101 protein-coding genes (2 of these 101 running past the window's edge) are annotated in these 115,343 nt (G+C 44.3%); 71 read left to right on the forward strand and 30 right to left on the reverse strand.

Going from position 1 to position 115,343, the window contains the following annotated elements; all coding sequences use genetic code 11:
• The 10 genes from mrdA to EBI00_RS08520 all read left to right on the forward strand — a co-directional run.
• On the forward strand, positions 1–713 hold the final stretch of the coding sequence (gene mrdA, locus EBI00_RS08475; protein ID WP_123095502.1) for a penicillin-binding protein 2. Its footprint begins 1,171 nt before the window's first position; the window shows 713 of its 1,884 coding nt (coding positions 1,172–1,884); its start codon lies off the left edge, out of view; it ends in the stop codon at positions 711–713.
• Entirely contained in the window at positions 703–1,824 is a 1,122-nt protein-coding gene (gene rodA / locus EBI00_RS08480; protein ID WP_123095503.1) for a rod shape-determining protein RodA, read from the forward strand. The genes mrdA and rodA overlap by 11 nt, the downstream gene beginning before the upstream one ends.
• The gene (mltB, locus tag EBI00_RS08485) at positions 1,824–2,879 is read left to right on the forward strand and encodes a lytic murein transglycosylase B (protein ID WP_123095504.1); all 1,056 of its coding nucleotides are present in this window, start codon (positions 1,824–1,826) and stop codon (positions 2,877–2,879) included. The genes rodA and mltB overlap by 1 nt, the downstream gene beginning before the upstream one ends.
• Positions 2,866–3,786, forward strand: coding sequence for a septal ring lytic transglycosylase RlpA family protein (locus EBI00_RS08490; RefSeq protein ID WP_123095505.1), 921 nt, complete (start codon positions 2,866–2,868; stop codon positions 3,784–3,786). The genes mltB and EBI00_RS08490 overlap by 14 nt, the downstream gene beginning before the upstream one ends.
• A 73-nt stretch (positions 3,787–3,859) precedes the next feature.
• Positions 3,860–5,008, forward strand: a complete 1,149-nt coding sequence (locus tag EBI00_RS08495; RefSeq protein WP_123095506.1) for a D-alanyl-D-alanine carboxypeptidase family protein — start codon at positions 3,860–3,862, stop codon at positions 5,006–5,008.
• 25 nt (positions 5,009–5,033) lie between these two features.
• Positions 5,034–5,339 carry an HP0495 family protein gene (locus EBI00_RS08500; protein WP_123095507.1) on the forward strand — a complete coding sequence of 102 codons (306 nt, stop codon included), beginning with the start codon at positions 5,034–5,036 and terminating at the stop codon, positions 5,337–5,339.
• Complete coding sequence (gene lipB, locus EBI00_RS08505; protein ID WP_123095508.1) at positions 5,340–5,984, forward strand: lipoyl(octanoyl) transferase LipB; 645 nt, start codon at positions 5,340–5,342, stop codon at positions 5,982–5,984.
• A gap of 186 nt (positions 5,985–6,170) precedes the next feature.
• Positions 6,171–8,075, forward strand: a complete 1,905-nt coding sequence (gene speA / locus EBI00_RS08510) for a biosynthetic arginine decarboxylase (protein ID WP_123095509.1) — start codon at positions 6,171–6,173, stop codon at positions 8,073–8,075.
• A 60-nt stretch (positions 8,076–8,135) separates the two neighbouring features.
• Positions 8,136–9,014: an N-carbamoylputrescine amidase gene (gene aguB / locus EBI00_RS08515; RefSeq protein ID WP_123095510.1), complete on the forward strand. Its 879-nt coding sequence runs from the start codon at positions 8,136–8,138 to the stop codon at positions 9,012–9,014.
• 245 nt (positions 9,015–9,259) lie between these two features.
• Entirely contained in the window at positions 9,260–10,156 is an 897-nt protein-coding gene (locus EBI00_RS08520) for a GNAT family N-acetyltransferase (RefSeq protein WP_123095511.1), read from the forward strand.
• Positions 10,157–10,216: 60 nt separating this feature from the next.
• Here EBI00_RS08520 and EBI00_RS08525 read toward each other — a convergent pair whose 3' ends face one another.
• Positions 10,217–10,984, reverse strand: a complete 768-nt coding sequence (locus tag EBI00_RS08525; RefSeq protein WP_123095512.1) for a hypothetical protein — start codon at positions 10,982–10,984, stop codon at positions 10,217–10,219.
• A 143-nt stretch (positions 10,985–11,127) separates the two neighbouring features.
• Between EBI00_RS08525 and parC the strand changes: the two genes are divergently transcribed.
• From parC to bfr (EBI00_RS08540), 3 genes are all read left to right on the forward strand, one after another.
• The gene (parC, locus tag EBI00_RS08530; RefSeq protein ID WP_123095513.1) at positions 11,128–13,419 is read left to right on the forward strand and encodes a DNA topoisomerase IV subunit A; all 2,292 of its coding nucleotides are present in this window, start codon (positions 11,128–11,130) and stop codon (positions 13,417–13,419) included.
• Positions 13,420–13,493: 74 nt separating this feature from the next.
• Positions 13,494–13,967: a bacterioferritin gene (gene bfr, locus EBI00_RS08535; protein ID WP_123095514.1), complete on the forward strand. Its 474-nt coding sequence runs from the start codon at positions 13,494–13,496 to the stop codon at positions 13,965–13,967.
• Positions 13,968–13,978: 11 nt separating this feature from the next.
• Positions 13,979–14,443, forward strand: a complete 465-nt coding sequence (gene bfr / locus EBI00_RS08540; protein WP_123095515.1) for a bacterioferritin — start codon at positions 13,979–13,981, stop codon at positions 14,441–14,443.
• A gap of 31 nt (positions 14,444–14,474) precedes the next feature.
• Here the strand turns inward: bfr (EBI00_RS08540) and EBI00_RS08545 are convergent, their stop codons facing one another.
• From EBI00_RS08545 to EBI00_RS08555, 3 genes are all read right to left on the reverse strand, one after another.
• A complete protein-coding gene (locus tag EBI00_RS08545) occupies positions 14,475–14,669 on the reverse strand; it encodes a (2Fe-2S)-binding protein (protein WP_123095516.1) in 195 nt (64 codons plus the stop codon).
• A gap of 183 nt (positions 14,670–14,852) precedes the next feature.
• Positions 14,853–15,497, reverse strand: coding sequence for a DsbA family oxidoreductase (locus EBI00_RS08550; protein ID WP_123095517.1), 645 nt, complete (start codon positions 15,495–15,497; stop codon positions 14,853–14,855).
• A gap of 52 nt (positions 15,498–15,549) precedes the next feature.
• Positions 15,550–16,224 carry a DNA-3-methyladenine glycosylase I gene (locus EBI00_RS08555; RefSeq protein WP_123095518.1) on the reverse strand — a complete coding sequence of 225 codons (675 nt, stop codon included), beginning with the start codon at positions 16,222–16,224 and terminating at the stop codon, positions 15,550–15,552.
• 156 nt (positions 16,225–16,380) lie between these two features.
• Here EBI00_RS08555 and EBI00_RS08560 point away from each other — a divergent pair, with 156 nt between their 5' ends.
• From EBI00_RS08560 to EBI00_RS08580, 5 genes are all read left to right on the forward strand, one after another.
• Positions 16,381–17,106 (forward strand): pyridoxine 5'-phosphate synthase, encoded by a 726-nt coding sequence (locus tag EBI00_RS08560; RefSeq protein WP_123095519.1) that lies wholly within the window; start codon positions 16,381–16,383, stop codon positions 17,104–17,106.
• Positions 17,107–17,119: 13 nt separating this feature from the next.
• Positions 17,120–17,743, forward strand: a complete 624-nt coding sequence (locus EBI00_RS08565; protein WP_123095520.1) for a tRNA-uridine aminocarboxypropyltransferase — start codon at positions 17,120–17,122, stop codon at positions 17,741–17,743.
• 36 nt (positions 17,744–17,779) lie between these two features.
• Complete coding sequence (locus EBI00_RS08570) at positions 17,780–18,073, forward strand: DUF1244 domain-containing protein (protein ID WP_123095675.1); 294 nt, start codon at positions 17,780–17,782, stop codon at positions 18,071–18,073.
• A 79-nt stretch (positions 18,074–18,152) separates the two neighbouring features.
• Positions 18,153–18,770, forward strand: coding sequence for a transglutaminase-like cysteine peptidase (locus EBI00_RS08575; RefSeq protein ID WP_241556990.1), 618 nt, complete (start codon positions 18,153–18,155; stop codon positions 18,768–18,770).
• Positions 18,771–18,780: 10 nt separating this feature from the next.
• Entirely contained in the window at positions 18,781–20,730 is a 1,950-nt protein-coding gene (locus tag EBI00_RS08580) for a bifunctional diguanylate cyclase/phosphodiesterase (RefSeq protein ID WP_123095522.1), read from the forward strand.
• Between the two features lie 147 nt (positions 20,731–20,877).
• Here EBI00_RS08580 and EBI00_RS08585 read toward each other — a convergent pair whose 3' ends face one another.
• Positions 20,878–21,243 (reverse strand): hypothetical protein, encoded by a 366-nt coding sequence (locus tag EBI00_RS08585; RefSeq protein ID WP_123095523.1) that lies wholly within the window; start codon positions 21,241–21,243, stop codon positions 20,878–20,880.
• 145 nt (positions 21,244–21,388) lie between these two features.
• On the opposite strand from EBI00_RS08585, the gene EBI00_RS08590 reads away from it, so the two are divergent.
• The 14 genes from EBI00_RS08590 (at position 21,389) to EBI00_RS08655 (ending at position 40,254) form a co-directional block, all read left to right on the forward strand.
• Positions 21,389–23,659: a type I secretion system permease/ATPase gene (locus EBI00_RS08590; protein WP_123095524.1), complete on the forward strand. Its 2,271-nt coding sequence runs from the start codon at positions 21,389–21,391 to the stop codon at positions 23,657–23,659.
• Between the two features lie 2 nt (positions 23,660–23,661).
• On the forward strand, positions 23,662–24,993 hold the full coding sequence (locus tag EBI00_RS08595) for an HlyD family type I secretion periplasmic adaptor subunit (RefSeq protein WP_123095525.1): 1,332 nt from the start codon (positions 23,662–23,664) through the stop codon (positions 24,991–24,993).
• Between the two features lie 105 nt (positions 24,994–25,098).
• Positions 25,099–25,734: a helix-turn-helix transcriptional regulator gene (locus tag EBI00_RS08600; RefSeq protein WP_123095526.1), complete on the forward strand. Its 636-nt coding sequence runs from the start codon at positions 25,099–25,101 to the stop codon at positions 25,732–25,734.
• A 188-nt stretch (positions 25,735–25,922) separates the two neighbouring features.
• A complete protein-coding gene (locus EBI00_RS08605) occupies positions 25,923–26,528 on the forward strand; it encodes an ANTAR domain-containing response regulator (protein WP_123095527.1) in 606 nt (201 codons plus the stop codon).
• Complete coding sequence (locus tag EBI00_RS08610; protein ID WP_123095528.1) at positions 26,525–27,709, forward strand: CmpA/NrtA family ABC transporter substrate-binding protein; 1,185 nt, start codon at positions 26,525–26,527, stop codon at positions 27,707–27,709. Before EBI00_RS08605 ends, EBI00_RS08610 begins: the two co-directional genes overlap by 4 nt.
• Positions 27,710–28,051: 342 nt before the next feature.
• Positions 28,052–29,476 carry a CmpA/NrtA family ABC transporter substrate-binding protein gene (locus EBI00_RS08615; protein WP_174714912.1) on the forward strand — a complete coding sequence of 475 codons (1,425 nt, stop codon included), beginning with the start codon at positions 28,052–28,054 and terminating at the stop codon, positions 29,474–29,476.
• Between the two features lie 69 nt (positions 29,477–29,545).
• On the forward strand, positions 29,546–30,514 hold the full coding sequence (locus EBI00_RS08620; RefSeq protein ID WP_241556991.1) for an ABC transporter permease: 969 nt from the start codon (positions 29,546–29,548) through the stop codon (positions 30,512–30,514).
• 42 nt (positions 30,515–30,556) lie between these two features.
• Entirely contained in the window at positions 30,557–31,405 is an 849-nt protein-coding gene (locus EBI00_RS08625; protein ID WP_123095529.1) for an ABC transporter ATP-binding protein, read from the forward strand.
• A complete protein-coding gene (locus EBI00_RS08630) occupies positions 31,398–32,663 on the forward strand; it encodes an NAD(P)/FAD-dependent oxidoreductase (RefSeq protein WP_123095530.1) in 1,266 nt (421 codons plus the stop codon). Before EBI00_RS08625 ends, EBI00_RS08630 begins: the two co-directional genes overlap by 8 nt.
• 83 nt (positions 32,664–32,746) lie before the next feature.
• The gene (gene nirB, locus EBI00_RS08635) at positions 32,747–35,317 is read left to right on the forward strand and encodes a nitrite reductase large subunit NirB (RefSeq protein ID WP_123095531.1); all 2,571 of its coding nucleotides are present in this window, start codon (positions 32,747–32,749) and stop codon (positions 35,315–35,317) included.
• Between the two features lie 4 nt (positions 35,318–35,321).
• Complete coding sequence (gene nirD / locus EBI00_RS08640; RefSeq protein WP_123095532.1) at positions 35,322–35,657, forward strand: nitrite reductase small subunit NirD; 336 nt, start codon at positions 35,322–35,324, stop codon at positions 35,655–35,657.
• Between the two features lie 300 nt (positions 35,658–35,957).
• On the forward strand, positions 35,958–38,657 hold the full coding sequence (locus EBI00_RS08645) for a nitrate reductase (RefSeq protein ID WP_123095533.1): 2,700 nt from the start codon (positions 35,958–35,960) through the stop codon (positions 38,655–38,657).
• The gene (locus EBI00_RS08650; protein WP_123095534.1) at positions 38,654–39,667 is read left to right on the forward strand and encodes a glycosyl transferase family protein; all 1,014 of its coding nucleotides are present in this window, start codon (positions 38,654–38,656) and stop codon (positions 39,665–39,667) included. Before EBI00_RS08645 ends, EBI00_RS08650 begins: the two co-directional genes overlap by 4 nt.
• 11 nt (positions 39,668–39,678) lie before the next feature.
• On the forward strand, positions 39,679–40,254 hold the full coding sequence (locus EBI00_RS08655; RefSeq protein ID WP_123095535.1) for a molybdenum cofactor guanylyltransferase: 576 nt from the start codon (positions 39,679–39,681) through the stop codon (positions 40,252–40,254).
• 9 nt (positions 40,255–40,263) lie between these two features.
• Here the strand turns inward: EBI00_RS08655 and EBI00_RS08660 are convergent, their stop codons facing one another.
• From EBI00_RS08660 to purM, 3 genes are read right to left on the reverse strand one after another with little or no spacing between them, the layout of a single operon-like run.
• Positions 40,264–40,986: a DUF3108 domain-containing protein gene (locus EBI00_RS08660; protein ID WP_123095536.1), complete on the reverse strand. Its 723-nt coding sequence runs from the start codon at positions 40,984–40,986 to the stop codon at positions 40,264–40,266.
• 13 nt (positions 40,987–40,999) lie between these two features.
• Positions 41,000–41,653, reverse strand: a complete 654-nt coding sequence (gene purN, locus EBI00_RS08665; RefSeq protein ID WP_123095537.1) for a phosphoribosylglycinamide formyltransferase — start codon at positions 41,651–41,653, stop codon at positions 41,000–41,002.
• On the reverse strand, positions 41,650–42,708 hold the full coding sequence (gene purM / locus EBI00_RS08670) for a phosphoribosylformylglycinamidine cyclo-ligase (RefSeq protein WP_123095538.1): 1,059 nt from the start codon (positions 42,706–42,708) through the stop codon (positions 41,650–41,652). The genes purN and purM overlap by 4 nt, the downstream gene beginning before the upstream one ends.
• Positions 42,709–42,823: 115 nt before the next feature.
• Here purM and EBI00_RS08675 point away from each other — a divergent pair, with 115 nt between their 5' ends.
• Positions 42,824–43,909 (forward strand): DUF2066 domain-containing protein, encoded by a 1,086-nt coding sequence (locus tag EBI00_RS08675; RefSeq protein WP_123095539.1) that lies wholly within the window; start codon positions 42,824–42,826, stop codon positions 43,907–43,909.
• Positions 43,910–44,134, forward strand: a complete 225-nt coding sequence (locus EBI00_RS08680) for a hypothetical protein (protein WP_123095540.1) — start codon at positions 43,910–43,912, stop codon at positions 44,132–44,134.
• Between the two features lie 73 nt (positions 44,135–44,207).
• Here the strand turns inward: EBI00_RS08680 and gltA are convergent, their stop codons facing one another.
• Entirely contained in the window at positions 44,208–45,491 is a 1,284-nt protein-coding gene (gene gltA / locus EBI00_RS08685) for a citrate synthase (RefSeq protein WP_123095541.1), read from the reverse strand.
• A 569-nt stretch (positions 45,492–46,060) separates the two neighbouring features.
• On the opposite strand from gltA, the gene sdhC reads away from it, so the two are divergent.
• The 11 genes from sdhC to EBI00_RS08740 all read left to right on the forward strand — a co-directional run bounded on the left by sdhC (position 46,061) and on the right by EBI00_RS08740 (position 59,686).
• A complete protein-coding gene (sdhC, locus tag EBI00_RS08690; RefSeq protein ID WP_123095542.1) occupies positions 46,061–46,438 on the forward strand; it encodes a succinate dehydrogenase, cytochrome b556 subunit in 378 nt (125 codons plus the stop codon).
• Positions 46,432–46,779 (forward strand): succinate dehydrogenase, hydrophobic membrane anchor protein, encoded by a 348-nt coding sequence (sdhD, locus tag EBI00_RS08695; RefSeq protein ID WP_123095543.1) that lies wholly within the window; start codon positions 46,432–46,434, stop codon positions 46,777–46,779. The genes sdhC and sdhD overlap by 7 nt, the downstream gene beginning before the upstream one ends.
• A gap of 3 nt (positions 46,780–46,782) precedes the next feature.
• A complete protein-coding gene (gene sdhA, locus EBI00_RS08700; RefSeq protein WP_123095544.1) occupies positions 46,783–48,555 on the forward strand; it encodes a succinate dehydrogenase flavoprotein subunit in 1,773 nt (590 codons plus the stop codon).
• Between the two features lie 12 nt (positions 48,556–48,567).
• Entirely contained in the window at positions 48,568–49,272 is a 705-nt protein-coding gene (locus EBI00_RS08705) for a succinate dehydrogenase iron-sulfur subunit (RefSeq protein ID WP_123095545.1), read from the forward strand.
• 381 nt (positions 49,273–49,653) lie between these two features.
• Positions 49,654–52,491, forward strand: coding sequence for a 2-oxoglutarate dehydrogenase E1 component (locus tag EBI00_RS08710; protein WP_123095546.1), 2,838 nt, complete (start codon positions 49,654–49,656; stop codon positions 52,489–52,491).
• 33 nt (positions 52,492–52,524) lie between these two features.
• Positions 52,525–54,066 (forward strand): 2-oxoglutarate dehydrogenase complex dihydrolipoyllysine-residue succinyltransferase, encoded by a 1,542-nt coding sequence (gene odhB / locus EBI00_RS08715; protein WP_123095547.1) that lies wholly within the window; start codon positions 52,525–52,527, stop codon positions 54,064–54,066.
• Positions 54,067–54,152: 86 nt separating this feature from the next.
• The gene (lpdA, locus tag EBI00_RS08720; protein WP_123095548.1) at positions 54,153–55,592 is read left to right on the forward strand and encodes a dihydrolipoyl dehydrogenase; all 1,440 of its coding nucleotides are present in this window, start codon (positions 54,153–54,155) and stop codon (positions 55,590–55,592) included.
• Between the two features lie 90 nt (positions 55,593–55,682).
• Complete coding sequence (gene sucC / locus EBI00_RS08725) at positions 55,683–56,849, forward strand: ADP-forming succinate--CoA ligase subunit beta (RefSeq protein WP_123095549.1); 1,167 nt, start codon at positions 55,683–55,685, stop codon at positions 56,847–56,849.
• A 2-nt stretch (positions 56,850–56,851) separates the two neighbouring features.
• Positions 56,852–57,724, forward strand: a complete 873-nt coding sequence (gene sucD, locus EBI00_RS08730) for a succinate--CoA ligase subunit alpha (RefSeq protein ID WP_123095550.1) — start codon at positions 56,852–56,854, stop codon at positions 57,722–57,724.
• A 166-nt stretch (positions 57,725–57,890) separates the two neighbouring features.
• The gene (gene lhgO, locus EBI00_RS08735; RefSeq protein WP_421930366.1) at positions 57,891–59,105 is read left to right on the forward strand and encodes an L-2-hydroxyglutarate oxidase; all 1,215 of its coding nucleotides are present in this window, start codon (positions 57,891–57,893) and stop codon (positions 59,103–59,105) included.
• A 110-nt stretch (positions 59,106–59,215) separates the two neighbouring features.
• Positions 59,216–59,686 (forward strand): polyribonucleotide nucleotidyltransferase, encoded by a 471-nt coding sequence (locus EBI00_RS08740; protein WP_123095552.1) that lies wholly within the window; start codon positions 59,216–59,218, stop codon positions 59,684–59,686.
• Between the two features lie 75 nt (positions 59,687–59,761).
• Here EBI00_RS08740 and EBI00_RS08745 read toward each other — a convergent pair whose 3' ends face one another.
• The 5 genes from EBI00_RS08745 to EBI00_RS08765 all read right to left on the reverse strand — a co-directional run bounded on the left by EBI00_RS08745 (position 59,762) and on the right by EBI00_RS08765 (position 65,298).
• Positions 59,762–61,462: a GGDEF domain-containing response regulator gene (locus EBI00_RS08745; RefSeq protein ID WP_123095553.1), complete on the reverse strand. Its 1,701-nt coding sequence runs from the start codon at positions 61,460–61,462 to the stop codon at positions 59,762–59,764.
• Positions 61,463–61,475: 13 nt separating this feature from the next.
• On the reverse strand, positions 61,476–61,901 hold the full coding sequence (locus tag EBI00_RS08750; protein ID WP_123095554.1) for a response regulator: 426 nt from the start codon (positions 61,899–61,901) through the stop codon (positions 61,476–61,478).
• Entirely contained in the window at positions 61,894–63,387 is a 1,494-nt protein-coding gene (locus EBI00_RS08755) for a sensor histidine kinase (protein WP_123095555.1), read from the reverse strand. The genes EBI00_RS08750 and EBI00_RS08755 overlap by 8 nt, the downstream gene beginning before the upstream one ends.
• 107 nt (positions 63,388–63,494) lie before the next feature.
• Entirely contained in the window at positions 63,495–64,559 is a 1,065-nt protein-coding gene (locus tag EBI00_RS08760) for an FAD:protein FMN transferase (RefSeq protein WP_123095556.1), read from the reverse strand.
• A 79-nt stretch (positions 64,560–64,638) separates the two neighbouring features.
• Positions 64,639–65,298, reverse strand: a complete 660-nt coding sequence (locus tag EBI00_RS08765) for a cupin domain-containing protein (protein ID WP_123095557.1) — start codon at positions 65,296–65,298, stop codon at positions 64,639–64,641.
• A gap of 267 nt (positions 65,299–65,565) precedes the next feature.
• On the opposite strand from EBI00_RS08765, the gene EBI00_RS08770 reads away from it, so the two are divergent.
• From EBI00_RS08770 to EBI00_RS08795, 6 genes are all read left to right on the forward strand, one after another.
• Positions 65,566–66,618 (forward strand): LacI family DNA-binding transcriptional regulator, encoded by a 1,053-nt coding sequence (locus EBI00_RS08770; RefSeq protein WP_123095558.1) that lies wholly within the window; start codon positions 65,566–65,568, stop codon positions 66,616–66,618.
• 109 nt (positions 66,619–66,727) lie between these two features.
• On the forward strand, positions 66,728–68,002 hold the full coding sequence (locus tag EBI00_RS08775) for a sugar ABC transporter substrate-binding protein (protein WP_206612572.1): 1,275 nt from the start codon (positions 66,728–66,730) through the stop codon (positions 68,000–68,002).
• A 105-nt stretch (positions 68,003–68,107) separates the two neighbouring features.
• Positions 68,108–69,190, forward strand: coding sequence for a carbohydrate ABC transporter permease (locus tag EBI00_RS08780; RefSeq protein WP_123095559.1), 1,083 nt, complete (start codon positions 68,108–68,110; stop codon positions 69,188–69,190).
• Positions 69,191–70,069, forward strand: coding sequence for a carbohydrate ABC transporter permease (locus EBI00_RS08785; protein ID WP_123095560.1), 879 nt, complete (start codon positions 69,191–69,193; stop codon positions 70,067–70,069).
• Between the two features lie 20 nt (positions 70,070–70,089).
• Positions 70,090–71,082 carry a glycoside hydrolase family protein gene (locus EBI00_RS08790; RefSeq protein ID WP_123095561.1) on the forward strand — a complete coding sequence of 331 codons (993 nt, stop codon included), beginning with the start codon at positions 70,090–70,092 and terminating at the stop codon, positions 71,080–71,082.
• Positions 71,082–72,161, forward strand: a complete 1,080-nt coding sequence (locus tag EBI00_RS08795) for an ABC transporter ATP-binding protein (RefSeq protein ID WP_123095562.1) — start codon at positions 71,082–71,084, stop codon at positions 72,159–72,161. Before EBI00_RS08790 ends, EBI00_RS08795 begins: the two co-directional genes overlap by 1 nt.
• Before the next feature lie 112 nt (positions 72,162–72,273).
• Here the strand turns inward: EBI00_RS08795 and EBI00_RS08800 are convergent, their stop codons facing one another.
• Positions 72,274–72,831: a helix-turn-helix domain-containing protein gene (locus EBI00_RS08800; protein ID WP_123095563.1), complete on the reverse strand. Its 558-nt coding sequence runs from the start codon at positions 72,829–72,831 to the stop codon at positions 72,274–72,276.
• A 348-nt stretch (positions 72,832–73,179) separates the two neighbouring features.
• On the opposite strand from EBI00_RS08800, the gene EBI00_RS08805 reads away from it, so the two are divergent.
• The 10 genes from EBI00_RS08805 (at position 73,180) to EBI00_RS08850 (ending at position 85,242) form a co-directional block, all read left to right on the forward strand.
• Complete coding sequence (locus EBI00_RS08805; RefSeq protein WP_123095564.1) at positions 73,180–74,433, forward strand: sarcosine oxidase subunit beta family protein; 1,254 nt, start codon at positions 73,180–73,182, stop codon at positions 74,431–74,433.
• A 32-nt stretch (positions 74,434–74,465) separates the two neighbouring features.
• Entirely contained in the window at positions 74,466–74,759 is a 294-nt protein-coding gene (locus tag EBI00_RS08810; RefSeq protein WP_123095565.1) for a sarcosine oxidase subunit delta, read from the forward strand.
• A gap of 12 nt (positions 74,760–74,771) precedes the next feature.
• Entirely contained in the window at positions 74,772–77,804 is a 3,033-nt protein-coding gene (locus EBI00_RS08815) for a sarcosine oxidase subunit alpha (RefSeq protein WP_123095566.1), read from the forward strand.
• Entirely contained in the window at positions 77,797–78,450 is a 654-nt protein-coding gene (locus tag EBI00_RS08820; RefSeq protein WP_123095567.1) for a sarcosine oxidase subunit gamma, read from the forward strand. The genes EBI00_RS08815 and EBI00_RS08820 overlap by 8 nt, the downstream gene beginning before the upstream one ends.
• Before the next feature lie 109 nt (positions 78,451–78,559).
• Positions 78,560–79,426 (forward strand): formyltetrahydrofolate deformylase, encoded by an 867-nt coding sequence (purU, locus tag EBI00_RS08825; protein ID WP_123095568.1) that lies wholly within the window; start codon positions 78,560–78,562, stop codon positions 79,424–79,426.
• Positions 79,427–79,587: 161 nt separating this feature from the next.
• Complete coding sequence (locus tag EBI00_RS08830; RefSeq protein WP_123095569.1) at positions 79,588–80,469, forward strand: alpha/beta hydrolase; 882 nt, start codon at positions 79,588–79,590, stop codon at positions 80,467–80,469.
• Between the two features lie 167 nt (positions 80,470–80,636).
• A complete protein-coding gene (locus EBI00_RS08835; protein ID WP_123095570.1) occupies positions 80,637–81,065 on the forward strand; it encodes a BLUF domain-containing protein in 429 nt (142 codons plus the stop codon).
• A gap of 150 nt (positions 81,066–81,215) precedes the next feature.
• On the forward strand, positions 81,216–82,952 hold the full coding sequence (gene dld, locus EBI00_RS08840) for a D-lactate dehydrogenase (RefSeq protein ID WP_123095571.1): 1,737 nt from the start codon (positions 81,216–81,218) through the stop codon (positions 82,950–82,952).
• A 23-nt stretch (positions 82,953–82,975) separates the two neighbouring features.
• On the forward strand, positions 82,976–84,835 hold the full coding sequence (locus EBI00_RS08845; protein ID WP_123095572.1) for an ABC transporter ATP-binding protein: 1,860 nt from the start codon (positions 82,976–82,978) through the stop codon (positions 84,833–84,835).
• Between the two features lie 77 nt (positions 84,836–84,912).
• On the forward strand, positions 84,913–85,242 hold the full coding sequence (locus EBI00_RS08850) for a DMT family transporter (RefSeq protein ID WP_123095573.1): 330 nt from the start codon (positions 84,913–84,915) through the stop codon (positions 85,240–85,242).
• A 63-nt stretch (positions 85,243–85,305) separates the two neighbouring features.
• On the opposite strand, the gene EBI00_RS08855 is transcribed toward EBI00_RS08850, so the two are convergent.
• The 3 genes from EBI00_RS08855 to EBI00_RS08865 all read right to left on the reverse strand — a co-directional run bounded on the left by EBI00_RS08855 (position 85,306) and on the right by EBI00_RS08865 (position 88,420).
• Positions 85,306–86,811: a tripartite tricarboxylate transporter permease gene (locus EBI00_RS08855; RefSeq protein WP_123095574.1), complete on the reverse strand. Its 1,506-nt coding sequence runs from the start codon at positions 86,809–86,811 to the stop codon at positions 85,306–85,308.
• Positions 86,812–86,815: 4 nt separating this feature from the next.
• A complete protein-coding gene (locus tag EBI00_RS08860; RefSeq protein ID WP_123095575.1) occupies positions 86,816–87,289 on the reverse strand; it encodes a tripartite tricarboxylate transporter TctB family protein in 474 nt (157 codons plus the stop codon).
• A gap of 147 nt (positions 87,290–87,436) precedes the next feature.
• Positions 87,437–88,420, reverse strand: coding sequence for a tripartite tricarboxylate transporter substrate binding protein (locus EBI00_RS08865; RefSeq protein ID WP_123095576.1), 984 nt, complete (start codon positions 88,418–88,420; stop codon positions 87,437–87,439).
• Positions 88,421–88,600: 180 nt separating this feature from the next.
• Between EBI00_RS08865 and EBI00_RS08870 the strand changes: the two genes are divergently transcribed.
• Both EBI00_RS08870 and EBI00_RS08875 read left to right on the forward strand, forming a co-directional pair.
• Entirely contained in the window at positions 88,601–90,247 is a 1,647-nt protein-coding gene (locus EBI00_RS08870; RefSeq protein WP_123095577.1) for an ATP-binding protein, read from the forward strand.
• Positions 90,244–90,936 (forward strand): response regulator, encoded by a 693-nt coding sequence (locus EBI00_RS08875; RefSeq protein WP_123095578.1) that lies wholly within the window; start codon positions 90,244–90,246, stop codon positions 90,934–90,936. Before EBI00_RS08870 ends, EBI00_RS08875 begins: the two co-directional genes overlap by 4 nt.
• 4 nt (positions 90,937–90,940) lie before the next feature.
• Here the strand turns inward: EBI00_RS08875 and EBI00_RS08880 are convergent, their stop codons facing one another.
• From EBI00_RS08880 to EBI00_RS08890, 3 genes are read right to left on the reverse strand one after another with little or no spacing between them, the layout of a single operon-like run.
• The gene (locus EBI00_RS08880; protein WP_123095579.1) at positions 90,941–92,701 is read right to left on the reverse strand and encodes an alpha-amylase family glycosyl hydrolase; all 1,761 of its coding nucleotides are present in this window, start codon (positions 92,699–92,701) and stop codon (positions 90,941–90,943) included.
• Between the two features lie 40 nt (positions 92,702–92,741).
• Positions 92,742–93,971, reverse strand: a complete 1,230-nt coding sequence (locus EBI00_RS08885; protein ID WP_123095580.1) for a glycosyltransferase family protein — start codon at positions 93,969–93,971, stop codon at positions 92,742–92,744.
• Positions 93,972–94,024: 53 nt separating this feature from the next.
• Positions 94,025–94,846, reverse strand: a complete 822-nt coding sequence (locus EBI00_RS08890; protein WP_123095581.1) for an HAD-IIB family hydrolase — start codon at positions 94,844–94,846, stop codon at positions 94,025–94,027.
• A 139-nt stretch (positions 94,847–94,985) separates the two neighbouring features.
• On the opposite strand from EBI00_RS08890, the gene EBI00_RS08895 reads away from it, so the two are divergent.
• Complete coding sequence (locus tag EBI00_RS08895; RefSeq protein WP_123095582.1) at positions 94,986–95,879, forward strand: DMT family transporter; 894 nt, start codon at positions 94,986–94,988, stop codon at positions 95,877–95,879.
• A 351-nt stretch (positions 95,880–96,230) separates the two neighbouring features.
• Positions 96,231–97,325: an META domain-containing protein gene (locus EBI00_RS08900; protein WP_123095583.1), complete on the forward strand. Its 1,095-nt coding sequence runs from the start codon at positions 96,231–96,233 to the stop codon at positions 97,323–97,325.
• 110 nt (positions 97,326–97,435) lie between these two features.
• On the opposite strand, the gene EBI00_RS08905 is transcribed toward EBI00_RS08900, so the two are convergent.
• Entirely contained in the window at positions 97,436–97,873 is a 438-nt protein-coding gene (locus EBI00_RS08905) for a DUF3010 family protein (protein WP_123095584.1), read from the reverse strand.
• A 332-nt stretch (positions 97,874–98,205) separates the two neighbouring features.
• Here EBI00_RS08905 and EBI00_RS08910 point away from each other — a divergent pair, with 332 nt between their 5' ends.
• On the forward strand, positions 98,206–99,444 hold the full coding sequence (locus tag EBI00_RS08910) for a pyridoxal-phosphate-dependent aminotransferase family protein (RefSeq protein ID WP_123095585.1): 1,239 nt from the start codon (positions 98,206–98,208) through the stop codon (positions 99,442–99,444).
• Positions 99,445–99,495: 51 nt separating this feature from the next.
• Here EBI00_RS08910 and yddG read toward each other — a convergent pair whose 3' ends face one another.
• Positions 99,496–100,431: an aromatic amino acid exporter YddG gene (gene yddG, locus EBI00_RS08915; RefSeq protein ID WP_123095586.1), complete on the reverse strand. Its 936-nt coding sequence runs from the start codon at positions 100,429–100,431 to the stop codon at positions 99,496–99,498.
• Between the two features lie 183 nt (positions 100,432–100,614).
• On the opposite strand from yddG, the gene EBI00_RS08920 reads away from it, so the two are divergent.
• The 4 genes from EBI00_RS08920 (at position 100,615) to EBI00_RS08935 (ending at position 104,157) form a co-directional block, all read left to right on the forward strand.
• A complete protein-coding gene (locus EBI00_RS08920) occupies positions 100,615–101,241 on the forward strand; it encodes a methylamine utilization protein (RefSeq protein ID WP_123095587.1) in 627 nt (208 codons plus the stop codon).
• Positions 101,242–101,322: 81 nt separating this feature from the next.
• On the forward strand, positions 101,323–102,195 hold the full coding sequence (locus EBI00_RS08925; RefSeq protein WP_123095588.1) for a DUF3034 family protein: 873 nt from the start codon (positions 101,323–101,325) through the stop codon (positions 102,193–102,195).
• Positions 102,189–102,620, forward strand: coding sequence for a group I truncated hemoglobin (locus EBI00_RS08930; RefSeq protein WP_174714914.1), 432 nt, complete (start codon positions 102,189–102,191; stop codon positions 102,618–102,620). Before EBI00_RS08925 ends, EBI00_RS08930 begins: the two co-directional genes overlap by 7 nt.
• A 220-nt stretch (positions 102,621–102,840) precedes the next feature.
• Positions 102,841–104,157 (forward strand): OmpP1/FadL family transporter, encoded by a 1,317-nt coding sequence (locus tag EBI00_RS08935; protein ID WP_123095589.1) that lies wholly within the window; start codon positions 102,841–102,843, stop codon positions 104,155–104,157.
• Positions 104,158–104,340: 183 nt separating this feature from the next.
• Here EBI00_RS08935 and EBI00_RS08940 read toward each other — a convergent pair whose 3' ends face one another.
• The 6 genes from EBI00_RS08940 to EBI00_RS08965 form a co-directional block, all read right to left on the reverse strand.
• Positions 104,341–106,644, reverse strand: a complete 2,304-nt coding sequence (locus EBI00_RS08940) for a GGDEF domain-containing phosphodiesterase (protein WP_123095590.1) — start codon at positions 106,642–106,644, stop codon at positions 104,341–104,343.
• Between the two features lie 119 nt (positions 106,645–106,763).
• The gene (locus EBI00_RS08945) at positions 106,764–107,882 is read right to left on the reverse strand and encodes a DUF1513 domain-containing protein (protein WP_123095591.1); all 1,119 of its coding nucleotides are present in this window, start codon (positions 107,880–107,882) and stop codon (positions 106,764–106,766) included.
• 2 nt (positions 107,883–107,884) lie between these two features.
• Positions 107,885–108,979 (reverse strand): imelysin family protein, encoded by a 1,095-nt coding sequence (locus EBI00_RS08950; RefSeq protein ID WP_123095592.1) that lies wholly within the window; start codon positions 108,977–108,979, stop codon positions 107,885–107,887.
• A complete protein-coding gene (locus EBI00_RS08955) occupies positions 108,979–110,388 on the reverse strand; it encodes a di-heme oxidoreductase family protein (protein WP_123095593.1) in 1,410 nt (469 codons plus the stop codon). The genes EBI00_RS08950 and EBI00_RS08955 overlap by 1 nt, the downstream gene beginning before the upstream one ends.
• Before the next feature lie 122 nt (positions 110,389–110,510).
• Complete coding sequence (locus EBI00_RS08960; protein ID WP_123095594.1) at positions 110,511–111,803, reverse strand: imelysin family protein; 1,293 nt, start codon at positions 111,801–111,803, stop codon at positions 110,511–110,513.
• Positions 111,804–112,046: 243 nt separating this feature from the next.
• The gene (locus tag EBI00_RS08965) at positions 112,047–112,625 is read right to left on the reverse strand and encodes a hypothetical protein (protein WP_123095595.1); all 579 of its coding nucleotides are present in this window, start codon (positions 112,623–112,625) and stop codon (positions 112,047–112,049) included.
• 305 nt (positions 112,626–112,930) lie between these two features.
• Here EBI00_RS08965 and EBI00_RS08970 point away from each other — a divergent pair, with 305 nt between their 5' ends.
• Positions 112,931–114,109 carry a BaiN/RdsA family NAD(P)/FAD-dependent oxidoreductase gene (locus EBI00_RS08970; RefSeq protein WP_123095596.1) on the forward strand — a complete coding sequence of 393 codons (1,179 nt, stop codon included), beginning with the start codon at positions 112,931–112,933 and terminating at the stop codon, positions 114,107–114,109.
• A 69-nt stretch (positions 114,110–114,178) separates the two neighbouring features.
• Here EBI00_RS08970 and EBI00_RS08975 read toward each other — a convergent pair whose 3' ends face one another.
• A protein-coding gene (locus EBI00_RS08975; protein ID WP_123095597.1) for an EAL and HDOD domain-containing protein crosses the window boundary here: on the reverse strand, positions 114,179–115,343 show its 3' portion. 62 nt of this gene lie beyond the right edge of the window; only the last 1,165 of its 1,227 coding nucleotides appear in the window; its start codon lies beyond the right edge, outside the window; the stop codon is at positions 114,179–114,181.

The raw sequence follows: 115,343 nt of genomic DNA on the forward strand, positions 1-115,343 counted from the left end.
ATCAGCTAGCTCATAAAATGGGGATTACTCCGATACATAACTTTTTATCTCGCTTCGGTTTTGGAGAATCAAGATTGCTTGATATGTATGGCAGTAGCAGTGGCTTATTGCCATCCAGTGAATGGAAAAGAGCCAAATACAATGAATCTTGGTATCCAGGAGACTCTGTGAACGTTGGTATTGGTCAAGGCTTTATGGTGGCTACGCCGATACAGATGGCTTCTGCTACCGCAATAATAGCCAATCGAGGTGAGTATCATTATCCTAGGTTGGTGGACAAGGTAGGTGATGAGCCTATCGAATTTGATGATAAAGTGGGTCAATTACACAAAATTACGCTTAAAAACCAAGGTCATTGGGAAAGGATGGTGGTTGCCATGCGTAAAGTTATTACCGACGATAAAGGGACTGCACGCCGTTTGCAGGGAACCGAATACAGTATTGCGGGTAAGACAGGTACGGGGCAGGTTTTCAGTTTGAGAGAAGACGAGGAGTATGACGCTGAAGCCCTGGAAAAACGCTTACATGACCATGCTTTGTTTATGGGCTTTGCTCCCGCTGAGGCACCAAAAATTGCGGTGTTTTCGATTTTTGAAAACGGCGGCAGCAGTGGTAAACCTGCTGATTTAGCCAAACTCCTCTTTGATGCCTACTTATATGATGATTTTCCGACGCGCTATGACTATCTGAAAGGAAGTAATCATGAAAGATAGTCTTTATAAAAGAGTCATTGCCTTTACAAATGCTCGTTTGTGGCAGCTTGTGCACGTTGACGTATTGCTTGTAAGTGCTTTGATGATTTTGGTCACGGGTGGCCTTTTTATTCTGTATTCCGCGTCAGGGCAAAATATTGACATGGTAGAGCGGCAAATATTCCGACTGACGCTTGGTTTGGGGGTGTGTTTAGCTCTAGCGCAGTTACAACCGAAATATTTAAGACGCGCTTCACCGCTCTTGTTTGTCTTTCTAGCCTTGTTATTAATTGGCGTATTGCTATTCGGAGTGGGGGCAAAAGGTGCTCAGCGGTGGTTAGCTTTGCCAGGAGGTTTGCGTTTTCAGCCTTCTGAGTTTATGAAAATAGTCATGCCAATGATGATTGCTTGGTACTTTTCTGATCGACAGCTGCCCCCAAGTTTTAAGCAGATCCTTGTCGTAATTGCTTTAATTTTTATTCCTGTGTTGATGATTGCAAAGCAGCCAGATTTGGGCACTTCTTTAATTGTCGCAGTGTCAGGTTTGTTTGTTCTATTTCTTGCTGGATTAGGCTGGCGTTACATCATAGGTGCGGCTGCTCTGGCACCAATTGGTGGTTATGTTTTATGGCAATTCATGCATGGTTACCAGCGCCAAAGAGTGCTGACGTTCTTAAATCCTGAAAGCGATCCTCTTGGTTCCGGCTGGAATATTATTCAGTCTAAGACCGCGATTGGGTCAGGGGGTATCGATGGAAAAGGCTGGCTAGAAGGTACTCAAGCTCAGTTGGATTTCTTACCAGAAAGTCACACAGACTTTATTATTGCTGTTTTAGCGGAAGAATTTGGCTTATTGGGTTGCGCAGCATTATTACTGGCGTATTTTTTGGTTATCGCTCGTGGTTTATTCATCGCTGCCAATGCAGAAGACAATTATGCTCGGCTTTTGGCCGGCAGTTTAACCCTTACATTTTTTGTGTACATGTTTGTAAATATTGGCATGGTTTCAGGTATTTTGCCTGTTGTTGGGGTACCCTTGCCTTTGGTGAGTTATGGTGGAACATCGATAATTACCATAATGGCTACATTTGGGATTTTGATGTCAATACAAACACATAAGAGAGCAAGGTGATGATTAAACAGACTGCATGTTTATTATTAGCCCTTAGTCTAGCGGCCTGTAGCGGTGTAGATCAGTCTGCACAAGCCTTGGGGACAGGTGTTAGTCCTTTACTTCTTGAAGATAAGCCAGAGCAATGGGCGGATTCTTATGCTGGAAACCCAGAAGTACAGCTTTTTATTGATCGGTTGGTGAAAGGGTATGGCTTTGATAGAGAGCGTTTAGAGATAGCATTTTCTAACATTAAGCAGCGACCTAACGTTATTGAAAAATCTGACAATCAACCAGAGGTTTTGATACCGTATTTTGAATACAAAACGCGTTTTGTAAATGAAGATAGAACGAAAATGGGTCAAGAATTTGCAGTACGTAATCAATATTGGTTGCGTAAAGCTGAACAGGATTTTGGTGTTGAGCCTAATATTATTGTCGCGCTTATTGGTGTAGAAACCTATTACGGCAGAATAACAGGTTCAAGAGATGTGTTTACGTCTTTGACAACGTTGGCTTTTGATTATCCGCGTCGCAAAACGTATTTTCAAAGTGAATTGGAAGCGTATTTGTTACTTTCTCGTGAAAATGATTGGAACATTGGTGGCACAAAAGGGTCATACAGTGGTGCGATGGGGATGGTGCAGTTTATGCCCAGTAATTATCGCGCACTGGCAATAGATTATGACAAAAATGGTCTCATAGATTTATGGAAATCAGATGCGGACGCAATTGGGAGCGTGGCAAATTACCTTAGGCATCATGGCTGGCAACCAGGGCAACCTTGGTTTGTCACAGCGCAGGTTGCCAACCCAAGCGACGTCGAAGAGTTTGTAAACCGTGGTAGAAAGCCAAACAAAGATTTTGCCACTTGGTCATCGCTGAACGTTTTGCCAACGCAGTCTTTTATCCCACAAAAAACCGGTCTAATCGGTTTAAGAACAGGGCCAGACGACATGTCGTACTGGCTGGCTTATGAAAACTTTTTTACCATCATGGATTATAACCCTAGTAGGCGATATGCCATGTCGGTATTAGAACTTGCTGAGAGTATAGGACGCTATGAAAGCCATTAACATGCTGTTTTTATCCAGCGTCAGTTTGCTGGTTTTGAACGGATGTATGAGTACAGAACACGTGTTAGGTGAACGCAAAATTGACTATGACAAGGCGTCAGGTGGTGGGCGTTATTCGATATTGCAAGATCATGCCCCAACGGGAGATATAAACGTTGATCACCTCCCAGACATCGTTCCTCAATGGGAACCGAAAAGTCGTGGTGGCAATAAAAGTCCTTACGAAGTTTGGGGGGAAAAGTATTGGGTAATGGATTCCGCTGAAGGGTATGTTGCTGAAGGTACGGCGTCTTGGTATGGCAATAAGTTTCATGGTCATAAGACGTCAAATGGGGAAATATATGATATGTATGCGTTTTCCGCTGCTCATAAATCCTTACCCTTGCCGAGTTTTGTTAAAGTAACGAATTTAGATAATCAACGTTCTATTGTAGTTCGGGTAAATGATCGCGGGCCATTTCATGGCGATCGCTTAATTGATCTGTCCTATGCGGCGGCGGCTCGATTGGGGTATCACAAGAAAGGATTGGCGCGTGTAAAAGTCGAAGCGATCACACCAGTTAAAGGGGGAAGTTCTCCTTCTGTAACGGATGTTAAGGTAGCGAGTTCGTCGAATAAATCGGTCTCAACCACCAGTAATACAGCAACGCCATCTACAAAGGCTACATTGATTTTTTCTCACCTTCAAGTGGGAGCTTTCAGTACAGATGTGCCAGCGAATGACTTGAAGCGTCGTTTATTTGAAGCGTTTGATACACGTGTAAACGTGTCAGTTAACAAACAAAGTGATGGCTTGTATAGGGTCTTACTTGGACCTTTCGATGGTGATGCTAGCCTATCTCAATGGCAACAAGAGTTACAGCAAGCTGGTTTTGGTAGCCCTGTGAGAGTGGCATTGATACCTTGATATTTTTCCAAGCTAGAATGTCACTGACTCTCTAGTATTATTTTTAATAACCTAAGAAGATGAAATTTTTACTATGAAGACACTTCTGAAAACGCTCACCTTTATGCTGAGTTTGTCTATCAGCTCCGTTTTTGCATCGCCAAATCTTATTCCGGCGCCGCCGCAGTTATCAGCTAGCAGCTATATCTTGATGGACGCTTACACCGGTGATGTTCTGGTTGAACACAATTCAAATATGATCGTGGAACCCGCGAGCTTAACAAAGCTCATGACGGCTTATATTGTTGAATACGAGCTGGCGAGAGGTAATTTGGCTTTTGAGGACATGGTCACGGTAAGTGAAAAAGCTTGGCGCATGGGAGGTTCACGAATGTTTATTCGTGAAGGGACGCAAGTATCCATAGAAAATCTACTGCGAGGAATCATCATTCAGTCTGGTAATGATGCGAGTGTTGCTGCTGCAGAATATATTGCTGGTAGTGAATCAGCGTTTGCCGATCTGATGAATCAGCATGCTAAGTTATTAGGGATGAATAACACGAATTTCGTAAACGCTTCTGGATTTCCCGCAGAAAATCATTATTCCACCGCTTATGACATGGCACTAATTTCTCGTGCAACTATTTTACAGTTTCCTGAAAACTACAAAATGTACGCAGAAAAAGAATTTACCTATAACGACATTCGTCAGCCCAATCGAAATCGTTTGCTATGGCGTGATAAAACAGTAGATGGCTTGAAAACAGGTCATACTGAAGCAGCTGGCTATTGCTTAGCAGTTTCAGCTGTAAGAAACGGTACGCGAATGATTGCCGTTGTTATGGGCACAAAATCAGACGAAGCGAGAACCGCTGAAGCGCAGAAGCTTATGGATTTCGGTTTTCGATATTATGAGACTCGCAAGCTCTATAGTCGTGGTCAAGTAGTTAATAACGCTCGTGTATGGGGTGGAAAGCAATCTAGTGTTAAAGTAGGCTTTGATGAAGACGTTCTGGTCACTATGCCGCGTCAACAAGGCCAAACATTGCCAGCGACTTTAGAAATGCAAAAAGAGCTCGTTGCACCTATTGCTGTGGGTGATGTACTGGGATCTATTGTTGTTGGCTCTGAGGGTAACATTGTTCTGGAACGTTCTGTGGTGGCTTTAGAGGCGGTAGAGGCAGGTGGTTTTTTCAAGCGCATGTTTGATAGAATCAAGCTTTTCTTTATGAACTTATTTTAGATTCTTGTGAGTGAGCGATAGTTTAATGGCACTAATTACAAAAGACGGTGATCAAACTGAAAACGCAGTGGGAGCACCTAAAATAGAGTTTCCATGTGATAACTATGTTATCAAAGTGGTGTCACTGGATGTTGACGGGATCCATTCTACTATTACTGATTGTATGAAGGTTCACGCCCCTGAGATGGATGTGAACGCTGAAGGTACGAACCGCTCCAGTAAGGGGCGCTTCGTGAGTTTTAGCTTTCGCATTCTGGCTCACAGCGAAGATCAGTTATCCGCATTACATGCGGATTTAATGGCGATTAAAGCGGTTAAGATGGTTTTATAAATGACGTTAGAGCTAATTTGCCGTGATTTGGGAGTGATTGACTACTCTGATACATGGGAAAAAATGAAGAGTTTTACTCAAATACGCGGCAAAGACGATCCGGATGAAATCTGGTTACTTGAGCACCCGTCACTGTTTACTCAAGGTCAAGCAGGTAAACAAGAACATCTTTTGGCACCAGGTGACATCCCAGTGATTCAGGTTGATCGCGGCGGGCAGGTTACTTATCATGGACCTGGTCAATTAGTGGCTTATGTGATGGTTGATTTAAAGCGACTCAAGATAGGTGTTCGTGACCTAGTTACTGCGTTAGAAAATTCCGTAGTAGCGACATTAGAGCTAAATTCTATTGAGGCCTATGCTAAGCCCGATGCCCCTGGGGTGTACGTTGATGAGCAGAAAATTGCTTCCCTGGGTCTTCGTGTACGAAGAGGCTGTTCATTTCATGGCCTCGCGTTGAATGTGGATATGGATTTGTCTCCTTTTGATCGCATCAATCCTTGTGGCTATCAGGGACTTAAAATGGTGGACATGAAGCGTCTTAACCATTCGGTAGAAATGTTTTTGGTTAAAGAGCAGCTCGCTAATAAGCTGGCGGGCTATCTTGGATATTCTGCCCCAAGGATTCAGAAAGATTGGTGGTAAGAAAAAGAGTGATACTCGGTTTCACGTAATCGGTAACACAAATAATACTAAAGCGGAGCTAAGATGTCTTTTTAGCACCGTTTTTTTTGCTAAAAAATGCACGTGATGCAGTATTTGTATCATAGAGTGGTGCTTTTATTTCGATAACAGTACCCCTCTTTTTAGACACAAAACTTTGGAGACACTATGAAGCCTTGGTCAATTAAAGATTCCATGGAACTTTACAACGTAAGTCACTGGAGCAGCGGCTTTTTTTCTATTAACGACAAGGGCCGTGTTATTGCTTTGCCTGACCGAGAGAATAGCATCGATTTAACAGAGTTGTCGGCGGCTCTAAAACAACAGGGTATTCCTTATCCTTGCTTGGTTCGATTCCCAAACATTTTGCATTCGCGTATTGAAAAAATTACGAATTCTTTTCAGCAAGCAATAGAACACTATGAATATCAAGCGGAATACGCGATTGTTTATCCGATTAAAGTTAACCAGCAGCGTCGTGTTGTGGAAGAAATTGCTGCCTGTGAGCTAGATAACCCGTCAAAAGTGGGTTTAGAGGCCGGCAGTAAGCCAGAGTTAATGGCTGTTCTTGCCATGCATAAAAATGCGGATGGCATCATTGTCTGTAACGGCTACAAAGATCGCGAGTTTATCCATCTAGCCTTAATGGCGGAAAAGATGGGTCATCAGGTATTCATTGTTGTCGAAAAAATGCACGAATTGGACTGGATTCTCGAAGAAGCAGATAAGATTGGCGTGCAACCACGAATTGGTATTCGTATTCGTTTAGCGTCAACATGTACCACGCACTGGGGTAACAGTGGGGGCGAAAAATCTAAGTTTGGTCTAACGACGTCTCAATTATTAAGAGCAATTGAGCGTCTGAAGGAATTGGATTTATTGCATTGCCTTGAATTGATTCATTTTCATTTAGGTTCGCAAATCACGCGTATTCGTGACATTCAAAAAAGTTTGAAAGAGTGCGCACGTTATTACGCTGAGTTGCATCAAATGGGCGTTAAGGTCAAATGGGTCGATGTAGGTGGTGGTCTGGGAGTGGATTACGAAGGTACCCGTTGCCAAAATGACTTTTCCGCAAACTACAGCATTGGCGAGTACGCTAACAACGTCGTTTTCGCGTTTCATAACGTCTGTGAGCAATACGAGTTACCGCATCCAAATCTGATTTCGGAATCTGGACGCGCCGTGACGGCGCACCATGCCATGATGATTGCTGACGTTTTTTCTCACGGTGCTGAACTGCTTCCCATTGAAGAGCCCAGTGAGAATAGCGAACTGGAATTGCAAAGGTTGTGGGCCTCTTATCAAAGTTTGAAAGGGGAAAACGATGAAGACAGCCGCTCATTGGTTGAGATATATCATGACTTATTGGATGATTTTAACGACAGCCTAACATTGTATAATCATGGCCAATTGAACCTTTCTCAACGTGCTCAAGCGGAAAACTTGTTCTTAGGCGCATGTCGAAACCTTTTACCAAGATTGGACAATCGTAACCGTGGCCACCGCCCTGTTATTGATGAACTGAACGAAAGATTGGCCGAAAAATTGTTTGTCAATTTGTCCGTGTTTCAATCTATGCCTGATGCGTGGGGGATCGATCAGTTGTTCCCCGTTTTGCCGCTTCAAGGTTTGGAGCAAGCACCTTCTTTTCGAGGTAAGATTCAAGACGTTACCTGTGACTCTGATGGTTGTCTCTACAGTTACGTAGATGGACAAGGTATTGAGTCTTCTTTGCCTTTGCCACCGCCACCACCGAAAGGCGAAGATTACTTGATGGGCTTCTTCTTAGTGGGTGCGTACCAAGAGACCTTGGGAGACTTGCATAATTTGTTTGGTGATACCTGCTCTGTTGATGTCTATTTGACCGACGATGGTTTTAGAATCGATCATGTGTTGAAAGGCGACAGTGTGCAGGATGTGCTTAAGTACGTCAGTTACAACGAGCACGAATTGATGAAACGTTATGAGAATAAAATTGCTGTAAGCCCATTGTCTCAACCTGAGCAAGAAGCCCTGTTGGCTACCTATAAAAAGGTCTTGGATGGAACAACGTATCTGACGCAAGTTTAATGCTGTTTTTTATCAAATGTTAATCGAGTGTTCAGTCGTTTTATTACTTTGGAGTGATATATGAGTACAGTAAAAGTCGCCTGTGTGCAGATGTCAGTTGGAACCGATTTCCAAGCAAACTTAGACAATGCCGTGGCTCAAGTGCGTGAGGCGGCTGCCCAGCAAGCCAATATTATCTTGTTGCAAGAATTGTTTATGGGGCCGTATTTTTGTATTGATCAGAAGCCAGCCTATTTTGATTGGGCGCAACCTGTCAATGATTGCTTAGCCATTCGTACCATGAGCGAGTTGGCGAAGGAGTTAGGTGTGGTTCTTCCTATCAGCTTCTTCGAACGTGATGGTAATGTGTTTTATAATTCGCTGGTGATGATTGATGCTGACGGCAGCGTTTTAGATTTATACCGTAAAACGCACATTCCAGACGGTCCAGGCTACCAAGAAAAATATTACTTTACCCCTGGCAACACTGGGTTAAAGGTATGGGATACCGCTTTTGGGCGTATTGGTTGTGGTATTTGCTGGGATCAGTGGTTTCCAGAGTTGGCGCGTGAGCTGGCTTTGAAAGGGGCAGAATTGATTTTCTATCCTACGGCTATAGGTTCCGAGCCTGCTTACCCAGAATGGGATTCCAAAGATCACTGGCAGAGAACCATGCAAGGGCATTCTGCTGCGAATATGGTGCCAGTGATTGCAGCAAACCGTGTTGGTCGTGAAGAAGGCGAAAACAGCTTTATTCAGTTTTACGGTTCCTCATTTATGACGGATGAAATGGGCGCCATGAAATGTGTGGCGGATCGCGACGAAAACACTATTTTATACTCAGAGTATGATTTAGAGGCTATTCGCAAGGCGCGTCGTTCTTTTGGTTTGTTCCGAGATCGCCGTCCTGATCAGTATCACGCTATTACTTCTGGTGCGGGCAGCACATGGGAAAAGTGATGATGGCTTTTTCATTGGCTTAGTCCATGTTTAAAAGAAAAAAATGCCCGCTTAATGCGGGCATAATTTTTATTCCACTGTGATTGGTAGAAGGGGAGAATACCAATCAACTAGAACAACTTTGCTTAATTTTTCCAGCTTAACGTTTTCCCTTTTCACGTTGATCCTCCTTAATTGTAGTCACAGACCAACGAATCTGCCGAGATTATCAAATACAGAGGTTGCTGACGTGCTATCGAGAGCCTATGACACTATTTAGTCCAGATCCTGACACACCGTGCTTTGCTGTTATTCTGACCAGCCAACGTCAAATCAATGACATCCACTATCGCCTTGTCTCAGAGAAAATGCTGGAGCTTGCGTCAGATCAGCCTGGCTATCTTGGCTCCCAATACAGTCTTGGAGAGGTTGATCATTTAGTGACTTACTGGCGAACGCTGGCTGAAGCGGAAGCTTGGCGCACATTAGACACAATGTGTCATCTTTTATCTATTGGTGAGAAGCTCTGGTACGAACAGTACACTCTATCGTCGTTTGAGCTACTAAAGTGTGAGGTTTTTTCACCGCTACCCAATGGGGCTGACACAGTTTATTCGTCACGTTTTCCTCGGCTACAGTCAAAAAGAGGGGTACTTAAAATTCTTGATATGAACCAAGCTGGGCTTTTATACGATTACGTGAATCAGGAAAAAGCGTTTCTTGCACCTTGGGAACCAAAAAGAAGCGATGCGTATTTTTCCTTAGAAACGTGTCGTTTGCGTATCAAGGCCATGCAGAGAGAGTTTTTAGAAGATACGGGCATTACCTTATGTTTCTTATCTGAGAATGAGGACAAGATGCTTGCTTACAGTCATTATTCTAATCTGCAGCGTGGTGTTTTTCAGTCCTGTAATCTCGGTTACAGTCTACGAGAAAGCGAACAAGGTAAGGGGATAATGAATGAAACCCTAAAATTGGGTATCCAATATCTTCATGAAACCATGCAGATTGATCGAATTCAGGCGGCATACATGCCTAGAAATGCAAAAAGTGCTGAGGTGTTAAGAAAATTGGGGTTTAAAAAAGAAGGGCTAGCGAAACGATATTTGAATATTAATGGCACCTGGGAAGACCATGTGCTGACCGCCTTGGTTTTACGCTAAAAACTCGTTTCAATGATTAGTATTCGATCAATTCTTCATTGTGAGCAGCAAAGCGGGTTATTAATGAGACGCTCTTTTCAATAGAAGAACGCGTCCGTTGTTCGGTTTGGATGTGATAATAGAAAAAAGGACAATGCTTTCATTGGTGGGATTGATCATGGCTCTAGGTTCTTTTTGTGGGATAACTTTGCCAGAGGTCGGACAAACTTCGGCCGTTTTTTTATCTTTTGTAATCAGGGCGTGGCCTTTTAATGGCAATATGTACTGAGTAGACGATTTTTCATAGTAAAGCGTTTCCTTGTAGTGCGGTGGATATAGCTCCAATGAAATTTGTCCTGTTTTACCTTGCCACAAAGGCCATACTTGAATGCGGTTTCTTCCAACCAAAGACGCCACGTTACCAGAAGACACTTTTTTGAAGTCATCGCTTGAGTCGATGGCATGGTTTGGATTTAAACGCACAATACAAAGCTCAACGGCTGGGCTTAATAAGGTGACTTTGTTCATTGACTGGGCGGCCAACCAAATGCCCTGATGTGCTTTAAGGATAGTCTGATTGTCTTCATCGTTACGATGTGAGTATTCTTCTGGAATCTGGCTCAAATACAACTCACCCTTTATGACAAACACAAAGGTGTCGGCTGAATGATGGTAGAATCGAGTGGGGGTGGCATTTTGAAACAGATGCTCGTGGGCAATGAAAAGATCATCTTGTTGATGGATTAAAAAATGTTGGCTGTTTTCGCCTACACTGTATTGGGTTTGATGAAATTTTCTCGGACCAAGTTTGTTCATTGCCGCGCCTTTTAAGCCAATAAATTGATACACGAGATCGCCCACTTTTTATAGCAATACGTATGTGGGTGTTGCAGTCGGTTGGGTTGTTTCATTATAGTGGCCCGATAAAAGTTTATAAAGTCCACCTGTATCGATAGTATTAACACATAACCGATGATAGAAGGAAAAACTCCTTGAGTGAGCTGGCAAATTTCGAGTCAAATGAGACGCTTTCGTTAAAAGATTACACAGAAAAAGCGTACCTTAACTATTCCATGTACGTGATTTTAGATCGAGCGTTGCCTCATATTGGTGACGGATTAAAACCCGTACAAAGACGAATTGTTTATGCAATGAGTGAGTTGGGGCTTAAATCTACCGCAAAATACAAAAAATCTGCCCGTACAGTAGGTGATGTACTGGGTAAGTTTCATCCTCATGGCGACAGTGCCTGTTATGAAGCCATGGTGTTAATGGCCCAGCCTTTTTCTTACCGATACCCTTTGGTAGATGGACAAGGTAACTGGGGTGCGCCGGACGATCCAAAATCCTTTGCAGCCATGCGTTATACCGAGTCAAGATTATCAAAATACGCTGATGTACTGCTCAGAGAAGTTAGCCAAGGGACCGTTGATTGGACACTGAATTTCGATGGCACTTTGGAAGAGCCTTCCGTGCTGCCTGCCCGTTTGCCGAACTTATTGTTGAATGGTACGACAGGGATTGCGGTGGGCATGGCTACCGATATTCCGCCCCATAATTTGCGAGAAATTGGTGGCGCCTGTATTCACTTGCTGAATAATCCTAATGCTAGCTTAGACGATTTATTGAACTTTGTTCAGGGGCCTGACTTTCCAACGGGAGGGGAAATAATTACCCCTCGAGCCGATATTGTTAGATTGTATGAAACTGGGAAGGGGCAAATCAAAGCCCGAGCTCGTTTCACTATCGAAGAAGGGGAAATCGTTGTTAATGAATTGCCCCATCAAGTATCTGGTAGCAAGATTTTAGAGCAGATAGCGGCTCAAATGCAGGCGAAAAAATTGCCTATGGTGGTGGATTTACGCGATGAGTCAGATCACGAAAATGCGACACGATTGGTGATTGTGCCCAAATCTAACCGTGTTGATATTGATGCTGTGATGACACACCTCTTTGCCACGACGGATCTTGAAAAGTCTTATCGTGTCAACATGAATGTGATTGGGCTAGATGGGCTACCGCAAGTGAAGCCTCTGAAGGACTTTTTATCTGAATGGCTGCGTTTTCGTATTAATGTGGTCCGTCGTCGTTTGCAGTTCCGTCTAGATAAAGTATTGAATCGTCTGCATATATTGGAGGGCTTATTAATTGCTTACCTGAATATTGATGAAGTCATCGATATTATCCGCACCGAAGAAAAGCCCAAAGTTGAATTGATGGCACGCTTCGGATTAAGCGATATGCAAGCCGAGTCGATATTAGAGCTGAAATTACGCCATCTTGCTAAGCTCGAAGAAATGCGTATTAAGGGCGAGCAAGACGAACTGGAAAAAGAGCGTAAAAAACTAGAAGGTTTGCTGTCTTCGGATAAAAAATTGAAGAAGTTGATTACGGATGAAATTCAGGAAGCCGTTGATCTATTTGGTGATGATCGCCGCACGCCTATTGTCGCTCGCAAAGAAGCCCAAGCGTTTAGTGAAGAAGACTTACTTTCTAATGACCCCATTACTGTGGTGATTTCTAAGCAGGGTTGGATTCGTGCTGCAAAAGGCCATGATATCGACGTGCAGGGTTTGAGTTACAAATCGGGTGATGAGTTTCTCGTCAGTACAAAAGGGCGTTCTAATCAAACACTCGTGTTGCTGGCATCAAATGGTCGAACGTATTCAATGAAAGCGCACTCATTGCCGTCAGCACGGGGACAAGGAGAACCTATCACAGGACGTATCACGCTTGAGAAAGAGGCCACTATTGTTTCGGCTGTACTAGACAACGAAGAAGCGCATTACCTCATCGCCAGCGACGCGGGTTATGGATTTGTGGCACAACTGAAAGATTTGCACGCAAAAAATAAAGCGGGCAAAGCCACCTTGAGTTTACCCAGAGGGGCTCAGGTTATGACGCCTGTGTTGGTGCAAAACCCAGAGCAAGGGCGCGTTGTGGCCGTGTCTAATGAAGGCCGTATGTTGGCTTTTGGTGTTGCCTCCTTGCCCAAAATGGCAAAAGGTAAGGGCAACAAGATGATCAGTATCCCAAGTGCCAGAGCCGCAGACAGAGAAGAGCTGGTGGTGGCTATTGCTTGTGTACAGCCAAATGATTTGCTGACCGCCCATGCAGGCAAACGTTTTATTTCGTTTAATGAAAAAGATCTGGAAGAATACTTGGGCGAGCGTGGCCGCAGAGGCTTAAAACTACCAAGAGGTTTGCAACGTATAGATACGCTGGAAGTAAAAGAAGGCGATGGTAAGTCAGTTAAAGTGCCATTTTCTGCAGAAGAGATCTAACTTAACAAGGCACATTTATATGCCATAATAGGCAAGTGGGTCACGTTTGAAACAGTCTACAAAAGGATATTTTTATGAAAGGCAGCAAAAAGGTAATCGACAGTTTGAATTCGTTGTTGGCGAATGAATTGGCCGCCATTGATCAGTACTTTATTCATTCACGTATGTACGAAGATTGGGGGCTGACTAAGCTTTATGAGCGTCTTAATCACGAAATGGAAGAAGAAACTCAGCACTCAGATTGGTTGATTAAACGCATTCTGTTCTTAGAGGGTGTTCCTTGCATGACAAATCGCCGTGACCTTTTAGTGGGATCGGATGTTAAATCTATGATGGAAAACGACTTGGTACTTGAACTTGAAGTGGTGTCCTGTGTACGTGATGCGATTGCTGTTTGTGAGTTAGAAGGGGATTATCAAACGCGTGCTACCCTTGAAAAACTGTTATTTGACACAGAAGAAGACCACGTTTACTGGCTAGAAAAGCAACTTGGTTTGATCGAGAAAATTGGCTTGCAAAATTACCATCAGTCTCAGATGGCTAATTAAAGGAGCATGATATGAAAGGAGATCGCGACGTTATTATTAGCTTAAACAAGGTGCTGGCTAATGAGTTGGTGGGAATCAACCAATATTTTTTGCATGCTCGTATGTTTAAAGATTTTGGTTTTAATGCGCTGGATAAGGCGGACTATAAAACCTCCATTCAGAAAATGAAAAACGCCGACCGTCTGATTGAGCGAGTACTGTTTTTAGAGGGATTACCTAATTTGCAGGATCTTGGCAGACTGAGAATCGGTGAAGACAGTGAAGAAATGATTGCGGCGAATTTGGAGTTTGAAATAGATACCTTGCCAACACTCAAAGCCGCCATTAAATTGTGTGAGCAGAAAAAAGATTTTATGAGTCGTGAAGCATTGGAAAAAATATTAGAAGAGCAAGAAGAGCAAATCGATTGGCTTGAAACTCAGCAAAATCTAATCGCCAGTTCTGGTATAGAAAATTACCTACAGTCTCAGATGTAATTGATCAAGGGTAATCGACGGGTTACCAGAACTAAGCAACCTGGACTTGAGTTTCTGCTATCTTGAGAAGCTCAGTGTTCAGAAGTTTTTTTGCACATTGGCAGCACTTTCCGCACTGGCTTCCAATGTTGTGTTCTTTATAAAGATCACGCAAGGTCGTCATGCCTTCCTGAATAGACGCTTTAATGTCTTTATCTGATACTTGATTGCAAATACATACGTACATAAATGAAAATCACTCTCACTAATATTCTAATCATTCGATTTTAATTTTAATGCTAATGATTATCAATAGATAAAAATTAATCTGTTAGTGTTTTTTGATAGTTTTTTATCTTGTGCCGCAGTAGTTTTTTAAATGAGCAAAAAACCTACAGCGACACGATTTGCGAAGAGACCAGGAAATGGCTTATTGTGGTTCTTTTTGAGCGATATCAGTGAGGACTTTTAAGAAAGACTCTGGATCGTGGGCGCCTTGTACTAAAAACTTGTCATTTATGACATAAGTCGGAACAGAATGAATATCCAGACTGCGTAGATGTTGCAGCTTTTTCTCTGTGAGGGTTTGGGCTGGCGCACTCAGAGCGTATTCGATATCTGCTTTCTGCATGCCGATACTAAGGGCGACTTCTTCAAGTACGTTTCTAGACCCTATGTCTTTACCCTCTGTAAAATATGCATGAAACAAGGCTAAAACAAACGGTGTAGCCACGCCCGCTTTGCTGGCCGACAAGATAAACTGATGCGCCAGCCTGGTATTTGGAATACGGTCTTTCTCGGAAAAATTGAACTGAATCCCCGCTTCTATGCCGACTTGTTGAATGGCATGCGTGGCTTCGTTTAGCTTCTCTTGACTACCAAACTTGCTGCCTAGATAGCTTTCCCTGTCTGCGCCACTAAGAGGCATGTCAGGATGCAACTCAAAGGGCTGCCAGCGAATATCAATACGATAATCATCCCCCAATTGTTCGATCGCTTGTTTAAGACGCGAGTAACCTAAGTAGCACCAAGGACATACTAGGTCGGAAATAATATCGATGCGCAGATCGGCCATGTGTTCTCCTAAAAAATAAGCATAAAAAAATTAAAAACAGAGAGGGTGATGTTTAATTCACACTGAGTGCAATGCATTGGCTGATTTCGCTGTAAGAACGGCCACTTTCTTGGTGCCAGTGGTTAAACGCAGTTTGTGCTGCCTTCCATGCTGACTGCGTGTCTCTGCCAGTGGTAATGATTTCGTGCAGACGTAAATACCCTTCAACGTCTTTGGTGAGCATGAAGGTGTCTTTGCCCATAGCTCTGAGGGTGTAGGGGCCAGTATTGCCACCAAGGCGTGCACCATGCTTCTTCAAATACGCCCATAACCCTATAATGTCATTGCTGGGCCAATGAGCAACAAAGCGAGAAAAAGAGCCATGACTGGCCTGGCACTCACTGATCATTAACGCGTTTTCGCGTATGGTCATGACCTTGCCGTAGTTACGAATGATGCGGACGTCTTTGGCTTTTTCTTCCCACATTTCATCGTGAATGAGCAGCATTTTCTCGATATCAAAACCAAAAAAGACCGTTTCGAATCCATCCCACTTATTGCGTACCACTTGCCAATTAATCCCAGATTGAAACACCTTTTGAGAAAAGGCAGCCAGCCATCGATCATCTGAGTGCTGCTCTAGTCTGGTGACGGTTAATGGTCTAGACAGCAGCGTTTCTAGGCGATTTGGCCCGCCATGACGAAGGGCCGCGCGATCGTAAATAGATTGGAAGAGTTCGTATTTCATCCTAGACTCCTATTTTATTGGCGCCTAGTCTATCACAAGCTCTGCGTTACTTTACTTCCTATAAGGCCAGACGAATCATCTTGTTGGGTATTTTAGTGCTGCAAAGGAAGTGTTTGCTTTATAATGAGTCAAAATCATTTAGTCGAGAGAAGTTGAATGACACATTTAAGCGTAAATTTAAATAAAATTGGCCTGTTGAGAAATTCTCGTGGAAGAAACTACCCCGATTTAATTCATATGGCAGAACGCACTCTAAAGCTAGGGGCATTTGGGATTACGATTCATCCACGACCAGATCAGCGTCATGCTACGTATCAAGACGCCTATGACTTGAAAAACCTACTCAAACGCTTTCCTGGTGCAGAGCTGAACATAGAGGGCTTTCCTGATGCCCAGTTTTTAGAGGTTGTATTGGACGTGGAGCCGGATCAATGCACCTTGGTGCCAGATGATCCAAATCAATTGACCTCTGACCATGGTTGGAACATAGCCCGTGACCAAGAAGCATTACGTCCCGTGATTGCAAAACTAAAAGCAAAGGGCATTCGTGTGGTTCTGTTTATGGATCCTGACGAAGAAAGCATGGCCTTGGCTAAAGACGTTGGCGCAGACCGTGTTGAACTTTATACTGAGGCCTACGCTAACGCCTATGGAAAAGAGGGTTTTGACGACCTTCTTGAAACCTACCAGCGTGCTGCACAAGCTGCATTGGACGTTGGTTTAGAGGTAAATGCAGGTCATGATTTGGACTTAAACAATGTTCAAGCTTTGTGTGCGAAAGGCAGAATTGTGGAAGTGTCCATCGGTCACGCTTTAACGATCGAAGCCTTGGATTTAGGCTGGGACAATGTGGTGAAGGCTTATCTTGCTAAACTGGCTTAATTGAGAGTAAGACATGTCTACGGACTCAGGAAAATGTACTGTTGCAGAGAAAAGAATACGCTGTGATGGCTGTTTCTTTTTAGTGGAGCAGTGTGTTTGTTCCTGGGTTCCTAGGCTGTCTACGCGATTAAATATCTTGATTTTGCAAGACCCGAAAGAAACAAAACACGCTAAAAATACGGTTCCCTTATTGCGTTTAGGTTTGCCAGTAGTAGAGTGTATTCAGACAACTAATCATGATGCTTTGTGCTGTGCGTTGTCACAGAAAAATCCAGCTAAGTGGCGATTGCTTTTTCCGAATGATGAGGCGACAGTGATTGAGTCTATGGATGAGAAAGTTTCGTCTGATATAGAAGGGCTGATTGTGTTGGACGCCACCTGGCGCAAAGCAAAAAAGCTATATTTCACCGAGCCTTTGTTGCAAAATTTTGAGAGTCTTTGTTTTGCGCGACCTCCAGCTGGCCAGTATCATATTCGAAAATCACCCAGTGAGCTGTCTTTGTCAACGTTGGAGGCCTGTGCTTACGCAATCGAGCAGATTACAGGTGATGATATGCAACCACTGAGAGAGTTCATGGTGTCAGCTCAAACGTGGCAATGGCGCCAGCAACCTTTGTCTCATCGGCATGGCAATTGATTGACTATACTGCAAAATATAAAAGAGAAAACTATGATGGATAAGCAAACAGAAATAGAAGCGGCTGTTTTACGTCGACTTCTAAAACACTTTGATGACAACAAGTCCGTACAAAATATTGATTTGATGAATCTGGCCGGATTTTGTCGTAATTGTTTAAGCAAGTGGTACATGGCCGAAGCAGAGCAGCGCGATGTTAAGATGGATTATGACCAAGCACGTGAGTTTGTGTACGGCGAACCCTATGACTCGTGGAAAGCTAAGCATCAGCCAGAAGCGACAGCAGAACAACTTGCGGCCTTTAATGCAAAGTCTCAGTCTACTAAGTAAATTAGAAGTAAAAAAACGATTCTGTTCGTTTTTTTCTTTTTTAAGGGGCACCAAACATTTTGTTTGCGTGCTTCTTATTGTGGTTTCTATTCCACATTGGTGGTTGTACGCTGATGTCACTGATAAATATCGAAAACTGGCAAAACAAGCCGGTGAGGTTTACGGTGCTGATGCCGAAAAACGCATTATAGCGTGGCGAAGACTAGTAAGTGAGTCAAGATCCCTGCCTATTACGGAGCAGCTAACGGTCGTAAATAATTTTTTTAACCAAATGGACTTCGTAGACGACATCGATTTATGGGCGAAAGAAGACTATTGGGCGACCCCTATTGAATTCTTGGGTATGCGTGCAGGCGATTGTGAAGACTTCACAATCGCTAAATATTTTACACTCAGAGAGCTCGGCGTGCCTGATGACAAGTTGCGCTTAGTCTATGTTAAGGCGCTCAGTTTAAATCAGCATCATATGGTACTGGCGTATTACCATAAGCCAACTTCAGTTCCTGTTTTGCTCGATAATCTCGATAAAGGATTGAAGCCCGCCTCACAGCGTAATGATCTTTTGCCAATATACTCATTTAATGCTGAAAACTTGTGGCTATCGAAAGAGAAGGGGCGAGGTGTTTTGGTTGGTGGCTCATCACGATTGAGCTTATGGACAGATCTTAATGATCGCTTTAACACAATGACAAATTAGGAGAACGTGGATGACGCTGTTCCGCCAATTAATGATCACGATTATCGCCATATTCTCCATGATGTTGGCCGTCGTTATGGTCATCAATTTTAATACGACCAAAGGGTATTTGATCGGCCAGTTGGAGTCGACTACACAAGATACTGCCACTTCGTTGAGCATGTCAGTATCTGATTTCATGGCATTTGAAGATTACGCCTCTGTGCAAAGTAGCATCAATGCTGTGTTTGACAGTGGTTATTTTTCTGAGGTGAAAATTCATGTTTATGAAAATGACTCCAATATTATTCGCTCGAACGAAACTCGAATACAAGGTGTACCGTCTTGGTTTATTGAAATAATTGACTTCAGAGTGCCTGTTGCCAGAGCCATTATTTCGAATGGTTGGAGCGAGCTTGGTCAAGTATATATCACGGGAAGCGCTGGCTATGGTTACCACCAATTGTGGCTCGCTACACGTGACTTGTTACTCTCTTTTATTATTATTGGTGCCGTGACTTTGTTTCTGGGCGGTATCGCTCTGCGTTATCTGTTTAAACCGCTTGCCGAGTTGGAAAAGCAAGCAGAAGCCATTCAGCAGCGACGTTTTATTAAAATGATCGATGTACCGAAAACGCGCGAGTTAAAGTCTGTTGTTCTATCAATGAATCGAATGGTTGAGAAGCTCGAAAAGGAGTTTGCTTCAGAAGTTGAAACAGCACAATGGCTTCAAGCCAAAGCATTCAAAGATCCTGTAAGTGGACTAGGAAATCGCCATTTTTTCGAAAGCCAAATTAAATCGCACTTTACAGAAGTTGAGCGGGGTTTAGACGGGTTGGTGTTGATCAGTCTTGTTGATTTGGCCAAGTTAAACAATGAGCGAGGTTATGAGTCAGCGGACATGTTTATTCAATCAGCAGCCGATATTTTAGCGGCTAAGGTTGCGAAACTGTCTTCTTTTGCGACATTGGCTCGTTTGTCAGGAGCAGATTTTGTGTTGCTAATACCGAACATCGATCATCGTCAATTAACCCTCATCGTAGACGATATCATGCTTGAGCTAATGGAATTAAATACAGCGAGTATCAGTTATTCTATTGGCGTTGCCAATATTGGTGCCGTGACAATCGATGGTTCAGTAGATCGTGCAAATGCTATGTCCCGAGCTGACGCAGCGCTGCGCGAGGCAAAGAGTAATGGCGTGAATCAGACGAAGGTTTTTGATTTGAATGTTGGGCAGAATCAAGGGATTAACAGAACCGCTTGGAAATCTATACTTGAAACCGCGATTGAAAAGCGCTCCTTTAAACTTAAAAAGCAGGTTATCACGACCCTTCAAGAGCCCGTTATGTTTTTGCATCAAGAAGTTTTTATGGGGTTAGAGGTTGATGGTAAACCGTATCATGCAGGGTATTTTATTGGTTTAGCCGAACAGTTTGATTTGGCCAGTCAGATTGATCAGGTGGTAATTAGCCGAGTGCTTGAGCACATAAAGTCCAACTCGGTTACCGTGCCTTTGGCCATCAATTTGTCTGCTTCGTCCTATTCAAAGCGCGAGTTTGTTGGATGGCTTGAAAAGACGCTGTCTCAAACACCGAAAGGGGTTAAAGACAAACTTATGTTTGAAATATCAGAGCAAAGTGTACTAATAGAAGAAGAACAAGCTCAATCACTCACGCAGATGCTCAGAAGGCAGGGTGTTGGATTTGGTATTGATAATGTGGGTAAGCAGTTCTCGGCATTTCAATACCTAAAAACCCTGATGCCAGATTACGTTAAAGTGGACTCATCCTATACCCGCATGGCGGCTGGCAAAGAATCAGAGTCTTTTTTCATGCATACGTTATGTAAGATGTTCAACAGTTTAAACATCGACGTGGTGGCCACTGGCATAGAAAGTGACAAACAACACAAAGCGCTTATGAGGTTTGACTTAGCTGGCGGTCAGGGTTTTGCTATCGGTCGTGCGGAAGAGCTGTAGCATTAGAACGATAGCGGTAGAATCTTATTATCTTGCATGTTTGTGTTTCTGAATCGATGGTAAGGCGCTTACTCTAAAAGACGCACAATCTTAAAATCTGATTTTCGAGCAAGCTCACAGTTTTGCAAATACTATTCAAAACGTTGATTAGATTAATGCGTCATCATCCTTGTTGAAGCTTGAATCTATCATCAGGCTGTCGTCTTGCCCATTATGAACACCACGCACCCATTTGCGCCCTAAAAGTTTTTTCTGTGCCGCCAGCGGTAATTCGGTAAATTGGATTAAGCGTTTTTCAGAAAGAAGATCGATCAAGTCTTCTAGAACACGCATCATCTCACTGTCTGAGCTGGATAAAATTTCTTGAGTGTCTGTATTTTTTTCAGCCAGTTTGTTTGCCAAGATGTTGGCGACAGTAGGCTCATTTGGTGCTACAAGCAGTGTGTATTCTGCAGACTGAGAGGTATCAACATCAACAATCTCTCCGTCACTGTTAACTTTTGCGTATAGCATATTGATTTTCCTCTAGGTTTTTAATTTGCTAAAAATGTATCTCAGCTTCACATCTTACCTAATAAACACTATTCTAAGCCATAGTTATAGCGGCTATGCTGTTGTTTTCAAGATTCGCTTTCGGTAGTTTAGGAGAAAATAGAACATGTCTGACTCAGACAAACCAGAACGGAATTCTTCATTGCCTGAAGCGCATGATGACAATGACTCGCCAAATAATGATCAGCAATCGTCCGAGTCATCGGATTCAACGTCTGATTCGAACAGCGAATGGCAGGCTTATAGTCCTTCTTTGGAGTACCCTAATCCGTTATTAGACTGTCTTGTATTGTTAAGCAAGATTTTCAATAACCCATATACGGCAGATGGTATTTCGGCAGGGTTACCCATCACTGACAACGCTATGACGCCGGACTTGTTTCAAAGAGCGTCTAAGCGTATTGGCATCAGTTCAAGATACATCAAACGAGATCTTAAAAAAATACCCGATATGGTATTGCCTACGGTCCTTCTTTTAAGGGGAAAGCAGGCGTGTATCTTGGTCGAAGTAGACAGCGAAAGAGGCGTTGCCAAAATTCTACAACCGGAGTCGGGTGAAGGCGAAGTCGTTCTGCCTCTAACCAAGTTAGATGACGATTATACGGGGTACTGTTTCTTTGTCCGGCCTTTGTATCAGTTTGATAAACGTGCAGATAAAAAAGAGACGCCAGACACAAAAAAGAAACATTGGTTTTGGGGAACCATTTATGGTTCGTGGCGAATATACCGTGATGTATTTATAGCGTCCTTGCTGATTAATATTTTTGCTGTTGCCAGTCCCTTGTTTGTCATGAATGTCTATGACCGAGTTGTTCCAAATAATGCATTTGATACGCTTTGGGTGCTCGCCATAGGGGCGGCCGTTGTGTACCTTTTTGATTTCATTTTGCGCATGTTGAGAGCTTACTTTATCGATATTGCTGGAAAAAAATCGGATATTCTTATCTCTGCGTCCATTTTTTCAAAAGTCAGTAACATCACCATGGCTTCAAGGCCAAAGTCCGTTGGGGCTTTTGCTAAAAACCTACAAGAATTTGAAAGCATTCGTGATTTTATCACCTCTGCCTCTATAACCACCTTGGTTGATATCCCTTTTATGTTTCTGATTATTGGAGTGATATGGCTGATTGGCGGTCCAGTCGGTTACATTCCTATGATCACGGTAGCGCTTATATTGCTCTATAGTCTGATTATTCAGATTCCTCTAAAGCGCTCTATAGAAGAAGGTCAAAAGACGGCGTCACAAAAAAATGCGGTGTTGGTTGAAAGTCTTTTTAATGCCGAGAGCGTTAAATTGAACAACGCAGAAGGGGTTTTCCAAAAACAGTGGGAAAGCGCAGTGGGTAATATCGCAGATTGGGGTGTCAAAACACGTCAACTTTCGCAGTCTTCTTCTTCTTTTGCAATGGTGGCTCAGCAACTTACGACGGTGATTATTGTCATAGTGGGTGTCTATCAGATATCTGAAGGTTTGATGAGTATGGGGGCATTAGTTGCGGCCGTCATGTTAACGGGTAGAGCGCTTGCTCCTATGGCTCAGGTGGCCAGTCTAGCGACAAGATACAACCAAGCTAAATCTGCGCTAACAGCGCTAAATGAAATTATGGCATCACCAGTTGAGAACCCAGACAATGTGAAATTTGTCCATCGTCCTTTGTTTAAAGGTGAATTTCAGTTTGATGCGGTCAGTTTTGGTTATCCTGATCAAGAGCAAGATGCCGTTAGTTCAATCAATTTTACCATCAAGCAAGGTGAAAAGGTCGCTATCATTGGTCGTATTGGATCAGGTAAGTCTACGCTAGGTAAACTCATGACAGGGCTTTACACCCCAAATGAGGGAGCCATTAGAATCGATGGGGTTGATCTGCGCCAAGTGAATCCTACGGACTTGCGTCGTAATGTCGGTTCAGTTTCACAGGACGTGAGTTTGTTTTATGGTTCGATCAAAGACAATATCGTCATGGGCGTACCTTATATGGAAGATGACGCTATTCTAAGAGCCGCTGAGTTATCAGGTGTGTCTGAATTTGCGAACCGCAAACCTAATGGATTAGACAGTATTGTTGGTGAACGTGGTTTGTTGTTATCGGGGGGGCAGCGTCAAAGTGTGGCGATTGCAAGGGCTCTACTGTTTGATCCACCGATCCTGATTCTGGATGAGCCAACGGCGTCGATGGACAACACAACCGAGTCTAGAATGAAGCGTCGACTTATGGAGGGCGTAAAGGATAAAACGTTAATATTGATTACGCACAAAGCCTCTATGTTAGACATGGTTGATCGTATTATTGTCATGGACAATGGTAGATTGATTGCAGATGGACCAAAAGCACAGGTTCATGAAGCGCTTCGCCAAGGCAAATTAAAGGTCAGTTAACTATGAGCAAGAAAAGATCCATTTCACAGAGTGACTTAGAGTATCTGACAGATCGTAATGCGGCATTGATGTTGAAGGCGCCAAGAGGGGGAAGAATCATACTTTGGGTGGTTTTTATCTTCGTTATTTGTGCCTTGGTATGGGCCAACTATACCTCTCTGGACGAGGTAACGGTAGGGGAAGGTAAGGTGATTCCTTCAAGCCAAGTTCAACAAATTCAGAATCTAGAAGGTGGTATTCTAAAAGCCATTAATGTTCAAGTTGGTCAAGTGGTTGATAGCGGTGAGATTCTCATGACGATTGAGAATACGGAAGCGTTATCCACACTACGTGAGCAACAAGCTGAGGTAATCAATTTACAAGTGAGAGCCGTCAGACTGCAGGCTGAGGCCATTGGAATTGCACCTGTGTTTAGTGATCAGGTGACTGAGCTTCATCCAGATGTGGTAAAACGAGAGTTGGATTTGTATGTCAATCGACTCGAATCGCTCAGGGCAAGTCAAGCGAGTTTCCAGCAGCAAATAGAGCAAAGACGGCAGGAAATTGTGGAGCTGCAAGCCAAGTTAGCCAACCTCAAGCAAAGTTTTGCGTTTTCTAAAGAAGAGCTAGACTTGACTCGTCCAGCCTTTGAGCAAGGTGCCGTATCTAGGGTGGAGCTGTTGCAACTAGAAAGGCAAGTTAATCAACTGCAAGGGGATTTAAAAGCCACTGAGCTTGCGATTCCTCGTGCTAATTCAGCACTCAAAGAAGCCCAAAATAAATTAGAAGAGAGTGGCGCATCCTTCCGTTCAGAGGCGCAAGAAGATTTAACTGGCGTCAAAAGTAAACTGGATCAATTGAGTGAGACCAGCGTTTCTCTGGAGGATAAGGTCTCTCGTACTCAAGTGCGCTCACCGATGAAAGGAATAGTGAAACAAATACAGTTAAATACAGTGGGCGGTGTTATCAAGCCTGGCATGAATTTAATGGAGATTGTGCCCATTGAAGATAACCTCTTGATTGAAGCAAAGGTGAGACCAGAAAATATCGGTTTTATACAACCTGGGTTTAATGCCGTTGTGAAGTTATCGGCCTATGATTTTGCTATTTTTGGCGGTCTAAAAGGGAATGTTGAGAACATCAGCGCCGACACTATCCTCGATGAAGAAGGCAACAGTTTTTATTTGGTCAGAGTGAGAACAGATAAAAATTACTTAGGGACTGAAACGGCTCCTTTACCTATTATTCCAGGGATGCAAACAACCGTAGATATTATTACTGGTAAGAAAACACTCTTAGACTATTTGTTGAAGCCCATTCTCAAAGCACAGCAAAATGCCTTACGTGAGCGATAATTACAAATATGTTTACTCGTGTGATCTTTATTTACAAAAGTTAACATTCAGTTTGAAATCTCTGGTTAGAATGATCGTACTCTAGTTGAAAGGATGAGGATTGCTTTGAAGATATTGTGTCTAAATACAGATGATGCTGTGTGGAAACATTGGTGTCAGACAGTCGATACGGATGCGAACCTTGTTCGTACCCTAACCATGCCTGATCTTTATCGTGCGGTGGAAAATGCGCCATCTTCTTTTCGTTATTGTTTTGTGTATTTAGAAGATGAAGGATTTTCTCAGCAGGTTGAAGAGGTAGTAGCACTGCGTTCTGTTTTTTCACAATTGAAAATCATTGTTTTTCCCAATCAATCGAGCCAATCGGCTGCCTTGCGTTTGTTTTCAGCAGGTATCAGTGGACAATGTGCGCCTTACATAGGTAAAGAACAGCTGTCTTTAGTTTTGTCTGTTGTCGATTCTGGAGAAATTTGGGGTGGAAAAGCGTTCATTCAAAAGCTCATTCAACAGTCTGCCGTGACAGCTCCCTCTTTTGAAAGTGAACTAGAAGACTTGTCTGAGCGTGAATTAACTGTGGCCCAGTTAATTGCAAAAGGCTTGACCAATAAGCAAATTGCTATTGAGATGAATATCACTGAGCGGACGGTAAAAGCGCATCTAACTTCCGTTTTCAAAAAAACAAACACCAAAGACAGATTGTCTCTGGCTTTATTAGCTCAATCCCGTCACACCATGCTTTAATCTGATGCTTTTTCAGCATCATAGCGCACCCTTATCGTTCATGTGTTGTTTTTAACAAACCGTTTTATTTCTGTAAGGCCGAATTTTTGGCCTTTTTTGCTTTTTTTCTCTTAATAATCTGCGCATCGAAATGGCGCATATATTGCAGTGTGTTGAAACATAATTCTATGTTTTGAAGAGAATGCATCATGCCCGCACCCCCTGCAAGAGAACTGACTGTGATGCTTGTCGATAATGAGCCAGCGCGAGCGGCCATCGTAGAGCAAGCCATGATCGACAGTGGCTATCGTGTGATTAGACGTTTGGAAAACGCGAAGAACCTCACGGAAGCGGTAACGGAATTCCAACCTGATATGGTCATTATTGACATTGAATCTCCGGACCGTGATATGTTGGAAAATATGTCTCGGCTTACCAAAGATAATCCTCGTCCCATTGTTATGTTTGCTGAAGAAGATGACTCAAGGCACGTAGAAGCCGCTATTCGTGCAGGCGTCAGTGCTTATGTAGTCGATGGTGTGAACAGTGGTAGCGTGAAAGCGTTGCTGCAAGTTGCCATTGCTCGATTCCGCGAATTTCAGGCATTGAGGTCAGAGTTAGAGTCGGTAAAAAGCCAGCTTGAAGACCGAAAGCTCATCGACAAAGCAAAAGGGCTGATAATGAAACATCAACAATGTGATGAACCCGCAGCCTATCAAGCGCTGAGAAAATTAGCCATGGATCGCAGTCAGCGAATGACGGACGTAGCGCGCAATATTATCTCGGTAATGGAATTGATGGGAGGATCAAAATGAGTCAGGTGGAGACAAATACCATTCAAAACGCCGTGCCTGTCCGCATCGGTTTTATTCCGTTAATCGACTGTGCGCCTTTTGTTATTGCTCAGGAAAAAGGGTTTTTTCTTGATGAAGGTGTGAACGTTGAGTTATCGAAAGAAGCTTCTTGGGCCAGTATTCGTGACAAGGTTACTTTCAATTTATTAGATGGGGCCCATATGTTGGCGTCCATGCCGATTGCCGCCAGTCTGGGTATTGGCACCATAAAAACCGCCATGCAGACGAGTTTTACGGTCAGTCATAATGGCAACGGCATCACCATTGGTAATGCTTTATATCAACAATTGCAGAATCTTGCAGACTCATCTACGGACATCCGTACGGGTGTGGCTTTAAAAAGGTTGATTGATCGTCGCTCCTCTGAGCTGGCGCCTCTGCGCTTTGCTATTGTGTATCCATATTCGTCCCACAATTATCAATTAAGGGATTGGTTGAGTCGAGCCGGCATCGACTCTGATAAAGACGTTCAAATTATTGTGGTTCCTCCTGTAAAAATGCTCGACAGTTTAAAGAAGGGAGACATTGATGGGTACTGTGTTGGGGAGCCATGGAACAGTTTGGCTGTTGAGCAGGGTGTAGGCCATATGTTGGTGACAGGTTATGAAATCTGGGGCAGTACACCGGAAAAAGTGTTTGGTGTGAACACGGTTTGGGCAGAACAAAATGAAGCCATCCATCTTGCTATTATCCGAGCGTTAGAAAAAGCCTGTATTTGGGTGGATGAAGAGAATAATCAACCTGAATTGCTAAACCTATTAAGTCACCCCGATTATTTGAATTGCACTGTCGAACAATTGAGGTATGGGTTTAGTGCCGTTAAGCCGAAAGGTCAATTTGACTGGCCAATGGAGGCTTACCAGCGTTTTTCTGGAGTTGACGTTAACAAACCCTTACCCAGTTATGCTTTATGGATCATGGCGCAAATGTATCGCTGGGAACAATTGCATACACGGGTTTCGCTAAATGACGTGGCGGAACAGGTCTACCGACAGGATCTTTACTGCAAAGCACTAGGTTTGATCGAAGAAGAACATATTGCCTGGCGTTTATCTGCAAATGAAGAGCGCACATGGCTAGAGTCTGTCGCCTCTGGAAAGATAGGTTTGCATGCTGAAGGGATTTTGAAAGGGTTTAAATAGAACAAAGAGAGTCTGTCTTTTTTAGTGCGTTATGCTCGTTAACAGGGCAGAAAAAGCTCTTCTTTTGTGAGCAACACTTTATGATATGGCTCTAACAAACAATAAAACGCAATAAAATCAATATATTGAGTTTATTGGCACGGTGTGTGCTAAAACTTCATATAGAAACGCAAAATATTTTGGTGGCATGAGCAACGATGCTTAATGGTCACCCACATTATTGATAGTCCAGTGTAGGGCTTTTCTTGAATGGCAAAGGCGCCTGTGAACACATTTATGTGATTCACAAGCGCCTTTTTTGTTTTTGTACTTTAAAAAAATGTTTTTAAGTGGAGTGTGATTATGAAACTAAGATTTTTGAAAGCCGCAGTTTCCCTGCCGTCCTTTGTAATGGCTCAACGAGCCAGCCGTTCTAAGCTAGTGGGCTCTACTATAATAGTGGCTTCGGCTTTTTTATCTGGCACTGCCTACGCAGAGCTGGGTTATGCAGAAAAAGAAGAGCTCAAATTTGGTTTTATCAAATTGACGGACATGGCGCCATTGGCCATTGCTTATGAGAAAGGCTATTTCGAAGACGAAGGTTTGTATGTCACGTTGGAAGCACAAGCAAACTGGAAAGTCCTCTTAGACAGAGTGATCGATGGGCAGCTTGATGGCGCACACATGTTAGCGGGACAACCCTTGGGGGCCACCATTGGGTATGGCACCAAGGCCCATATAGTGACTGCGCTTAGTATGGACTTGAATGGTAATGCGATCACAGTTTCGAATTCTGTGTGGGATGAAATGAAGAAAAATATTGCTCATTCCGCCAATGGAAAACCCATTCATCCGATCAGTGCGAGTGCGTTAAAGCCGGTCATCGATAGCTATAAGTCACAAGGCAAGCCTTTCAATATGGGGATGGTGTTTCCCGTATCCACACATAATTACGAGTTACGTTATTGGCTGGCGGCTGGTGGTATTCACCCAGGTTATTATGCACCAGCAAAAGGGGACACTAGTGGTTACATAAACGCAGAGGTCTTGCTGTCGGTGACACCGCCACCTCAAATGCCATCTACCATGGAGGCGGGCACTATATCAGGTTACAGCGTTGGTGAGCCGTGGAATCAGCAGGCCGTGTTCAAAGGTATTGGTGTGCCTGTGATTACGGATTATGAAATTTGGAAGAATAATCCTGAGAAAGTGTTCGGCGTGAGCAGTGATTGGGCGGAACAAAATCCTAACACGCATATTCGTGTTGTCAAAGCCATGATTCGGGCTGCGAAATGGCTGGATGAAAACAACAACGCCAACCGCCCAGAAGCCGTCAAAATACTCTCTCGTAGCCAATATGTTGGTGCGGATTACGATGTCATTGCCAATAGCATGACAGGCACATTTGAGTATGAAAAGGGCGATAAGCGTGACATCCCTGACTTCAATGTTTTCTTCCGTCATCACGCCACTTATCCCTACTACAGTGATGCCATTTGGTATCTCACACAAATGCGTCGTTGGGGGCAAATTGCCGAGCCGAAATCAGACGAATGGTTTATGAAAATCGCCAAAGAGGTTTACCGTCCAGATATTTATGCACAAGCAGCGAGGGCTTTGATCGAAGATGGAATCATGACGGCATCTGAGTTTCCTGATTTTGATCGTGAAGATGGCTTTAAGCCACCGCAAAGCGATTTTATCGACGGTGTTATGTATGACGGTAAGTATCCAAATGACTATCTGAAACGTTTTAACATCGGCTTAAAGGGCGACGATCAACTTTAAACCCAATAGATAATGAAGTGGCTGCGTCACCTAGTCACTTCATTGGCTAAATACAGTGAGAAAAAGATAATGATACCAAACGTAACCATGACTTCTTTAAAAGATAAGATCAGCGCCTTTTCTTTTAAAGATATTCTGTTGCCTATTTTTGGCATTCTAGTGTTTATTGCATTATGGCAAGTCGGAGCGAGTCGAGTACATACTTCGCTAGGTGAGTTCCCAGGTCCCGTGGTGGTTTATGAGCAGTGGAACGGCTTGGTAGCAGAACACCAAAATGAGCGACTAAAAGAAGAGAAGTTTTACGTACGCCAAGAGGAGCGCATTGCAGAACGACAAGCCCAAGACCCAAATTATGTTGGAACGTTAAGGGATTACACGGGCAAGCCGACGTTCTTTGATCAAATATTTACCAGTCTCTATACCGTTTTGGCTGGCTTCGGCTTGGCCAGCTTAATCGCCATACCGCTAGGGATTTTAATTGGCCTGAACCGATCGGTTTACAGTGCCTTAAATCCTGTTATTCAAGTGTTTAAACCTGTTTCGCCACTGGCATGGTTGCCTTTGGTGACCATGGTGGTGAGTGCCAGTTATGTGTCCGATGATCCCATGTTCTCTAAGTCGTTTTTGACCTCAATGTTTACGGTCACCTTGTGTTGTATGTGGCCGACCTTGATTAACACGGCAGTGGGTGTGGCTGCTGTTGAGAAGGATCTGCTTAATGTATCTAAGGTGTTGCGCCTTGGTTGGATGACACATGTGCTGAAAATCGTCATTCCGTCCGCTATTCCCTTGATGTTTACTGGTCTGCGTTTGTCTCTAGGTATTGCTTGGATGGTGTTGATTGCGGCGGAAATGTTGGCGCAAAACCCAGGATTAGGGAAGTTTGTCTGGGATGAATTTCAGAATGGCAGTTCGAATTCTCTAGGTCGAATCATGGTGGCGGTGTTGATGATTGGTTTCATCGGCTATGTGTTAGACAGAGTCATGCTGACGATTCAGCGCTTTGTTTCATGGGATAAAACGCAGGTACTTCGCTAATTCAGGCAGGACTTCCCAACAAACGTCAAAAGGAGAAAGAACATGGCAACACATTTAGACATCAGTCACATTTCGATTGAGTTCCCGACACCAAAAGGGCCGTTTAAAGCGCTGGATAATGTCAGTTTAAAAATTGAGAAAGGCGAGTTTGTCTCTCTCATCGGTCATTCCGGCTGCGGTAAATCGACGGTTCTTAACATAGTCGCTGGTTTGTACGACGCAACAGAGGGTGGAATTTTGCTGGATGGCCGCGAAGTAAAGGGGCCGGGACCAGAGCGTGCGGTGGTGTTTCAAAACCATTCATTGCTGCCTTGGTTAACCGCTTACCAGAATGTGGAATTGGCGGTGAAACAGGTTTTTCGTAAAACAAAAACCAAAAAAGAAATGCATGACTGGATCATGCACAACCTAGAGTTGGTGCACATGACTCATGCGGCGGACAAACGTCCTGATGAAATATCAGGTGGCATGAAGCAGCGTGTTGGCATTGCCAGAGCCTTGGCAATGGAGCCGAGTGTGTTGTTGATGGATGAGCCATTTGGCGCTTTGGATGCTTTGACGCGTGCCCATCTGCAAGACTCGTTGATGGAAATTCAAAAAGATTTAAACAATACCGTGATTATGATCACCCATGATGTGGACGAAGCCGTACTACTTTCTGATCGTATTGTGATGATGACTAATGGTCCCGCCGCCACAATTGGGGAGGTTTTACAAGTTGACCTTGAGCGCCCGCGAGAACGTTTGGCCTTGGCGAATGATCCAAAGTACATAGATTATCGAAAGCAAGTTCTGACCTTTTTGTATGAGAAACAGCGCAAAGTAGAGCCTATTCAGGCAGTAACTAAGAGCAAAAAAATGGCCACAAGCGCCAAGGTTGCCAATGCCTAGTCTTATCTCTCAGTCGCAGAGAGGCCCAGTGAATCAGGTGGATAAGCGTCGTCTCGTCATTGTTGGTGCTGGCATGGCTGGCAGTAAATTGGCACATGACTTACAACAAGCGTGTGGACATCTTTACCAGATCACCTTGATTGGAGAAGAGCCTCACGTTGGTTATAACCGAATCATGTTGTCTTCTTTATTGGCGAAGGAGATTTCTCACGCCGATATGGCATTAGTTGATACGCAAAAAATGCAAGCGGACGGGGTTCAGATTCTCTCAAGTGATCCTGTGCTGAGCTTGGATTTAGAAGCGAAAACGCTGCATTTATCGAGCGGGCAGGCAATTGCCTATGATCAATTGGTATTAGCGACGGGGTCTCGGGCAAGTCTATTGCCAATTAAAGGGGCCTCTGCTTCCAATGTAATGGGCTTTCGAACTTGGCAGGATGTGGATGACATGACACAGCTGACAGGCAGTCAATCTATTTGTGTGATAGGTGGTGGCTTATTGGGCTTAGAGGCAGCAGTCGGTTTGGTGAAACGCGGGCACAAGGTTGTGGTCTTTCATCGCGCTCAATACTTGCTAAATCGTCAGTTGGATGAAGAATCCGCGAGCCTGTTGCAGACAAGACTTGAGCAAATGGGTATTGCGTTTCGCCTTGGTGAGTCACCTGAGTCCTTTGCGCAAGCGGATGACGGTCGAGTGTCCCATGTGGTTTGTCAAAATGGTGAACAGTTAGCGGTTAATTTGATCGTTATGGCGGCCGGAATTTCTCCTGAAATCACTTTAGGCAAAGCCGCCGGATTGGCAACGAACCGGGCTATTGTAGTTGATGGGCAAATGCAAACCTCTCATCCCGACGTATATGCTTTAGGCGAATGTTGTGAGTTTGAGCATCAGACCTTTGGTTTGGTGGCACCGATTTGGACACAAATTAACGTTTTGATGAAGGTCTTGGTGGGTGAGAAAGCCGCATTTGCTATAGAGCCTACGCCGACCAAGTTGAAAGTGTCAGGCGTTCATCTTTTCTCCGTGGGAAGGATTCAGCCCTCAGATGAGGATAGCTGTATTTTTTTCAAAGATGTGGGCGCACATCATTATCGCAAACTGGTGGTCAACGATGGCTTACTGGTTGGCGCTATTCTTTATGGCAACGTCGCCGATGGAAGCTGGTATTTCCAGTTAATTCAAAACAAAACCAATGTCTCTGATGTGCTTGACTTACTGGTGTTTGGCGAAGCGTATTGTCGCGCCAAAGTGGCCTGATGCAAGTCGTTTTAGATAGTGATAGCCGTTAGGCATGTTACCAAAACAAGAGTTTCAATAAGGGTTACAGCAAGGGGAATATAATGACGTCAACCGTGTCTTTTCTGACCACAAAACCGCATATCATCGTCATTGGTAATGGCATGGTCGGCCACCATTTTGTTGAGCAGATGATCGCTCAGGGTGGCCATGATGCTTTTCATATTAGCGTGTTTGGTGAAGAGCCATATTTAGCCTATGATCGTGTGCATCTAAGTGAATACTTCACTGGCAAAGGTGCCGCGGATTTAGCCATGACAGATGGTTCTTTATACGACACGCATGGTGTGCGTTACTTTACTGGCTGCTTGGTGATCAAAATTGATCGAGGCGCTAAGCAGGTGATGCTCCAAAATGGTGAGTCATTGGCCTATGACAAGCTGGTCCTGGCGACGGGGTCTTATCCCTTCGTGCCGCCTATTCCGGGTCATAAGCGTGATAACACTTTTGTTTATCGTACCTTGGATGATCTAGATGCCATCAGAACTTGTGCTAAACAAGTCACACGAGGCACGGTGGTCGGTGGTGGATTACTGGGTTTAGAAGCCGCTAATGCGCTAAAAAATCTTGGCTTGGAAACCAGTGTGGTGGAATTCGCACCGCGCTTAATGCCGGTTCAATTAGACGAAAAGGGTGGTGCGGTTCTCAAAGAAATGATCGAAGGCTTAGGCGTGAAGGTCTACACAGATACGGCAACGAAAGACATTGTCGATGGTGAGAGCGCGTTCCATCGCATGAACTTTGCCGATGGCTCTCATCTAGAAACCGACCTAATTTTATTTTCTGCGGGTATTCGACCACAGGATGCTCTGGCGCATCAGTCTGGTTTAACCGTGGGTGAGCGTGGCGGTATCAGTGTGAACAATCATTGTCAAACCAGTGATGACGATATTTATGCTATTGGTGAGTGTGCGCTGTGGAATAATCGTATTTTTGGTTTGGTGGCACCGGGTTATGCCATGGCAAAATCTGCCGCTGGGCATTTGTTGACGGACTTTTTAGGGTTGGCTGGCGTGACTTTCACTGGCGCAGACATGAGTACCAAATTGAAGCTTTTGGGTTGCGATGTGGGTTCTGTTGGCGATGCTCATGCTCAATCTCAAGGCTGTAAAGTCTTTGTATATCAAGATGAAATCAGCCAAAGCTATCGAAAAATGGTGGTCTCTGAAGACGGTAAAAAGCTATTAGGTGCTGTCTTGGTGGGGGATAACAGTTATTACGACACCCTACTGCAATATTACCTCAATGCCATTGATTTGCCTGAGCAAGCGCAAGCGCTTATTTTACCTGCGATGGAGGGTGCGCCCGTTGGCTTAGGCGTAGATGCCTTGCCAGCGACCGCATCGATTTGTAGTTGTCATAATGTTTCTAAACAAGATATCAGCGACGCGGTGTGCAATGGCGCTTTGTCCGTCGGTGATGTGAAAGGCGTCACCAAAGCCGCAACGGGTTGTGGTGGCTGTGCAGCTCTATTGAAAAAAGTCGTCGACAATGCGCTGTTGGCATTGGGTGTGGAAGTGAGTACCGACCTTTGTGAGCACTTTGCTTATACGCGCCAAGATTTATACAACTTGGTGAAAATTGGCGAAATTAAAACCTTTAACGAGCTATTAAAAACGCATGGCAAAGGTCATGGTTGTGAGATTTGCAAGCCCGCGGTTGGATCAATTTTAGCCAGTGTCTGGAATGACTATGTACTGAAAAAAGAACACATCAGCTTGCAAGATACCAATGATCGCTTTCTGGCCAATATGCAAAAAGACGGCACTTATTCCATCGTGCCGCGCATTCCTGGTGGGGAAATAACGCCTGATAGATTGATCGTTTTGGGGCAAGTGGCAAAAGAATACGGCTTGTATACCAAAGTAACTGGTGGTCAGCGGATTGATTTATTTGGTGCGACCTTGTCGCAATTGCCCGAAATTTGGGAGAAATTAATCGCGGCAGGATTTGAAACAGGCCAAGCCTACGGTAAATCCTTGCGAACGGTGAAATCCTGTGTCGGTAGCACTTGGTGTCGCTATGGGGTTAATGACAGCATGAAAATGGCAATCGAACTAGAGAACCGCTACAAGGGGTTGCGTTCGCCTCATAAAATTAAATTTGCCGTGTCTGGCTGTACACGAGAATGCGCCGAAGCTCAGAGTAAAGACATCGGTGTGATCGCAACGGAAGGGGGTTGGAATTTATACGTATGCGGTAACGGTGGTATGAAGCCACGCCACGGTGATTTGTTTGCCAAAGATTTGGATGATGAAACCTTGGTGAAATACATTGACCGCGTATTGATGTTTTACACCAAAACCGCAGATCGATTACAACGTACTTCTGTCTGGATGGACGGTTTAGAAGGTGGTTTAGATTATCTTAAAGAGGTCGTGATTGACGACAAGTTAGGATTGTGTGCTGAACTGGAAGCGCGTATGCAACATGTCGTCGATACTTTCCAATGCGAATGGAAAACGACTCTGCAAGATCCAGAAGCACTTAAAACCTTTCGTCAGTTTGTTAACTATGAGGGAAGCGACAGTAATGTGGTATTTGTTGAAGAGCGTAACCAAATGCGTCCAGCAACGGAATCAGAAAAACAGCAATTAATTGCTAAGGTGGGCTAATACAATGACGACGCCATGGACATTGATTTGTAAGCAAGAAGATTTGGTGGAAGGCGCTGGGGTAGCCGCTATGGTCAGTGGCGAACAGGTGGCCATTTTTTATGTTCCTGAATCAGAGCAAAAAGTATTTGCTATTAGTAATTGGGATCCGATAGGTAAGGCGAATGTGTTATCGCGTGGCTTGGTCGCTCATCTGCAGGAGCAATGGGTAGTGGCAAGTCCTTTGTACAAACAACATTTTGTACTGGCCTCAGGTCAATGTCTTGAAGAAGATATCAAGATACCTCATTGGCAGGCCAAACTAGAGGGTAGTGATGTGTTTATCGCTGCCCATTTATAACGGTGCATGGTTTCGTGTCATTGCACTGTTTAAGGGCTATTTGGGCGTTTGAAAACATAGTGCTTCATTGGGTGGGAAACAGCCAAGAGCTAAAAATAAGGTTTTATGTGTTTGATTAGCATTTTTTAAAGTTGGCTTATTTATTGCTCTATTAATATTACTGATGCACCGTAAACCGACGATGGCTTACCCATAAAGCATACAGATATTACAAAAGGCAACGAAGCCCAATCACTTTCTTAAAAAAGTGATTGGGCTTTTTTTTGCTTAAAAAAGTGTGACTAAGAATAAAGAGGGTCTATGTCAGTAGCAAATAGAACATCAATGAGTGTGAAAACGACCTGTCCATATTGTGGTGTTGGCTGTGGTGTCAATTTAATCGATGCGCAATCAGAAAATGAAGGAGTGCCATCGGTTTCCGGTGATGTGGATCATCCTGCTAATTTTGGTCGTTTGTGTGTGAAAGGCAGCAGTCTTGCGCAAACCATTCAATCGGATGATCGCTTATTAACGCCTATGGTTGATGGTCAGCCAGTTACTTGGCAATCCGCCATTGATGCAGTGAGCACAAAAATTGCTCAAGTCGTAAAAGATCATGGCCCTGATGCTTTTGCGTTTTATCTTTCAGGTCAGATTCTCACGGAAGATTATTATGTGGCGAATAAGCTTGCTAAAGGTTTCATTGGTACGGCCAACGTCGATACCAACTCCCGTTTGTGCATGGCGTCCGCGGTGGTTGGTTATAAGCGTGCTTTTGGTTCAGATACCGTGCCTTGCAATTATGAAGATCTAGAATGCTGTGATTTATTGATTATGGTTGGGTCGAATGCGGCGTGGACTCACCCCATTTTATATCAACGAATAGTCGCAGCGAAAAAACAACGACCCAGTATGAGGGTGGTGGTGATTGATCCACGAGAAACTGCGACCTGTGATATTGCGGATTTGCATTTGGCGATTAAGCCGGGCAGTGACGCGGCGATTTTTTCCTTTTTATTAAGCGATTCCGCCCAAGCTGGCATTCTAGATCATGACTTTATTGCGAGTCACACCAACGGATTTGCTAGTGCTTTGGCGCAAGCGAATGAATCGACACCATGTGTTTCTTTTACCGCTAATTTCTGTGGGATTAGTGAGCAAAGTTTAACAAGTTTGTTTGGCTGGTGGCGAGATACCCCTAAGACGGTGACATTTTATTCCCAAGGCGTCAATCAGTCGTCGTCGGGCGTGGACAAATGCAACGCGATTATTAATTGTCATTTGGCGACGGGTCGTATTGGCAAACAAGGCGCTGGACCTTTCTCGATTACCGGTCAGCCGAATGCCATGGGAGGGAGAGAAGTGGGCGGTTTGGCGAATCAGTTGGCTGCTCATATGGATTTTGCCACACCAGGCGCTCAGGATTTAGTACAGCGTTTTTGGCAAGCGCCCAACATGGCCACAGAAAATGGCTTAAAAGCCGTCGATCTATTTCAGGCCATGGAGAAAGGTAAAGTCAAAGTGGTGTGGATTATGTCGACCAATCCCATGGTGAGTTTGCCTGACACGGCTCAAGTTCGACGTGCACTGGAAAAATGTGAGCTGGTGATTGTCAGTGACTGTAAAGCCCATACCGACACAACGGCCATGGCGGATGTGTTGTTTCCCGCGACAGGTTGGAGTGAAAAAGACGGTACAGTGACGAATTCGGAGCGCCGCATTTCTCGTCAACGGGGTTTATTATCGGCTCCCGGAGACGCTAAGCATGATTGGTGGGCAATCTGTGAAGTGGCAAAAAGTCTGGGCTTTCAAGCAGCGTTTTCTTACCAAGGCGCCCATGACATCTTTGCCGAGCATGCGGCTTTATCAGCGTTTGAAAATGAGGGCAAACGGGATTTCGATATTGGACATTTCAGTCGTATAACTAAGGCCGAATACGATGCTTTGGTTCCAGTGCAGTGGCCCGTACCAGAAGGTCGTCCACAAGGCACCAAGCGAATGTTTGAAGATAAGCGGTTTTTTACCCCCGACGGCCGAGCAAGGTTTGTGGCAATTGTACCAAGCTTGCCAAAGGTTCAAGCTTCACAAGAATGGCCTTTTACCTTAAATACTGGACGCGTGCGCGATCAATGGCACACCATGACAAGAACGGGTGATGCGGCGTCCTTGGCTAAACATACGGCACAACCCTATGTGGAAATTCACCCGAGAGAAGCCAAACGCTTGGGTATTCAGGACAAGTCTTTAGTGCGCCTTACGTCGCCCTATGGAGAGGTGTTACTAAAAGCTAAGCTGAGTCGAGCGGTTGCGCCTGGCAATGTGTTTGTGGCTATTCACTGGACGCAACAATTTGCCAACGCGTCTGTGGTATCGAATCTTATCCCGCAGGTGGTCGACCCCTTGTCAGGACAGCCAGAATCGAAACATGCTCAAGTGCAGCTCGAAGCGGTAAGTGATATTTGCTATGGCATGATCATTTCGGCGACGCCACTTGTCTTAGCCGACTGCTTGTATTGGTGCCAAGTGCCATCAACGCAAGGTTATCATTACGAAGTGGTCTGGCCCAACCGGCAAACTCAAGCTTCTTTGAGGGCGATGGATACAGAGCACCCCCATGGCAAAGTAGGAAAAACGCAATGGCTGGAGTATTCCAACCCGATTACACAGCAAATTCGGTTGGCAAAGCTGGTGAATCAAACGCTTACCCTGCTGATGTATTTGCATCCTCAGCCTGACTCTGTCATGGCCGATTGGTTACTCTCTACATTGACAATGAACACGCCTTTGTCAGCACAAGATCGTCTGGCCATTTTGGTAGGAATGCCCGCTAATATCGAAGAAAAGGGAGACATTGTGTGCTCCTGTTATCAAGTCGGCAGTAAACAGATAGAAAAAGCGATTGTTAACGGCATTAGCTCTGTCGATGGATTAGGCGCCAAATTAAAATGCGGTACCAATTGTGGATCTTGCCTTCCTGAATTAAAACGCTTTCTTCCTACTGTAACGGAGTTATCAGCATGACTGACAGAGCAATAGGCAATGATTTTACGCAATACGTAAAAATCTTAGGTCGTGGCAAGAAAGGCGCGCGCAGTTTAACCGTGGCAGAAGCTGAGCATGCTATGGGGTTGATGTTGTCTGGTCAGGTAGCACCTGAGCAATCTGGGGCTTTTTGGATGCTGATTCGAATACGAGAAGAGACGGTAGAAGAAACGGTTGGTTTTACCAAAGCGACTCGAGACTATTTATCCAAAAAAGAACCATTAGGAACTAAGGTGGATTTGGATTGGCCTGCCTACGCAGGCAAACGCAATGAATTGCCTTGGTTTTTGCTGGCGGCGATTGCTTTGGCGAATACCGGTGTGAATATTGTCATGCATGGGCATACGTTTGAGGGTGAAGATCGCTTATATGTAGAGAGTGTGATCAGCCAATTAGGATTACCTGTATGTCAATCCATTGAGCAGGCAAGGCAAGCGCTTATAAAAAGTCATTTTGCTTATCTGCCACTGGCAAAAGTCGACACTATGTTGGGTGATATGATGGACCTTAAATACGTGTTGGGCTTGCGCTCACCGGTGAATACTGTGGTGCGAATGATGAATCCATTTTTTGCCGATCACAGTGTTCATGGTGTTTTTCATCGGGGCTACGACGAGCTACACCTTTCTGCTTGTGAGCAATTAGGTGATCCCTCTGTGTTGGTTTTTCGTGGCGGTAACGGGGAGGCAGAAGTGAACCCAGAACGCGATGTTACGCTAGGCAAGTGGCAAAACGGCATTGCCAGTTGGATAACATGGCCGAAGGCAGAAAAACAACATAAGCGTTTGAAAGATGATTTGGATCTGTCACGATTAACCGATCACTGGTGTGGTAACCAGCTTGATCCCTTTGGCGAGCAGGCGGTACGACAAACCATTGCGTCGGTGGCTGGACTTCTTTATGGTGTGGCTTCTCATGAGGAATGTTTGGTGTTGGCAGATGATATTTGGGCTTGGCGTGATAAGGCTTGGTTGGGTTGTTCAGTATGAAAGAGGTTTTCATGACATCTATTAGCTTTTCTGCTGGGGTGCTGGCGGGCGGCAAAGCAGAGAGAATGTCGGGTCAAGACAAAGGTCTGTTGTTGTACCAAGGTAAACCTATGGTGTTGAGGGTTATTTTTGCCTTACAGGGCGTTGTTGATGAGGTATGTGTAAATGCCAATCGAAATCTTGAATCTTATGCAAATCTTGGCTTCAGGGTTATCGAAGATGATGAAAGGTGCAAAGGAAAAGGGCCTTTGTCGGGCTTGTTTGCTTGTTTAACCTTTGCAAAAACGTCGCATTTATTGGTGTCGCCATGTGATACGCCTTGTGTCAGCAGCGCCGCGTTTGAGGCGTTAATGGAGGCGGCTAAAGTTGATCCCGCAAAGATACATTATTTGCAAGAAGGCTATGCTATACATCCTTTGCATGCTGTTTTGCCAGTATCGAAGACTTTGTCTGCGCTTAGTCTGTTTTTAGAGAATGACAATCGTCGCAGTGTTATGGCGTTTTATGAAGTTTTTGGTTGTTCGCCTGTGGAATGGCACAACGGGACAGAATTGTTAAATGTTAATACACCTTCGCAGTTGGCTTAATTCACTCAGTTAAGACTGCTTCATTGACTCAATGTCTAACTGGTAGGATTCTCCATCTTCTTGATGCTCTAATTTCACCAATAGATAATCAAATTTTGGCACAAACCAAAAAGAGGTTTTTTTGCCTTTTTCAAGGTTGTCGGTGCGGATAATTTTAATCGCAGATACTCGGCCAAGCTTGGTATTGATAGTTTCCATTTTTTCTCGTTTGAACTGCCAGTTTTTAATATAGCCACCGTCCGCTATTTGGTAGTCAAATGTGTTTTTACCTTGTTTTAAATCCAATCGAACCTGTAATTGAATGGACAGCTTATCTAAAGTGGTAGGGTTAATAGAAAGGTTCCATGGCTTGTCTTTTACATCATTTCGAACAAGCTTTTTGTCCCAGTCAAATGTCAACGTGGCAGCCCTTTTTTTTCCTAGAACTGTGCTTTTATACTCGTATTGGGTTGGAATAATTTGTTGATTTTCAACATAAAAAGTAGATGACTCATCAAGAGACGCAATCAAGCTGTCAGCAGAAAATACAAATTTCCACAAGTGATCTGTTTTTCTTGATAAGGTCTGTTTGCCTTCAACTTTTAGGCTGATACCTTTTTTCCAAACGGTACTGTAAACGGCCGTGTAAGGCGCTAAAAAAGACGATGATTGTGTGTTGGTAGAGGAAAAAGAAAGCATGGGGGCACTCATAAAAAGAACCATTAAACACGCTGGGATTTTGCGAGTCCTCATACTTTCTCCTGCATTACATTAGGGCTTGATCATAAAGAACGCCATTTTCTGGTAAAACGCTCCCATTTAAAAAAGCCTTTCCATCGTGGAAGGTTAACCGTTTTTCACTGAACCATTTTACGGCCAATGGATAAATAATATGCTCTAAAGAGTGCACTTTATTAGCCAAGGAAGCCGCTGTGTCTTCTTCTGCGATGGCTGTACTGGCTTGCAATATTACTGCGCCACCATCGAGCTCTGGACTCACAAAATGAACAGACACACCATGCTCTTTTTCGCCTGCATCAATCGCCCGCTGATGGGTATTCAATCCTTTGTATTTAGGAAGCAACGATGGGTGAATGTTGAGCATTCTACCTTCGTAATGTTTCGCAAACGTTTCAGTCAAAATACGCATAAAGCCAGCGAGAACAACCAACTTCGGCTGATACTGATCAATCATGGTTTGTAGCTCGGCATCAAATTCGTCTCGACTCGCAAATGACTTATGGTCGAGTGTGTGAGTCGGGATGCCTGCCAATTTAGCTCGTTCTAGGCCATAAGCCTCAGCTTTGTTGCTAATCACTGCACAGATGTTTATATCGAGTTGCCCTTGCAAGCTTTGATCAATCAAAGCTTGCAAGTTGCTGCCGCTGCCAGAAATTAAGACAACGATCGGATAACTCATGCCTGCGCCTCTAGATCGGAGATTAATACCTCTTTTCCACCGTTGCGTGCACAAACATCACCAATGATCCAAGCATTTTCGCCTTCGGCTTTTAATATAGAAAGCGCTTCGTCTGCTTTTTCTGCATCGATCGAAAGTACCATACCGACACCGCAGTTTAATACACGGTACATTTCTTCTTGCTCAACATTTCCTTGTTTTTGCAACCAGTCAAACACAGCAGGGCGTTTCCAGCTCGTCGCATCAATGCGAGCAGCAGTGTCTTCTGGAAGAACGCGAGGAATGTTCTCAAGCAAGCCGCCACCGGTGATGTGAGCCAAAGCATTGACAGAAACGGATTCCATTAATGTAAGAATGGATTTTACATAAATGCGAGTCGGTTCCATGAGTGCATCTTTCAATGCGACACCGTCGATGTTTTGATTTAGATCGGCCTTGCTGACTTCAAGAATTTTGCGAATCAGTGAGTAGCCATTTGAATGAGGGCCAGAGGAGCCTAAGGCAATAAGTTTATCGCCAGCTTTTACCTTGCTACCGTCAATAATGCTGTCTTCTTCGACCACGCCAACACAAAATCCCGCTAGATCGTAATCTCCGTCATGGTACATGCCAGGCATCTCGGCTGTTTCGCCGCCCACAAGAGCACAACCTGCTAGTAAACAACCTTCACCAATGCCAGTAACAACGTCCGCTGCAACATCGACGTCAAGTTTGCCAGTTGCGTAGTAATCTAAAAACAGCAAGGGTTCTGCGCCAGCAACGACTAAGTCGTTGACACACATAGCCACTAGATCGATGCCTATGGTGCTGTGTTGATTTAGATCCATGGCTAAACGAAGTTTTGTGCCAACACCGTCTGTGCCGGACACAAGAATGGGTTTTTTGTATTTTGTTGGAAGGCGTGTCAAGGCACCAAATCCACCCAGACCACCCATTACTTCAGGGCGACGAGTTTTTTTGCTTACGCCTTTAATGCGTTCAACAAGTTGATTGCCAGCGTTGATGTCCACGCCTGCGTCTTTATAACTAATCGATGGTTTATCCGACTTGGTCATTGCCTATGCCTTATCATGGTACGAGAAAAAACAGCATTTTAGCATAGTGGCGCATTAGGGCTATGGTTCTTTGCGATTAAGACAGTAGAATAGGCAAATAAACGAAGGAAGGGTTATGAATTTGCGTATATTTTTATTATTAATGGGGATTCTTTTGATTCCGGCAGCGTATGCCGTCCCAGTAGAAGGTCTGTATCGTGCAGAAATTTATTTGCCCGTCAGAGCGTCTGAATCACAAATGCTTAACGAAGCGTTTGCTTTGGCGGCAGAAGAAGTGCTGATTAAGGTTTCCGGCAACAAAGATGCTATTAATGGTGATTTGTTGAGGCAAGCGAAGGCACAGGCTTCGGCTTGGGTTTCTGAGCATTCTGTTGCATCACTTAATGAGTTGTTGCCTTCAGAAAATGGTCTTGTGCCTGGCAAACAGATACGAGTCTCCTTTTATCAACAGTCAATTGACGGTTTTTTGTCTAAAAATAATCTCCCCGTCTGGGGGGAGAATAGGCCGTCTGTTTTGGTTTGGCTAGTGAGCGATATGGATGGCGTTAGACAATTGTCGGGCTCGAATGCCCCATCGGATGTGCTTAACGGTTTTGCACGATTGGCGCTGTCAGTGGGTGTGCCAATCTACGCGCCCTTGCTTGATGATACGGACAAAAGCGCGCTAACTACGTTTGATGTTTGGGGTTTTTTTGAAGATGTCATAGCGCGTGCAAGTCAGCGTTATCGAACCGATGCTGTGGCCGCTTTAAAGGTAAGTCGGTTTGCACGTCAAGTGGATGGTAGTTTGTTGGTCATGCTTCAACAGGGTCAGACGGAGCGGTTTTCATTGAGTGGAGACACCATGGAGGCGTTACTCGATCAAGCGGCTGTGCATTTGGCTAAAGTGTTTTCTTCTCGTTTTGCTTCCGTCCGTAATGATGCGTCGGCAAATCAAGTGAGCATTCAGATTGTTGGCATAAAAAGCTTTGCCTCTCTTGATAGAGTGCAATCGTATTTTGAAAGCATTGGTGTCGTTCGTGGTGTTACTTTGGTTAAAGTAGACGGCGATAAAGTTGAGTTTTCTGTGTCCATTGATGGTGATCAACAAAAACTGTTTAACAGTGTTGCATTAAACGATTTATTAATTGATGCGCCACTTAATGCTTTAGACCCTGATGCAAACAGGGTGAAATCGTATCAGTACAGTGGAGTAAACTAAATGTCAGACATAGTCAGTGACAGTATTTTAGAGCGAGATTTTTCAGCAAGATCTATTGAAGAGCAGCATGATTTTTTATCACAAACTTGGTGCAATCATTGTATGGAAATGGATTTAGGCATGATCAATCCCAAAGAATTTGAAACCAAGGATCGTGTTTGGATTGAAGGGGAGTGTAAGAAGTGTGGACAATCTACTATTACGGAAATAGTAGAAGAAGATTAATCTTTTCAGTCGAGTCGTCACTTCGCAAAAAAAAACCGCGCAGATGCGCGGTTTTTTTTGCGAAAGCACGGGACTATTTCTCTGTTGGATAATTTCGCTCTGGTTTACCAACGTAAAGCTGACGAGGGCGTCCGATTTTGTATGGCCCACTGATCATTTCATTCCAATGAGAAATCCATCCAATGGTGCGAGACATGGCAAAAATAACCGTAAACATGCTGGTTGGAATGCCAATCGCTTTCATAATGATGCCAGAATAGAAGTCTACGTTTGGATAGAGCTTGCGCTCAACAAAGTAAGGGTCTTCTAACGCGATTTGTTCAAGTCGCTTAGCGATTTTCAGTAAAGGATCATCAGATTGACCTAATTCAGCCAGTACTTGATCACAGGTTTCACGCATTACTTTGGCGCGAGGGTCAAAGTTTTTATAGACGCGATGACCAAAGCCCATTAAGCGGAAAGGGTCGTTTTTATCTTTTGCTTTGGCGATGAATTTGTCGATGTGCTCAACGTCACCAATCTCTTCTAACATGGTAAGAACGGCTTCGTTAGCACCACCGTGTGCAGGCCCCCAAAGCGTTGCAATGCCCGCTGCGATACAAGCAAATGGATTGGCTCCTGAAGATCCAGCTAGACGTACCGTAGAGGTGGACGCGTTTTGCTCGTGATCGGCATGAAGAATGAAAATTCGGTCCATTGCTTTAGCGAAAACAGGATTAACCTTGTATTCTTCGCATGGCGTAGCAAACATCATATAGAGGAAGTTTTCCGCGTAAGACAGGTCGTTACGTGGATACATAACAGGCTGGTCTTTTGAGTATTTATAGCAGATAGAGGCTAAAGTTGGCATTTTCGAGATCAAACGAAAGGCCGCAATCTCGCGATGTTTTGGATTATTGATATCCATGTGATCTTGGTAAAAAGCAGACAGTGCTCCAACTAAACCACACATAATAGCCATTGGATGTGCGTCATTGCGGAAACCTTCGATGAACTTATGCATCGATTGGTTTACCATTGTGTGTTTGCCAACGGTTCTTTCAAACTCTGCTTTTTCTTTTGCGCTAGGAAGCTCTCCATACAAAAGTAAAAAACAGGTTTCTAAGTAATCTGAATGTTCAGCAAGTTGGGCAATTGGGTAGCCACGATGCAACAAAACCCCTGCGTCACCATCTATGTAGGTTATAGAGGATTCACATGAACCGGTAGACATAAAGCCAGGATCATAGGTAAATACGCCATTGGCACCAAGGCTACGGACATCAATAACGTCTGTGCCAAGTGTGCCGGAAAGAACAGGAAGTTCGATAGTTTTATCGATCCCATCCACTGTAAGTAGTGCTTTTTTATCAGCCATTTATGGTCTCCTTCGTACTCTGGTTCGGGGCTTAGACGTCGTAGGTTGACTCCACCTGGCCCAGAAGGTGCGGAAAAAATACTGTTTATGGGCTACTAAAGTCAATCTTGTTCGCTTACATGGTATTTGCATCATGTTGATAAAATATGTAATTAACTGACAAAATATTGGCCTGATGAAAAAGTAAAGCTTTAGGTGTTTTTATTATCTTATTGATTTTTAATGGTTATTTAAATTTTCACTGAAAGTAAATTATGTAATTTTGCACCATTATTGTTTCGGCTTATGGGTACATTCATTTGATGAATGGTGACCATTGAAAACAGCCTGTACAGTCTATTTGTCTTAGTATTTTTCGCTAGTCTATAATTGCGCTCCGGACGATTTCATTGATTTGTTGGTGCTAATGTATAAAAGAGAGTCGCTTTTAAACATTTGTTTGCAAATCGATGAGATTTTCAAAGCAGGCCTATGACGCTGTTAGATTGCTCTGATCCAAACATCAAAGTAATTGCGTATAGACAATGGGTCGTGATTGACCATTCCATCAATATAATGGTGTAAAAGTCGTGAATAAAAAAAGACCAGTCAACTTAGATCTTTCAACAATATCAATGCCCGTAACGGCCATTGTGTCCATCCTTCACCGCATCACGGGAATTATCCTGTTCGTAGGGTTAGCTTTCTTGTTTTATGCGTTTGATCTGTCTTTAGAGTCTCAAGAAGGATTTGATACGGTAGTTAATGCATTCCAAACGAACTTTCTTGTTAAGTTTGTCATTTGGGGTGTGGTTTCTGCGCTTCTTTACCATTTTGTAGCAGGTGTAAAACATTTGTTTATGGATATGGGATATTTTGAAGAGTTAGAAAGTGGGCGTAAAGCGGCCATTGCAAACCTTGCGATTGCCTTCGTTCTCATCGTGTTAGCAGGAGTGTGGATATGGTAACTCAGATTACAAGTTTTGGTCGTTCTGGCCTTTACGATTGGATGATGCAGCGTGTTTCAGCGGTTGTATTGTCTCTCTACACTGTTTTTATCATTGGGTATTTGTTGGTTAATCCTGAATTGACTTACGAGCAATGGAGCGCTTTGTTTGAAGCGACATGGATGCGAGTGTTTAGCTTGATGGTGCTTTTATCCATTGGTATGCATTCTTGGATTGGTTTGTGGTCTATTTCAACTGACTATATCAAGGCAACCGGTGCACGTTTTTTCTTTCAGTCTCTGTGCGGTTTTGTGATGTTTGTTTACGTCGTATGGGGCGTTCAAGTTCTTTGGGGGCTATAAGTAATGGCAAAAATACGTACTATTTCTTTTGATTCCATTGTAATTGGTGGCGGTGGCGCTGGTATGCGTGCTGCGCTTCAATTGACTGAGTCTGGTTTAAACACGGCTTGTATTACAAAAGTTTTTCCAACGCGTTCGCACACTGTGTCTGCTCAGGGTGGTATTACCTGTGCGATTGCAAGTGACGATCCGAATGACGATTGGCGCTGGCACATGTATGACACCGTTAAAGGGTCTGATTACATTGGTGACCAAGACGCTATCGAATACATGTGTTCTGTCGGACCACAAGCGGTTTTCGAGCTTGAGCACATGGGGCTACCTTTTTCTCGTACTGAGCAGGGTCGTATTTATCAGCGTCCTTTCGGTGGTCAATCTAAAGGCCCAAATGACAGCACACAGGCTGCACGTACTTGTGCCGCGGCAGACCGTACAGGTCACGCGCTTTTACACACTCTTTATCAGGGTAACTTAAAAGGTGGCACCACATTCTTCAATGAGTGGTATGCCGTTGATTTGGTGAAAAATAAAGAAGATGCGGTTGTTGGTGTTATTGCGCTTTGCGTTGAGACAGGTGAGACCGTTTATCTAAAAGCGAAAGCAACTGTTATTGCGACAGGTGGTGCAGGTCGTATTTATCAGTCCACGACTAATGCTCACATCAACACGGGTGATGGTGTTGGTATGGCTTTGCGTGCTGGTTTTCCGATGCAAGATATGGAAATGTGGCAGTTCCACCCAACAGGTATTTATGGTGCGGGTACGCTGGTAACGGAAGGTTGTCGCGGTGAAGGTGGATACCTAATCAATAAAGATGGCGAGCGTTTCATGGAGCGTTATGCGCCGAATGCAAAAGACCTTGCTGGTCGTGACGTTGTGGCTCGTTCTATGATCCTTGAAATTCTAGAGGGTCGTGGTTGTGGTCCAGATGGTGATCACGTATTGCTTAAATTGGATCACTTGGGCGAAGAAACGTTGAACAAGCGTCTTCCAGGTATTCTAGAGCTTTCTCGTACGTTTGCGCACGTTGATCCAGTGAAAGAGCCGATTCCGGTTATACCTACTTGTCACTATATGATGGGCGGAATTCCTACGAATATCGGTGGTCAAGCGCTTAAGCAAAACGAAGCAGGTGAAGATATCATTATTGATGGTCTTTATGCCTGTGGTGAAGCGGCGTGTGTATCTGTACACGGTGCTAACCGCCTAGGTGGTAACTCCCTGCTTGACTTAGTTGTATTCGGGCGCGCGGTGGGTTTGCATGTTAAAAAATCGTTAGATGAAGGTTTTGATTCGTTAGACGCTGATGATACCAATATTGATCAAGCTTTGGTTCGATTGAATCGTCTTAATAATTCAACGGGTGGTGAAAGTGTTGCCGCCGTTCGTGCTGACCTTCAGCGTGTAATGCAACTCTATTTCGGTGTGTTCCGAGATGGTGAGGCAATGCAGAAAGGCTTGGCTCAACTTAAAGAAATTCGTGCTCGCGTTGAAAATCTTAATCTTGCTGATAAGAGTATGGCATTTAACACGGCTCGAATTGAAGCGCTTGAGTTAGAGAATCTATTAGAAGTGGCAGAAGCAACAGCCATTCCTGCTGAATTCCGTAAAGAGAGTCGCGGTGCGCATGCCCGTAATGACTTTACTGAGCGGGACGATGAAAATTGGTTGAAGCATTCTTTGTTCCATCCAGCGGATAAGAAAGTGACCAAGCGTGACGTGAATTTTGCGCCAAAAACGATGGAAGCTTTCCCACCCAAAGCTCGTACATACTAAGGAGATATGTCAATGTTAGTTAGTATTTATCGCTACAATCCTGAGAAAGACGACGCTCCTTACATGCAGGATTATGAAATCGAGTTGCCAGCAGGTAAAGACTTGATGGTACTTGATGTTTTGAATCTGCTTAAGGCTCAAGATCCAAGTATTTCTTACCGTCGATCATGCCGTGAAGGTGTTTGCGGTTCTGATGGTATGAATATGTCAGGAAAAAATGGCCTAGCTTGCATCACGACTGTGTCTGAAGCGGCTAAAAATGGTAAGCTAATACTTCGCCCTTTACCTGGATTGCCGGTTGTTCGCGACCTTGTTGTAGATATGGGTCAGTTCTACAAGCAGTATGAGAAAATCCGTCCGTACTTGCTTAATGATACGCCAGCGCCAGCTATTGAACGTTTGCAAAGCCCAGAAGAGCGTGAAAAGCTTGATGGTCTATATGAGTGTATTTTGTGTGCTTGCTGTTCAACTGCATGTCCATCTTTTTGGTGGAATCCAGATAAGTTCATCGGGCCTTCAGGTTTGCTGCAAGCCTATCGTTTCTTGGCAGACAGCCGAGACACGGCAACACAAGAGCGCTTAAGTGATTTAGATGATCCGTTTAGTGTTTTCCGTTGTCATGGTATTATGAATTGCGTAAACGTTTGCCCTAAGGGGTTAAACCCAACCAAAGCAATTGGTAATATTCGTACTATGCTTTTGCAAAGAGCGACTTGATCAAAACTTTGTGTGGTCCTAGGTGCTGTTAAATTATGACCACCATAAAGTAGGCGGCTTGAATCTTATTTCAATGCCGCCGTTTTTGCATATTCTTGTTAGAATAAGCGACAAAAAGAATTTTAAAAGTTCGATCTTAGCGAGCAAGGATGCACAAAGAAAAGCCATTGCCTAAGTGTTTATGGATTTCAAGGGTCTTTATTTCATAATAAAGGTTCTGCAACGGCTTAGTATTAAACGTTTAAGAGCGGAAGTAGCTGGAAATAAACAAAAAAACCGAGGCTTTAATAGCCTTACGGGCCTGATAAAATGATCTGCCTAAATTATAATAGGCAGATACCGGGACCCCGGTAGCTGGCTCGAACATAAGGGTGATCGAGAATGCACGAAAGTTTAATGGAGTTGCTGTGGAGCACCTCACATTTTTCAGGTGGTAACCTGGAATATGTTGAAGGCTTGTTTGAAAGCTACCTCGTCGATCCGAATTCGGTGTCGGAAGAGTGGCGTAAATGTTTTGATCAGTTGCCTCGTGTGAGTGAGGCGCAGTCGACTGATCTACCTCACTCAGTGATTCAAGAGCAGTTTCTACAGATTGGTAAGAACAAATTCCGTTCTATGCCGGTATCAACAAAGTCGGTAGCAAGTTCTGATCATGAGCAAAAACAGATTAATGTATTGCAGTTGATTAATGCATACCGAGTTCGCGGTCATCAGCATGCTTCATTAGACCCTTTGGGTTTACAGAAGCGTGAGAAAGTGGCGGATTTGGATATTGGTTATCATCAATTAACTGGTGCTGATTTAGACACAGAATTTAATGTGGGTTCACTGTTTTTTAACAAAGAGTCGTTAAAATTAAGTGAGATCATATCCGAGCTTGAAAAAACCTACTGCGGAAGCATAGGTTACGAGTTTATGCACATTGTTGATACGCAAGAAAAAGCGTGGCTTCAACAGCGTGTTGAATCAGTTCGTTCCCACCCAGAATATTCCCAAGAAACTCGCGAAGCCTTACTAGAGCGATTAACCGCCGCAGAGGGTTTAGAGAAATACCTAGCTAGCCGTTATCCAGGTGCGAAGCGTTTTGGTCTTGAAGGTGGCGAAAGTCTAATTCCCATGGTTAATGAACTGATTCAGCGTTCTGGTGCACTTGGTGCGAAAGAAGTTGTGATCGGCATGGCTCACCGTGGTCGTCTAAACGTTTTGGTTAATACGTTAGGTAAAAATCCAAAAGATTTGTTTGATGAGTTTGAGGGTAAAAAGCTCGTTAATACATCTGGCGACGTTAAGTATCACCAAGGCTTTTCTTCAAATGTGATGACAGCGGGTGGCGAAGTACACATTGCTTTGTCTTTTAACCCCTCGCACTTAGAAATCGTTTCTCCTGTTGTTGAGGGTTCTGTACGAGCTCGTCAAGATCGTCGAAATGATAGCACGGGTAAAACAGTTGTCCCAATCTCGATACACGGTGATGCTGCGTTTGCGGGCCAAGGCGTGGTCATGGAGACATTTCAGATGTCTCAGACTCGCGCTTACCGTACCGGTGGTACGGTTCATATTGTTATCAATAACCAAGTGGGCTTTACAACAAACCGTCAAGAAGATTCGCGTTCGACCGAATACGCAACGGATGTGGCAAAAATTATTCAAGCACCTATCTTTCACGTAAACGGAGATGATCCAGAAGCGGTGCTTTTTGTCACACAGCTTGCCTTGGATTATCGCTACGAGTTTGGTCGAGATGTTGTGATTGACATGGTTTGTTACCGCCGTCGTGGTCACAATGAAACGGATGAGCCTTCAGGGACTCAACCGCTCATGTACAGCATCATCAATAAGTTGAAAACGACACGTACTTTGTACTCTGAGCGTTTGGTGAGCGAATCTGTTGTTTCACAAGAACAGTCAGATAAAATGGTCGTTGAAAACAGAGAAGATCTTGATAATGCTCGCCACGTAGCAAAAAGTCTTGTTTTGGAGTCGCAGGCAGGTTCTTTTGTTGACTGGAAGCCTTATCTAGGTGTTGAGTGGACAGACCCAGGCGACACCGGCTACCCATTAGCTAAATTACAAGAAGTGGCGAAAAAGCTGACACATATTCCTGACGGGATTGTTGTACAGCGCCAAGTGCAAAAGATATATCAAGACCGTGACAAGATGACAGCCGGTGCCTTGCCATTAAATTGGGGTTATGCGGAAATATTGGCTTTTGCTACATTGCTTGAGCAAGATTATCCTATTCGTATCACTGGACAGGATTCAGGTCGCGGTACTTTTTCTCATCGTCATGCTGTGATTCACAGCCAAAAAGATGGCAGTACCTATATACCTTTAAAACACTTATCTGAAAACCAACCTCAGATGGATTTGTATGACTCATACCTGTCTGAAGAAGCAGTATTAGCTTTTGAGTATGGTTATGCCAGTACTTCACCAAAAGGTTTGGTTATTTGGGAAGCACAGTTTGGTGATTTCGCCAATGGTGCCCAAGTTGTGATCGACCAGTTTATTACCAGTGGTGAGCACAAATGGGGTCGCTTGTGTGGTCTGACTATGCTGTTACCACATGGCTATGAAGGACAAGGACCAGAGCACTCTTCTGCAAGATTAGAACGTTTCTTACAGCTTTGTGCAGAGTACAATATTCAGGTTTGTGTGCCGACAACGCCTTCGCAAATTTTCCACATTATTCGTCGCCAAGCTATTCGACCAATGCGTCGTCCGCTGATCATTATGTCGCCTAAGAGTTTGCTGCGTCATAAACAAGCCACGTCTACTTTGGAAGAGTTAGCAAACGGCAGCTTTAAGACAGTGTTGCCTGAGTCTTCTGAAGCCATTGAAGCGTCAAAGGTTAAACGTATTATTCTTTGCAGTGGCAAAGTGTACTACGATCTTATTAACCGTCGTGAAGAATTGGCAAAAGACGACGTCGCAGTGATTCGCTTAGAGCAATTGTATCCGTTCCCATACGCTGACCTTGAGTCAGAGTTGGAGCAGTACAAGAATGTTGAGAGTTTGGTTTGGTGTCAAGAAGAGCCTAAGAACCAAGGTGCTTGGCATGCCAATCGTCACCGCATGAATCGAGTATTGGAAAAATTGTATCCAGAGTTGAAAATACGCTTTGCAGGGCGTATTTCGTCTGCCGCACCAGCGGCTGGTTACATGTCTATCCATGTTGAAGAACAAGAAGCACTGGTCAACGACGCGTTAGTTGGTTAGTTCAGTAGCCTATCAAAGAGATAAGGGTATAAAATGAGTATTGAAATTAAAGCACCGAGTTTTCCTGAGTCTGTCGCTGACGGTACCGTAGCAACTTGGCACAAACAGCCTGGCGAGTCTTGTGCTCGAGACGAGCATATTGTTGACATTGAAACAGACAAAGTTGTTCTAGAAGTGGTTGCTCCCGCTGACGGCGTACTGAAAGAAATCCTTAAAGGTGAGGGTGACATCGTGTTAAGTGATGAAGTCCTAGCAATTTTTGAATCTGGTGCAACGGCAACTGCTGCGCCTGCTGAGAAAAAAGCACCTGCTGCTGCGTCCGCTGCTTCTTCTGAAAAAGAAAGAGTGCAAATTAAAGCACCATCTTTTCCTGAATCTGTTGCTGACGGTACTGTTGCTGCTTGGCATAAGCAGCCTGGTGAAGCATGTAGCCGCGATGAGCACATTGTTGATATTGAAACCGATAAAGTGGTGTTAGAAGTGGTTGCGCCTGCCGATGGTGTTATTGCAGACATCATCAAAGCAGAGGGTGATACTGTATTGAGCGACGAAGTGCTGGCTAATTTTATTGTTGGTGGAACGAGCACTTCAACAGATAGTGTGGCTCAGGCTTCTGCGTCGAACGAATCAACGTCCGATGGTGACGAAGATGGTGTAGCGGGCCCAGCGGCACGTAAAGCGCTTGCTGAAGCTGGCATGACTGCTACTCAAGTAAAAGGCACAGGCAAAGGTGGTCGCATAACAAAAGAAGATGTTGAAGCAGCGGTTACAGCAAAAGCTTCTGCATCGGCGGCGAAACCGGCTTCTGCTCCAGTAGCTCCTGCTGCTAAGAAACCCGTACCAGCGGCTTCTCCAGCCTTAGGTGCAGATGGCCGTATTGAAAAACGTGTTCCCATGACGCGTCTGCGTGCCACTATCGCTAAACGCCTTGTTGAAGCTCAACAAACTGCAGCCATGCTAACGACTTACAACGAAGTCAACATGGGCCCTGTGATGGAATTGCGTGCTAAATACAAAGATTTGTTTGCCAAGACACACAACGGTACTAAACTTGGTTTCATGTCTTTCTTTGTAAAAGCAGCGACAGAAGCGTTGAAGCGTTTCCCAGCAGTAAATGCTTCTATCGATGGTAATGACATGGTGTACCATGGTTACCAAGATATTGGTGTGGCTGTTTCTACGGATCGTGGTTTGATGGTTCCTGTATTACGTAATACAGAAGCTATGGGCCTTGCGGATATCGAGTCAACTATCATGGATTTCGCACTTCGCGGACGTGACGGTAAGCTTGGTATGGACGATATGCAAGGCGGTACTTTTACCATTACTAATGGTGGTACTTTCGGCTCTTTGATGTCGACACCTATTATTAACCCGCCTCAAACTGCTATTTTGGGTATGCATAAAATCCAAGACCGTCCAATGGCGGTTAATGGTCAAGTTGTTATTCAACCAATGATGTACTTGGCGCTTTCTTACGATCACCGTATGATTGACGGTAAAGAAGCCGTACAATTCTTGGTAACGATTAAAGAGCTGCTTGAAGATCCAGCACGCCTTTTACTTGAAGTTTAAGTATTTGCTACAATTCAATTGTGTGAATTAAATACTCGACGGAGCTTTTATGCTCCGTTTAGTTTGAATGAAAAATAGGACCTCTTATGTCTGATAAATTTGATGTTGTTGTAATCGGTGGCGGCCCTGGCGGTTACGTCGCTGCAATTCGCGCTGCTCAATTAGGCCTTAAAACAGCTTGTATCGAAAAATGGTTAGACAAAGAAAACAAGCCACGTTTAGGTGGAACTTGTTTAAATGTTGGCTGTATTCCTTCTAAAGCCTTGCTTGATTCCTCTCATAAATATCACGATGCAAAAGAAGCATACGGTATCCATGGCATTACCGTTGGTGATGTAGCGATGGACGTTGTCGCGATGGTTAACCGCAAAGACAAGATTGTTGATCAGCTAACAAGTGGTATTACAGGACTGTTCAAAGCCAATGGTGTCACCAGCTTTGAAGGTTTTGGTAAAATCTTAGCGAACAAGAAAGTTGAATTTACTGCACACGATGGCACAGTGTCTGTTCTTGAAGCCGACAATGTTATCTTAGCGACAGGTTCTGTTCCAATTGATATCCCACCTGCACCTCGTACTGGTGACATCATCGTTGATAACCAGGGTGCGCTTGATTTTACAGCTGTTCCTAAGCGTCTTGGTGTAATCGGTGCTGGCGTTATTGGGCTAGAGTTAGGTTCTGTCTGGGCGCGTCTTGGTTCTGAAGTGGTTGTTCTTGAAGCACAAGACTCTTTCCTAAGTCTTTGCGATCAAGATATGGCCAAAGAAGCGGCTAAAATCTTTAAAAAGCAACATTTAGACATTCGTCTTGGTGCTCGAGTAACCGGTAGTGAAGTAAAAGGCGACGAAGTTGAAGTGACTTACCTAAGCGCCACAGGTGAAGAGCAGAAGCAGACGTTTGATAAGCTGATTGTTGCCGTTGGTCGTAAGCCATTTACTCAAGGTTGTTTCTCTGAAGATTCAGGGGTTAAGCTTGATGAGCGTGGATTTGTATTTGTTGACGAGCAGTGCCGTACTTCTGTACCAGGCGTTTATGCAATCGGTGACATAGTGCGCGGTCCTATGCTTGCACACAAAGCATCCGAAGAAGGCGTTATGGTTGCAGACATCATTGCAGGCCACAAAGCGCAAATGAATTACGACTGTATTCCTTCCGTCATTTATACTCACCCTGAACTTGCTTGGGTAGGTAAAAATGAGCAAGAACTGAAAGCAGAAGGCGTTAAATACAAAGTAGGTAAATTCCCATTTGCCGCGTCTGGTCGTGCTATGGCAGCAAACGAAACAGATGGTTTTGTTAAAATGATAGCTTGTGAGGAAACAGATCGCATACTGGGTTGCCACATCATTGGTAGCCATGCGGCTGATTTGATTGCTCAAGCAGTGATTGCAATGGAGTTTGGTTCCACTGCGGAAGATATTGCATTGACAGTGTTTGCCCACCCAACGGTCAGTGAAGCTGTTCATGAAGCAGCACTTGCTGTCGATGGCCATGCTATCCACATTGCTAACCGTAAAAAACGTTAATAAAAATTAGATTTGCCGGCTAAAAAGCCGGTAATTTCTGTCTTAACCGACAGAGCTTATGTTAATCATTCAGATGAGCGGAAGAATCACATGAACCTACATGAATATCAGGCCAAGCAGCTTTTTGCTGAATACGGCCTGCCAGTATCGACAGGGTACGCAGTAGAATCGCCAGAAGCGGCGGTGGAAGCAGCGAAGAAAATTGGTGGTGACAAGTGGGTGGTTAAAGCTCAGGTTCACGCTGGTGGACGCGGTAAAGCAGGCGGTGTAAAGCTTGTTGATTCTTATGAAGAAGTCGCTGCTTTTACAGAGCATTGGTTAGGTAAAAACTTGGTAACTTACCAAACTGACGAAAAAGGTCAGCCAGTTGCTAAGATCCTAGTTGAATCTTGCACTGACATTGCTAATGAATTGTATCTTGGTGCGGTTGTTGACCGTTCTACTCGTCGCGTTGTTTTCATGGCGTCGACAGAGGGCGGTGTTGAAATCGAGAAAGTAGCAGAAGAGACACCTGAGCTTATCCATAAAGCGATCATCGATCCTTTAGTGGGTGCACAACCTTACCAAGCTCGTGAATTAGCGTTTAAATTGGGTCTTAACCCAACTCAAATCAAGCAATTCACTAAAGTATTCCTTGGTTTGTCTCAGATGTTCCACGACTACGATTTCGCCTTGCTTGAAATCAACCCTCTTGTTATCACTGACGAAGGTAACCTTCATTGTCTAGATGGCAAAATCGGTATCGACAGCAACGCTGTTTACCGTCAAAAGAAAATGCAAGAGTTCCATGATCCATCTCAAGAAGATGAGCGTGAAGCCCATGCAGCACAGTGGGAACTTAACTATGTTGCACTAGACGGAAACGTTGGTTGCATGGTTAATGGTGCCGGCCTTGCAATGGGTACGATGGATATTGTAAACCTACATGGTGGCAAGCCAGCTAACTTCCTTGACGTAGGTGGCGGTGCGACGAAAGAGCGTGTTGCTGAGGCGTTCAAAATTATCCTTTCTGACAGCAATGTTAAAGCGGTATTGGTTAACATTTTCGGTGGTATCGTTCGTTGCGATATGATCGCTGAAGGTATTATCGGTGCCGTTGAACAAGTAGGCGTGAACGTGCCTGTTGTTGTTCGTCTTGAAGGTACAAACGCAGAGAAAGGCCGTGAAGTGCTTGCAAATTCTGGTCTAGACATCATCGCTGCAACCAGTCTAAAAGACGCGGCTGAACAAGTTGTTAAAGCTGCGGAGGGCAAATAATAATGTCTGTTTTAATTAATAAAGATACTAAAGTAATCTGTCAGGGCTTCACTGGTGGACAAGGTACGTTCCATTCTGAGCAAGCCATTGCTTACGGAACGAAAATGGTCGGTGGTGTAACACCTGGTAAAGGTGGTCAAACTCACCTTGGCCTGCCAGTGTTTAACACAGTGAAAGAAGCGGTTGAACAAACAGGTGCAGAAGCTTCTGTTATCTACGTTCCAGCGCCTTTCGTTAAAGACTCTATCCTTGAAGCGGCTAATGCGGGTATCAAACTGATTGTTTGTATCACAGAAGGCGTTCCAACATTAGACATGCTTGATTGTAAAGTAGCCTGCGATAGCCTAGGCGTACGTTTGATTGGTCCTAACTGCCCAGGTGTTATCACTCCTGGTGAGTGTAAGATTGGTATCATGCCTGGCCATATTCACATGCCAGGTAAAGTTGGTATCGTGTCTCGTTCTGGTACTTTGACTTATGAAGCGGTTAAGCAAACTACAGATGCTGGCTTCGGTCAATCTACTTGCGTAGGCATTGGTGGTGACCCAATCCCAGGTACTAACTTCATCGACGTATTGGAAATGTTCCAAAACGACCCACAGACTGAAGCGATTGTGATGATCGGTGAAATCGGTGGTACGGCAGAAGAAGAAGCGGCTGCTTATATCAAAGCAAACGTGACTAAGCCTGTTGTTTCTTACATTGCGGGCGTTACTGCTCCTGCTGGTAAGCGCATGGGTCATGCTGGCGCGATCATTTCTGGTGGTAAAGGTACAGCTGATGAGAAGTTTGCTGCCCTTGAAGATGCTGGTGTGAAAACAGTACGTTCTTTGGCCGATATCGGCGCTGGACTGAAAGAAATTACTGGTTGGTAATCCTATAATCTTTGGTGCTTTAAAAAGCGCAATTGATGATAAAATCCCTGCTACTAGCAGGGATTTTTTTTAGCTGCTTATCGCCACTCTAATGTTACATTAGTAAATACTTTACGGTGTTCTATACAAATAATAGGCGTCATAATAAAAAGAAGAGGTGAATATAGTGTCACGTGAATCTTGTTACGATATTACGGTAGTGGGCGCGGGAATCGTTGGTTTATCTACCGCTTGGCAACTGGTTCAACGCTACCCAAACCGCCGCATACTATTGGTGGAAAAAGAATCGAAAGTGGGTATACATCAAACTGGCCATAATTCTGGGGTGATTCACGCAGGAGTATATTATGCGCCTGGCAGTTTGAAAGCCGACTTTTGTCAACAAGGTGCTGCAGCGACAAAGGCTTTTTGTACAGAACATCAGATTGATTTTGATCAGTGTGGAAAGTTGCTTATCGCGACCAATGATCTTGAAAAAGAACGCATGCAGGCCCTTTTTAAGCGTTGTGAAGAAAATGGTCTAGAAGTCATACAGCTTGACCAGGACGAGTTAAAAGAGCGAGAGCCTAACGTAAAAGGCGTTGGTGCTTTGTTTGTGCCTTCGACTGGCATAGTGAATTATCGACACATCTGTGAAAAACTGGCTGAGCTTTTTGTCAAAGCAGGTGGTGAACTTCGTCTTGATAGTTCTGTTGTGGATTTAGAAGAAAGCCACGAGAGAGTGGCTGTTACTCTAAATAATGATTTAATAAACACCTCATACTTAATAACTTGTGGCGGTTTGATGGCCGATCGCTTGACCAAAATGTTGGATATTCCCACCGACTTTCAGATTATTCCTTTTCGTGGCGAATATTACCAATTGCCAGCAAAGCACAATACATTGGTCAATCACCTTATTTACCCTATTCCTGACCCTGACCTGCCCTTTTTAGGGGTTCATCTTACTCGTATGATTGATGGTTCAGTCACTGTTGGTCCTAATGCAGTGCAAGGTTGGAAGCGCGAGGGCTACGGTCGCATTAATATCGATTTGCGTGATATTTGGGATATGGTTCGTTTCCCAGGGTTCTGGAAATTACTAAAAAACCATTGGTGTACTGGCTTAGTTGAAACAAAAAACTCTTGGCATAAACCAGGCTATTTAGCACAGGTGAGAAAGTATTGTGACCTTGTTGAATTAGACGATTTACAAGCGTACCCGGCGGGAATTCGAGCTCAAGCGGTGATGAACGACGGCAGTCTTGTGCATGATTTCTTGTTTGCACAGAGCGCAAGAACCCTGCATGTCTGTAATGCACCATCGCCTGCGGCGACCAGTGCCTTTCCAATAGGTGAGTACATCATCAATAAATTGGATAAGCAAATGGTGTCTGTCTAGAAACTAAGAGCGCAGATCTCAAGCCTTCGTTGAAAAATACGAGCTTAGTTTGCGCCTTGGCTATCGTAGGGGTAGAGTGGGGTACAGGCAATCATTTATAAGGAATCAGTATGACAATATCTAGTAAGCGTCGTTGTTCGAATCGTTTGTTGAAAGGCGTAGTCGGCCTTTTGCTTCTCACTCAGTTAACTGCTTGCGGTACATTACTTTACCCCGAGCGCAGAGGTCAAACGAACGGTCAGATAGACGTGGGTGTAGCGGCTTTAAATGCGGTTGGACTGTTGTTTTTTTTCGTTCCTGGTGTAGTTGCGTTTGGGGTAGATTTTATGACAGGCGCGATTTATCTGCCTGGAGGTGGTCTAGCAAACCTAACCGAGGATGAGCTGAAAACGATAAAAAATACACCAGAAACCATTGATGTTGAAACATTCAAAAAGGTCATAGCACAACGTAATGATATTAACCTTCCTCAGGATGTGTATACGGATCTGCTTAATGTGGTTGAAATGTCATCGACTCAGTCGCTAAAAATGGCCATGGATTTATCCACTGAACGCGTGGCTTTTGCGCGAGTGCAGTAAAATTACAGAGTTCTGGTATAGCTTTTTCTATGTGGCAGACACTTATTGTATCAGCGAAGGTTACGGGGGAGGCTGTTATGGGGAGCGAGATTGAATCCACACTGTGACTTTATCCGCATTCATAGGTTGAACAAAATGGTACCCTTGCCCAAAGAGATAGCCAGCTTTGAGAAGCGCCAGTCTTTGCTCGTTTGTTTCCACGGCTTCGGCGATGAGCTGAATTTTTAGTGCCTTACTTAACGTCGTTAAATGAGAAGAGAGGAGCTTATCTTTATGGCTGGTGGGAAGGTGTTGAATTAATTTTTTGTCGACTTTTAACTTGTTGATTGGCACGTCTTGAATACATACCAAAGAAGCATAGTCTGCACCAAAATTATCAATCGCAATAGAAACACCAAGTCGGCGACAAGATTCAGCCACTTTTATTGCTTGTTGTAGATTTTTGAGAAGGATATTTTCGGATATTTCTATCGTCAGTAAGGCTGGGAGAAAATCGTTATTCTTCTCCAAACATAGAGCTAGTTTTGTAATGAAATCCGGTGCAAAAAATTGAGCGCTGGAGACGTTCACGCTGATTCCGACCGTATGTCGCCATAATTTGGCTTGTTGAATGGCTTCTTCAATAACCCATTCGCCAATGACAAGTCCCACACTTGGGTGTTCTAATGCTTCTAAAAATAGGGTGGGAAGAATATGACCAAGAATCGGATGGTTCCATCTTAGTAGGGCTTCAACACCAACCACTTTATCTTCTTGCAGACTCATCTGAGGCTGATAGTAGAGTTCAAATTCACCTTGTTGGATACCTTTTTCTGCTGCTTGCAGTAGTGCTTTGCGGGCAAGCTGGCGAACTTCTTCCTCTGGGTCAAAAAACAAAATGTTGTTATTTCCCTTATGCTTTGCTCGATACATGGTTTGATCGGCTCGGCGGAGAATAGTGTCGGCGTCAATGCTGTCGCTTGTCACCATCGCAATACCTATACTAACAGACACTTTAACATGACAGTCAAAATCAACTAATTCAATAGGTGCATTAATCACAGCAATGAGCCTCTCAAGAAAGCGATCACACTCTTGCTCCTCTGTCATATCACGCAACAGCAAAACAAATTCATCGCCGCCTATTCTGGCTAGCGTGTCGTTCTTTCGTAAAGCGTCGTTAAGTCGATTCGCAATCGTAAACAAAACATAATCGCCAGCACCATGGCCATAGTGGTCATTAATCGGTTTAAAATTATCCAAGTCGAGAAAGGCAACCGCAGCGGACTCTTGACTCGTGATGACGTGTTGTAACTTTTCGTGCAGTAATGGACGGCTGGCAAGCCCAGTTAAGTTGTCGTAGTGCGCCATGTTATGGAGCTTTTTCTCGAGTTCAGCACGTTGGATAGAGCTAATAATGGCGCGCAATAGTTGCGAAGATTGTAACTGATTTTTTAATAAGTAATCGCTTGCGCCAAGTCGCATCGCTTCGGCCGCCACCTCTTCATCTCCGAGTCCGGTGACCATGATCACAGCGCAGCGTTTGTCCAAAATAGTACGGATTGAATTGAGCAGAGATAAGCCAGACTGTAGTCCCAAGCGATAGTCAACAATGACACAATCAAACTCATCATCTTCAAGAAACATCATAGAGTCCTCTACACTAGACGCTTCTGAAATGTCAGTCTCTATGTCCGATTTTAATAGCATTCGGCGTAGGCGTTCACGGTCAACGTCGTCGTCATCGACAATCAACAATTTTAAAATAGTATTTTTTTGCGCTTCTGAACACAGCATTGTTTTGTCCTGCTCAACAATTTGGTTCGACAGCGTTCTTGTACGCATCTAACAAGGTCGCTAATTTGGCAAATTGTGGGCCCACCGCCGATTTCACCATATAGCCTGCCACGTTGTTATCGTACGCTTGGGATCTATCATTATCATCGTTAGACGTAGTTAAAATGAATATAACAGTATCTTTTAGTTCTGCATCCTCACGAACGCTGGCTAGGAACTCAAATCCATTCATCACTGGCATATTTAAATCCAAAAGCACTAAATAGGGCGTGGTTAAGATCCTCATAGGGTCTTGTTTTTTTAGAATTGTCATGGCGGCTTTACCATGTTCGGCATAGACCAAATAAATGTCGGGTGATACTTTTTTTAAGCTACGTGCAATAGACTCTGCCGCCACATCGTCGTCTTCAACAATTAAAACACTCAATTCGTTAATCATGGTTATCTTTCCTGATAAAACGTGGCCACCAAACATGAAAGGTAACGCCACGTCGAGGCTGATTGGTTTCTACACAAATACGACCGCCGTGGGTTTCAACTAATCGACGACTGACCGAAAGCCCTATGCCGGTTCCACTTCTCTCACTTGACGTTACCGTCTGAAATAATCGAAAAATTCGCTCATGGGCAGCCTCAGGTATCCCAGGACCATCATCACAGATAGAAAAATGACAAAAATTGTGGTCGACTTGTGAGCGAATTAAAATCGATCCTACTTTGGTGTCGTGGTGTTTAATGGCATTGCTGATGAGGTTTCTAAGAACCGTTTCAAGGGGAGTACAGAAGGCGGTAAGTTGTGTTAACTGAATATCGCGGCTTAAACACAAACTATCTGGGACTTCTAATAAGTCTATCGTACGATCCAAAAGCAAATTAACATCCACTTCTTCGGCGATAGCGTCTTTTTTACCCGCTTTTGCATACGTTAATAAGTTGTCGATCAGCTGTTCCATTCGCTTAATACGGATGTCAATCCGATCCAAGTTGTTTGACACATCGGGCAGCGTATTCGGCTCAAGATCTTCTTTTATCCACTCTAATAAATCGGCCATGCCTCGCAGAGGGGAGCGCAGATCATGAGAGGCGACATACGTAAACTCTTCAAGATTCTTATTGGTTTCGCGTAATGCTTGTTCCATTCTCTTGCGTTCGGTGATGTCTAGCAAAGAGACGAACACCATATTTTTGTTTTGCTCATCTTCGAATGGGCTTAAGCCAATTTCAACGGGGAATTCACGGCCATCTTTATGCAATGCTGTCAGGTCTCTGCCAGCGCCCATCGTTCTGGGCATGGGGTTGGCGTGGAATGAGTGGCGCAGATGGGTATGATGCTGACGATAGCGTTCAGGTAAAAGCATGTCGAGCGGTTGCTTGATGATCTCATCAAGCTGATAACCAAAATATTGGCAAAGCATGCTGTTAGCAAGTTGAATGATGCCATTGGAATCCACCACCAAAACGCCATGGGGCGCTACTTGGATAGACCGCTGAAACACAGTCGTTGCATGTCGTTTTGGGGAAAGGTCAACTAAGGTCACCAAAACCATGGGGCTATTTTCGCTGGGAAGCGGATTCATACCCACATCAATAGGAAGTAAACGCCCGCTTTTACACTTTACGAGAAAGGTTTCCTCTTCGCCTATAGAGCGTTTATGTGGGTTTTGAAAAAAGCTTTTGATGTATGCCGCATGACTTTTTTGATAATCAGAGGGCAGTAGCACCCCCACATCTTCATCAACCAGTTCATCACTCTCATAGCCCAGTATTTCGTTGAGTAAATCATTAGCCAAGATGATTCGCGCATCAGAGCTGACCAGCATAGCACCCAACGGCAAGAAATCGACCAGATGCTTCAACGATGCGGTCTTATTCAAAGATTCAGGGTGAAAAGCAAAAGATGAATTAGCGGCGTCCTGTTGACTCATCGCATCTTCCGAATAAAGTAGAACATCTTTATAGGTATAGACTACAAACAAGGCGTCAGCAAATTCACCCTCATAAACCGATTAAGTTTTTGTGTACTCTGCGATCATTAATTCACAAATTTGATTTTAGTCGTACTGAGTAGCGCAGTACTGCTAGAGTCAGAAAAATTCTCAGATGTTGTTTCAATAAAAAACACTTCGAGCTTTTCTTGGTCGGCAATTTTTTTACCTTCGATAGGACCAAGACACAACATAGCCGTTGCCCAAGCATCTCCTAACATTCCGTCTCTGTGTAACACGGAGGCGGAAACAAGCTTATGTTTGACGGGCTCACCGCTGCTCGGATTGATAATATGAGAATATTCCACACCATTCTCATCGAAATAGCGATTGTAGGTTCCAGATGTGTCCAGTGTGACGCCTTTTTCGTCGATGACGTTCATGATCTTATAAATCTTTGGTGCCGCTGCGGTGGCGTGGGTGGGTTGCTGGATGGCAATGCGCCATTGATCACCGTTGGGTTTTTGGCCCTTGACTTTTAAGTCGCCACCAAACTGAATCATGTAGTTTTTTACGCCATTTGCTTCCAGGACCTTACTCAATTTACCAATCGTATAGCCTTCCCCCATAGAAGAAAAATCCAACGCCAAGGTGGGGTGAGTTTTACGCACGCGGGAAAGATTTGTATCGACCTCTATTTTATCTATGCCTAATTTTGCTTTAGTTTCGGCAATTTCAGCAGAAGTAGGAACATAAAAAGACGCATTTTTAAATCCCCACAAATCAAACAAGGGGCCAACGGTAGGATCGTAACAACCTTGAGATTTACGATGAATGTCTTTCGCGGTCGTTATCAAATTTATAAAGTCTGGTGATGCCGTCTGCCACGCAAGTGAGGGACTGGCGTTAAATTCAGAAATATAGGAATCAGGGCGGTAAGTGGACAACTCTTTGTCTATCAGCGAAAGAATTGAATCAAACTCAGTTTGAACTTCACTGACAGGTGTTTTATCTTGTGACCAAAACAACACTTGGTAAGAGGTGCCCTGAGCATAGCCCTCAATATTTTCTATTTTAGGGGGTTCACTGCACCCGACGAGGAGTGTCAAGGTAACCCCGCACACAGCCAATAAGACACGGCGCTTAATTCGTAATTGAATTGAGTTGGACATAAGAATAAGCCTTACAAAAAGAATCTTAAGAGTTTACCAGTCTCAGCAGGACAGCTCTAATAAAACCATTCTGAAACGCTTATTGAGTGCCAAGATGCCCCACTTTAACCAAAATAACCGTCTCTTCAACGACAAAAGGGTGATGTTCACTCATGTGAGGGCTTCGCAACCAAGTCCCCGTTGGGTATTCGCCATGTTCGTCACAAAACGTGCCGCTTAGTACCAAAATTTCTTCTCCTCCAAAATGCCGATGGGGAGAAAAACGCTCGTTTGCTGGCCATTTAACCAAGGCGGTGTGCTCTACATCGTATTGATGCAGAGGCATGACTTGTAAACCGCCTTGACCAGGCCGCCAAGCGGTTTTGTTGGTGTTCACTCGGACCGTCTCTTGGTCATCGGGTAAAAACTGATTCAGCTTAACAAACAGGGTACAACCTTGTTTACTAAATGGTTGATGCTGGCTGCCTGGTGGATTTCGAATGTAAGTACCCGCTGGATAATCGCCATTCTCATCACTAAAAACACCCTCAAGCACAAAAATCTCCTCCCCTAAAGGATGACGGTGCGGACTAAAATGCGCTCCCGCATCATAACGAACAATGCTAGTGGCATGGCCGCTTTCCGCTTCCTCGCGAGAAAGGATCTTGCGAGAAACGCCCGCCAAAGGACTCGCCAACCAAGCTTCTTCTGCAGAGCGAATAACGACTTTTTTACGAAAGTCTAAGTTTACGTGGTGCATATACATTCCCGTCAGATTGGACCTAAAGGCCAAGTATCCTGTTTAACCAGCAAGGCATTTAATGAACATGGCAAATTCTTAATTATGCCTGCTCTTAACATCATACGTAACAAGCGGATAACGAGTTTAGTAATTCTAGAATAACGATTATTTTCAGTTTACAGTAAACACACAATTACCTTTTGGTCATTTAATTGTCGATTTTTCCTTGACAACTATTTTATTAGCACTATTATGACATCGATGTCATTTAAAGGTTAATGTTTAATGTCTACCATTTACGATGTAGCAAAAATCGCCAAGGTGTCTCCTAAGACCGTTTCCAGGGTTCTGAATAATGACGCGCCAGTGGGTGAAGCAACACGTTTAAAGGTTAAAGCCGCTATTGACCAATTAGGCTATGTGCCCAGCACAGCGGCCAGAGCAATGCGCTCTAACAAGTCGGGTTTAATCGGTGTTATAACGGGAGCTATATCCCATAATCCGACGGCTGGCCCAACAGGGTTACCTGATCTTTTCATTGTGCAAGGTATACAATCGGAAATTCAATCATCTGGCAAAACTTTACTGATTGCTGATACGGGCAATGACAGTAGTCGAATTGAACCTTTAATTCGAACTTTCCAAGAGCACCGTGTTGAAGGCATTATTTATGTCGCAGACTTTCATCAACAAATTAATTTGCCTAAACATACTAAAAATATAGGCATTGTTTTGGCAAACTGTTTTGATTCTAAAGAAACACCAGCAGTGGTGCCAGATGATGAATGGGGTCAGTATTATTTAGTTAAACGCATTTTGTTATCTGGGCATCGACGTGTTGCTTACTTAAGTCTAGATAAGCAAATGGTTGCGACTGAATTGCGTACTAATGGGTATTGCCAAGCGCTCAGTGAAGCAGGAATTGAAATCGATTCTGATTTGATCCTCTGCGCTGATACTTTGCATCAAGTCGACAACAAAGTCTTAGTTGAGCAGGCGGTGGATCGACTTTTAGCCTTACCTCAGCCTCCGACTGTCATATGCTGCGGTAATGATAAAATGGCTTTAAAACTGTACGGGATTTTACGCTCCCGTGGAATTCGTATACCGGAAGACATGTCAGTTGCGGGTTATGACAATTATTTATCAATTACAGAAAGTTTGTACCCATCGTTAACGACAGTGGATTTAGCTTACAGAGAAATGGGTGTCGAAGCTGCGCGATTATTGCTCAAGCAAATTCAAGATAAACAATTTCAATTACTAGCAACCCCTGTTCGTGTTGCCAGTCCTGTTGTATGGCGTCATTCCGTATTGCCTTGTGACAATATCAGCTGATTTGTGGGTTATAAATCAGCATTTAAAAAGCTCGATAAGAAAAGGAAAATTTTTTATCTATCAAATGACATCGATGTCATTCATTAAGTCCGATTTGGAGAAACTTAATATGAAAACAAAAATAATGAAAAACATACTAATGACTACAGGCGTATCGTTACTAACTATGGGAGCAATAAATGGATACGCGCAAACGAATTTATCTTTGTGGTATCACGGCGCAGGTAATCCGGTGGAAGCCAAAATTATTGATCAAATCGTTGCGGATTTTAACAGTAACCAATCAGACTGGAATGTGATTTTAGAAAGTTTCCCACAAGAGTCTTATAACGACTCTGTAATTGCCGCCGCACTGGCAGGTAATTTGCCAGATATTCTTGATGTGGATGGTCCCGTGATGCCCAATTGGGCGTGGGCTGGGTACCTACAACCGCTCAACATTGATCAAACAGCCATTGCCGATTTTTTACCTGGTACAAAAGGGTATTGGAATGGAAAGTTGTACTCCTTGGGATTGTGGGATGCCGCGGTTGCCATGATTACGCGAAAGTCCACCTTAACTGAAGCCAATATTCGTATTCCAACACTAGAACAGCCTTGGACCTTAACGGAATTCAATGCCGCACTTTTAACGTTAAAACAAACAGGCAAATTTGACTATCCGCTTGACCTTGGTTTGGCATGGAAAGGTGAATGGTTTCCTTATGCTTTTAGTCCTTTTTTACAAAGTTTTGGTGGGGATATTGTGGATCGTAGTACCTACCAAAGTGCAGAGGGGGTACTAAATGGCGATGCTGCCATCGCTTTTGGAGAATGGTGGCAGATGCTGTTTGAAGAGGGTTTTAGCCCTGGAAATTCTCAAGATGCGGCTGACCGTGAAACCGGATTAGTGGATGGTAAATATGCTATTCAATGGAACGGTAATTGGACTGCATTGAATATGCTTAAAGCGTTCGGTGATGACGTATTGTTTTTGCCTGCACCAGATTTGGGTAATGGTCCTAAAATTGGGGCAGCAAGTTGGCAATTAGGTGTTTCTGCGACCACGCCGCATTCTCAAGGTGCTGCGGACTTTATTAAATTTGCTACACAAGATAGCTACATGGCGGCGTTTTCTGATGCTATTGGTTTAATTCCACCAACTGAAACCTCTGCCGCAGTCAGTCAGCACTATCAGGAAGGTGAGCCTATGGCAACTTTCTATGAATTATCGGCGCAGCAGGCTGTACTTAGACCTGTCACTCCAGGTTACGTGGTTGCCGCTAAGGTGTTTGAAAAAGCGTTAGCCGATATAGCCGATGGCGCAGATGTTGCGGATACGTTGGACAATGCTGCCGACGAGATTAATAACGATATCCGTCGCAATTTGGGCTACGGGCATTAATTAATTCGTCTTCACTTGTTATAGGGAAATGGCTTTATAAGGTTGCGCAGCGCGGCAACCTTATAAAGCAAATAATCATCAACCGCCCGAAAAGGCAATTTAATTATGCAAAAATCACTTCCAACTCTCACGCAACATAACCAAAGTGGCTGGCTGTTTGCCCTGCCAGGCTTTGGTTTGATGATGTTGTTTATTGTGGTTCCCTTTGTGTTTGCCATTTTATTTTCGATGACAAATCAACGCTTAATTTCGCCTAATCCAACACAATTTGTTGGCTTAGAAAATTATCAACAATTGCTGAGTGTCAATTTATTAGTACTTGATCCTGACGTCACTGCGACGGGCGAGATAAAACGAGACAATCGTGGCGATATTCGTTATCCACGGATACGTTCTTACACCCGAAATAATCCTGATTATGCCCATTTACAAGGGATGAAAGAGTGGTTTTCTTGGCAGTGGCAGGACAAAAAAATCGCCATTTTGGCCAGCGATCCGGTTTTTATGAAGGCGATAGTGAATACTTTGCTTTTTGTTCTGATTGTTGCGCCGTTGCAGGGAGCTTTAGCTTTAGGGTTAGCCTTACTAATCAATCAACGATTGAGGGGTATTAATTTATATCGTGCTATTTACTTTATGCCTGTTGTGGTCTCGATCGTTGTAGTGTCTATCCTCTGGCGTTTTATCTATGACGGTCAGAATGGTTTGCTAAATAATTTATTTCATACATTGTCATTTGGTCATTTTACAGCTGTGGATTGGTTGGGCAACCCAAATACGGCGCTGGGTTCCATCATGGTCATGTCTATTTGGCAGGCGGTTGGCTTTCATATGGTGATTTGGCTCTCTGGTTTACAAACTATCTCGCCCACTTTGTATGAGGCCGCGAAAATTGAGGGTGCCTCAAGTTGGCAAACTTTTCGTTATGTGACTTGGCCGGGACTCAAAAATACAGCCATTTTGGTGCTGATCGTCATTACCATGCAGGCGTTCGCATTATTTGCTCAAGTTGATGTTATGACGAATGGCGGTCCATTGGACAGCACTCAAACTATTGTTTTTCAAGCGGTCGAGCGAGGGTATGGCAAGCAGGATATATCTGGCGGATCGGCCATTTCTGTGGTGCTTTTTATCATGGTATTAGGCATCTCTCTGTTGCAGCGTTATTTAACTCGGGAGAAAAATTAAATGGCTAATATTACGCAAGATAACCATCGACTCAGACTCATTGTGCGCTACACAGTATTGTCTTTAATTGCGCTTATTTTTATATTCCCACTGATTTTTATGCTGGTCTCTTCGTTTAAACCAGACTATCAACTATTGGCTGACACAGCGTCATTGAGAGCATTTTTGCCCGTTGGAGATATTAGTTTAACCAATTATGAAAAGGCTTTTGAAAGAGCACCCATTTTTTTGTTCATGTTTAACTCTTTGCTAGTCACTGCTGTGACTGTGCTGCTGAGTTTGTTTTTTTGTTCAATGGCGGGTTTTTCATTTGTCTTCTTAAACTGGCGCGGCAAGCAGCTGGCTTTTTCAATTATTTTAGCCACATTAATTGTGCCTTTTGAGACGATTGCGATCCCAATGTTGCTGATGGTCTCCAAATTACCTTGGATTGGACTAGAGGGCCTAACTTGGGGTTGGCTAAATACCTATAGGGTTCAAATTGTGCCTTTTATCGCGGATGGGTTGACCATTTTTCTGTTTACTCAATATTTTAAAGACTTACCTCGTGAGCTAATAGAAGCCGCTCGTGTTGAGGGGAGCAGCTGGTGGCAGGTGTATTGGCGTATTGTGATGCCGCTGTCTGGACCTGTGATTGCCACTGCGGCGATATTGAAATTTCTAGTGATGTACAACCAGTATCTATGGCCGATTATGGTCACACAGCAAGAGCAGTATCGTCCGGTACTAGTCGGTTTACAGTATTTCTTTCAACTTAATACAGCGTGGGGCGAAGTGATGGCGTATTTAACACTGATCACCTTGCCTGTTTTGGCCTTTTATTTGGTACTACAACGCGCTTTTATCGCCTCAATAGCCTCTACCGGTGTGAAGGGTTAATTTTTTTTAGGAGTTATATAATGACAATCGCATTAAAAGATCAGTGGATTTGGGACAGTTGGTATTTTCGTGAAGGCGATACATGGCATGGTTATTTTTTGAAAGCCGATAAGGCGTTGCTCGATCCTGAACTACGTCATTTAAACGTTAGCCAAGGTCATGCCACTTCAACCGATTTAATTCATTGGCAGCATCAAGGTACTAGCTTTGCTCCTGCGGCGTCCCCTGCGTGGGACGATTCAACCACATGGACGGGCAATGTTGTGTGTGATGAATCCGGCTTGTATCACCTGTTTTATACAGGAACTAGCTTAGCTGAAGGTAGTCTATACCAACGAGTGGGGCATGCTACAAGCACGGATTTACACCACTGGCAACGTGTAGGCGATGGTTTGTGTTTGGATTTGGTAGGTGAAAATGCGCTTCATTACGAACATGAGCACCTAAAGGGATTTTGGCATGATAGAGCAATGCGTGATCCTTGGGTCATGAAAGATCCAAAGGGAGATGGTTGGTTGATGTTTTTTACTGCCAGAGCTCCAGGAGTAGAGGAAGCTAATGCTGGTGGCGCGATTGGCTTTGCCACCTCGGATAACTTATACGACTGGGTGTTGCAGCCTCCAGTGTTTGTTGGCAGCTTTGGTCAATTAGAAGTGCCACAAGTCTTTGCCATTGATGATCGTTGGTACTGTTTGTTTTGCACGTCCAGCCAGCATTGGAGTGAGGCCTATACAGCCAGCCAATCCGGTAAACTGGTTACAGGCAACCATTACCTGATCGCAGATCATCCGCGAGGACCTTGGCAAGTTGCTCCTGGGGCTTTTTTTGATGGTGAGAACCCTTGTCACCGTTATGCCGCGAGAATCCTTGAAACCGAAAAAGGTCATTGCATCATAGGTTTTCATGACCAAGACAAACAAGGTTTTGTTGGTGAAATTCTGGATCCAGTAGCAATAGAGGTAGATGCAGCGGGTCTATTAAAGGTCTCAGAAAACAAAAAGGACAACGACTAATGGCGGACGTCACATTACATAAGCTGGTAAAGCGCTACGATAAAACTGATATTATTAAAGGCGTGGACATCGACATCAAAGATGGTGAGTTCACGGTATTTGTTGGTCCATCTGGCTGTGGTAAGTCTACCTTGCTACGCATGATAGCGGGGCTTGAAGACATAACAGATGGCACATTGTCGATAGATGGTAAGGTGGTCAATCACCTGCAGCCCAAAGACCGAAGTATTGCCATGGTTTTTCAATCTTATGCTATTTTTCCGCATATGACAGTGCGTGAAAATATGGCTTTTGGTCTGACAATTGCGGGTGTGACAAAAGAAGAAAAAGATAGACGTGTTAACGAAGCCGCTAGAGTCTTACAAATGGAGCATTTACTAGAGCGTCGACCTAGTCAGCTTTCGGGAGGACAGCGTCAGCGTGTTGCCATCGGGCGTGCTATCGTGCGTAATCCTAAAGTGTTTTTATTTGACGAGCCATTGTCCAACTTGGATGCATCATTACGAATGGACATGCGAATGGAAATTGCAAAACTCCATAAAAAGTTGGGTGCAACCATGATTTACGTGACCCATGATCAAGTGGAAGCTATGACACTGGCAGACAAAATTGTTGTTTTAAAAGAAGGTGAGGTACAACAAATTGGTAGTCCGATGGAATTATTTCATTACCCTGCAAACCGCTTTGTAGCTGGCTTTTTGGGGTCACCATCGATGAACTTTATTGATGCAGAAGTGCTGGCAATAGATGCTCAAACTATCACTCTTGGTTCATCTGTCTTGAATTCGGTTGTGCTGCCAAGACCAGAGCAAGATGTATTGGTTGGCCAAACTGTTGAGTTAGGAATTCGTCCACAATACCTGCAACCACAACATGGTGATAATAAGGGCTGTCTTCATGGCCAAATTTCCTTAACAGAACGCCTAGGCACCGAAACGGTTTTAGACATTAGTCTGTCGGATGGCAAAAAAGTGATTGCCTCCATTGGTCAGGATCAGGTATTCGAAATAGGTGAAAGTACTAGTCTGCATTTTGATCCAGAACGAGCGCATGTCTTTGTGAAGAGTGCAGACGCTTAAGTCTTCTCTAAAGAGTCAGAAAATATATCACTTTAGGGCACTAGGTGAAGCGCTTTAGTTGCCCAAATGCTCCGGTTATTGTTAATAATCGGAGCTAAATAAAAAGCCTATTTTACTGCCACTCTATCGAGCTGTCTGATGGTAGAAATAGTTTAGTAATCTGACTGGGTATTACGTCTTTAAGATCACTGATTTCTCTCGCTAAATTGATTTGTCGTGATGCTTCAGCGATTTCAATTAACGAATGATTGATATGTGAGTGGTTTGTATGAGTAGTGCTCCACGCTAAAACGTTTGCTAAATGCCATATCTGCGTGGCACCAGAATGCACAGGCGTAGGGAAGGTCATAATGTGCTCAATTACCATCTTTTGTACTGCTTGGCGACTCACTTTTAGAATCGCCGCAATATCAGAGACTCCAACTAGGTCTGGACTAGATTCAGTCAATGTTGCATTTGGTATAGCGGTTAAAACGTTTTCCAATGCTGATGTCATCGCATCGCGCGCGCTATCAGAGTGACGAGTAAAATTTAACGCTATTCGTCCTGAAACACCTACACCAATAATGGCATCGTCACAGCCGGATTCCATTAGTGCATCAAGATAAAATTGTGGGTCGGTATCTTTAGTGGGTAAGGCAAAGGTTAAGGTGAAATCGTATTCTGTCATGGTCTAACTATCTTAATCATTGCTTTGAAAAATGCAATTATTGACTACTTCCTGATGATTTATCCGTCCAGCCTTTGCTCTATGCAAAGTGAATCGCTTCTTAAATTTCTTTTTTGGCGTATCGTTTTTTTGCTTTATTTCCATCATTACCGCCCTATCTACAGCCGTAATGTACGCTGTCGCAATTTGTCATGCGCTCGACGCTTCCAAGCATAAGATAGTGGTTTTTTAACCCTATTATCACGGTTAGTTTATGGCATTTGCAGCGCTTGTTCGTTACACACTGTCACTCTTAATCACACCACAATAATCGACAGGGTCGGTTATCTATGTAAGGGAGCTGATCTCATGCAGCATTATTCCGGCTTTGGGTTGTTAAAGCACAGTTTTAGCCATCACGAGAATTGGCAGCGGGTGTGGCGCAATCCAACCCCGAAAAAGAAATACGATGTGATCATTGTCGGCGGTGGCGGTCATGGTTTAGCAACGGCGTATTATTTGGCAAAAGAGTTTGGCGTCACCAATGTCGCGGTGATTGAAAAAGGCTTTTTAGGTGGGGGTAACACAGCGCGCAATACCACGATTGTACGTTCTAATTATTTGTGGGATGAAGCGGCGCATTTGTATGAGCACGCCATGAAATTGTGGGAAGGTCTGTCGCAGGATTTGAACTACAACGTAATGTTTTCTCAACGTGGCTGTTTGAACCTTGGTCACACCTTGCAAGACATGCGCGACATACAGCGCCGCGTAAACGCCAACCGTTTAAATGGCATTGATGGCGAGGTATTAGACGCTCAGCAAGTGAAAGAAATTGTCCCAGTATTGGATTGTTCCGACCGTGCACGCTACCCAGTGATGGGCGCGTCTTGGCAGCCTCGCGCGGGTGTTGCTCGTCACGATGCCGTGGCGTGGGGCTTTGCACGTGGTGCCGATACTCGTGGTGTGGATCTGATTCAACAAACCGAAGTGGAAGACTTAATCATCGAAGATGGCACTGTCGTCGGCGTACGTACTGCACGTTATGGCGATATACGAGCAGATCGAGTGGGTTGTGTGGTGGCAGGTAACTCTAGCGTCTTAGCTAAGATGGGAGGCTTTGAGCTGCCATTAGAGTCTCATCCGTTACAAGCCTTGGTGTCTGAACCGATCAAGCCGATTCTGGATACGGTTGTTATGTCTAACCAAGTACATGGTTACGCATCGCAATCTGACAAAGGCGATTTGGTTATTGGTGCGGGTATTGATGGCTACAACGGCTATGGCCAGCGTGGTTCTTATTCCACTATCGAGCATACGATTCAGGCAATTGTCGAAATGTTCCCAGTGTTTAGCCGTGTGCGCATGAACCGTCAGTGGGGCGGTATCGTTGATACCTGTCCAGATGCGTGTCCGATTATCAGTGAAACGCCAGTGAAAAACTTGTACTTCAACTGTGGTTGGGGAACAGGCGGTTTTAAAGCGACACCAGGCTCAGGCCATGTATTTGCCGCGTCTTTGGCGAAGGGCGAAATGCATCCATTGGCGAAACCTTTTTCTATGTTTCGTTTCCATAACGGCGCGCTGGTGGATGAACACGGCGCAGCTGGCGTAGCACATTAAGCGGGCTAAGACCGAATAAGGAGAGAAGTACCATGTTTCATATTTATTGCCCGCATTGTTGTGAATACCGCGAGGAAGAAGAGTTTCATGCGTCTGGTCAGGCGCATATTCCGCGCCCATTAGACCCAGATGCTTGCACCGATAAAGAGTGGGGCGAATTCATGTATTTTCGTGCCAATCCACGCGGAATACATCATGAGCTTTGGGTTCATGGAGCGGGTTGTCGTAAGTATTTCAACATCACTCGTAATACTCACACTTACGAAATTCTAGAAGTCTACAAGGTTGGCGAAAAGCCATCTGTTGTGGCCAACGAAGCGAAATAGAGGAGCGATACAATGACACAAGAGTTGAGTAAGCAGTCTAATCGTCTCCAAGATGGTGGACGAATCGATCGCTCCAAACCGCTGACTTTTACCTATAACGGCAAACAATATAAAGGCTTCGAAGGCGATACCTTAGCGTCAGCTTTATTGGCGAACGGTGTTGATATTGTTGGTCGCAGTTTTAAATACAGTCGTCCGCGCGGTATTGTCGCAGCGGGTGCGGAAGAGCCAAACGCCATCATGCAAATTGGCTCGACTGAAGCAACACAAATTCCTAACGTGCGTGCGACTCAGCAGTCTCTTTACAATGGTTTGGTTGCCAGCACGACAAACGGCTGGCCGAATGTTGATAATGACTTGATGAGCTGGGTAGGCAAAGTCGGTGGGAAAATGATGCCGCCGGGCTTTTATTACAAAACCTTCATGTACCCAAAATCCATGTGGGAAACCTACGAATCTTATATTCGTAAAGCCGCCGGTCTTGGTCGTGCACCAAAGGAAAATGATCCAGACATTTACGACAAGATGAACCAACATTGCGATGTGCTGATTGTTGGCGCAGGCCCAGCGGGTCTAATGGCGGCTCTAACCGCAGCTCGCGCTGGCGCACGAGTCATTATTGCCGACGAGCAAAACGAATTTGGCGGAAGTTTGCTAAGCACTACAGAAGCCCTGAATGGAAAGCCTGCCGCCGAATGGGTCGCTGAAGTCGTGGAAGAATTATCAGGCTTTGACGATGTTTTGATGCTGCCGAATTCTCAGGTCAACGGCTACCACGATCATAACTTCTTAACCATTCAACAGCATTGTACCGATCAATTTGCGGATCGCGCGCCTAATGGTCAAATCGCGCAACGCTTGCACCGTGTGCGTGCCAAATGGGTGATCTTGGCAACAGGTGCTCATGAGCGTCCTTTGGTTTATGGCAATAACGATTTGCCGGGTTGCATGGTTGCCAATGCGGTGTCGACCTATATCAACCGTTATGGTGTCGCGCCGGGCAAAGATTTAGTCTTGATGACATCGAATGACAATGCCTATCGCACCGCGCTGGATTGGCACGATGCGGGACGCAACGTGGTGGCGATTGTTGATTCTCGTAAGAATCCACAAGGTACTTTTGTGGAAGCAGCCCGCGAACGCGGTATTAGCATTCTAGTTAGCTCTGGTGTGATTGAAGCCCATGGCAGCAAACGTGTCACCGATGTTTCCATTGCGCCATTAAATGAAGTTGGCGATGCGATTGTTGGTTCCGTTGTGAAAATGGCGGCGGATACCGTTGCCACATCTGGTGGCTGGAGTCCGGTTATTCACTTGTCTTGTCATACGGGCGCTCGTCCTGTTTGGAACGATGACATTGTTGGTTTTACACCGGGCGTAACGGTTCAGAAACAACTCACCGCTGGCGCGATTAATGGTGCGTTCAGTACAGTACAAGTGTTAGACGAAGGCTTGAGTGCGGCTTGTGATGCCTTGGCTCATTTAGGCTTATCTAAGCCTGATGTTGTCTTGCCAGAAGCGGATGTGATCGAAGAAGGCAAAGCCATGGCTTTGTTCCATATTCCACACACTAAACCAACATCAAAAGCGCCTAAGCAGTTTGTCGATTATCAAAACGATGTAACCGCAGCAGGCATAGAGCTGGCATGTCGTGAAGGCTTCGAATCCATTGAGCACGTTAAGCGTTATACCGCGATGGGCTTTGGTACCGACCAAGGCAAGTTAGGTAACATTAATGGCATGGCGATTGCGGCGAAAATGCTCAAGCAAACCATTCCAGAAACCGGCACGACAATTTTCCGTCCGAACTACACACCGGTGACATTTGGCGCGATTGCTGGACGTGATTGTGGTGAATTGTTCGATCCAAAACGCTACACAGCGATGCATGCTTGGCATGTGGAACGTGGTGCGAAATTTGAAGATGTCGGTCAATGGAAACGCGCTTGGTATTACCCGCAAGGCAATGAAACCATGCAAGAAGCATTGGACCGCGAATGTCTAGCGACGCGTAACTCAGTGGGAATTTTAGATGCGTCTACATTGGGTAAGATCGATATCCAAGGCAAAGACGCCCGTGAATTCTTAGGTCGTGTTTACTCCAATGCATGGGCGAAACTAGCAGTAGGCAAGTGTCGTTATGGTTTGATGTGTGGTGAAGACGGCATGGTATTTGATGACGGTGTAACGTCTTGCTTAGCGGAGAATCATTTCTTAATGACGACCACGTCTGGTGGTGCTGCGCGCGTTCTGTCTTGGTTAGAAATTTATCACCAAACTGAATGGCCTGAATTGGAAGTGTATTTCAATAGTGTGACGGATCATTGGTCAACCATGACAATTTCTGGCCCAAATAGCCGTAAATTGTTAGAAAAACTCACTGATTACGATGTTTCAAAAGACAATATGGCCTTTATGGATTGGAAGCCTATGACGGTGGCTGGCGTACCAGCCCGCGTGTTCCGTATTTCCTTTACTGGTGAGCTATCTTTTGAGATCAACGTACAAGCTAACTATGGTTTGCATGTATGGAAAGAGTTGTTTGAAAAAGGTGCTGAATTTGACTTAACGCCATACGGCACGGAAACCATGCACATATTGCGGGCTGAGAAAGGCTTCATTATTGCGGGTCAAGATACTGATGGTTCTGTGCATCCGTTTGACTTGGGTATGTCTTGGGCTGTTTCTATGCAAAAACCATTTAGCTTTATCGGTAAGCGTGGCATGCAACGTGAAGATTGCGTTCGCGAGAATCGTAAACAGCTTGTTGGTTTGAAAACGCTAGATCCTAAAGCGGTATTGCCAGAAGGCGCGCAGGGAGTACTTGATCCGAAAGCACCCATTCCAATGCCAATGGTGGGTCATGTGACGTCTAGTTACTGGAGCGCGAACTTAAATCGTTCTGTAGCAATGGGGTTTGTTAAAGGTGGCTTAGATAAAATGGGTGAGAAAGTTTATTACCCATTGGCTGATGGCCGTGTGATTGAAGCTGAAATTTGCAGCCCAGTATTCTTAGATCCAAAAGGGGAGCGTCAAAATGTCTGATGTCACAGTAGAAGCAATGGAAGGGAAGGTGGTAACCAATCAACTTCCAACTGGCGCTATTGTCGGTGAAAGCCCTCTGCATCACTCTGATCTTGCTAGTATTGCTGAGAAAGGGCCGCAGCAAGGTGGTGTACATTTTCATGAGCGCAAATTGAAAGGTCTGTTAACACTACGTTGCACCCCTTCGGTAGAGCAATTATCACTTATTGAGTCTTTACTTGGTGTAGCTTTGCCAATGCAGCCATTAACATCCGTAACGGCGGATGCGATTTCAGTGCGCTGGATGTCTCCTGATGAGTGGCTGATTATTGTTGATGGTGAACAAGCCTTTGAATTGGAAACCCGCTTCCAAGAAAAGTTCTCCGGCCATTATGCATTAGTCAATATCAGTGGCGGGACAACGATTTTTGAGGTGTCTGGGAGTCATGTGGTTGATATGCTGAAAAAGTCTACGCCGGTGGATTTGCACGCAAGCGAGTTCCCAGTCGGTAAAGTCGTGTCTACGGTATTTGCTAAAAGTGGTGCGACCATTTGTCGTCTAGCAGATGAAAAATTTGAATTGGTGGTACGTCGTAGCTTCGCAGATTATCTCTGGTTATGGATTCAAGACGCCAGTCGAGAATACGGTTTGGTCGTAAAGGCCTAATTACTTCTCACGTACTCACGTGTGTTATTTCACAGTTTTGATTGGCCACTTTTTGGGTGGTCGGCCTTTTTCGTGACGTAAAAAGCTTAAGACAATAAGAGACTATTTTATGAAATCAAAAACCGCGCCTTGGATTTTTACCGCTAGCTGCCCAAGCATCATCGGAACGGTCGACGTAGTGACTCGATACATGGCGCAAGCCGGCAACTATGTTGATGAAATTCACTCTTTTGATGACCGAGAGTCTGGTCGTTTTTTTATCCGCATAGAATTCTTACCACAAGATACCGATTTCAATGCCGACGTTTTTAAAACAGAATTTGCCGAACGTGCTGCAGAGTTTGATATGGATTGGTCCTTAACTGCACCAAATCACAAGCCAAAAGTGGCGATCATGGTGTCGAAATACGATCATTGTTTGAATGACTTGCTGTATCGCTTTCGGACGGGGCAATTGAACATCGATGTCACGGTCATTATCTCCAATCACCCTGATTTAGAAGACCTAGCGAAATGGCACGGCATTCCTTATTACCATTTGCCTATCACTGCCGATACCAAGCTAGAACAAGAAGCTCAGGTGCGAGAACTGATTGAGCAATACGATACCGAATTAGTCGTACTAGCACGTTACATGCAAGTGCTTTCTCCAAGCATGTGTGAATATCTTGATGGTCGCGCAATCAATATCCATCACTCTTTACTGCCAGGATTTAAAGGCGCTCGACCTTATCACCAAGCATGGGAGAAAGGTGTAAAAATGGTCGGCGCGACAGCCCATTATGTTAACAACGATCTAGACGAAGGCCCGATTATTTCCCAAGGTATCCAAGTGGTGAACCATGCTCATTACGCAGAAGATCTAATCGCCAAGGGCCAAGACATCGAACGTGTCACCTTGTTCAACGCCGTAAAATGCCACGTGGAAAAACGTGTGTTTTTAAATGGCAAACGTACAGTAGTATTTGGGGGATAATAAAGACACTTAACAGTGGATGTCTCAAAGTGGGATGTTGTTCGGGGGAGCAACGTCCCATTTTCTTATGTTTTTCTAAACTCCTGTCTATCTTTGTGGTCTGTTCACAACATTTATGCGTATAAAACAGAATTCTACGCCATTTATATTTAGAGACCGTAATGTTTGCTCTTCAAAAAATAGCCATAGCGCTAAGTTCATTAGTACTGGTTGCTTGCACCAAGGTGGGTCTCAGTCTCGCTAATTTACCTAATACCTTCAGTGATACCGAAACGACAAATGATATTGCTTATGGTGCTGAGCCTTGGCAAAAGCTAGATGTTTATGTTCCGCCTCATTCTCCTGGTCAATCACTTCCTATTGTTGTTTTCTTTTATGGCGGTAGCTGGAAAGATGGCTCTAAAGACATGTATCCCTTTGTCGGTGAAGCTTTCGCTAAAAAAGGTTATATCACTGTGATTGCCGATTACAGCAAATACCCACAGGTAAAATTTCCGACCTTTGTTGAAGATGGCGCCAAGGCAGTTGCTTGGACGTATCGCCATATTGCCGAATACCAAGGCGACCCTGAGCGCTTGTTTATAGCAGGACATTCTGCTGGTGCCCATATTGGTGCAATGGTCACGGCGGACAAACATTACTTGCAAGCCGAAGGCTTAACGCCATCCATTATAAACGCCTTTGCTGGCTTGTCTGGCCCGTATGATTTTGTGCCTAATGAAGAAGATTATATGGATATGTTTGGCCCCCCGGAAAACTACCCAAATATGCAGGTAACGACCTTTATTGATGGTAAAGAGCCGCCAATGCTATTGCTCTGGGGCGCTGACGATACCATTGTTGGTAAAAGTAACATGGACAAGCTGATTGCAAAAATTAATGTTGAGCAAGGTGCTGTTGAGAGCAAAGTTTACGAAGGGGTTGGTCATGCCGATATGGTGTCTAGCCTTGTTTGGTTTTTGAAAAGCAAAGCCCCTATATTGGGTGATGTTAACGAATTTTTTCAGCACAATGGGGCAAATAAGATCAAGGTACAAGACTAAAGTCTACTGGCAATTTGCTTGCTAAAGGAAGTGCTTACGTATTTTAATAGTTATTCTCCGTTTACACAAAAACACACAAAATTACGATAATCAAGATTGTTTTTTTGGAAAAATATTATTTGGATGTAAATAACTCATAGCATGTATCCAGTTTAGAAGGGCTTAATGTGAATTTAGTTCGACTTATTTATGCAAGCACCATTAGCGATCAATTTGTGGTTGATGATATTGGCCGTATTCTCAAAGCGGCTCGAGTCAATAACAAAGCCATCAATGTGACCGGTTTGCTGTCTTTTAATCGAGAGTTCTTTCTTCAATGTTTAGAGGGAACGCGTCAAGATGTGAATAACATTTATCATAAAATTGCGACGGATCCTCGTCACAAAAAACCTGAAATAATTGATTACCAGGAGATCTCCCACAGGGAGTTTGATAGTTGGAATATGGGCTATTTACAAAATACTGAGAGCCTTGCTGAATTGATCTATCAGCACACAAAGAGTATCAGCTTTGACCCATATAAGATGAACGGTGAGAGTGCTAAGTCGCTATTGCTGGATATAAGAGATGAGATCAAACAGGCCGAATCGCAATGATGCTCTAACAAGGGCATCCTTCAATGTGGATTCTGGCATAAGCAATTCTTATGGTGATGATTCCCAAATGTGTGGTTGTGGTATTTTTTACTGTTTGTTCAGTTTAGTATACCCGCCTCTTTCTATTGATACGTTGCGAAGTACCTTAATATGACGGAAACCAGTTTCAGCTTAGATTTGGCCGCTGAATTAAAGGCCATCGTAGGAAATCAATACACCTTAACCGATGAAGACAAGACGAAACCTTATAGTCAGGGCATTCGTCTTGGTGGTGGTAAGGCCTATGCGGTTGTGCGTCCAGGTAGTTTGATTGAAATCTGGAAATGTCTGCAAGCCTGCGTAAAAGCCGACGTTATTGTTATTATGCAAGCGGCTAACACCGGTTTGACTGGTGGCTCAACACCAAATGGTGAAGGTTATGATCGTCCTATTGTGATTATAAGTACCATGCGAATCGACGATATTCAGTTGCTTGACCAAGGCAAACAAATCGTCGGTTTTGCGGGAAGTACCTTGTTTGGCCTAGAAGACACGCTGAAACCCTACGGGCGTGAACCGCATTCTGTTATTGGTTCTTCTTGTATTGGTGCGTCTATCGTTGGCGGTGTGTGTAATAACTCTGGCGGCGCGTTAGTTCAACGTGGCCCGGCTTATACAGAAATGTCGTTGTTTGCTCAAGTTACCCAAGATGGCGAACTGCAATTGGTAAACAACTTAGGCATTGAGTTGGGTAACGACCCAGAAGAAATTCTGACCAACTTGCAAAACAAAACCTACCAAGAAAAAGACATTCAATTTCCAGACAAACGTGGTTCTGACAACGAATACCATGAGAGAATTCGAGATGTTGACGCGGACACGCCGTCGCGTTTCAACAACGATCCAAGACGTTTATACGAAGCATCCGGTTGTGCGGGTAAACTTGCCGTATTTGCTGTGCGAATTGATACCTTTCCTATCCCAGAAAAACATCAAGTTTTTTACATTGGCACCAATGATCCAGCCGTCATGGAACAGATGCGCCGTGATATGTTGTCGACCTTTACCAATTTGCCTGTGTCTGGTGAATATATGCATAACAGCAGCTACGATATTAGTAAAAAATACGGAAAGGATAGCTATTTGGTGATCGACAAGCTGGGCACAAAATACATTCCTAAAATGTTTGCTCTTAAGAGAACCGTAGACAGATGGGCGGGTAAATTGACCTTTATGCCAAACAAGTTCTCCGACATCATGATGCAGTACATGAGTCAGCTTTTTCCGAATCATCTACCAAAACGCATGGAAGATTTTCGCGAAAAATATGAACACCATTGGATAGTAGAAACCAGCAATGATGGAGTCGCAGAAGCCCAAGGCTATTTAGAGAACTTCTTTAAAAATAATGAAGGCAGCTATTTTGCTTGTACCAAACGTGAAGCTGATCAGGCCATCTTGCATCGCTTTGTGACCGGTGGTGCATTAACACGTTATCACTTAATGAATGGCAAAGATCTCGGTTCCATCATGACTATCGATGTGGCATTTCCGCGTAATGAACGCGATTGGTTTGAAGAACTGCCACAAGACATCGAAGAAAAAGTCGCCGTAAAAATGTATTACGGGCATTTCTTTTGTCATGTTATGCACCAAAACTACATCATGAAAAAAGGTGTTGATGGTAAAGCCGTGAAGAATCAGATTCTATCCAGCTATGATGCCCGTGGCGCAGAATACCCCGCTGAGCACAATGTAGGCCATGAGTATGCAGCTAAACCCGCGTTGCGCGAGTTTTACCAAAAGACGGATCCAACCAATAGCTTTAATTCAGGGATTGGCGGCACCAGTAAACTGAAAAACTGGCAAGCACTAAGCGACGAACACAAAGGGTGTGGCTGCAAGTAATTTTGTTTACATAAAGGAAGATCATGTTACGTTTTTTTGAAAAATGGGTATCAGCTTATCCTGAAATAGAAGCTGCACAAGCACCGAATACCTTGGTGGCTTTTTGTCGTTATTTTTCGAGAGGGTTAGAAATCCCCTTGATTTTGATGTCGGTGTTGACCGCTACATTGGCTATCTTAGAAGTCGTTTTGTTTAGCTTTATGGGACAGCTCGTCGACTGGTTAGTGAATAGAGAGCCCAAGGCATTTTTTGCGGAAGAAAGTACCCATTTGATTTTAATGTCGTTGATGATATTGGTGTTTATGCCACTGGTTACTTACCTGCATTCCGTTATTGTCCATCAGACTTTATTGGGTAATTACCCGATGCGGATTCGTTGGTTGTCGCACCATTATATTTTACGACAAAGTATGGCGTTTTTTCAGGATGAGTTTGCTGGAAGAATCTCAACGAAAGTGATGCAAACTTCGTTAGCTGTGCGTGAAACTGTGATGAAACTTTTAGATGTTCTGGTATATATCGGCGTCTACTTTATTTCGATGGTTGTTTTAATTGCGAATGCAGACTATCGACTGATGATCCCTATGCTGGTCTGGTTGGTATTTTATGTTTTGTTACAGTTGTATTTTATTCCAAAACTAAAGCATATTTCGGCGGAGCAGGCGGATGCACGCTCCACTATGACAGGGCGGGTGGTTGACAGCTACAGCAATATATCCACTGTTAAGCTGTTTTCACACCATCAGCGAGAAGCAGATTACGCCAAAGAAGGAATGGATGGTTTTTTGCAGACGGTATATAAACAGATGAGATTGGTTACCAAGCTCAATGTTGGGGTCCAGCTGTGCAATTATCTATTAACTTTTTCCGTGGCAGCTTTGTCAATTTGGCTTTGGACAGATAGCATTATTAGTGTTGGTGCTATCGCGATTGCCGTTAGTTTAGCGCTTCGAATTAATGGTATGTCTCAGTGGATAATGTGGGAAATCAGTACCTTATTTGAAAATATTGGTATGGTGAACGACGGTATGAAAACTCTCTCACAGCCGATAGACATTCAAGATAAACAAGATGCTCAAGTGTTGACGGTTTCGCAAGGGGCCATTCAATACCAAGCAGTGAATTTTCATTACGGCAAACAAGATGAAAAAGTGATTGAAAACCTTTCTCTGTCGATTAAACCGGGTGAAAAAATAGGCTTAGTAGGGCGTTCTGGTGCCGGCAAGTCTACCATAGTCAATTTACTCATGCGTTTCCACGATATTGAATCAGGGCATATCCTGGTTGACGGGCAAGACATTAGCAAAGTGAAGCAAGATTCTTTACGTGCCCAAATTGGTATGGTGACACAGGATACGTCCTTGCTTCACAGAACGGTACGCGAGAATTTACTTTATGGGCGTCCTAATGCCACAGAAGAAGAGATGGTAGCGGCGGCTAAAAAAGCCGAAGCACACGATTTTATTCAAACTTTATCCGATCCCTTTGGAAATACTGGCTACGACGCTATGGTTGGGGAGCGGGGCATTAAACTATCAGGCGGGCAACGTCAGCGTATTGCTATAGCTCGTGTTTTGTTGAAAGACGCGCCCTTATTGGTGTTAGACGAGGCCACATCAGCCTTGGATTCTGAAGTTGAAGCCGCTATTCAAGACAGTTTATACAAATTGATGCAAGGCAAAACCGTGATCGCAATCGCCCACAGGCTGTCTACTATTGCGGCAATGGATCGCTTGATCGTACTGGATAAAGGGCACATTGTAGAGCAAGGTCGACACGATGAGCTAATTCAGAACGGAGGGATTTATGCTTCTCTTTGGGCGCATCAAACAGGTGGTTTCTTAGCCGAAGACATTGAACTTGATGACGACACTAAAGCGTGATGCTTGATGAGTCAAAATGGATGGCATATCAACACTGTGGATTTTGCCGCTCGTGAAACACTAAAAGGAAAATAGTGATGACGTATTTCATTTTGTTTCTGGCAATACTGGCAGAAGTGGTGGCGACTACAGCATTAAAAGCGTCTGACTCTTTTACTAAACTCGTACCTACGGTGATTTTGGTGGTGGGTTATGGGGTGTCTTTCTACTTATTGACGATAGTTATGCGTTCAATGCCAACCGGTGTGACTTATGCTATCTGGTCTGGTTTAGGTGTTGTATTGATTTCATTGTTTGGTTATTTTTTTGCGCATGAAAAGCTTGATTTGGCAGCCTGCATAGGAATGTCTTTGATTGTAATAGGGGTCGTCGTGATTAATGTTTTCTCCAAAACGGTAGGGCATTAAACAAAAAATGCCCACTAAACGTATCGCCTAGTGGGCATTTTTCAATCAGTGGTAAAGGTAAGATTATGCGACCTTTTTCTTACCAAATACTTTACTGATCAACGGCATTACTAAGACTAAGATCGCAATAACCATAATGGTCAGAGTCAATGGACGTTCCCAAAGGAACGCCAAACTACCATCAGAAAGCACCAAAGAGCGGCTCAGGTTCTGTTCCATGATATCTCCCAGAATGTAGCCCAATAACATGGGTGCCATAGGGAAATCCAACATTTTAAGAAATAGTGCGATTACCGTAATAAACACCATCATCTGAATATCAAACGTGTTGAAGCTGACCAGATACACACCCGTGATAGAGAAGAACAAGATCAACGGAATTAAAATCTGACGAGGAATCGCCAACAAGCGCGAGATATAGGGAATTAAAGGCAAGTTCAGAATCAAGAGTACTAGGTTGCCAAAGTACATAGAGATAATAACAGACCAAAACACATCAGGGTTATCAACAAACAAACGCGGACCAGGTTGAACACCAGCAGCGATTAGTGCACCCAGCATGATGGCCGTTGTGCCTGATCCAGGTATACCTAGAGTAAGTAAAGGGACGAACGAACCAGTAGATGCCGCGTTATTGGCTGTTTCTGGCGCGGCTAAACCACGAAGAGCACCTTTACCAAATTTCAATTTTTCTTTGGCGGAAGCAAAGTTACGCTCCATACCGTAGGCCAAGAAAGAAGCGATAGTGGCACCAGCACCCGGCAACACACCTATGATAAAACCAAACACAGAAGAACGTGCCACCGTTGGGGCTACTTCCTTCACTTCTTCTTTTGTTAGCTTCATGCTACCAAGTGCGGCCATATTGATTTCAGGATCTTTTTCTAGATGCTGACCTTTCATAACCGACATAATCACTTCAGTTAATGCAAACGTTGCCATAGCTAGCAATAGAAAGCTGACACCATCAATTAAATCGATGTTACCAAATGTGAAACGAGGGACCCCTGTCATGACATCCGCACCGACAGTCGCAATCATTAGACCAAAAACAGTCATCATCATGGCTTTTATGACTTGTCCCTTTCCGGAAAACGCCGCCACAGCGGTAAGACCAAGGACCATTAAAGCGAAGTAGTCGCCAGATTGAAAGCTCAACGCCACTGAGGCCAGAGCAGGTGCAGCAAACAACAGTATGATTGCTCCTACGGTCCCACCAACAAATGAACAGTAGGCCGCCAACGCTAATGCTTTTCCTGCTTGTCCTTTTTGTGCAATCGGGTAGCCATCGAATGAAGTAACAACAGTACTTGAACAGCCTGGTGCATTGATAAGGATGGATGAAGTAGAGCCACCAAAAACCGCGCCATAATAGACACCAGCCATCAAAATAATACCAGATGAAGGATCTAGGCCGTAAGTGATAGGGATCATCAAGGCCACTGCTGAAATGGGGCCAAGACCAGGTAACATTCCAATGAAGGTACCAGCGAAACAGCCCACCACAACCATCATAATGTTAAAGGGCATTACGGCGGTGCCAAGCCCAACAAATATTCCGTCTAACATGTCCTTAAACTCCAAACAGCATGGTTATTAAGCGCCCTGGGGCAAGGTAAATATCGAGTAATTGAGATAGCGCGAACCAAATGAAAAGGCCAAAAGGCAGTGAAGCAAGAATCAATATTTTCCAGCGACGCTCACCTAATACCCAGTAACCGCCAATTAAAAATATCACTGTAGAAATTAAGAAGCCGAACCACTCTAATGCCAAACCGAATAGAACGACCAAGGCCAATAATTTTACAACAATAGAAAAGTCATAACCCTTCAGAGAAAGACGTTCACCCCCATTTCGGCTAGCATTTAAGATTAAAGCGATTGATAAGATACACCCCAGTAATGCCAATACTTTTGGTAATGTTTGTGCGTTAAAGGGTTCGTATTCATCACCGGGGATCATGGAAATATCACCCGCATAATAGCCATAAGCAGCAGATAAGCATAAAAACGCCAACCCACCAATATGATCTTTAGTAATAACCATAGGGTTCACCTTTGACGACTAAAAGCCGTCTATTTCGCAATTAAATAGGGAGAATGACAGAGCTTCAAAAGACATAATTTCATCAATTGAAGCTCTATAGCTTAGGTTTTAGATGCAAAACCCATTAGAACTAATTTCTTTTGACTATTATTTCAAGAAGCCAAGTTCACGCATTAGGTCACCAATGACCGCTTCTTGATTTTCAAGGAAAGCAACAAAATCGGCACGAGGTTTGTAGATTTCTGACCAGCCGTTACGGTCACGGACAACTTGCCACTCTGTTGTGTCATACATTTTGCTAAGCAGATCCGCGTATTCGTTGGCTGCTTCATCAGAAAGACCAGGCGCACCAAAGAATCCGCGCCAGTTAACAAAGCTAGCGTCATAGCCTAATTCTTTAAGAGTAGGGACGTCTGGAGCCGTGCTAGATCTTTCGTCGCCCGTAATGGCTAGAATACGAACTTCCCCTGCATTGGCTAGTACAACGGCTTCACTGAAACCCGTAGAAAGTAGTTGTGCTTCACCAGACAAGATACCCGCCATTGCGGTGCCACCTGCATCATATGCAACGTATTTGAGTCGACGAGCGTCACCACCAGCGGCTTTGAACGCCATAGCTGCAACCAAATGATCCATGCTGCCACGAGCAGAACCGCCTGCAATAGAAACAGAACGAGGATTAGCGTTAAAATCGCTGACTACTTGATTGAAAGTTTGATACTTGGAACTTGTAGGCACGACGAATGCACCATAATCGCCAATAACTGCAGCAATAGGTGTTAGATCACGAAATGACTGGGGGAAAACTTTAGATAAGGAACTGATAACGATAGGTGTAGAGTTCACCATCAAGGTACCATGACTTTGATCGGCTTTCTCAATTAAGTTTGCAATGGCTTTACCGCCACCGCCGCCAGATAGGTTTTCGAAAGAAGCTGTGTCAATCAAGCCAGATTTAGTTAGCGCTTCACCAACACCACGAGCCGTACCATCCCAGCCACCACCAGCACCGCCTGGGATGAGGAAATGGATGTCGTCAACGGCAGCATTAGCCGATCCCATGCTAAGCGTCGACGCAAGAGCCGCTGCCAACAAAGTAACTTTATTTCGAGCAATAAATTTAGATAACATATTATGACCTCATTTTGTTTTTATAATGTCTTACGCAGCTAAATATATTCGGCTATTGCATGATTAAAAATAATTTGTCATTAAAGGCTATATAATACTTTAACGCCATTTTGTTCATTTTGTTCACAGGCGATTTGACCGAATCTTCGTTAGTATAGACATTAAAAGAGAAAATGAGAGATGAATAATCCTTTGCGTAACTTTAAACTCAAAACTCGCATGACCCTCATTTTAGGTTTAATGGCGCTGATGCAAACGAGTATCTTGGGGGTGTTTGCCCTAAATTATTTGTATCATTCACTTGAAGAGCAGGTGGCAGAGCGTGCGCTTAACGTCGCAAAAACCATTGCTGTAATGCCTGAAATTATTAGCGCCATCGAATTACATGACAGTCAGTATCTTCAGCCTCTTAGCTTGCAGTTAGCGAAAACGACGAACGCCCGCTTTGTTGTAATCGGTGATAGCAAGAGTATCCGTCTGTCCCACCCAACCCCTGCTCGCATAGGTCAGCCTATGTATGACGATGAAGGCGATTTCAATGAGCCAGCGCTACTAGAAGGCTTGGCATATGTGCAAAAAGCAACGGGAAGTTTGGGGTCATCCATTCGCGGCAAAGCGCCTGTTTTTGATCACTCTGGTGAAGTGATTGGTGTGATTTCGGTTGGTTTTATGCTGGATGCCGTGGACACTATAACAGCGCGTTACCGAACCACGTTATTGATTGCCATTTTAGGCGCTTTTTTAATCAGCGTCTTAATTGCATTCTGGTTTGCTAACCACTTTAAAAAAGCTATTTTTGGCTTAGAGCCGGAGCAGATTGGGCTGTTGTTTGAAGAGCGCAACGCTACGTTGGAGTCCATTCGTGAAGGTATTATTGCGATAAACGCGGATGGGGTCATTACCACGTTTAACCGCGCAGCATTACACACATTAAATCTTCAGGATAAAACCTTGTTATTGGGTAAGCCCATTCACAGTATTTTGCCTGATAGCCAAATGTTGAAAGTGCTGGCTTCTGGTGAGCCGCAATTTGATGAAGAGTTTTGGTTAAATGGTTCTTGTTTTATTACTAATCGCCTACCTGTGCGTCAAGACGACAACATTATAGGCGTGGTATCCAGTTTTCGCCCTAAAGATGAGCTTGATATGGTTAGTCGTCAGCTTACCAAGATTCGACAATACGCCGACAGTCTACGCAGTCAAACTCATGAATATTCTAACAAACTGCATACGATTGCAGGCTTAATACAAATCGGTGCTACAAAAGAGGCGCTCGCTCTTATTGGCCAAGAAACAGAAAACCACCAAACGCTGATTCATTTGCTTGTCGCTGCTGTTCCAGACCCGATTCTTGCGGGTTGTTTGTTAGGGAAATACAATCGAGCCAGCGAATTGGGCTTGGTATTATCCATTGACCCAGACAGTCACATGACCGATATTCCTTTACATATAGCCCGTGAACAATTAGTCAGCATTATTGGTAATTTGTTAGACAATGCCTTTGAAGCAACGCTTTCTCACACGGGAGCAGGTGGCGCGGTGAGTTTAACCATGACAGATTTAGGTAACGACTTGATCTTTGAGATTGAAGATCAAGGCGCCGGCATCTCGCCAGAAGATCAAGAGCGTATTTTTAAAAAGGGCGTGACGAGTAAGGACGAATTGGGACATGGTATTGGTTTGCACCTCGTTAACACGTTTTTGATGCGCATGGGGGCAACGGTTACCATTGAGCCCGGAGAAAACGTAGGCAGCCGATTTACAGTCTACATACCGAAAAATACACCCAGCATTGACCGCATAATAATAGAAAAGGTAAGTGAATGAGTTCTAAAATACGGGTAGTGATTGTCGAAGATGATTTACAAATAGCCGAAATCCAAAAGCGATTTTTAGAGCGGATTGAAGGCTTTGAATTGGTTGGATTGGCTCATGGCCTTGAAGAAGCTCGTGATCTAGTCGATATATTAAAACCTGAATTATTGCTACTTGATGTGCATTTTCCTAAAGGGAATGGCTTAGAATTGTTACGAGACCTCAGAGCGAACGATTCTCCTACCGACGTAATACTGATTACCGCTGCGAGAGAAACCGACACATTGCGTGCTGCGCTACATGGCGGCATATTCGATTACATTCTTAAGCCATTAGTGTTTGAGCGTTTAAAGGATGCTCTAACAAACTACGCCGCACATCTTGAAAAGCTTCATGCGATGAGCACTTTGGCACAGGTTGATGTGGATAAGCTTTTACCTCGTAACTCGTATTCTTCTTCTGTTCATACAACTCCGCAATTGCCCAAAGGGATTGACGGATTAACCTTAGGAAAAGTCCTTGATGCCATCAATGAAACAAATGCCCCATTAAACGCTGAAGATGTTGGTAAACAAATCAACGCCAGTCGAACTACCGCAAGACGATATTTAGAACACCTTGTGAGCCGAGGCGAGTTGGTGGCCGAGGTCAGTTATGGCAGTGTGGGGCGTCCTGAACGACGTTATCAAAAAAAACACTAACGCCTTAAGTGTCTTTTTTGATGGTTCCTCTTTTGTTAGCCAGCCAGACAAATTGATAAGGCATGAGCGTCACCTTGCCTAAGTGATCATGATAAACGTGCTCTGAAACCAGATCTGTCCAATCATCGGTTGCAATGAGGTTGAGTTCAGACAAGTTAAAACTTTGAGGCTGATCCGTCATGTTATACACGGCAAACAGGCTTTGTCTTCGGTCCAAACTTTGGCGCCAGAAGGCGAATAGATTTTCCCCCATATGCAATACATATTGAGTGGCATTGGGGTGAAAAGCGGATTGCGCACGACGAATCTGTATTAATTTGGTCACACTCTGAAAGACTTTTTGATGATGCGTTGGCGTATTTAAAACGTGTTCTAAATCTTCCATATCCCAAATATGTCGATTAATGGAGCGGAATTGACCGGTATTATCGACACGCTCCACGTCGTTTTCGGTGCCAAACAAGCTATGAATATAAAAGGCAGGTACGCCTTCTAGCGCCATCATCACACCGGCGGCACACAGAAAACGCGCAAACTGCCATTGATCTGGACCTTGTTGTGCTGAACCTGACAACGCATTCCATAGGCTGATATTAATTTCATAGGGCTTGGCCTCTCCTTGGGGTGTGGTGCGAGAGCTAATTTTGCCACCAAAACGCTTCATGGTGTTGATCAGTGTTTCTAGCTCCCATTCAGTCAGTAAACCTTCTGTGGGGCGCAGGCCGATGCCGTCGTGAGAAGCAATAAAGTTGAGGTAAGTGGTACCTTGTTGGGCTGGGGTCATGCTCATTAGCCATTGTTTTAAATGGCGGCAATTGCCTGTCACCAAGCTATTGATTAACAACGGAGGTAAAGAAAAATTGTAGATCAAATGGGCTTCATTGGCGTTGCCGAAGTAAGTTAAGTTTTCCTGATTCGGTATGTTGGTTTCAGTGATGATCACGGCTTCTGGTGCATAGTGTTCAATCAGTAAGCGTAGCAGACGAATCATTTCATGAGTCTGCGGTAAGTTGATGCAGCTGGTACCGGGGATCTTCCATAAGAAAGCCACAGCGTCTAAACGAAACCAACGGATGCCTTTTTCAAGGTACAAATGAATAATGCGCAAAAACTCCAACAGCACGTCCGGGTTTTCGAAATTCAAATCTATTTGATCATGACTAAAGGTACACCAAACATGCTTGGTGCCATTTTTGGTTTGCACTTCTCGCAGCAGTGGCGAGGTTCTGGGTCGAACAACGGCACTTAAGTCTGTATTCGGGTCGGCCTCATAAAAAAAGCGTGAGCCGGGATCGACACCCGCTTTGTAATTTTCAAACCACAAACTTCGGCTGGAGCAATGGTTAATCACCAGATCCCCCATGACCTTGAAGTCTTTTGATAAGTTGACAATGTTAGCCCAGCGTCCACAGGATGGGTTCACGGTGGTGTAATCCATCACACTAAAACCATCGTCTGAGCTGTAGGGGAAAAAGGGCAATAAATGCACCGCAGAAATACAATCCGATAAGGTGCTTTTTACAAACTGGTGCAGTGTTTCCAGCGGTGCTTCCTCTTTTCTTCGTAAAGTATCTGCATAAGTAATCAGCATGATGTCGGACTGATCCCACAGGTTTCTATGGGGGCGAGGGGATTCCGTCGCGGGATCGAGCTGAAAGGTGGTTAGGCATTTCTGAGCGAGCTCTTTGTGATCTAAGTTCGGGTAAATGACGTGTAAATGAGCAATGATTCGCTGCTCTAAGGGCGATAAAGGCGCATTTTCCATGGTTACCTACCTATATTTAATGCTAAAGGGATTTAGGAGCCTATTTTTTCGGTCCGTATTGGGCCATATCCAATTCAACCGCTTGGGCGAGTTGGCTCATCACACCCGGAAACGCACTAACGACACGGTTCCAGCTTGGAATAAAGGGCGTTTCCATTGGATTGTCTAAATATTGGTTGCCCGCTTTCATAATGTTACTGGCAAACAATTCAACCGCTTGTTCTTCGGTATGAACATCTAACTTCAGACCATTTATTTCCGCGTCGTTTTTGTAGGTTTCAATGAAATCCAGTGCAACGCGATAATAGGTGGCTTTAATAGTTCGGAAGGTTTCTTGATTGAAAATAGTGCCATTGGTGGCGAGCTTTCTAAAAATCGCTTTGGTAATGTCGATGGACATTTTGGACAAACCGCCATCGTCATTGTCGGCCGATAGGTCTTGGTGTTTATGATCGTAAATGTCGGCAATATCGACCTGACACAAACGGTTGGTCGAGTAATTTCGGTACATTTCACTGAGCACGCCGATTTCCAATCCCCAATCACTCGGAATGCGAAGGTCTGTCATCACATCACGACGGAACGAAAACTCCCCTGCTAATGGATAACGGTAGCTGTCTAGGTAATCCAGATAATCTAAATGACCGAAGACTTTTTTAAGAGAGCACAACAGAGGTGTAACCAATAAGCGACTGACGCGGCCGTTCATCTTGCCATTGGCGGCACGAGCATAAAAACCCTTGCAGAATTCGTAGTTAAAATTCGGGTTTGCAACCGGATAAATAAGGCGTGCCAGCAGTTCTCTATCATAAGTGACGATATCGCAGTCATGCATAGCGATAGATTCCGCTTTGCCTGCCGCTAGGTTGTAACCCATACAAAACCAAACATTGCGGCCTTTGCCCGGATCCGAAGGGGAAAGGTGTTCGCCCTTTAAGACGTTATCGATTTCTCGTAAACGTGGGCCATCGTTCCATAGCACCTTAACGTTTTGAGGTAACACACTGAAAAACTCAAGCGCATGTCGGTATTGTTCTTCCGTGGCTCGGTCTAATCCGATCACGATTTCAGACAAATAAGGCACTTGCTGTAAATGTTTGAGAATATTCGGCATGGCCTCTGTTTCCAGCTCGGAATACAGACAAGGTAGGATAAGAGACATGGGCCGCGTTTTTGCGAACTCACACAGTTCTTTTTCCATTTCTTCTAACGGGCGGTGTGCCAGATTGTGAAGTGTGGTGATGATACCGTTTTGATGAAAATCGCCCATGTTATTTCTCCTAGTTTCAAAATGACTATTGGTATTATTTTTTGTGTCTGGATCTACAAAATACCTTGCTTGGTTAATGCTAAATTAATGGCTTGCGCCCATCCTTCAGGACCATAGGCATCGCTCAACCACGCATCGCTGCGGTTGGGGATTTCTGGTGGAGCATGAACTGGCGAGCGAATCACCACAGGTATATCGGCCTTACTTAACATGCCGACATCGTTCTCGCCATCGCCTAGCGCCATGGTCGTGATTTCTTCATCGCTTTGCTCGGCATATACCGCTTTTAGCCAGAGCATGGCGTTGGCTTTGTCGCAGTTTTTTCCCATTAAATGCGCAAAACGGCCACCTTTTTGCACTTGAACATCAAACTTGGCAAGATCGTCGCGGAAAATGCGTAACGCAAGATTGGAATCTGTCCACACCATCGGCTCAGTAAACTCACGCTGCATGGCGAGTTTGGCGTTGGTTTCGTTTAATCCGGTCAGAGCAACCAGCTCTTGCCACGTCATGTCACTAAAACGTTTAAAGGTGTATTTATCTTGTTTTTCGTTCGTCAACGCGATGAGCTCGGCGCGTTTTGGCCCAAATGACTTGCACCAGTACTCGCCACAATCTTCTAACGTCTCGTTCACCGTGAGCATTAAATGCTTCGGGATATATACGGCAGATCCGTTTTCTACGATAAACGGGTCTTGGTGATTAAGTGCCTTTCTCAGCGCCACAAGCTCCATAAACGTCTTGCTGGTATTGATCACACAGGGAATAGAAAACGTCTTTAAAGACTGCATAGCCGCCATTGCAGGCTGAAAACTGTAGGTGTGATGATCGAGTAAGGTGCCATCCAAATCGGTAAAAATTAAAAGCGTTGTCATATCAATTCCTTCTTGGGTCCATCAAAATACCACTGGTGGACATTAGTTATATTCTTGCAAATCTGGTGCCAGTGCGTAACAGTGGCGTTTTCTTTGACAAGGTACAGACCTCAGGTTAACTGGGCTGTTAAACAAATAGATGACAAGTTTGCTACGGTTATGTGTCTTGGTGATTCTGGCTTTGTTGGCCTTCGCAGCCAACTCGGTATTGTGTCGTCTTGCCCTCAACGGCGGTCTGATCGATCCAGCACAATTCACCTCATGGCGATTGCTCAGCGGCGCCGTTACCTTGGTGTTGATCTGTGTGTTTCAATGTCTCAAAAAGCAGCGTAATGACTTGAAGATAGTATGGTTAGAAGGGAGTTGGTTGTCGGCGCTTGCGTTGTTTATTTACGCGTTAGGGTTTTCCTATGCTTACGTCACTTTATCGACCGGAATGGGCGCTTTGATCCTCTTTGGTGCCGTACAATTAACTCTGATTGTATTCGCCGTGTGGGCAGGGCAAAAGCTGGTTTGGCTGGAATGGTTAGGGCTGGCGATCGCCTTTGCAGGCTTTGTTTATTTAGTGCTTCCAACTCTGTCGTCGCCTTCTTTATTGGGCTTTGTCTTAATGACGCTAGCTGGCGTGGCGTGGGGCTTGTACACATGGCGAGGCAAAATTTCAGCTAAGCCTTTATTCGCAACAACATCTAACTTCGTCAGAACCATTCCTATGCTACTGGTCGCGCTGATTGTCATTTCTTTTAATGGCGAACAATCACAGATCGCCCAGCCTCAAGGCATTCTCTTAGCCGTCACCTCGGGTGCTATTATGTCTGGTCTTGGTTACGCCATCTGGTACGCCGTCTTGCCTTATCTTAGTGCGTCCATGGCTGCCGTATTACAGTTACTCGTTCCTATTATTGCTACAGTAGGCGGCGTGTTTTTTGCTAATGAATCCATCAATTTACACCTCGTAATTGCAACGTTAAGCGTCCTAGGTGGCGTATTGCTCGTTATTATTGCAAGAAAACGAATACCTAAAAGTGCCTAGTTTTGGTGCGTTTTTATCTCAATGCGCCATAATCGACAGGTTGGTCGATTAAAAATCGATCGTTGTTTGCCTGATAACGGCGTTATCTTCTCCCTTTAAAACTACCATCATCACCCGCAAGCATGTTAAGCGGAGCATAATCTGCCGTTTGACGGTGTTGGTGTGGGTAATACACAGTGCTGATAATATGGACTTTCAGTGGACGGTTATAATATTAGACTATGACCAATGTGGCTGTGCTTTTCTTGTCCGACCTAGCATGGCTGAAGTGGCTGTCCAGGCGGGTATCTTCGGGCTATTATCTTAGTAATGTATTTAGTGATTTTGAGCCTTTGATAAAGGAATTATTTTATGAACCAGCATTTTCGCTACGGCATTGCCGTGTCTGTGTTAACGGCTTCGCTTATTAGTGGTTGCAGTGGCGTGAATACACAAATTAGCGAGGAAATAATACATTCCGCAAGCAATTTTCCTATTAGTGCTAACCAAAGTTATTTTGGTGTTTTACCTTGTGATGATTGTCCAAGTATTGAGGGGGCTAGAGTTGAAACACAGCTAGATCTAATGGCAAATGGTATGTATTTGCTGACAGAGACAGATCAAGCTCGATCTGAAGAAAGATCAAACGCTATGGGTTTATGGCGTGTTGAAGGTGACCGCTTAGTATTACTTCAGGGGGAAGTTGAATATAAGGTGTATTTTGCCAGCGAAGCTGGTGGTTGGCGACAAACAGGCAAGCACATCCTAGACCCTATCGGCTGGCAACCCGTGTCTATCAATAAACAGATAGACGGGATGCTCATTTACATGGCCGATGCGCCTTCTATCGTTGAATGCAGTACTGGAACGCGTCTTCCCGTGGTGATGACTCCTGAATGGATTGAAGTTGAGCGTGCTTATCTTGATTCCCGTTATCTCGCAGGTGGCTACCTTTATATTGAAGCGGATGTGGCAATCGAATGGGAAGAGCCAGAAGAGGGTCCTGCTCGGCATCATCTTCGCTTTGGCAATCTTCAGCGAGTGGTGCCAGGCAAAACGTGTGGTAGCCCAACGGCTTTATTAGCTAACCACGAGTGGGATCTCGTTGAGCTTGACGGATTTTTCTCTTCAGATCTAGACGAAATGCAAGCTCGTCCTTACGTACGATTTAATGGTCAACAATTGTCAGGCCGTACTGGTTGTAACGTCATGGCTGGAACGATTCACATTGAAGAAAATACCCTAAGTTTTGGTCCGATCGTTAGCACCCGCATGTTCTGTCAGGACGCCGAAAAAGTAGAATCACGTTTTCTTCAGCTTATTGAAGAGGCCAAATACAGTAGCTTGGAAGGTCAACAATGGACATGGTATGACAAAAGCATGAAACGACTAATGTCATTTGAGCGCAAAGAAGCTATTGAGACACCCACACGGTTATCAAATTATAAAGATACCCACACTAACTAAGTCGCATTTAATTTGAGTGTTCCATTTAAAAAAGACTATGAGTGCCTTGCAAAAACGTACAAAAAACGGCGATCTGAAGTCGCCGTTTTTATATTACGAAATCTGACGATTTACGCTTCAGGAATGTGTTCTGAAAGCGCGGCATAAGCCACGGTGAAGGCGCCTTCTTGGAATGCACGCAAGCCTGTTGCTTTGAAAGGGATAGGCATTGGGTTGTGTTGCAAGATGTCCTTCACTTTGGCGCCGCTGAATAAATCCACTTGAACAGTGTCAATCAGTTGGATCGCCGCTTCAATTTTAAAGCCCACCGAGCCGCCAGCGAATTTGCCTTTTGTTGGGCGTTCACGAATAACGGCTCTTTTCACTTTGTAATCTTCAAACAATTTTTTCAGCATGAACTGAAATTTACGCATGCTTTCGCTGTCGTTTGGGTTGTTAAGAGTGTGTCGAGTTTGGCGACAATCGGCGATTTGAAACAATCCGTCTTGTTTAGACAGAAGGCAAAGAATCACTTCGCTGCCTTTGATTTCGATACCACAAGTAATCATAACGAGATCCTGAATAGGGAATTTCGCGCATTATCGCATACTTTATTCTCTTCTCGCAGAGTAAAAAATACTGCTTGTTGAAAAGGAAACACGTCGGATGTAAGGCGAAAGTGAAAGCTTGTGGTTTATTACACTCTTTTCATTTTGCCATCTCTTATTATCACAATGAATAATGTACTATTTCAAAATATTATTTTGTAAAAATCATTTTCTCGACATTTTCTACTGTAAAAACATGAAAACAGGCTTTTTACTCTTGAAGTGTTTTTTTCAACTTTAACCGTTTTTTACTTTTAAACGGTTTATAATTTTAACTAATAGGGCTGCATAAAATGACTGCTTCATCGCCAATGGGCATTCCTCGTCCCCAGGTGAAATCTTTAGACGAAATTCTTCCTCATGAACCCTTGTTAATGATGGGCGCAGGCCCGGTTCCTATTCCTGAGCGTGTCGCCAAGGCCAACTCTGTGGTGATTAACCACCTTGGTAGTGTGATGGCACAGGTTATTGGGCAAGTAAAAACCATGGCGCGTTATGTGTTTCAAACAGAGTCTAAATGGGTGCTTGGCGTAGCAGGACCAGCGTCAGCGGCGATGGAAATGGCGGTCGCCAATTTGTTGCAACCAGGCGAGCGTATTTTATGTATTAACAATGGCTTTTTTAGTCACCGTATGGCGGAAATGGCGACGCGCATTGGCGCCGATGTTCATGAGTTGCACGTTGGTGTTCATGAAGCGGCGGATCCAGAGCGCGTTCGCAAAGCCATCGAAGAAACACGCCCAAAAGTGTTAACGCTGGTGCAAGGTGAAACATCAAATACGGTGTTTAATCATTCACTGGAAGAGATAGCAAAAATGGCTAAATCTTATGGTTGTTTGGTGGTTGTGGATGCGGTTTGTACGCTCAGCACTATGCCGCTGAAAATGGATGCGTGGCAGGTAGACGTGGTTATCACGGGTGGGCAAAAAGGTTTGTCATCTATTCCGGGTGTATCGCTGTTGGTGTTTTCTAATGAAGCATGGGCGGCAGTGAAAAATCGCACTAAGCCAACAGTGCAGTGGTGTTTTGATGCCCAGCTGGCAGAGAATTTTTGGCACAACGATGGCTACCATTATACGGCACCCGTGTCTGGCATCATGGCGTTACATGAAGCACTGAAATTGGTGTGTGATGAGACGTTAGAGAATCGTTTTGCTCGACATTTGCGTTGTTCTAAAGCCCTACAAGCGGGTATCGAAGGAATGGGATTAGAATTATTTATTCCGCCAGCGTCGCGTTTGAACTCAGTGGTGGGTATTAACATTCCTGAAGGTTTAACCGCAGGGCAGATCTGCCGACATATTTCGGAAATGTACCGTGTTGAGATTGCTGGATCATTTGGTCAGCCAATTGTTCGCATTGGCCAAATGGGCGAGCAATGCCGCGAACATAACTTGTTCCGTACTCTGCATGCATTTGGTAGCACTATGCGCGATTTGGGCGTAAAAGTGGATCAGCCTAACGGCATGGCGGAAATGGAAGCCTACTTGCAGAAAATTCCGCGTAACAAGTATCAGGTTAAAGTGGCCTAATCAAGAAATGGTAATAACTTCAGGCGCTTTATAATAAAAAGCGCCTTTTATTCAGATGCCTTTGGCTTCCTTTTCAGGGACCAAGGGCATTTTTTTGTTTGACATTAAGCTGGCAAATAATGCTCCTGCGGTAATAAATAGACAGGCGATGATTTGCCCTGGGGTTAATACGGCATCGGTAAAAAGCCCAAGCCACGCAGTGGATAGGGCAGGAGCGGTATAAGACAAGACGCCAAGCAAGGATAAGTTGCCTTTTTTTACCCCAGTATCCCAGCAGAAAAAAGCGATACCAACGGGTCCGAAGCCTAGCCCTAAAATGGCGACCCAAGTGCTTGCTGGAAAGTGTAGCGACAATGTCGCGCTTTCTGCTTCGATCATGAAATGTGAAGCGCCCGCTAATAGTGTGGTGACTAGGCAATACCAAAGTACCGCGCTAGAAGGAACCGTTTGATAGCGTCGATTCGCAACGGAATAGCTCGACCAGATAAACGCACAGGCGAAGGCGGCCGCGTACCCAGTCCAGTGGTAAACCGCGTTACTGTCTATGGTTAAAACTTGGCCTTTCGATTGCAGCATAATGCCAGTGCCGATAAAAGCGATGACAGCACCCACTAAATGCGTCCATGATAGAGTGTTTCCCTGAGTCATGCCTGCCATCAAGACGATGAGTAGCGGCCAAAGATAAGCAATGAGCCCTGCCTCTACCGGTGGTGCATTCTGAAAGGCATAAAAGTAAAAAAAGTGATAAAAATAAAACCCAAGGCCCCCCATCAAAATGGCGCTTTTTGGTGTTTGTTTCCAGGAGCTTTTTAGCTCACCCTTAAATAGATACACCACAAAGAAGAGTAAGGTGGCGACACCAAATGTCAGTGTTAGTAATAACAGCGGCGGCACCGAACTTGCTTGCGTGGTGAAGAGTGCAAGGCTACTCCAAAGCAGAATAGCCATGCTGCCAATGAGGGTGGCTTGCGGATTGTATGTAGTCATCTTGTTATATGTTAAAACCTAATCTAATGTTTTTAACTAAGAAGTCATCTAGGGTTGAAGGACTGTCTTACTATGTGGTCTGAGTTGTTATGACGATTTTACTAGCCACGACGGATTGTATAATGAATGAATGAGTATTTTGTTAAATAATAGAAAAAAACAACCAATCTTTAAGGAAGTGCAATGCGCTATATTCTGATTCTTTTTTGTGTTTTTTCCATGTCGCAAGTAACAGCGAACATCACTTTGACGATTGTGGATCAGGAAAACAATCCTGTTTCTGATGTGGTTGTTATCGCCTCTAATATAAAAATGGTAACCCCAAATACTGAGCAAGTGATGGACCAAATAGACTCATCCTTTGTACCTCGTGTATTAGTGGTACAAAAAGGTCAATCTGTTAGCTTTCCTAATAGTGATGATTTTCGGCATCATGTTTACAGCTTTTCAGAAGCAAACGCATTTGAGATTCAGCTTTATAAGGGTACAGATGTGCCGCCAGTCTTGTTTGATAAGCCTGGTTTAGTGGCATTGGGGTGTAATATACACGACGACATGATTGGTTATATTTATGTTGCAGACAATGTTCTCGCGCTTAAAACGGATCGAAACGGTCAGGTCCAATTGCCAGCACAATCTGGAGATAGTGTCACGCTGTGGAGTGAGAGACTGGTGTCTGGGGTTCAAGCGCAAAAAACGGTTCAGCTTAGCGGCGATGTTGAACAAACGCTGGCGTTAGATTTACTGCCGCCTATTGGTAATCAACATAGCACGCATAGTGGTTTTGGCCGAAATAAATGGAGCAACTAATTTTTTTCGAAACGTAACGGCCTTTAAAGTAACCGACTTTACAGTACGTGCATTAAATTCAGTCATTTGATAAGGGGTTTTATGATTAGAACATGCTTCAAAATAGCCAGTGTAAGCTACCTTGCTGTTTGCGCTCTGCCCAGTGTCGCGAGCGATGGTAAGTTGTTAGCAACGGCTGGTTTGTCTCAGATTGAAGGCAGTGGCGGTGGTGGCTTGGTGCCCTGGGCAACATTATCAGGATACGACAGCCGAGATGAAACGTCGGTGACCGCCTTTATGACCGATGTAAACATTACCGATTACCGGTTGAGCTCGATGGGTGCGGCGGCCAGTTTTTACGACAGGGTTGAGTTAAGCTACGCTCAACAAACCTTTGTTTTGCCAGCAAGTCTCATCACTCAGCTCAGTTTGGGTTCGGAAGAAATTAAGCAAGACATATTGGGTGTTAAAGTGCGTTTATACGGTGATGCCGTGTATTCCCCATACCCTCAACTGAGTGTTGGGCTGCAATATAAGCAACTCGATGATGATTTTGTGGCCGACTATCTTGGGGCGAAAAGCGATAGCGGTACCGATTTTTATGTGGCGGCCACCAAGGTCCACTTAGCCGCAGTAGGCGGTTATAACCTAGTGTGGAACCTAGCCGCCAGAGCCACAAAAGCGAACCAGTTGGGCTTACTGGGTCATGGTGGAGCAGGCAATAACCATTATAAAGTCATGTTAGAAGGGAGCCTTGGCGTCCTACTGTCTCCTAATTGGGTGATGGGGCTCGAATATCGACAAAAATCTAACAATTTAACAGCGGTGCAAGAAGACGACTGGACCGATGTCTTTGTCAGCTACATACCAAATAAAAACATCAATATTACGGCGGCATATGCCAACTTAGGCACAGTCGCGACCAAGAAAGATCAAAAAGGCATCTACTTATCCATGACGGGGTATTTATGGTAAATCACGTTAAAATCACTGCGTTGGTGTTGAGTGTATTTTTAAGCGCCTGCGCCGCACCGACCAAAGCGCCAGTGAGTTTGTATGAAGAAATTGGTGGACAAGCAACGATCGAAGCCATCACAGATAATTTTATTAACGAAGTCAGTTTCAATGAAACCATTTTTCAATACTTCGAAAAAACCAACATTACTCGATTTAGAGAAAAGTTCATTGAGCACCTATGTGTAGATACAGGCGGGCCTTGCACTTACACAGGCGATACCATGCTAAAAGTGCATCAAGGGCAGAACATCACCGAAGCGGATTTTAATACCACCGTTGACTTACTGGTTAGTGCGATGGAAAAAGCAGGGCTGAGTTACCTGCAACAAAATCGAGTGTTGCGGATTTTAGCGCCTATGCGAGGAGAAATGTTATACAAGTAACGGCTTTTATTTTGAGAGTTTTGTGTTTTTTTTGATCATAATCTATTGCGCAAGAAATACATACTGGTAATATCAGGTTATGTGCTTCTATACTTGAAGCGTATAAAGGATAACAACCCAGATTGATTTCAAGTACGTTAATGTTAGGTAGGTAATTAATGTTAAGTGCATGAATTTCAACAACACAGATTCCAATAAAAATAACAATGGAGCTTTTTGTATGAAGAACACGTCCCAAAATCTATTTAGAGCCACAATAATAGCCGCATCAGTTGCTGCGGCTTCTTCAACGTTTGCAGCGGGCTTTGCTTTGAACGACCACAGTGCTGCTGCCTCAGGTAATGCCCTCGGTGGTGCCGCTGCCTCAAAAACCGATATTTCTTTCAGCTTCTGGAACCCTGCGTTGTTTACTAATGCAAAAAGCACCACAGTAAACGTGTCTGGTGCGCTTGTTATGCCGAGTATGGATGTGACTGTGACAGGTGCAAATAGTGCTGATGTTAACGGTGCAGCAGCAGGTGGGACCGCACCTTTAGGAACCAAGGCTGGAGAAGATCCTGTAGATAGTACGTTAGTCCCTGCTTTTTATTTTGCTAAGCCGCTGTCTGATAAAACTGTTGCCGGTGTTTCTCTTAACGTGCCGTTTGGACTATCAGGTGATTATGGTAAAGATTGGGCGGGTCGTTTCCATGCCACTGAGACAGCATTACAGGATATTGCTTTAAGTTTTGCTTTAGCTCATAGAGTTAATGACTGGGCGTCAGTGGGTGCTAGTGTGCAAATACACAAGGCGGACATTGTATTAGAATCGGCTGTAGGTACCCCAATATCGCAAGCTGGTGGTGAAGGTATTGGGCGCATAGAAGCGGATGATACCAGTTATGGTTATAGTCTTGGTGTGATGTTAGAGCCTAAGCAGGGAACTCGCTTAGGTTTAGGTTATCGCAGTCAAGTGGATTTCGATTTTAAAGGTGACGTTAAATACACTGGCGTCTCCTCCGGTTTGGCTGCAAATGCTAATTTAGTCAACACAACGGTTACTGATTCTATTACCCTACCGTCTGTCATGACCTTGAGTATGGAACAAGAGATTTCTCCTACTCTAACCCTTGGTTTGTCAGCTATCAAAACAGGCTGGGGCGATTTGGATGGCCTAAATATCGATTTTAATAGCAAGCAATCTAACTCTGTTTTGACATTAGACTTTGAAGATCAGTGGATGTACTCTGCCGGTTTGACCTACGCGCATTCTGAGAAGTTAACTTTGCGCACGGGTGTGGCAATAGATAATTCGCCAGTATCTGATAAATATCGTTCTGCTCGTACACCAGATGGTGACCGTAAGTGGATATCCTTCGGTGGAACGTATGACTTTAGTGAAATGACGTCAGCTTCATTCGCGTTAACCCATGTTATGATCGAAGATGTATCAGTAAATCGTACAAGTTTGACCGAAGATAGAGCTCGTGGAACTTTACAAGCTGATTACAAATCGTCTGCTAACGTGCTGTCTGTTGCTATGAATATGGCGTTTTAATAACGTTTAAAAAACCAGGTTAACGTCTTACTTAAAAGGCACAATAAAAACCAGCGTTTACTCAACGCTGGTTTTTTTTATGTCTGGTGAATGAAGGAAAGGCAACTAGATAACAATCACCTACAGCACGCATATACTTAATCAAGAAATACAATATTGAGGCTTAGTATTAGTACACCCGTATTAGTACACCATTCGTAGTGTTTTGGCTTTGGCGTTGCTATGCGATGTCCAGTCTGTCATAGGGGAAGGTTTGCCGTAGTAGTAACCTTGTAAGGTATTGCAGCCCATGGCAATGAGTAGGGTAGCTTGTTCTTTGGTTTCTATGCCTTCTGCGATGACTTTCATGTCGAGTGATTTGGCCAGTTGTATAGTGGATTTTACAATGTCGACATGGCGTTGGTCGTGGGGCAGTGGGAAAACAAAGCGGCGGTCAATTTTGAGGATGTTTGCAGGGATGTCGACCAGTTGGCCTAATGAGGCTTGTCCCGTGCCGAAGTCGTCAATGGCAATCGAGTAGCCATATTGAGATAAGCTACGCAGCCGCTTATGGACGAGCGGATGCGTCATCACTGGGCTGGTTTCTGTTATTTCCAGCTCTAGCCTGTCTTTTAGCCAAGGCTTGTCCGTTACCAAGGCCATTAAAAAGGCAAAGAAACCGTCGTTCATCAGTTCTTGGCCCGCTAGGTTAAAAGCGATAGGGGTGTGAATATGTTCTTTTTGCCAATCTGTCAGGGTCTCAACGAGGGCACGCACTAGGTTTTCCGCCAGCAATGGCAATAAGCCAAGGTTTTCGGCAATGCTAATAAACTGTGGCGGTGGAATGTACTGGCCATTATGTTGCCAGCGGGCAAGAGCTTCAAAGGAGCAAATATCGCCACTCGCGTTAACTTGCGGCTGTAGCCAAATAGTGATGTGTTTGTTTTTGATCGCTGAGCTTAGGCTAAGACCTAGTGTATGTTCCTCTATGAGTTTATTTTCTAAATTGTTGTTATAAAAGGAAAAACGTTCTACTGAGTTTGAGTATTCTAGTGCCATCTCGCAACGTTCTAATAGCGCTTCGGCGTTCTTGCCGTCCGTATGATAGTAGGCAATGCCGACCTGATACTCCATATTTAGTTTGTTACCTTCCACAGTAATTTGTTTTGGAAGAATGGATTTAATCAGTTCTGAAAGGTTTTTTTGAATTAAATAGGTTTGGCTTAACGGGATAAAACAGGAAAACTTCACCCCTCGTAAGCGTCCCACCACGGCTTGATCAGACAGTTTATGAGTTAAGGTTTTGGCAAAACTTAATATGACCTTATTGGCGTTGTCTTTTCCGTATTGTTTGTTGAGTAACTTAAATTGACTAATTCGAATAATGAACATGGCCCCTGTTACATGTTTGTCATGTTCGGCAAGGCGTTGGTTTACTTGTTGACAAAAATGACGATGGTTTGGCAGACGGGTCAGAACATCAAAATGGGCAAGGCGGCTGTTGGTTTCTTGTGTGCTTTCGAGTTCTTGTTGTATCGCCTTTAGTTCTGTGGTGTTTTCTAGATGAATAACAAGGTGTCCGTGTTCGGTCAGCGAGGCTCTACGAATATTAATATGGGTTTGGCTGTCGCTTTTCAGTGTGCATTCCGCCATGTCAGATTGCCAAGCAAAGCGACTATTTTCTCCAGCAGGGGTCAGCCAATCTGTTATGTTTGAGTGTGCTAGACTCTTTTTAATGCCCCCAGTTAATAAATGACGGCAAAGCTGATTAGCTTTTAACACCTTGCCGCGCTGATCACATAAAAGAGACGGTGTTCCCGTGTTTTCAAAGAACTCTTCATACATAGCATAATGGCTGTTAAGTTTTTGATTAAGGTCTTTCATTTTAATCGCATGGCTCTCTAGTGTCTGAATGATACGAGACACCGCCAAAGGCAACCCTATGTTCAACGTGACAAAGGTCAACATTTGGAAATAAAACGATGGGGCGATACTGGCGCCAGCCAAAGCGTCTGCGCTGGTCAATAGATTTGCACTGTCTAAGAATTCAGCACTGCCCATCCAGCTATTATTAGTGATTAAGTAAAAGGGGTAGAGGTTAGCCACCATGGCGACAATCGACGCCTTAAAAGTAAACAATAAACGGGTAATCAGGGGCAGTGAGTAGAGTGAGATTAAGGCGTATTTTTCAGCGTGAAATTCGTTACTTAAAGTCAATAGCAGGATACTGGCAGTGACCAGTGTAAAAAGAAATAGGATCGCCGTGGCTTTTTCATAGCGTCTACTGAGATACAATAAGCCAATTAACGCAGCTAGATAAACGCTGTTGATAGCCAAAAAAGAGTAATCGCCTGCAGTGAACAGAAAGTGAACTTCTGACACTAAAAAAATACACAGAGTCAGTGCCAGTAGAATCCTTAGAGCGCTTTGCTGAAAGGCAACACTACTCACGTCGCTGGATGATTGGACGTCGCCAAAAAAATATTTTTTAAGAAAATCAATGCTCATTGGTTAACGTCATAAAGATAATAATAAGAAATACAAGTTTACATGTTTTTACATTTCGTTAGGACATTACCGAAAAAATGTGACCTTGACCATGTTCTATTGGTTGTTTAGCGAAAAATTTACGCATTTATTTTAAGAAGATGGTTGTCCCATTGGTAATTTGTATGTTTGTTGATCAAGTTGTGCGTGTTTTGAACAGGGTTGGCTTTTATTTGTGATCCTGTCCCCGTGGTCATTAAAAACTCATAAGGTTGGCTGGTTGCCGACAGTCCGCAGACATCACTAGCATTTGTTATACCAATAAAGTTATTGGATGGCAGGTGCCAATAAGCCACTAAACCACCACGCGGGGAGCTCACTGCCAGAATCTCGCCCGATGTATCAAAACACACACTGCCGCAATATTGTTTAAAGCGGAGACGAATGGGTTCTGGCATCGGTAGATACGTCAATGTCGGTGCGTTAAGCTGAGAAAGACCAACGAGCGGTACCTTGTCTCGCACGTCACCTTGATACTGAAAGCCCAGCGCAACAACACCGTGCGGATTGACATCCAGGTGTCGAATACTGAGTTGATGATGTTCGTTATGAGAAACGCAATGCAGAACGCGACCACTTTCTAAGGACAAATAGCTCACGTTAGGGGCCATGGTATCAAGATTGAGTATACGGCGATCGTTGTCTGGATGTGTTTTTAAACCACCGTTCGCCACAATCAACTGATTCCCGTTAAAGCGCACGGATTCATGAGGACCAATACCATTACTGCTAAACGACCTGATGATGTCACCGGTCGGCCAGTCTCGTATTACGATTTTCCCTTGCCCTGTTGGATAATGATTTTCTTGACTGATGAGCTGGGTACCATTGGCATTAAACAAGGCGTGACCATAAAAATGATGATGCTGACTTGGCGTTACGCGAAGAAGGTGTTGGCGACTTGTCAAATCAAAAAAATCCATAAAAAACCCCGGTCTTCGAGCCACAATGCCCACAATGCTTTGCTGCGGATGCACTACGGGGGCATGGGCTCTATCCGGCAGTCTTGTGGACCAAACGAGCTGGCCTGATTCATCAAATAAGCCAAAGCCGTGGTGATTGGATCCTGTGGTGAACGCCGAGGCATAATGATGTTGATCCGCTTGCGATTGATGGTCTTGGTATGAGTAAAGGGAAGCCCAGCTGGGGGCGGCGATGGCGGCCCCTGTAAGCTTTAAAAAGTCGCGCCTTGACCACATTGCTAATCTCCATCTCGGCTGTTGAAACCAATTTGAAAGCCCAGCGCGGTGACCAGCTGAGACAAATAGGCTTGGCTACGACTTAATGAAGTGACTAATGGCTGTACTTGATCGCGTCGACTTGTCTGCTGATCTACATGAGCTTGGTCTGGGTGCAGCAGAGTTTCTGGCAGACTTAGCGCCATTTTAAGACTGAGGGTGAGCTGTTTTTCTAATTGTATCGCCAGCTCAGGTTGTAACTGCTGAGCAACATCGAACAATGAAGGTGGCCCTGCATGATAGATGGCGCGGTAAGACTGCAGATTCGTTTGTATGGCCTTTAGGGATAAATGGCTCCGGTAAAACTCAGCTAGTTTCAGATTTTCGTTGCCATGGTAGCCGAGTGGTGTTTCAAGCTTGGCGTCTTTTGTCATACCTATATGCTCTATCCATTGCAATAAAAATGCTTTCAGTGCCAGCTTTTTGGTATCCAAATCCGCTTCATCAGCAGCAAACACCCAATCCTCAGCGTGTCCTGTTTGCCACTGACGATTAACATCCATAGCGCTTAAAGCATGATGTTCGGTGACGTTTGTCAGTAAATGGCAATCTTGGATAGAGGTCAAAGGAGAGAAGTCAGGGTGATACAGCAAACTCTCAATCGCAGTTAAACCACGCACCGCGATGCTGGCTTTTTGCCAAAAGTCTTCAGAATCTAACGTGGCGGGATCAGCCTGCGACATACTTCTTAACTGTCTCTGGGTGATGCCCTTCTTATCGGGCCAATACTCAAATGCGTAGTAACGCATAAAATAGGTGACTGGGCCAAAATTCAGCCACTGTACTTTTTGCCAGTCTAAGACATTATTTTTGAACACTTCCCGAGTGTTCAGCAACGCAGATTCTGAGGGACGGGCACAAAGAGCCGCACTGCTTTCTTGAAGCAAAGCGGCGGATCTAGCGTAAGACTGGTAGCCGTTAGCAATCACTTGGTCTGATATGCCATTCAAAGGCCCATCCCATTGGCTAGCATTGGCCATAACAGGAGCGGTGACGCTGAGCATGATGACGAAGGATCGAGAAACAAATATTTTAAGAAAAGAACGGGGTAATGCCATTAGAGTGACTCCAAAAAAAACATGAGGGTTCTGCGTTGTTCCGCGGATAAATTTTTATAATTTTGTTTGCTGCTGAGTGCTTCACCGCCATGCCATAAAATTGCTTCTTCGAGAGTTTTTGCCCTGCCATCGTGTAGAAACCCTTCACGACCAGAGATTTTTCTCGATAAACCCATTCCCCACAAAGGGGCTGTTCGCCACTCCGTTGGTTTAGCCGAGAAGCTCGGGAAGCCGCTGGCGAGTCCAGGTCCCATGTCATGCAATAGCAAGTCGGTAAAAGGGTAAAAGGTACGATTGTTTAATGCCGCAAATGTTGAGGTATTGCCTGTTTGCATTTTTGGTGTGTGGCAGCTGGCACAACCTAATTCCTCAAAAACCTGTTTTCCAGACAAAAAGTCATTGTGGCTAAGATTGCGCATAGCCGGAGGTGAGGATAAGGCAACAAAAGCATCCAGCAGGGCCATTTGTTTTTTGTCGACTTCGAGGTTATCTAAATGCGCGCTACTACCGTTTGGGCTTTGTATGCAATCTATTTGAACGTCAGTACAGTCACCGGTAGAAGAATCCTGTAGTGGTGTGGACAAGCCTAAATCTGTATTAAAAGCGAGCTGGTTTTGCTCGCTTAATGTGGCGACAGAGGCCTTATATCCAAAGCGACCCAAGCGTCGAGTTTGGCCGGGGGGGGCGGGTAGCCAACTCGGGCGTCCTCGAATGCCATCCTTGTTGCTGTCATCTGGGTCGGCATTCGCAAGAATGAACGACTCTGGCACCTGATCCAATAGCCCCATGCCGATTAGAGCGGGCGCCACTAGCATGGTAAACCCTGTGTGGTCTTCAAACTGACCGTAGTTGAGTTTCGTCCAATGAAGCAGGGGTTTTCTCAATGTGATCTGAGTGCCATCGGCCAGCGTTTCGATGTGCGTTTGATAAGATACCGTGAAGTCTCCTTCGGGAAGAATCCCTGGCGTGCTGTTGCTCTGAAATTGATGGCCGTAGGTTTTGTCCCCAATGTGAGGGTATATCGCGTGTGGTTCGTTTTTCGTTAACCTACTAGAAACCTTATCCGGTAATGGATAGGTCTTGCCCAACCTAACCATAAAAGAAGGCACCGACGCGCCACTGATCGCAGCTTCCGGGGCGTGGCCTCGTCCATTATTAAGATGACAGCTGTGACAAGATCGGGCGTTATAAAGCGGCCCTAGTCCATCGCTGGCCGTCGTCGAAGAGGGTGAGGCTACCCAGAATTTTTCAAACACACTTTTGCCAATGCGAAAATGCAGCTTATCTTCAACGGCAATTTCTGCCAATGGGCGTGTGTAGTCCGCCGCAAAGGTGAGGTTCGAGAAACAAAAAAAGCTGACGTAAACGCCAGCGGCTAAAAGCACATGATTATTACTTTTTTCGGTCATTCGTAGATAAGTACCATTAACTGACTCAATGACGTCATTTTTCTAATAGTTAAGGTGCTGTGCATCTTTGCTAAAGCTCTTTTTTGTTAACACTCTTATTTAAAACTCTATTTACACTTTTTTTAAAAGACAGCGCTTGGGTTATCCAAGCTGTCAGAGCCTTCCAGTGCAATGCCTTGTATGTTCAATAAGCGAATAATCTCTTCCGTTGAGCGAGTTTCGTTCACTAAGGAATCAACAAAAGTCTGCACCAGTTGGTTACCTTGAGTGTTGTTCAAGGCAATTAATACATCAAAGGTTTGTCCTTGTTTCGCTGCATCAACCATCGCTTGTGCTGCGGCTTCTGTGGTGTTCAATTTATCTTTCATTACGCTGTCGAGTTCTGAGTTTTGTGTTGCCACTAGGTCAGATAAAGAGGCGCCTTTTACCCAACTGCCATCGACACGTTGATATTCACCCAGATAGACGTTTTTGATGCCTTTTGCATTGTAATAGTGGGACCAGTGAGTATTGTCAGAAAAACAGTCATGCTCTTCTTCAGGGTCATGAAGCATTAACCCTAGCTTGGTTCTTTCTCCGCCAAGCTCGCCATACGCCAAGCTGCCCATGCCCGTCAACATGGTGGCCAGTCCAGCGTCGGTAGATTGATCCAGCAGTGCCATACGGGCAGCGCCGCCTTCTTGCCAGTAACTGGCCATGTCTTCGAGATCAGAAATCAGTAAATCCGTGACGGCTTCTAAGTAGGCGCGACGGCGATCACAGTTACCGTTCGTGCAATTAGCCAAATCGTAGTCTGTCGCTGGGCGTTCACCCGCGCCAGGATTCGTGCCGTATAGGTCTTGTCCCCACAGTAAGAATTCAATGGCGTGGTAGCCACTTGCCACATTAGCCTCAATACCGTCGGCTTCTTGAAGTTTGTTTGCGATTAATTCCGGAGTGATGTGTGTAGTATCGACGCGCTCACCGCCAATCATCAGGCTTTTTGAAGCAATGATATTAGCCGTATAAAGTGCGTTAATATCAGATTGCGTTCCGTAACTGTCTGTTGCGACATAATCGATCAGACCTTCATCGAGAGGCCACGCATTCACCTTCCCTTCCCAGTCATCAACAACGGCATTGCCAAAACGATATACTTCGGATTGTTGATACGGTACACGTGCGGCAATCCAAGCTTGTCTTGCAGCTTGCAAGTTGTTTTCAGTCGGTTCTGAGAGGAAGGCATCAATTGCATGACGAAGTGTTTTTGCTGTCGTCAACGAATCGCCATACACGGCTTCTGCAATATCTGCATAATGTGTGACAACGGCATCGGCTGAGGCTTGTTTTTCGATGTGTTGAACGGATGATGACGAGCATGCAGTGAGCAGTGCACCCGCGACACAAATAGCCACAGGGCTGAATATACCTTTCATTAAATACACTCCAATTGTTGATGTATGCTTATCGTATTGCAAACAAAAATGATTATCAACTGTATTTTTGAATGGTTGTTTATACTCTGCTATTAATAAAATAAATTGATAAAAATGTTGTTTAAACGGCTTTTACGAGTTTTATGATGTGATCAAAACGATAGAAGTGCTGAAGCGCAAAGGGAAATAAAGATTAGACAGCGAGGGTACTACTGTTGAGCAGCCCCTCAAAAAGAGAAGCAATTAGCACTGGTATCGAAAGCTATTGCTTGCTGTGTTGTGAAGCGGGTATTCACACGCTTTGCTGCGCAAATGATTCTGACCTTCCCAAGACACACTCATACTGACAGGTGCGGTATTGTGATAACTAGGAATAAACCGATAAGCGGCAACGATTTCAATACTGCTGTTGGCGCCAAGCTGTACTGATTGACCAATGAGACGCTGTCGTGTCTCAACATTATAGAGTGTGTAATCTGTGGTGTACTCTTGACCGCCGTTCTCGTGGGAAAAGTTGAGCCATATTTTACGGTACGTTTGTGGTTTAGAGGTGGGATTTTCAAGACGTAGCTTAGTATAAATCATTTGCGGTTGCGTTAGGCTAGTTTGCGCCTGCTGGCTGACTTTTAGATACGACGAGGGTGTCGTTTGCCAAGGCATAGCACTTCCAAAAGACGCATCTACAATAACAACGCTTTCCTTTGCTAAATAGGACTGCAAAAACTGAGCGAGATCTTTTAGTGGGGCGTACATAGCCAGTGCCAATACGCCCAGTAGTGAGATTTTACGAATGCCGCGATTTATACCAAAAAACGTTAGCATGACTACTTCCTTAAACTATCTTTACTGTTTATTTATACAGTACTGTATATCCAAACAGTAATTATGTATAGAATATTTTTAAATAAAGTTTGCATTTCTCATAAAATTTTTGCCATTTTGCGAAAAAGGCGCTTTTAAAAAAATTATCAGAAAAGGTTTGATTTTATTTAGTGAGTTGTTTTTTAAAGGATTATTCATGATTCCCACAGCCTTCTTAACGGATTCTGTGGACAAAAAAATATGGCCGTTGTTTTCATACTCTCAGGCACTATAATGCTGCCACAAATCAAGTTATGGGGTAGGTTGTGGATAAAGTGGATGTAATTGTATTGGGTGCTGGCGCGTCGGGTTTAATGTGTGCAGCAACGGCGGCTTACCGAGGGAGAAAAGTGGTGGTGTTAGACCACGCTAACAAAGCCGGTAAGAAAATACTCATGTCAGGAGGAGGGCGCTGTAATTTTACTAACATGGACGCTGCTCCAAAACACTTCTTATCAGACAACCCGCATTTTTGTATTTCAGCGTTACATCGGTATTCTGCTCAGGACTTTGTGGATCTTGTCGACCGTCATGGTTTAGAGTATGTCGAAAAAGCCCCAGGGCAACTTTTTTGTGAACACTCTGCCAAAGACCTGCTTGATATTTTACTGACAGAGGTAGAATGGTCTGGCGCAGAACTCAAGCTCAATACCAAAATTCATCAGGTTGAGTGTCAGGAAGGCAAGACTCTCGTCAAAACCAGCCAAGGTGACTTCCTGTGTGACTCTTTAGTGGTTGCCACAGGCGGCTTGTCGATCCCGACTATGGGAGCCACAGGCTTTGGGTATGAGATTGCCCAACAAATAGGTCATGATATTTTGCCAACGCGGGCGAGCTTGGTGCCTATTACTGTACAACCAGACCGTAAAGCGCAGCTGGCAGAGTTATCCGGTATTGCGTGCGATATAGCCGCGACCGCCAAAGGCGTGACTTTTCAAGAGCCCATGTTGTTCACCCATAGAGGCGTGAGTGGCCCATCGATTCTACAGATCACCAACTTTTGGCAGCCTGGTGAATCGCTCAGCATTAACATTGCGCCGATGTTATCATTGGATGACTTGATGTCGATTCGTCAACATAGCCCGAAAAAAAGCTACGAAGGCTTCTTATCCACATTATTGCCAAAGCGCCTAGTCGAGCTGATTAAAACTGAATTCCCTTGGCTTACTGAGCGCAGCGCGCAAACCTCTAACGAACAAATTGAAACCCTGTTTGGTTATCTTTCGAACTTTGACATCGCCCCCAACGGTACCGAAGGCTATCGAACAGCAGAAGTCACACTAGGCGGCGTAAACACAAAAGAAGTGTCATCCAAAACCTTCGAATCGCAAAAACAGCCGGGTGTATACTTTATCGGGGAAGTCCTAGACGTCACCGGCTGGCTTGGGGGATATAACTTCCAATGGGCATGGGCCAGCGGCTTCTGTGCAGGGCAGTATGTGTGATGGATTTTGGCGTTTCTAATTTAGTCTAACGCATCCTGAAAGGTGACATCTGTAGATAAAAAACGCATTTTAACTTATGGATGTCATGATCTCGTCTGTCCAGACCATGGCGTCTAAAAATGCTCTGTTTAAATGGGCTCTATCATCCGTTTTTAAAATTTCCAGACCGCCCCAGTTTTGTTCTTCACAGTTTAGCGTATGTGTAAGATAAGCTCCCAATTCTCCCGATTGAGTCATAATGGCGTCTAGCAATTCTTTATCTAAAGCGATTTCATTAAGTACAACGGATTTTTCTAAATTAAAAATGGCGTCTATGCCGGACAATAACCCCACCATAAATGCTGAGTCTCCTCGTTTGGACTGTTTGGCTTGTGCTTGAAGTTGGCAGCAACGCCCGCGTGTTAAAAGTACTTTCAAAAGTGTTTGTGGTGGTTTAGTAGAGGAGGTCAGTGTCATCAATAGAGCCCACTTTCTGAGCTGATTTAAGCCAATAAACATTACGGCTTCTTGTATTGATGTAACGGTTTTTTTTATGCCACAGACAGGACTGTTAAGAATGCGTAGTAATTGATAAGAAAGCTTGGGTTCTTTGGTGACTAGACGAGTGACTTCGTCAATGCTAACGTCCTGGTTTTGCAATGCGTTGAGTAGTAATGTTGCGCTGCTCGCTGCTGAGTTAATTTTTTTTCCTTTTATGATTTCTGGCCGCTGCAAAAAATACCCTTGAAATAAGTCGAATCCAAGTTTTTTGCAGAGTTCAAACATGGTTAGATCTTCCACTTTTTCAGCGAGTAAAATAAGACCTTTTGACTTCAATTCGTTGATCTTTTCCGCATAATTATCGGGTGGTGTGAGAAGAACGTCAATTTTGACGATGGACACGTAAGGTAACAGGGCGTGATATCCTGTATCAAACTGGTAGTCATCCAACGCAAATCGATAGCCAGCTAGCTGCCATTTTTGAACCGCTTCAATAAATTCTGGTGTTATTTCCTGATCTTCAAGAATTTCGATGTAAACGGTATCAGGATTAATAGGAATAAAAGCATCTGACAACATGAGCTTGGTTGTCATGTTGATGAAAAAAGGCTTTCTTAATTGTGTTTCTAATTTGGTAATGCCAATGCACAGATTAACCAGAACTTGACTCGTGGCAGCATCATTGTCTATTACATTTGCATTGAAGGCATCCTTTCCACGGAATAATAGCTCATACCCAAATATGTCTTTCTTG

The sequence above is a fragment of the Marinomonas hwangdonensis genome (genome assembly GCF_003721245.1).
Taxonomy (GTDB): domain Bacteria; phylum Pseudomonadota; class Gammaproteobacteria; order Pseudomonadales; family Marinomonadaceae; genus Marinomonas; species Marinomonas hwangdonensis.

Excerpts from the sequence above, each read along its gene's own strand:
- EBI00_RS08910 (WP_123095585.1), top strand. The coding sequence starts at position 98,206 with ATGACTGCTTCATCGCCAATGGGCATTCCTCGTCCCCAGGTGAAATCT.
- EBI00_RS08605 (WP_123095527.1), top strand. The coding sequence starts at position 25,923 with ATGCCCGCACCCCCTGCAAGAGAACTGACTGTGATGCTTGTCGATAAT.
- mltB (WP_123095504.1), top strand. The coding sequence starts at position 1,824 with ATGATTAAACAGACTGCATGTTTATTATTAGCCCTTAGTCTAGCGGCC.
- EBI00_RS08655 (WP_123095535.1), top strand. The coding sequence starts at position 39,679 with ATGACATCTATTAGCTTTTCTGCTGGGGTGCTGGCGGGCGGCAAAGCA.
- EBI00_RS08570 (WP_123095675.1), top strand. The coding sequence starts at position 17,780 with ATGGATAAGCAAACAGAAATAGAAGCGGCTGTTTTACGTCGACTTCTA.
- aguB (WP_123095510.1), top strand. The coding sequence starts at position 8,136 with ATGAGTACAGTAAAAGTCGCCTGTGTGCAGATGTCAGTTGGAACCGAT.
- EBI00_RS08860 (WP_123095575.1), bottom strand. The coding sequence starts at position 87,289 with ATGGTTATTACTAAAGATCATATTGGTGGGTTGGCGTTTTTATGCTTA.
- odhB (WP_123095547.1), top strand. The coding sequence starts at position 52,525 with ATGAGTATTGAAATTAAAGCACCGAGTTTTCCTGAGTCTGTCGCTGAC.
- EBI00_RS08865 (WP_123095576.1), bottom strand. The coding sequence starts at position 88,420 with ATGTTATCTAAATTTATTGCTCGAAATAAAGTTACTTTGTTGGCAGCG.
- sucD (WP_123095550.1), top strand. The coding sequence starts at position 56,852 with ATGTCTGTTTTAATTAATAAAGATACTAAAGTAATCTGTCAGGGCTTC.
- EBI00_RS08560 (WP_123095519.1), top strand. The coding sequence starts at position 16,381 with ATGACACATTTAAGCGTAAATTTAAATAAAATTGGCCTGTTGAGAAAT.
- EBI00_RS08940 (WP_123095590.1), bottom strand. The coding sequence starts at position 106,644 with ATGAGCATTGATTTTCTTAAAAAATATTTTTTTGGCGACGTCCAATCA.
- sdhD (WP_123095543.1), top strand. The coding sequence starts at position 46,432 with ATGGTAACTCAGATTACAAGTTTTGGTCGTTCTGGCCTTTACGATTGG.
- EBI00_RS08855 (WP_123095574.1), bottom strand. The coding sequence starts at position 86,811 with ATGTTAGACGGAATATTTGTTGGGCTTGGCACCGCCGTAATGCCCTTT.
- purN (WP_123095537.1), bottom strand. The coding sequence starts at position 41,653 with ATGAGTTATCCGATCGTTGTCTTAATTTCTGGCAGCGGCAGCAACTTG.
- EBI00_RS08925 (WP_123095588.1), top strand. The coding sequence starts at position 101,323 with ATGATTAGAACATGCTTCAAAATAGCCAGTGTAAGCTACCTTGCTGTT.
- EBI00_RS08880 (WP_123095579.1), bottom strand. The coding sequence starts at position 92,701 with ATGGAAAATGCGCCTTTATCGCCCTTAGAGCAGCGAATCATTGCTCAT.
- EBI00_RS08885 (WP_123095580.1), bottom strand. The coding sequence starts at position 93,971 with ATGGGCGATTTTCATCAAAACGGTATCATCACCACACTTCACAATCTG.
- EBI00_RS08745 (WP_123095553.1), bottom strand. The coding sequence starts at position 61,462 with ATGCTGTGTTCAGAAGCGCAAAAAAATACTATTTTAAAATTGTTGATT.
- EBI00_RS08550 (WP_123095517.1), bottom strand. The coding sequence starts at position 15,497 with ATGGCCGATCTGCGCATCGATATTATTTCCGACCTAGTATGTCCTTGG.
- EBI00_RS08810 (WP_123095565.1), top strand. The coding sequence starts at position 74,466 with ATGTTTCATATTTATTGCCCGCATTGTTGTGAATACCGCGAGGAAGAA.
- EBI00_RS08740 (WP_123095552.1), top strand. The coding sequence starts at position 59,216 with ATGACAATATCTAGTAAGCGTCGTTGTTCGAATCGTTTGTTGAAAGGC.
- EBI00_RS08845 (WP_123095572.1), top strand. The coding sequence starts at position 82,976 with ATGTTACGTTTTTTTGAAAAATGGGTATCAGCTTATCCTGAAATAGAA.
- dld (WP_123095571.1), top strand. The coding sequence starts at position 81,216 with ATGACGGAAACCAGTTTCAGCTTAGATTTGGCCGCTGAATTAAAGGCC.
- EBI00_RS08755 (WP_123095555.1), bottom strand. The coding sequence starts at position 63,387 with ATGAGTCAACAGGACGCCGCTAATTCATCTTTTGCTTTTCACCCTGAA.
- EBI00_RS08800 (WP_123095563.1), bottom strand. The coding sequence starts at position 72,831 with ATGACAGAATACGATTTCACCTTAACCTTTGCCTTACCCACTAAAGAT.
- EBI00_RS08950 (WP_123095592.1), bottom strand. The coding sequence starts at position 108,979 with ATGGCATTACCCCGTTCTTTTCTTAAAATATTTGTTTCTCGATCCTTC.
- EBI00_RS08555 (WP_123095518.1), bottom strand. The coding sequence starts at position 16,224 with ATGAAATACGAACTCTTCCAATCTATTTACGATCGCGCGGCCCTTCGT.
- EBI00_RS08895 (WP_123095582.1), top strand. The coding sequence starts at position 94,986 with ATGACAAGTTTGCTACGGTTATGTGTCTTGGTGATTCTGGCTTTGTTG.
- EBI00_RS08960 (WP_123095594.1), bottom strand. The coding sequence starts at position 111,803 with ATGAAAGGTATATTCAGCCCTGTGGCTATTTGTGTCGCGGGTGCACTG.
- EBI00_RS08585 (WP_123095523.1), bottom strand. The coding sequence starts at position 21,243 with ATGCTATACGCAAAAGTTAACAGTGACGGAGAGATTGTTGATGTTGAT.
- purM (WP_123095538.1), bottom strand. The coding sequence starts at position 42,708 with ATGACCAAGTCGGATAAACCATCGATTAGTTATAAAGACGCAGGCGTG.
- EBI00_RS08875 (WP_123095578.1), top strand. The coding sequence starts at position 90,244 with ATGAGTTCTAAAATACGGGTAGTGATTGTCGAAGATGATTTACAAATA.
- lpdA (WP_123095548.1), top strand. The coding sequence starts at position 54,153 with ATGTCTGATAAATTTGATGTTGTTGTAATCGGTGGCGGCCCTGGCGGT.
- rodA (WP_123095503.1), top strand. The coding sequence starts at position 703 with ATGAAAGATAGTCTTTATAAAAGAGTCATTGCCTTTACAAATGCTCGT.
- sucC (WP_123095549.1), top strand. The coding sequence starts at position 55,683 with ATGAACCTACATGAATATCAGGCCAAGCAGCTTTTTGCTGAATACGGC.
- EBI00_RS08785 (WP_123095560.1), top strand. The coding sequence starts at position 69,191 with ATGGCTAATATTACGCAAGATAACCATCGACTCAGACTCATTGTGCGC.
- EBI00_RS08645 (WP_123095533.1), top strand. The coding sequence starts at position 35,958 with ATGTCAGTAGCAAATAGAACATCAATGAGTGTGAAAACGACCTGTCCA.
- EBI00_RS08870 (WP_123095577.1), top strand. The coding sequence starts at position 88,601 with ATGAATAATCCTTTGCGTAACTTTAAACTCAAAACTCGCATGACCCTC.
- nirB (WP_123095531.1), top strand. The coding sequence starts at position 32,747 with ATGACGTCAACCGTGTCTTTTCTGACCACAAAACCGCATATCATCGTC.
- EBI00_RS08775 (WP_206612572.1), top strand. The coding sequence starts at position 66,728 with ATGAAAACAAAAATAATGAAAAACATACTAATGACTACAGGCGTATCG.
- lipB (WP_123095508.1), top strand. The coding sequence starts at position 5,340 with ATGACGTTAGAGCTAATTTGCCGTGATTTGGGAGTGATTGACTACTCT.
- bfr (WP_123095514.1), top strand. The coding sequence starts at position 13,494 with ATGAAAGGCAGCAAAAAGGTAATCGACAGTTTGAATTCGTTGTTGGCG.
- EBI00_RS08545 (WP_123095516.1), bottom strand. The coding sequence starts at position 14,669 with ATGTACGTATGTATTTGCAATCAAGTATCAGATAAAGACATTAAAGCG.
- EBI00_RS08890 (WP_123095581.1), bottom strand. The coding sequence starts at position 94,846 with ATGACAACGCTTTTAATTTTTACCGATTTGGATGGCACCTTACTCGAT.
- sdhA (WP_123095544.1), top strand. The coding sequence starts at position 46,783 with ATGGCAAAAATACGTACTATTTCTTTTGATTCCATTGTAATTGGTGGC.
- EBI00_RS08595 (WP_123095525.1), top strand. The coding sequence starts at position 23,662 with ATGAGCAAGAAAAGATCCATTTCACAGAGTGACTTAGAGTATCTGACA.
- EBI00_RS08770 (WP_123095558.1), top strand. The coding sequence starts at position 65,566 with ATGTCTACCATTTACGATGTAGCAAAAATCGCCAAGGTGTCTCCTAAG.
- EBI00_RS08900 (WP_123095583.1), top strand. The coding sequence starts at position 96,231 with ATGAACCAGCATTTTCGCTACGGCATTGCCGTGTCTGTGTTAACGGCT.
- yddG (WP_123095586.1), bottom strand. The coding sequence starts at position 100,431 with ATGACTACATACAATCCGCAAGCCACCCTCATTGGCAGCATGGCTATT.
- EBI00_RS08955 (WP_123095593.1), bottom strand. The coding sequence starts at position 110,388 with ATGACCGAAAAAAGTAATAATCATGTGCTTTTAGCCGCTGGCGTTTAC.
- EBI00_RS08815 (WP_123095566.1), top strand. The coding sequence starts at position 74,772 with ATGACACAAGAGTTGAGTAAGCAGTCTAATCGTCTCCAAGATGGTGGA.
- EBI00_RS08805 (WP_123095564.1), top strand. The coding sequence starts at position 73,180 with ATGCAGCATTATTCCGGCTTTGGGTTGTTAAAGCACAGTTTTAGCCAT.
- EBI00_RS08935 (WP_123095589.1), top strand. The coding sequence starts at position 102,841 with ATGAAGAACACGTCCCAAAATCTATTTAGAGCCACAATAATAGCCGCA.
- EBI00_RS08495 (WP_123095506.1), top strand. The coding sequence starts at position 3,860 with ATGAAGACACTTCTGAAAACGCTCACCTTTATGCTGAGTTTGTCTATC.
- EBI00_RS08945 (WP_123095591.1), bottom strand. The coding sequence starts at position 107,882 with ATGTGGTCAAGGCGCGACTTTTTAAAGCTTACAGGGGCCGCCATCGCC.
- EBI00_RS08615 (WP_174714912.1), top strand. The coding sequence starts at position 28,052 with ATGAAACTAAGATTTTTGAAAGCCGCAGTTTCCCTGCCGTCCTTTGTA.
- EBI00_RS08660 (WP_123095536.1), bottom strand. The coding sequence starts at position 40,986 with ATGAGGACTCGCAAAATCCCAGCGTGTTTAATGGTTCTTTTTATGAGT.
- speA (WP_123095509.1), top strand. The coding sequence starts at position 6,171 with ATGAAGCCTTGGTCAATTAAAGATTCCATGGAACTTTACAACGTAAGT.
- EBI00_RS08590 (WP_123095524.1), top strand. The coding sequence starts at position 21,389 with ATGTCTGACTCAGACAAACCAGAACGGAATTCTTCATTGCCTGAAGCG.
- EBI00_RS08610 (WP_123095528.1), top strand. The coding sequence starts at position 26,525 with ATGAGTCAGGTGGAGACAAATACCATTCAAAACGCCGTGCCTGTCCGC.
- EBI00_RS08675 (WP_123095539.1), top strand. The coding sequence starts at position 42,824 with ATGAATTTGCGTATATTTTTATTATTAATGGGGATTCTTTTGATTCCG.
- bfr (WP_123095515.1), top strand. The coding sequence starts at position 13,979 with ATGAAAGGAGATCGCGACGTTATTATTAGCTTAAACAAGGTGCTGGCT.
- EBI00_RS08750 (WP_123095554.1), bottom strand. The coding sequence starts at position 61,901 with ATGATTAACGAATTGAGTGTTTTAATTGTTGAAGACGACGATGTGGCG.
- EBI00_RS08760 (WP_123095556.1), bottom strand. The coding sequence starts at position 64,559 with ATGTCCAACTCAATTCAATTACGAATTAAGCGCCGTGTCTTATTGGCT.
- EBI00_RS08765 (WP_123095557.1), bottom strand. The coding sequence starts at position 65,298 with ATGCACCACGTAAACTTAGACTTTCGTAAAAAAGTCGTTATTCGCTCT.
- EBI00_RS08920 (WP_123095587.1), top strand. The coding sequence starts at position 100,615 with ATGCGCTATATTCTGATTCTTTTTTGTGTTTTTTCCATGTCGCAAGTA.
- EBI00_RS08625 (WP_123095529.1), top strand. The coding sequence starts at position 30,557 with ATGGCAACACATTTAGACATCAGTCACATTTCGATTGAGTTCCCGACA.
- EBI00_RS08500 (WP_123095507.1), top strand. The coding sequence starts at position 5,034 with ATGGCACTAATTACAAAAGACGGTGATCAAACTGAAAACGCAGTGGGA.
- EBI00_RS08780 (WP_123095559.1), top strand. The coding sequence starts at position 68,108 with ATGCAAAAATCACTTCCAACTCTCACGCAACATAACCAAAGTGGCTGG.
- EBI00_RS08620 (WP_241556991.1), top strand. The coding sequence starts at position 29,546 with ATGATACCAAACGTAACCATGACTTCTTTAAAAGATAAGATCAGCGCC.
- EBI00_RS08830 (WP_123095569.1), top strand. The coding sequence starts at position 79,588 with ATGTTTGCTCTTCAAAAAATAGCCATAGCGCTAAGTTCATTAGTACTG.
- EBI00_RS08795 (WP_123095562.1), top strand. The coding sequence starts at position 71,082 with ATGGCGGACGTCACATTACATAAGCTGGTAAAGCGCTACGATAAAACT.
- EBI00_RS08790 (WP_123095561.1), top strand. The coding sequence starts at position 70,090 with ATGACAATCGCATTAAAAGATCAGTGGATTTGGGACAGTTGGTATTTT.
- EBI00_RS08680 (WP_123095540.1), top strand. The coding sequence starts at position 43,910 with ATGTCAGACATAGTCAGTGACAGTATTTTAGAGCGAGATTTTTCAGCA.
- nirD (WP_123095532.1), top strand. The coding sequence starts at position 35,322 with ATGACGACGCCATGGACATTGATTTGTAAGCAAGAAGATTTGGTGGAA.
- EBI00_RS08490 (WP_123095505.1), top strand. The coding sequence starts at position 2,866 with ATGAAAGCCATTAACATGCTGTTTTTATCCAGCGTCAGTTTGCTGGTT.
- purU (WP_123095568.1), top strand. The coding sequence starts at position 78,560 with ATGAAATCAAAAACCGCGCCTTGGATTTTTACCGCTAGCTGCCCAAGC.
- EBI00_RS08820 (WP_123095567.1), top strand. The coding sequence starts at position 77,797 with ATGTCTGATGTCACAGTAGAAGCAATGGAAGGGAAGGTGGTAACCAAT.
- EBI00_RS08580 (WP_123095522.1), top strand. The coding sequence starts at position 18,781 with ATGACGCTGTTCCGCCAATTAATGATCACGATTATCGCCATATTCTCC.
- EBI00_RS08930 (WP_174714914.1), top strand. The coding sequence starts at position 102,189 with ATGGTAAATCACGTTAAAATCACTGCGTTGGTGTTGAGTGTATTTTTA.
- EBI00_RS08650 (WP_123095534.1), top strand. The coding sequence starts at position 38,654 with ATGACTGACAGAGCAATAGGCAATGATTTTACGCAATACGTAAAAATC.
- gltA (WP_123095541.1), bottom strand. The coding sequence starts at position 45,491 with ATGGCTGATAAAAAAGCACTACTTACAGTGGATGGGATCGATAAAACT.
- EBI00_RS08710 (WP_123095546.1), top strand. The coding sequence starts at position 49,654 with ATGCACGAAAGTTTAATGGAGTTGCTGTGGAGCACCTCACATTTTTCA.
- EBI00_RS08905 (WP_123095584.1), bottom strand. The coding sequence starts at position 97,873 with ATGATTACTTGTGGTATCGAAATCAAAGGCAGCGAAGTGATTCTTTGC.
- EBI00_RS08850 (WP_123095573.1), top strand. The coding sequence starts at position 84,913 with ATGACGTATTTCATTTTGTTTCTGGCAATACTGGCAGAAGTGGTGGCG.
- EBI00_RS08705 (WP_123095545.1), top strand. The coding sequence starts at position 48,568 with ATGTTAGTTAGTATTTATCGCTACAATCCTGAGAAAGACGACGCTCCT.
- EBI00_RS08520 (WP_123095511.1), top strand. The coding sequence starts at position 9,260 with ATGACACTATTTAGTCCAGATCCTGACACACCGTGCTTTGCTGTTATT.
- EBI00_RS08565 (WP_123095520.1), top strand. The coding sequence starts at position 17,120 with ATGTCTACGGACTCAGGAAAATGTACTGTTGCAGAGAAAAGAATACGC.
- EBI00_RS08630 (WP_123095530.1), top strand. The coding sequence starts at position 31,398 with ATGCCTAGTCTTATCTCTCAGTCGCAGAGAGGCCCAGTGAATCAGGTG.
- EBI00_RS08965 (WP_123095595.1), bottom strand. The coding sequence starts at position 112,625 with ATGCTAACGTTTTTTGGTATAAATCGCGGCATTCGTAAAATCTCACTA.